109 protein-coding genes, 1 tRNA gene, 4 pseudogenes and 1 riboswitch (1 of these 115 only partly in view) are annotated in these 110839 nt (G+C 72.1%); of the genes and pseudogenes, 59 read left to right on the top strand and 55 right to left on the bottom strand.

Annotation, left to right across the window (positions count from 1 at the left end; translation table 11 throughout):
* The 6 genes and pseudogenes from ACIBF8_RS13570 to ACIBF8_RS13545 all read right to left on the bottom strand — a co-directional run.
* Positions 1-273, bottom strand: a pseudogene (locus tag ACIBF8_RS13570) (alpha/beta hydrolase); its annotated part reaches 294 nt to the left of the window's first position; the annotation flags it as partial.
* A 68-nt stretch (positions 274-341) separates the two neighbouring features.
* Entirely contained in the window at positions 342-962 is a 621-nt protein-coding gene (locus tag ACIBF8_RS13565; protein WP_396783009.1) for a dihydrofolate reductase family protein, read from the bottom strand.
* Between the two features lie 37 nt (positions 963-999).
* On the bottom strand, positions 1000-1584 hold the full coding sequence (locus ACIBF8_RS13560; RefSeq protein ID WP_396783008.1) for a hypothetical protein: 585 nt from the start codon (positions 1582-1584) through the stop codon (positions 1000-1002).
* A 90-nt stretch (positions 1585-1674) separates the two neighbouring features.
* Positions 1675-2646 carry a GlxA family transcriptional regulator gene (locus tag ACIBF8_RS13555; RefSeq protein ID WP_396783007.1) on the bottom strand — a complete coding sequence of 324 codons (972 nt, stop codon included), beginning with the start codon at positions 2644-2646 and terminating at the stop codon, positions 1675-1677.
* Between the two features lie 71 nt (positions 2647-2717).
* Positions 2718-3905 carry an NAD(P)/FAD-dependent oxidoreductase gene (locus tag ACIBF8_RS13550; RefSeq protein WP_396783005.1) on the bottom strand — a complete coding sequence of 396 codons (1188 nt, stop codon included), beginning with the start codon at positions 3903-3905 and terminating at the stop codon, positions 2718-2720.
* Between the two features lie 82 nt (positions 3906-3987).
* A complete protein-coding gene (locus ACIBF8_RS13545) occupies positions 3988-4932 on the bottom strand; it encodes an RNA polymerase sigma-70 factor (protein ID WP_396783004.1) in 945 nt (314 codons plus the stop codon).
* 129 nt (positions 4933-5061) lie between these two features.
* Here ACIBF8_RS13545 and ACIBF8_RS13540 point away from each other — a divergent pair, with 129 nt between their 5' ends.
* Positions 5062-6219 carry an epoxide hydrolase family protein gene (locus ACIBF8_RS13540; protein ID WP_396783002.1) on the top strand — a complete coding sequence of 386 codons (1158 nt, stop codon included), beginning with the start codon at positions 5062-5064 and terminating at the stop codon, positions 6217-6219.
* Between the two features lie 71 nt (positions 6220-6290).
* Here the strand turns inward: ACIBF8_RS13540 and ACIBF8_RS13535 are convergent, their stop codons facing one another.
* The 3 genes from ACIBF8_RS13535 to ACIBF8_RS13525 form a co-directional block, all read right to left on the bottom strand.
* Positions 6291-7490 (bottom strand): MFS transporter, encoded by a 1200-nt coding sequence (locus tag ACIBF8_RS13535; RefSeq protein ID WP_396783000.1) that lies wholly within the window; start codon positions 7488-7490, stop codon positions 6291-6293.
* Positions 7491-7565: 75 nt separating this feature from the next.
* Positions 7566-8045, bottom strand: coding sequence for a hypothetical protein (locus ACIBF8_RS13530; RefSeq protein ID WP_396782998.1), 480 nt, complete (start codon positions 8043-8045; stop codon positions 7566-7568).
* Between the two features lie 10 nt (positions 8046-8055).
* Positions 8056-8508 carry a GNAT family N-acetyltransferase gene (locus tag ACIBF8_RS13525; RefSeq protein ID WP_396782996.1) on the bottom strand — a complete coding sequence of 151 codons (453 nt, stop codon included), beginning with the start codon at positions 8506-8508 and terminating at the stop codon, positions 8056-8058.
* Positions 8509-8651: 143 nt separating this feature from the next.
* On the opposite strand from ACIBF8_RS13525, the gene ACIBF8_RS13520 reads away from it, so the two are divergent.
* From ACIBF8_RS13520 to ACIBF8_RS13495, 6 genes are all read left to right on the top strand, one after another.
* Positions 8652-9671 carry an aldo/keto reductase gene (locus tag ACIBF8_RS13520; protein ID WP_396782994.1) on the top strand — a complete coding sequence of 340 codons (1020 nt, stop codon included), beginning with the start codon at positions 8652-8654 and terminating at the stop codon, positions 9669-9671.
* A gap of 48 nt (positions 9672-9719) precedes the next feature.
* Positions 9720-9965 carry a hypothetical protein gene (locus ACIBF8_RS13515; RefSeq protein ID WP_396782993.1) on the top strand — a complete coding sequence of 82 codons (246 nt, stop codon included), beginning with the start codon at positions 9720-9722 and terminating at the stop codon, positions 9963-9965.
* Positions 9962-10138, top strand: a complete 177-nt coding sequence (locus tag ACIBF8_RS13510; protein ID WP_396782991.1) for a Uma2 family endonuclease — start codon at positions 9962-9964, stop codon at positions 10136-10138. The genes ACIBF8_RS13515 and ACIBF8_RS13510 overlap by 4 nt, the downstream gene beginning before the upstream one ends.
* A 476-nt stretch (positions 10139-10614) precedes the next feature.
* The gene (locus ACIBF8_RS13505) at positions 10615-10884 is read left to right on the top strand and encodes a hypothetical protein (RefSeq protein ID WP_396783129.1); all 270 of its coding nucleotides are present in this window, start codon (positions 10615-10617) and stop codon (positions 10882-10884) included.
* Positions 10884-11921, top strand: a complete 1038-nt coding sequence (locus ACIBF8_RS13500) for a hypothetical protein (RefSeq protein ID WP_396782989.1) — start codon at positions 10884-10886, stop codon at positions 11919-11921. The genes ACIBF8_RS13505 and ACIBF8_RS13500 overlap by 1 nt, the downstream gene beginning before the upstream one ends.
* A 67-nt stretch (positions 11922-11988) precedes the next feature.
* The gene (locus ACIBF8_RS13495; protein WP_396782988.1) at positions 11989-12918 is read left to right on the top strand and encodes an LLM class F420-dependent oxidoreductase; all 930 of its coding nucleotides are present in this window, start codon (positions 11989-11991) and stop codon (positions 12916-12918) included.
* A gap of 20 nt (positions 12919-12938) precedes the next feature.
* On the opposite strand, the gene ACIBF8_RS13490 is transcribed toward ACIBF8_RS13495, so the two are convergent.
* Positions 12939-13361, bottom strand: a complete 423-nt coding sequence (locus tag ACIBF8_RS13490; protein WP_396782986.1) for a hypothetical protein — start codon at positions 13359-13361, stop codon at positions 12939-12941.
* A gap of 20 nt (positions 13362-13381) precedes the next feature.
* On the opposite strand from ACIBF8_RS13490, the gene ACIBF8_RS13485 reads away from it, so the two are divergent.
* Positions 13382-14233 (top strand): hypothetical protein, encoded by an 852-nt coding sequence (locus tag ACIBF8_RS13485; RefSeq protein ID WP_396782985.1) that lies wholly within the window; start codon positions 13382-13384, stop codon positions 14231-14233.
* The gene (locus tag ACIBF8_RS13480; protein WP_396782983.1) at positions 14230-15501 is read left to right on the top strand and encodes an FAD-binding protein; all 1272 of its coding nucleotides are present in this window, start codon (positions 14230-14232) and stop codon (positions 15499-15501) included. The genes ACIBF8_RS13485 and ACIBF8_RS13480 overlap by 4 nt, the downstream gene beginning before the upstream one ends.
* 72 nt (positions 15502-15573) lie before the next feature.
* Here the strand turns inward: ACIBF8_RS13480 and ACIBF8_RS13475 are convergent, their stop codons facing one another.
* Together ACIBF8_RS13475 and ACIBF8_RS13470 are read right to left on the bottom strand one after the other, a co-directional pair.
* Entirely contained in the window at positions 15574-16713 is a 1140-nt protein-coding gene (locus ACIBF8_RS13475) for a site-2 protease family protein (protein ID WP_396782982.1), read from the bottom strand.
* 168 nt (positions 16714-16881) lie between these two features.
* The gene (locus ACIBF8_RS13470) at positions 16882-17736 is read right to left on the bottom strand and encodes an alpha/beta hydrolase (protein ID WP_396782981.1); all 855 of its coding nucleotides are present in this window, start codon (positions 17734-17736) and stop codon (positions 16882-16884) included.
* Positions 17737-17877: 141 nt separating this feature from the next.
* On the opposite strand from ACIBF8_RS13470, the gene ACIBF8_RS13465 reads away from it, so the two are divergent.
* Genes ACIBF8_RS13465 through ACIBF8_RS13450 form a run of 4 tightly spaced genes read left to right on the top strand, consistent with a single transcriptional unit; the run spans position 17878 to position 21365 of the window.
* Positions 17878-18777 carry an ABC transporter ATP-binding protein gene (locus tag ACIBF8_RS13465; protein ID WP_396782980.1) on the top strand — a complete coding sequence of 300 codons (900 nt, stop codon included), beginning with the start codon at positions 17878-17880 and terminating at the stop codon, positions 18775-18777.
* Position 18778: 1 nt separating this feature from the next.
* A complete protein-coding gene (locus ACIBF8_RS13460) occupies positions 18779-19579 on the top strand; it encodes an ABC transporter permease (RefSeq protein WP_396782979.1) in 801 nt (266 codons plus the stop codon).
* 26 nt (positions 19580-19605) lie between these two features.
* Entirely contained in the window at positions 19606-20736 is a 1131-nt protein-coding gene (locus ACIBF8_RS13455) for a sensor histidine kinase (RefSeq protein WP_396782977.1), read from the top strand.
* On the top strand, positions 20733-21365 hold the full coding sequence (locus ACIBF8_RS13450; protein ID WP_396782976.1) for a response regulator: 633 nt from the start codon (positions 20733-20735) through the stop codon (positions 21363-21365). Before ACIBF8_RS13455 ends, ACIBF8_RS13450 begins: the two co-directional genes overlap by 4 nt.
* Positions 21366-21381: 16 nt before the next feature.
* Here ACIBF8_RS13450 and ACIBF8_RS13445 read toward each other — a convergent pair whose 3' ends face one another.
* Both ACIBF8_RS13445 and ACIBF8_RS13440 read right to left on the bottom strand, forming a co-directional pair.
* On the bottom strand, positions 21382-22293 hold the full coding sequence (locus ACIBF8_RS13445) for a L,D-transpeptidase (RefSeq protein ID WP_396782974.1): 912 nt from the start codon (positions 22291-22293) through the stop codon (positions 21382-21384).
* 75 nt (positions 22294-22368) lie between these two features.
* Positions 22369-23814, bottom strand: coding sequence for an alpha-amylase family glycosyl hydrolase (locus tag ACIBF8_RS13440; RefSeq protein WP_396782973.1), 1446 nt, complete (start codon positions 23812-23814; stop codon positions 22369-22371).
* Positions 23815-24091: 277 nt separating this feature from the next.
* On the opposite strand from ACIBF8_RS13440, the gene ACIBF8_RS13435 reads away from it, so the two are divergent.
* The 4 genes from ACIBF8_RS13435 to ACIBF8_RS13420 are packed head-to-tail and all read left to right on the top strand — an operon-like array spanning position 24092 to position 28852.
* Entirely contained in the window at positions 24092-25741 is a 1650-nt protein-coding gene (locus ACIBF8_RS13435; protein WP_396782972.1) for a hypothetical protein, read from the top strand.
* Positions 25741-27204: an NADH-ubiquinone oxidoreductase-F iron-sulfur binding region domain-containing protein gene (locus ACIBF8_RS13430; RefSeq protein ID WP_396782971.1), complete on the top strand. Its 1464-nt coding sequence runs from the start codon at positions 25741-25743 to the stop codon at positions 27202-27204. Before ACIBF8_RS13435 ends, ACIBF8_RS13430 begins: the two co-directional genes overlap by 1 nt.
* A 32-nt stretch (positions 27205-27236) precedes the next feature.
* A complete protein-coding gene (locus tag ACIBF8_RS13425; protein WP_396782969.1) occupies positions 27237-27854 on the top strand; it encodes a TlpA family protein disulfide reductase in 618 nt (205 codons plus the stop codon).
* On the top strand, positions 27851-28852 hold the full coding sequence (locus ACIBF8_RS13420; RefSeq protein ID WP_396782967.1) for a cytochrome c biogenesis CcdA family protein: 1002 nt from the start codon (positions 27851-27853) through the stop codon (positions 28850-28852). Before ACIBF8_RS13425 ends, ACIBF8_RS13420 begins: the two co-directional genes overlap by 4 nt.
* Here the strand turns inward: ACIBF8_RS13420 and serS are convergent.
* From serS to ACIBF8_RS13395, 5 genes are all read right to left on the bottom strand, one after another.
* Entirely contained in the window at positions 28838-30121 is a 1284-nt protein-coding gene (serS, locus tag ACIBF8_RS13415; protein ID WP_396782965.1) for a serine--tRNA ligase, read from the bottom strand. The genes ACIBF8_RS13420 and serS overlap by 15 nt on opposite strands.
* 96 nt (positions 30122-30217) lie before the next feature.
* Complete coding sequence (locus ACIBF8_RS13410) at positions 30218-31282, bottom strand: MerR family transcriptional regulator (RefSeq protein ID WP_396783127.1); 1065 nt, start codon at positions 31280-31282, stop codon at positions 30218-30220.
* Between the two features lie 43 nt (positions 31283-31325).
* On the bottom strand, positions 31326-32507 hold the full coding sequence (locus ACIBF8_RS13405) for a saccharopine dehydrogenase family protein (protein WP_396782963.1): 1182 nt from the start codon (positions 32505-32507) through the stop codon (positions 31326-31328).
* Between the two features lie 50 nt (positions 32508-32557).
* Positions 32558-33706, bottom strand: a complete 1149-nt coding sequence (locus ACIBF8_RS13400) for an alcohol dehydrogenase catalytic domain-containing protein (protein ID WP_396782962.1) — start codon at positions 33704-33706, stop codon at positions 32558-32560.
* Positions 33703-34170 (bottom strand): hypothetical protein, encoded by a 468-nt coding sequence (locus ACIBF8_RS13395; protein ID WP_396782961.1) that lies wholly within the window; start codon positions 34168-34170, stop codon positions 33703-33705. The genes ACIBF8_RS13400 and ACIBF8_RS13395 overlap by 4 nt, the downstream gene beginning before the upstream one ends.
* 76 nt (positions 34171-34246) lie before the next feature.
* On the opposite strand from ACIBF8_RS13395, the gene ACIBF8_RS13390 reads away from it, so the two are divergent.
* The gene (locus tag ACIBF8_RS13390) at positions 34247-37159 is read left to right on the top strand and encodes a LuxR C-terminal-related transcriptional regulator (RefSeq protein ID WP_396783125.1); all 2913 of its coding nucleotides are present in this window, start codon (positions 34247-34249) and stop codon (positions 37157-37159) included.
* A gap of 6 nt (positions 37160-37165) precedes the next feature.
* Here the strand turns inward: ACIBF8_RS13390 and ACIBF8_RS13385 are convergent, their stop codons facing one another.
* The 5 genes from ACIBF8_RS13385 to ACIBF8_RS13365 all read right to left on the bottom strand — a co-directional run bounded on the left by ACIBF8_RS13385 (position 37166) and on the right by ACIBF8_RS13365 (position 40642).
* Positions 37166-37714, bottom strand: a complete 549-nt coding sequence (locus ACIBF8_RS13385) for a DsbA family protein (RefSeq protein WP_396782959.1) — start codon at positions 37712-37714, stop codon at positions 37166-37168.
* Entirely contained in the window at positions 37711-38208 is a 498-nt protein-coding gene (locus ACIBF8_RS13380; protein WP_396782957.1) for a redoxin domain-containing protein, read from the bottom strand. Before ACIBF8_RS13380 ends, ACIBF8_RS13385 begins: the two co-directional genes overlap by 4 nt.
* A gap of 97 nt (positions 38209-38305) precedes the next feature.
* The gene (locus ACIBF8_RS13375) at positions 38306-38992 is read right to left on the bottom strand and encodes a BON domain-containing protein (protein WP_396782956.1); all 687 of its coding nucleotides are present in this window, start codon (positions 38990-38992) and stop codon (positions 38306-38308) included.
* 942 nt (positions 38993-39934) lie between these two features.
* Entirely contained in the window at positions 39935-40333 is a 399-nt protein-coding gene (locus ACIBF8_RS13370) for a hypothetical protein (protein ID WP_396782955.1), read from the bottom strand.
* A 168-nt stretch (positions 40334-40501) separates the two neighbouring features.
* Positions 40502-40642 carry a hypothetical protein gene (locus ACIBF8_RS13365; RefSeq protein WP_238670080.1) on the bottom strand — a complete coding sequence of 47 codons (141 nt, stop codon included), beginning with the start codon at positions 40640-40642 and terminating at the stop codon, positions 40502-40504.
* 386 nt (positions 40643-41028) lie between these two features.
* On the opposite strand from ACIBF8_RS13365, the gene ACIBF8_RS13360 reads away from it, so the two are divergent.
* On the top strand, positions 41029-41391 hold the full coding sequence (locus ACIBF8_RS13360; RefSeq protein WP_030330302.1) for an STAS domain-containing protein: 363 nt from the start codon (positions 41029-41031) through the stop codon (positions 41389-41391).
* Positions 41392-41408: 17 nt separating this feature from the next.
* Here ACIBF8_RS13360 and surE read toward each other — a convergent pair whose 3' ends face one another.
* Both surE and ACIBF8_RS13350 read right to left on the bottom strand, forming a co-directional pair.
* Positions 41409-42236, bottom strand: coding sequence for a 5'/3'-nucleotidase SurE (surE, locus tag ACIBF8_RS13355; protein WP_396782953.1), 828 nt, complete (start codon positions 42234-42236; stop codon positions 41409-41411).
* The gene (locus tag ACIBF8_RS13350) at positions 42233-43210 is read right to left on the bottom strand and encodes a PfkB family carbohydrate kinase (protein ID WP_396782952.1); all 978 of its coding nucleotides are present in this window, start codon (positions 43208-43210) and stop codon (positions 42233-42235) included. Before ACIBF8_RS13350 ends, surE begins: the two co-directional genes overlap by 4 nt.
* A gap of 190 nt (positions 43211-43400) precedes the next feature.
* Here ACIBF8_RS13350 and ACIBF8_RS13345 point away from each other — a divergent pair, with 190 nt between their 5' ends.
* Positions 43401-43862, top strand: coding sequence for an SRPBCC family protein (locus ACIBF8_RS13345; protein WP_396782950.1), 462 nt, complete (start codon positions 43401-43403; stop codon positions 43860-43862).
* Positions 43863-44039: 177 nt separating this feature from the next.
* Here the strand turns inward: ACIBF8_RS13345 and ACIBF8_RS13340 are convergent, their stop codons facing one another.
* From ACIBF8_RS13340 to ACIBF8_RS13320, 5 genes are all read right to left on the bottom strand, one after another.
* Positions 44040-44555: a hypothetical protein gene (locus ACIBF8_RS13340; protein WP_396782948.1), complete on the bottom strand. Its 516-nt coding sequence runs from the start codon at positions 44553-44555 to the stop codon at positions 44040-44042.
* A 161-nt stretch (positions 44556-44716) separates the two neighbouring features.
* Positions 44717-45781 (bottom strand): coiled-coil domain-containing protein, encoded by a 1065-nt coding sequence (locus ACIBF8_RS13335; RefSeq protein ID WP_396782946.1) that lies wholly within the window; start codon positions 45779-45781, stop codon positions 44717-44719.
* Between the two features lie 5 nt (positions 45782-45786).
* Positions 45787-45918: riboswitch (cyclic di-AMP (ydaO/yuaA leader) on the bottom strand.
* Between the two features lie 133 nt (positions 45919-46051).
* The gene (locus ACIBF8_RS13330; RefSeq protein ID WP_396782945.1) at positions 46052-46969 is read right to left on the bottom strand and encodes a cation diffusion facilitator family transporter; all 918 of its coding nucleotides are present in this window, start codon (positions 46967-46969) and stop codon (positions 46052-46054) included.
* 106 nt (positions 46970-47075) lie between these two features.
* Positions 47076-49193, bottom strand: coding sequence for a HelD family protein (locus ACIBF8_RS13325; protein WP_396782943.1), 2118 nt, complete (start codon positions 49191-49193; stop codon positions 47076-47078).
* Positions 49194-49301: 108 nt separating this feature from the next.
* Positions 49302-50279 carry an alpha/beta fold hydrolase gene (locus tag ACIBF8_RS13320; RefSeq protein ID WP_396783123.1) on the bottom strand — a complete coding sequence of 326 codons (978 nt, stop codon included), beginning with the start codon at positions 50277-50279 and terminating at the stop codon, positions 49302-49304.
* 169 nt (positions 50280-50448) lie between these two features.
* Here ACIBF8_RS13320 and ACIBF8_RS13315 point away from each other — a divergent pair, with 169 nt between their 5' ends.
* The gene (locus tag ACIBF8_RS13315) at positions 50449-51075 is read left to right on the top strand and encodes a carbonic anhydrase (protein WP_396782942.1); all 627 of its coding nucleotides are present in this window, start codon (positions 50449-50451) and stop codon (positions 51073-51075) included.
* Between the two features lie 76 nt (positions 51076-51151).
* Here the strand turns inward: ACIBF8_RS13315 and ACIBF8_RS13310 are convergent, their stop codons facing one another.
* Complete coding sequence (locus tag ACIBF8_RS13310) at positions 51152-51481, bottom strand: hypothetical protein (RefSeq protein WP_088988216.1); 330 nt, start codon at positions 51479-51481, stop codon at positions 51152-51154.
* Between the two features lie 308 nt (positions 51482-51789).
* Between ACIBF8_RS13310 and ACIBF8_RS13305 the strand changes: the two genes are divergently transcribed.
* The 3 genes from ACIBF8_RS13305 (at position 51790) to ACIBF8_RS13295 (ending at position 54603) form a co-directional block, all read left to right on the top strand.
* Positions 51790-52281, top strand: coding sequence for a DUF3145 domain-containing protein (locus tag ACIBF8_RS13305; RefSeq protein WP_091409261.1), 492 nt, complete (start codon positions 51790-51792; stop codon positions 52279-52281).
* A 93-nt stretch (positions 52282-52374) separates the two neighbouring features.
* A complete protein-coding gene (locus ACIBF8_RS13300) occupies positions 52375-54108 on the top strand; it encodes a glycoside hydrolase family 3 protein (protein ID WP_396783121.1) in 1734 nt (577 codons plus the stop codon).
* 276 nt (positions 54109-54384) lie between these two features.
* On the top strand, positions 54385-54603 hold the full coding sequence (locus ACIBF8_RS13295) for a hypothetical protein (protein WP_396782940.1): 219 nt from the start codon (positions 54385-54387) through the stop codon (positions 54601-54603).
* Positions 54604-54683: 80 nt separating this feature from the next.
* On the opposite strand, the gene fabF is transcribed toward ACIBF8_RS13295, so the two are convergent.
* The 7 genes from fabF to ACIBF8_RS13260 all read right to left on the bottom strand — a co-directional run bounded on the left by fabF (position 54684) and on the right by ACIBF8_RS13260 (position 61406).
* Positions 54684-55910 carry a beta-ketoacyl-ACP synthase II gene (gene fabF, locus ACIBF8_RS13290; RefSeq protein WP_396782938.1) on the bottom strand — a complete coding sequence of 409 codons (1227 nt, stop codon included), beginning with the start codon at positions 55908-55910 and terminating at the stop codon, positions 54684-54686.
* Positions 55911-55912: 2 nt separating this feature from the next.
* Positions 55913-56152 (bottom strand): acyl carrier protein, encoded by a 240-nt coding sequence (locus tag ACIBF8_RS13285; protein WP_030330276.1) that lies wholly within the window; start codon positions 56150-56152, stop codon positions 55913-55915.
* 85 nt (positions 56153-56237) lie between these two features.
* Positions 56238-57182 (bottom strand): beta-ketoacyl-ACP synthase III, encoded by a 945-nt coding sequence (locus ACIBF8_RS13280; RefSeq protein WP_396782936.1) that lies wholly within the window; start codon positions 57180-57182, stop codon positions 56238-56240.
* Positions 57179-58105, bottom strand: a complete 927-nt coding sequence (locus tag ACIBF8_RS13275) for an ACP S-malonyltransferase (RefSeq protein ID WP_396782935.1) — start codon at positions 58103-58105, stop codon at positions 57179-57181. The genes ACIBF8_RS13280 and ACIBF8_RS13275 overlap by 4 nt, the downstream gene beginning before the upstream one ends.
* A gap of 78 nt (positions 58106-58183) precedes the next feature.
* A complete protein-coding gene (locus ACIBF8_RS13270) occupies positions 58184-59527 on the bottom strand; it encodes a PucR family transcriptional regulator (RefSeq protein WP_396782933.1) in 1344 nt (447 codons plus the stop codon).
* A complete protein-coding gene (locus ACIBF8_RS13265) occupies positions 59524-60225 on the bottom strand; it encodes a response regulator (RefSeq protein WP_396782931.1) in 702 nt (233 codons plus the stop codon). Before ACIBF8_RS13265 ends, ACIBF8_RS13270 begins: the two co-directional genes overlap by 4 nt.
* On the bottom strand, positions 60222-61406 hold the full coding sequence (locus ACIBF8_RS13260) for a sensor histidine kinase (RefSeq protein WP_396782929.1): 1185 nt from the start codon (positions 61404-61406) through the stop codon (positions 60222-60224). The genes ACIBF8_RS13265 and ACIBF8_RS13260 overlap by 4 nt, the downstream gene beginning before the upstream one ends.
* 301 nt (positions 61407-61707) lie before the next feature.
* Between ACIBF8_RS13260 and ACIBF8_RS13255 the strand changes: the two genes are divergently transcribed.
* Complete coding sequence (locus tag ACIBF8_RS13255; RefSeq protein ID WP_396782927.1) at positions 61708-62040, top strand: hypothetical protein; 333 nt, start codon at positions 61708-61710, stop codon at positions 62038-62040.
* A gap of 155 nt (positions 62041-62195) precedes the next feature.
* On the opposite strand, the gene ACIBF8_RS13250 is transcribed toward ACIBF8_RS13255, so the two are convergent.
* On the bottom strand, positions 62196-62846 hold the full coding sequence (locus ACIBF8_RS13250; RefSeq protein ID WP_396782925.1) for a hypothetical protein: 651 nt from the start codon (positions 62844-62846) through the stop codon (positions 62196-62198).
* 252 nt (positions 62847-63098) lie between these two features.
* On the opposite strand from ACIBF8_RS13250, the gene ACIBF8_RS13245 reads away from it, so the two are divergent.
* Entirely contained in the window at positions 63099-63692 is a 594-nt protein-coding gene (locus ACIBF8_RS13245; protein WP_396782923.1) for a copper resistance protein CopC, read from the top strand.
* A gap of 135 nt (positions 63693-63827) precedes the next feature.
* On the opposite strand, the gene gltX is transcribed toward ACIBF8_RS13245, so the two are convergent.
* The 3 genes from gltX to ACIBF8_RS13230 are packed head-to-tail and all read right to left on the bottom strand — an operon-like array spanning position 63828 to position 67911.
* The gene (gene gltX, locus ACIBF8_RS13240; RefSeq protein WP_396782921.1) at positions 63828-65237 is read right to left on the bottom strand and encodes a glutamate--tRNA ligase; all 1410 of its coding nucleotides are present in this window, start codon (positions 65235-65237) and stop codon (positions 63828-63830) included.
* 50 nt (positions 65238-65287) lie between these two features.
* Positions 65288-66565: an MFS transporter gene (locus tag ACIBF8_RS13235; RefSeq protein WP_396782919.1), complete on the bottom strand. Its 1278-nt coding sequence runs from the start codon at positions 66563-66565 to the stop codon at positions 65288-65290.
* Positions 66562-67911 carry a GH1 family beta-glucosidase gene (locus ACIBF8_RS13230; RefSeq protein WP_396782917.1) on the bottom strand — a complete coding sequence of 450 codons (1350 nt, stop codon included), beginning with the start codon at positions 67909-67911 and terminating at the stop codon, positions 66562-66564. The genes ACIBF8_RS13235 and ACIBF8_RS13230 overlap by 4 nt, the downstream gene beginning before the upstream one ends.
* Before the next feature lie 188 nt (positions 67912-68099).
* On the opposite strand from ACIBF8_RS13230, the gene ACIBF8_RS13225 reads away from it, so the two are divergent.
* On the top strand, positions 68100-68546 hold the full coding sequence (locus ACIBF8_RS13225) for an SRPBCC family protein (RefSeq protein WP_396782915.1): 447 nt from the start codon (positions 68100-68102) through the stop codon (positions 68544-68546).
* 133 nt (positions 68547-68679) lie between these two features.
* Here the strand turns inward: ACIBF8_RS13225 and aceE are convergent, their stop codons facing one another.
* The gene (gene aceE, locus ACIBF8_RS13220; protein WP_396782913.1) at positions 68680-71418 is read right to left on the bottom strand and encodes a pyruvate dehydrogenase (acetyl-transferring), homodimeric type; all 2739 of its coding nucleotides are present in this window, start codon (positions 71416-71418) and stop codon (positions 68680-68682) included.
* 178 nt (positions 71419-71596) lie between these two features.
* Between aceE and ACIBF8_RS13215 the strand changes: the two genes are divergently transcribed.
* Together ACIBF8_RS13215 and ACIBF8_RS13210 are read left to right on the top strand one after the other, a co-directional pair.
* Positions 71597-71878, top strand: coding sequence for a hypothetical protein (locus ACIBF8_RS13215; RefSeq protein WP_396782912.1), 282 nt, complete (start codon positions 71597-71599; stop codon positions 71876-71878).
* Positions 71879-71905: 27 nt separating this feature from the next.
* Positions 71906-72310: a YjbQ family protein gene (locus ACIBF8_RS13210; RefSeq protein ID WP_396782911.1), complete on the top strand. Its 405-nt coding sequence runs from the start codon at positions 71906-71908 to the stop codon at positions 72308-72310.
* A gap of 108 nt (positions 72311-72418) precedes the next feature.
* Here the strand turns inward: ACIBF8_RS13210 and ACIBF8_RS13205 are convergent, their stop codons facing one another.
* Complete coding sequence (locus ACIBF8_RS13205; protein WP_396782910.1) at positions 72419-74065, bottom strand: alkaline phosphatase D family protein; 1647 nt, start codon at positions 74063-74065, stop codon at positions 72419-72421.
* Between the two features lie 272 nt (positions 74066-74337).
* Between ACIBF8_RS13205 and ACIBF8_RS13200 the strand changes: the two genes are divergently transcribed.
* The 5 genes from ACIBF8_RS13200 to ACIBF8_RS13180 all read left to right on the top strand — a co-directional run bounded on the left by ACIBF8_RS13200 (position 74338) and on the right by ACIBF8_RS13180 (position 78532).
* Entirely contained in the window at positions 74338-74742 is a 405-nt protein-coding gene (locus ACIBF8_RS13200) for a MarR family winged helix-turn-helix transcriptional regulator (protein ID WP_396783119.1), read from the top strand.
* Positions 74743-74793: 51 nt separating this feature from the next.
* Positions 74794-77280 carry a thiamine pyrophosphate-dependent enzyme gene (locus ACIBF8_RS13195; RefSeq protein ID WP_396782909.1) on the top strand — a complete coding sequence of 829 codons (2487 nt, stop codon included), beginning with the start codon at positions 74794-74796 and terminating at the stop codon, positions 77278-77280.
* Positions 77281-77392: 112 nt separating this feature from the next.
* Positions 77393-77830, top strand: a complete 438-nt coding sequence (locus ACIBF8_RS13190) for a DUF3052 domain-containing protein (protein WP_030330240.1) — start codon at positions 77393-77395, stop codon at positions 77828-77830.
* 88 nt (positions 77831-77918) lie between these two features.
* A complete protein-coding gene (locus tag ACIBF8_RS13185; RefSeq protein ID WP_396782908.1) occupies positions 77919-78383 on the top strand; it encodes a peroxiredoxin in 465 nt (154 codons plus the stop codon).
* A 77-nt stretch (positions 78384-78460) separates the two neighbouring features.
* Positions 78461-78532 (top strand) — tRNA-Val (locus ACIBF8_RS13180).
* A gap of 65 nt (positions 78533-78597) precedes the next feature.
* On the opposite strand, the pseudogene ACIBF8_RS13175 reads toward ACIBF8_RS13180, so the two are convergent.
* The 4 genes and pseudogenes from ACIBF8_RS13175 to ACIBF8_RS13160 form a co-directional block, all read right to left on the bottom strand.
* Positions 78598-79188, bottom strand: a pseudogene (locus ACIBF8_RS13175) (site-specific integrase); the annotation flags it as partial.
* 156 nt (positions 79189-79344) lie between these two features.
* Positions 79345-79722, bottom strand: a complete 378-nt coding sequence (locus ACIBF8_RS13170) for a hypothetical protein (protein ID WP_396782907.1) — start codon at positions 79720-79722, stop codon at positions 79345-79347.
* 101 nt (positions 79723-79823) lie between these two features.
* Positions 79824-80291: a hypothetical protein gene (locus ACIBF8_RS13165; protein ID WP_396783140.1), complete on the bottom strand. Its 468-nt coding sequence runs from the start codon at positions 80289-80291 to the stop codon at positions 79824-79826.
* Positions 80186-80956, bottom strand: a complete 771-nt coding sequence (locus ACIBF8_RS13160) for a transposase (RefSeq protein ID WP_396783117.1) — start codon at positions 80954-80956, stop codon at positions 80186-80188. The genes ACIBF8_RS13165 and ACIBF8_RS13160 overlap by 106 nt, the downstream gene beginning before the upstream one ends.
* Before the next feature lie 38 nt (positions 80957-80994).
* On the opposite strand from ACIBF8_RS13160, the gene ACIBF8_RS13155 reads away from it, so the two are divergent.
* Positions 80995-81333, top strand: a complete 339-nt coding sequence (locus ACIBF8_RS13155; protein ID WP_396782905.1) for a hypothetical protein — start codon at positions 80995-80997, stop codon at positions 81331-81333.
* A gap of 118 nt (positions 81334-81451) precedes the next feature.
* Here ACIBF8_RS13155 and ACIBF8_RS13150 read toward each other — a convergent pair whose 3' ends face one another.
* Positions 81452-81679: a hypothetical protein gene (locus ACIBF8_RS13150; protein ID WP_396782904.1), complete on the bottom strand. Its 228-nt coding sequence runs from the start codon at positions 81677-81679 to the stop codon at positions 81452-81454.
* 93 nt (positions 81680-81772) lie between these two features.
* Here ACIBF8_RS13150 and ACIBF8_RS13145 point away from each other — a divergent pair, with 93 nt between their 5' ends.
* Positions 81773-82255: a hypothetical protein gene (locus ACIBF8_RS13145; RefSeq protein ID WP_396782903.1), complete on the top strand. Its 483-nt coding sequence runs from the start codon at positions 81773-81775 to the stop codon at positions 82253-82255.
* Positions 82256-82972: 717 nt separating this feature from the next.
* Here ACIBF8_RS13145 and ACIBF8_RS13140 read toward each other — a convergent pair.
* Positions 82973-83863: a DUF1963 domain-containing protein gene (locus ACIBF8_RS13140; protein ID WP_396782902.1), complete on the bottom strand. Its 891-nt coding sequence runs from the start codon at positions 83861-83863 to the stop codon at positions 82973-82975.
* Between the two features lie 300 nt (positions 83864-84163).
* Between ACIBF8_RS13140 and ACIBF8_RS13135 the strand changes: the two genes are divergently transcribed.
* From ACIBF8_RS13135 to ACIBF8_RS13105, 7 genes are all read left to right on the top strand, one after another.
* Positions 84164-84727: a dihydrofolate reductase family protein gene (locus ACIBF8_RS13135; RefSeq protein WP_396782901.1), complete on the top strand. Its 564-nt coding sequence runs from the start codon at positions 84164-84166 to the stop codon at positions 84725-84727.
* 146 nt (positions 84728-84873) lie between these two features.
* Positions 84874-85563 (top strand): hypothetical protein, encoded by a 690-nt coding sequence (locus ACIBF8_RS13130; protein ID WP_396782900.1) that lies wholly within the window; start codon positions 84874-84876, stop codon positions 85561-85563.
* On the top strand, positions 85560-85784 hold the full coding sequence (locus ACIBF8_RS13125) for a heavy-metal-associated domain-containing protein (RefSeq protein ID WP_396782899.1): 225 nt from the start codon (positions 85560-85562) through the stop codon (positions 85782-85784). Before ACIBF8_RS13130 ends, ACIBF8_RS13125 begins: the two co-directional genes overlap by 4 nt.
* Before the next feature lie 134 nt (positions 85785-85918).
* On the top strand, positions 85919-86464 hold the full coding sequence (locus ACIBF8_RS13120; RefSeq protein WP_396782898.1) for a hypothetical protein: 546 nt from the start codon (positions 85919-85921) through the stop codon (positions 86462-86464).
* A gap of 404 nt (positions 86465-86868) precedes the next feature.
* The gene (locus tag ACIBF8_RS13115; protein WP_396782897.1) at positions 86869-87498 is read left to right on the top strand and encodes an HAD-IA family hydrolase; all 630 of its coding nucleotides are present in this window, start codon (positions 86869-86871) and stop codon (positions 87496-87498) included.
* A 146-nt stretch (positions 87499-87644) separates the two neighbouring features.
* On the top strand, positions 87645-88103 hold the full coding sequence (locus ACIBF8_RS13110) for a GNAT family N-acetyltransferase (RefSeq protein WP_396782895.1): 459 nt from the start codon (positions 87645-87647) through the stop codon (positions 88101-88103).
* A gap of 115 nt (positions 88104-88218) precedes the next feature.
* A complete protein-coding gene (locus ACIBF8_RS13105; protein ID WP_196925240.1) occupies positions 88219-89361 on the top strand; it encodes a polysaccharide pyruvyl transferase family protein in 1143 nt (380 codons plus the stop codon).
* A gap of 11 nt (positions 89362-89372) precedes the next feature.
* Here ACIBF8_RS13105 and ACIBF8_RS13100 read toward each other — a convergent pair whose 3' ends face one another.
* Positions 89373-89579 (bottom strand): hypothetical protein, encoded by a 207-nt coding sequence (locus tag ACIBF8_RS13100; protein WP_030488784.1) that lies wholly within the window; start codon positions 89577-89579, stop codon positions 89373-89375.
* An 82-nt stretch (positions 89580-89661) separates the two neighbouring features.
* Between ACIBF8_RS13100 and ACIBF8_RS13095 the strand changes: the two genes are divergently transcribed.
* Entirely contained in the window at positions 89662-90180 is a 519-nt protein-coding gene (locus ACIBF8_RS13095; protein ID WP_396782894.1) for a DinB family protein, read from the top strand.
* Positions 90181-90219: 39 nt separating this feature from the next.
* Here ACIBF8_RS13095 and ACIBF8_RS13090 read toward each other — a convergent pair whose 3' ends face one another.
* Entirely contained in the window at positions 90220-91092 is an 873-nt protein-coding gene (locus tag ACIBF8_RS13090; RefSeq protein ID WP_396782893.1) for a carbohydrate kinase family protein, read from the bottom strand.
* Between the two features lie 186 nt (positions 91093-91278).
* Between ACIBF8_RS13090 and ACIBF8_RS13085 the strand changes: the two are divergent.
* The 3 genes and pseudogenes from ACIBF8_RS13085 to ACIBF8_RS13075 form a co-directional block, all read left to right on the top strand.
* Positions 91279-92445, top strand: a pseudogene (locus tag ACIBF8_RS13085) (ATP-dependent helicase); the annotation flags it as partial.
* A 114-nt stretch (positions 92446-92559) separates the two neighbouring features.
* Positions 92560-94731, top strand: a pseudogene (locus ACIBF8_RS13080) (DEAD/DEAH box helicase); the annotation flags it as partial.
* The gene (locus ACIBF8_RS13075) at positions 94728-95651 is read left to right on the top strand and encodes an SWIM zinc finger family protein (RefSeq protein ID WP_396782891.1); all 924 of its coding nucleotides are present in this window, start codon (positions 94728-94730) and stop codon (positions 95649-95651) included. The pseudogene ACIBF8_RS13080 and the gene ACIBF8_RS13075, both read left to right, overlap by 4 nt.
* 40 nt (positions 95652-95691) lie before the next feature.
* On the opposite strand, the gene ACIBF8_RS13070 is transcribed toward ACIBF8_RS13075, so the two are convergent.
* Positions 95692-95949, bottom strand: coding sequence for a DUF3040 domain-containing protein (locus tag ACIBF8_RS13070; RefSeq protein WP_030330224.1), 258 nt, complete (start codon positions 95947-95949; stop codon positions 95692-95694).
* A 432-nt stretch (positions 95950-96381) separates the two neighbouring features.
* Here ACIBF8_RS13070 and ACIBF8_RS13065 point away from each other — a divergent pair, with 432 nt between their 5' ends.
* From ACIBF8_RS13065 to ACIBF8_RS13045, 5 genes are read left to right on the top strand one after another with little or no spacing between them, the layout of a single operon-like run.
* Positions 96382-98460, top strand: coding sequence for a DUF1800 domain-containing protein (locus tag ACIBF8_RS13065; RefSeq protein WP_396782890.1), 2079 nt, complete (start codon positions 96382-96384; stop codon positions 98458-98460).
* An 8-nt stretch (positions 98461-98468) separates the two neighbouring features.
* A complete protein-coding gene (locus ACIBF8_RS13060; protein WP_396782889.1) occupies positions 98469-99851 on the top strand; it encodes a DUF1501 domain-containing protein in 1383 nt (460 codons plus the stop codon).
* Positions 99848-101266 carry a ferric reductase-like transmembrane domain-containing protein gene (locus ACIBF8_RS13055; RefSeq protein WP_396782888.1) on the top strand — a complete coding sequence of 473 codons (1419 nt, stop codon included), beginning with the start codon at positions 99848-99850 and terminating at the stop codon, positions 101264-101266. The genes ACIBF8_RS13060 and ACIBF8_RS13055 overlap by 4 nt, the downstream gene beginning before the upstream one ends.
* A 13-nt stretch (positions 101267-101279) precedes the next feature.
* Positions 101280-101864, top strand: coding sequence for an FMN-binding protein (locus ACIBF8_RS13050; protein WP_396782886.1), 585 nt, complete (start codon positions 101280-101282; stop codon positions 101862-101864).
* A 49-nt stretch (positions 101865-101913) separates the two neighbouring features.
* Positions 101914-102636, top strand: a complete 723-nt coding sequence (locus tag ACIBF8_RS13045) for an FAD:protein FMN transferase (protein ID WP_396783116.1) — start codon at positions 101914-101916, stop codon at positions 102634-102636.
* 513 nt (positions 102637-103149) lie between these two features.
* On the opposite strand, the gene ACIBF8_RS13040 is transcribed toward ACIBF8_RS13045, so the two are convergent.
* The gene (locus ACIBF8_RS13040; protein WP_030488793.1) at positions 103150-103821 is read right to left on the bottom strand and encodes a bifunctional DNA primase/polymerase; all 672 of its coding nucleotides are present in this window, start codon (positions 103819-103821) and stop codon (positions 103150-103152) included.
* Positions 103822-104069: 248 nt separating this feature from the next.
* Between ACIBF8_RS13040 and ACIBF8_RS13035 the strand changes: the two genes are divergently transcribed.
* The 7 genes from ACIBF8_RS13035 (at position 104070) to mctP (ending at position 110778) form a co-directional block, all read left to right on the top strand.
* A complete protein-coding gene (locus tag ACIBF8_RS13035) occupies positions 104070-105299 on the top strand; it encodes a helix-turn-helix domain-containing protein (protein ID WP_396782885.1) in 1230 nt (409 codons plus the stop codon).
* Positions 105300-105315: 16 nt separating this feature from the next.
* The gene (locus tag ACIBF8_RS13030; RefSeq protein ID WP_396782884.1) at positions 105316-105888 is read left to right on the top strand and encodes a flavoprotein; all 573 of its coding nucleotides are present in this window, start codon (positions 105316-105318) and stop codon (positions 105886-105888) included.
* A 117-nt stretch (positions 105889-106005) separates the two neighbouring features.
* Positions 106006-106842, top strand: coding sequence for a Nif3-like dinuclear metal center hexameric protein (locus tag ACIBF8_RS13025; RefSeq protein ID WP_396783114.1), 837 nt, complete (start codon positions 106006-106008; stop codon positions 106840-106842).
* Positions 106832-107569 (top strand): zinc ribbon domain-containing protein, encoded by a 738-nt coding sequence (locus ACIBF8_RS13020; RefSeq protein ID WP_396782883.1) that lies wholly within the window; start codon positions 106832-106834, stop codon positions 107567-107569. Before ACIBF8_RS13025 ends, ACIBF8_RS13020 begins: the two co-directional genes overlap by 11 nt.
* A gap of 3 nt (positions 107570-107572) precedes the next feature.
* Positions 107573-108733: a bifunctional RNase H/acid phosphatase gene (locus ACIBF8_RS13015; RefSeq protein WP_396782881.1), complete on the top strand. Its 1161-nt coding sequence runs from the start codon at positions 107573-107575 to the stop codon at positions 108731-108733.
* A gap of 153 nt (positions 108734-108886) precedes the next feature.
* Positions 108887-109129 carry a DUF3311 domain-containing protein gene (locus ACIBF8_RS13010; protein ID WP_396782880.1) on the top strand — a complete coding sequence of 81 codons (243 nt, stop codon included), beginning with the start codon at positions 108887-108889 and terminating at the stop codon, positions 109127-109129.
* Positions 109129-110778 (top strand): monocarboxylate uptake permease MctP, encoded by a 1650-nt coding sequence (gene mctP, locus ACIBF8_RS13005; RefSeq protein WP_396782879.1) that lies wholly within the window; start codon positions 109129-109131, stop codon positions 110776-110778. Before ACIBF8_RS13010 ends, mctP begins: the two co-directional genes overlap by 1 nt.
* The last annotated feature ends 61 nt before the right edge of the window (positions 110779-110839 follow it).

The raw sequence follows: 110839 nt of genomic DNA, 5'->3' as shown, positions 1-110839 counted from the left end.
CACTGGCGCGATGTGACCCTTGCCCTTCAGATCCGCCCGCTCGTGTACCTCCCACCACGGCGGAGCAACGCCACCGGCGGTGGAGAAGACCGAATCGCCGACGTCCGGCAGGAAAGCAGCGAGATAAACGATCCGGCGTACGTTGTCCGCGGCAGCGAGCGCCTCGGTGACCGGGGAACCGCCGTAGGAGTGGGCGACGACCACGACCGGGCCGTCGATGGCGGCGACGGCGGCCTTGACCACGGCCGCTCGCGGTGCCCAGCGGGGTGGAGCTGATCCGCAACCGCTTGTGAGCGGGAGTGATGCGCACGGTCAGGCCGTGCGCGCTGTAAGGCCCCGGTTCAGGGCAGCACGCGATAGGTCACGTGTAGGACCGCACTCGCCGCACGCGACGCCACCTGTTCGAGTTTCAGGGGCGGGACGCCGTCGAACAGCCGCACGCCGGTGCCGAGGGTGAACGGCACGATGTGCAGCCGCAACTCGTCGACCAGGCCGGCGGCGAGGTACTGGTTGATGGTGGTGGCGCCGCCGTGGATCGAGATGTCGCCGTCGCCGGCCGCCGCGCGCGCCTCGGCGAGTGCCGCCTCGATCCCGTCGGTGACGAAGTGGAACGTGGTGTCACCCTCCATCGGCTGCGGTTCGCGGGCGTGATGGGTGAGCACGAAGACCGGCACGTGGAACGGTGGATTGTCACCCCACCAGCCGTTCCACTGCCGATCCCAGGGGCCACGCACGGGGCCGAACATGTTGCGCCCCATGATGACCGCCGAGGCGGCGTTGATCTGGTCGACCTCGGCCTGGTTCTCCTCCGCGTGGTCGAACATCCAAGCATGGAGCCCGCGGCCCCAGCCGTCACCGCCGTCGTCGCCGAACGGGCGGTCCTCGGTCTGGTTGAGCCCGGACGAGTATCCGTCGGCGGAGATCGTCTGGTTGGCGATCACCTTGCCGCTTTGTGTGGTCACTGCGCACTCTCCATTGGCGTTTGTGCGTGCGAGACGATCAGCCTACGGCCGCGATGATCAGGGCGATTCCGACACCGACATCGACAACCGCGCAGAACTGCGCCCACGAGCGACTCACCACCAGGTTGACCAGATAGTGGTAGGCGTCCCAGAGGCCGTGTGCCAGGAAGCCGACACCGGCCACGGCGGTGGCCACCTGCGGTTGCGTCACTGCGGTCAGCAGAGTGATCGCGCCGAAGCCCACCATGCCGGCGGTCTGCACCGAGAACGTCCGGGTGGGGATGAACCGACGTCGCGCCACCGCCCACACCCAGAGGGGCACCAGCAGCAGCGTCATCCCGACGGCCGGGTCGATCGGCAGCGACAGCAGTCGTGCGAGCAGGTGCAGGCCGGTCACCACGGCGCTCAGGACGGCGAACGCCAACCACGCGGTCCACGGCCGACCGAGGGCGTACGCGATGAGGTAGATCCCCGCCATGGTGGCCACCGCCGGCCCGAACAACTCCGCCCGCTCGTGCACCAGGGCGATCACGGTGACCGCGCCCGCAACGACGAGGAGCGCCACCGCGACGGGCCAACGGTCGACCAGTCGCGGCCGGCGTGCTAACGACTGCTCAGTCATGGTCACGATGCTGCCGGCGACGCCGCGCTCGGCGTCGTTTCCGGATCGAACGTGTCCGAATCACTGGGACGTGGGGCCGAAGCCGTGGCATCAAGCGGCCGGCACCGCAGCCTGCACCGCCCGATAGCGGGAGGGCGGCACCCCGTACCGGTCGACGAACGCCTGCCGCAGCGACTCGGGGGAGCCGAACCCACACCGTCGTGCCACGGCCCGCAGCGGCAGGCCGGTCGAGGCCAACAGGTGCGCGGCCGCCTCGGTCCGCACCCGTCGGACGTAGCGCCCCGGCGTCTGCCCGAGATGCTCGACGAACAGTCGGGACAGGTGGCGCTCGCTGACCCCGGTGAGCCGGGCCAACGCCGCCGTGCTCAGGTCGCCGGCGAGGTGGCTCACGATGTGGTCGCTGATCCCGCGGACCAGGACGTCGTCGGTGGCTCGGCGGGTCAGGAACATGCTCATCTGGGCCTGCCCGCCGGGCCGTTGCAGGTACGCCACCGTGCCCATCGCCACGCCCCGGGCCAGCGCGGCCCCGTGATCCTCCTCGATGAAGGCGAGAGTCAGGTCCAGGGCGCTCGTCACCCCACCCGAGGTCGCGACGTTGCCGTCCCGGACGTAGATCGGTTCGGCGTCGACCCGCACGTCGGGAAACCGCTCGGCCAGCCGGTCGGCGTACATCCAGTGCGTGGTGGCCCGCCGGCCGTTGAGCAGGCCCGCCTCGGCCAGCACCGTCGACCCGGTGCAGACCGATGCGACCCGTTCCGCCAGCGCGGCCAGCCGCCGGACGTGACCGACGAGGTGCGGGCTCGCCGCCGCCCGCTCATGGCCCTGGCCACCGCTCACCAGCAACGTGTGCACCGGCCCGGTGACCCGCTCCAGGCCCGCCTCGGCCGCCAGTCGCAACCCGGAGTCGCAGCGGATCTCCCGCTGACCGGGGGTGGCCAGGACGATCCGGTACGGCGGCGCGGCGCCGATCCGGTTGGCGATGTCGAGACTGGACGTAACGCAGGCGATGTCGAGCAGTTCCGCCCCGTCGTACCCCACGACGAGGAACACCCGTTCGTGCATGGCGACAGCGTAGCTACCCCTGGGGGGTATTGGTAGCGCCGACAGCCCGGGCGCTGTACCGCAGCCACCTGTCAAGAGGTAGCGGTGTGGATCTCCGATCGGGTCGGGACGATGCGGTGGCGGCGTACCGGGTACAGGATCGGATGCCCGATGCTCCACGCCGCGCCCGCGCAGACGAACTCCTTGTAGCGGGCCGCCAGCTTCCCCTTGAGCAGGGCCGGCTTGGCCCGGTCGTCGGCGGTCACGTACTGGATGATGCCGTCGCGACGGCCGAGGCTGATGCACTGGTTGAAGTAGCGCAGCGGAGCCTTGGGGAACTTCGTCCGACCGGTCAGGCGCGCGGCGATGGTGTCGGCGGCCTGCCAGGCCATCGGGATGCCCGAGGCGCAGGACATCCGCAGTGGCTTGCCGCCCGGGCCCTCGGCGATCGCGGCGTCGCCCACCGCGTACACCTCGGGGTGTGAGACCGACCGCATGGTGGCGTCGACGATGATCTGCCCGGTGTCCGCGACGGCCAGGGTCGTGGCGGCGGCGATGGGATGGACGGCGAACCCGGTCGTCCACACGGTCACCTGGGCGGGGATCTCCCGACCGTCGCGGGTGACCGCACGTGCCGCCTCGACCCGGGCGATGTCGGTGTGCTCGTGGACGGTGATGCCCAGCCGGTCGCAGACGCCGCGCAGGTGTCGCTGCGCCTTGTCGTTGAGCCAGTCGCCGAGACCGTCGCGGGCGGCGAGGGCGACGTCGAGATCCGGCCGGGCCTCGGCGATCTCGGTGACCGCCTCGAGGCCGGTGAGGCCCCCGCCGACGACGAGCACGGTCCCACCGGGCGCGAGGTGGGCGAGGCGGTCGCGCAACCGCAGCGTCGACGGCCTTCCGGCGATGTCGTACGCGTGCTCGGCGACCCCGGGGACGCCGTGGTCGGCGGCAGTGCTGCCGAGGGCGTAGACGAGCGTGTCGTACGCGATCTCGTCGGTGCCGTGGTCGTCGGCGAGCGCGACCATCCTGCCGTCGGCGTCGACGGCGGTGACCCGCGCCAGCCGCACCGTGACGCCGGTGCCCGCGTAGATGTCGGTGAGCGAACGGCGCTGAAGATCGTGCCCGATGGCGAGTTGGTGCATGCGAACCCGCTCGACGAAGGTGGCGTCGGCGTTGACGACGGTGATCTCGGCGTCGTCGCGGTGCAGCCGCTTGGCGAGGCGCCCGGCGGCGGTGGCGCCGGCGTAGCCGGCGCCGAGGACGACGATGCGGTGCTTCATGGTGGCACTCCTGTCTCGGTGGCGGTCGCTTCCTGAACCGGACAGCGACGCGATTCCTGACAGGAGGCGGCTATGAGCTGGGTCACCAGATGTGCAGGGCGGGTTCCTCGTGCTCGGAGGCGGACCACTGCCGGGTGGCGCGGACGAGCTTGTCCGGGTTGACCTGGTTGTGGATGGCCGCGACACCGTCGGGCGTCACCTCCACGGATATGACGCCGATGACCCGCTCGTCGATCACGACCAGCACCGCCGGAGCGCCGTTGACGGTGGCGATGTGCAGGGCGGGGCTGCCACCGACCAGGTCCCGCTTGACGTCGGCGGGCTTGAACAGGCCACGCAGGAACTTCGCCACCGCCAGTGCGCCGACGATCGGTGTGGTCCGGGCCGGAATCTTTCCGCCGCCGTCGGCGGTGCTCGTCGCGTCGTCGGTCAACAGCTCGACCAGCCGGTGGATCTCGCCGTTGTTGGCCGCCGTGAGGAACTCCGCGACGATCTTCCGCGCGGTCGTCTGGTCCACCGCCGTGCGGGCCCGCTCGGCGGTGACGTGCTGCTTGGCACGCCGGTAGGTCTGCTGGCAGTTCGACTCGGAGATGCCGAGGATTTCAGCGATCTCACCGTGCGAGTAGCCGAACGCCTCCCGCAGCACGTACACCGCGCGTTCGTTGGGCGACAGCCGTTCCAGCAGGGTGAGCACCGCCACGGAGACGGATTCGCGCTGTTCGGCGGTGTCGAGCGGGCCGAGCATCCGGTCGCCGGCGAGGACCGGTTCGGGCAGCCACGTGCCCACGTACGTCTCCCGTCGGGCCCGCGCCGAGGTCAACTGGTTGAGGCACACGTTGGTGAGCACCTTCGTCAGCCACGCCTCGGGCGTCTCGACGTGCTCCCGGTCGGCTGCCTGCCAGCGGAGGAAGGTGTCCTGGACGGCGTCCTCGGCGTCGCTGGCGGAGCCGAGCAGGCGATAGGCGATCGCCTCCAGGCGCGCCCTGGAGTGCTCGAACAGCGCGACGTCGTCCGGACTGAGCGGCATGACTCGATAGTCAACCACGCGCGCGACCGCGCCGACCTGTCGACGGTGTGCCCGGCGCCCTCGTCCATGGAAGACTTCCGGTGTCGCCGCCAGCACCCCTGGGCTGGCCTCGGACAGCTGAGGACCCGCATGCCCGTCGACGTCGAGCCCTACCGGGTGCACGTGCCGGAATCCGAGCTGGCAGAGCTGCGTGCCCGGCTGGCACGTACGCGGTGGCCCGAGGCGGCGACCGCGCCCGGCTGGGCGCACGGCATACCCCTGCACGAGGTGCAGAGCCTGTGCGGGTACTGGGCCGAGGAGTACGACTGGCGAGCCGCCGAGGCGCGGCTCAACGCGGTCCCGCAGTATCTCGTCGACGTGCACGGACTGAAGATTCATCTGCTGCACGCCCGGTCGCCGCACCCGGACGCGATGCCACTGGTGCTCACCCACGGCTGGCCCGGCTCGGTGTTGGAACTGGTCGACCTGATCACGCCACTGACCGACCCGGTGAGCTGTGGCGGCACCGCCGAGGACGCCTTCGACGTGGTGATCCCGTCGCTCCCCGGGTACGGCTTCAGCGCCAAACCCGACCACCCGGGATGGGGCATCGAACGGACAGCCGCCGCCTGGGCGGAGATCATGGCGGCGCTCGGCTACACCCGGTACGGAGCCGCCGGCAGTGACTGGGGCACCAGCGTCTCCAGCCTCCTCGGGGCACTGGACGGCGAGCACGTGGCCGGCGTTCACCTCGTACCGCCGCTTGCCGGCCCGGACCCGGCCGCCACCGACGAGCTCACCGATTCCGAACGCCAAGCGCTGGCCGACCTGCGTCAACGCGGCACATCCAGCTCGGCGTACTCGGAGGCCCACCGCACCGCGCCGCAGACCGTCGGGTACGCCCTGCTGGATTCCCCGGCCGGCCTGTGCGCCTGGATGGGCGAGAAGTTGCTCAGCTGGACCGACCCCGCCGGCCCGTCCGGCGGACTCACCCGAGACCAGATCCTCGACCAGGTCACGCTCTACTGGCTGACCGGGACCGCGGCGTCGTCAGCACGCCTGTACGCGGAGAGCATCGACCGGGTGTCCGGGTCGATCAGCGGTGCAGACGCCGATCAGGTCCGCGTACCCGTCGGTGCCTCGATCTTTCCCGCCGAGCTGCCCCGGCCGTCCCGGCGCTGGGTGACCCGCCGCTACCCGGACCTTCGGTACTGGAAGGAGCACGACCGGGGTGGGCATTTCCCCGCGCTCGAGGTGCCGGAGCTGCTGATCGCCGACCTGCGCGCCTTCTTCCGGCTGCTGCGTTAACCGCGCGACGGCAGCGCCACCCGGCATGCGACTGATTCTCGTGCACACCGGGATCGGGTGGGTCGCCCCGGTCACCGCGTCGCGGGATCGTGTCGGGCCCTCCGGCGGGCGGCGCACAACGTGGACGGACGAAAGGAGCTGGCGACCACCACGGCCGTCAGGCAGATCACGACGGCGGCGATGAGCGGTGGGCGGGCGCCGAGGTGGACGGCCGCGGAGCCGAGGGGGATCGCCACGACGAGCGGTCCGAACATGGCGGTGTTGGCCGTCGCGGAGACCCGTCCCAGCAGCGCCGACGGCGTGTGGGTCTGCACGGCGGTCACCGCCGCGACGAGGGTCCAGGGCAGGCCGACGCCGGCGATCACCGCCCCGATGACCGTGGCCGGCCACCAGGGCAGGCAACGCGCCAGGCATCCGATCGCGAACAGCGCCGTCCCGGCGACACCGACGGTGCCGGCACCTCGGCTCGCGATGAGTCGGCCGACGATGAGGCCACCGAGAATGGAGCCGGCGCCCTGCGCGCTGCCCAGCACGCCCAGGAACGTCGTCGGCAGGCGCAGTACGGTGACGACGACCGCGTAGATCGCCGCCGTCGTGAAGCCGGACATGGCGATCGACACGGCGGCGAGCACGACCGGCAGACCGGTCCCTCGGTGTCCGAACAGGATGATCAACCCGGTCCGCGGGCCGTCGCCGCGCTCGGTGCTCTGCGCGGAGGGCGTCCGGTTCAGGCGGAGCGCCGCGTACAGGGTGGCGACCAGGATCGGCATGGTCGCGCTGAGGACGGCGACCGCGTGACCGCCGCGCCACGCGTAGAGGCCGGCCCCGGCCAGGGGAGCGACGAGCTTCATGCCCTCCTGTGCGCTGGAGCGCCACCCGTTGACGTCGCCGAGTTCGGCCGGCGCCAGCGCGGACGGCAGCAGCGCCGTCTCGCCCGCGTCGATCAGCACGTAGCTGACGCCGTAGACACCCGAGACGGCGAAGATGAGCCAGGTCTGCCCCGGCCCCCGCACCGCGAGGAGGGCCAGCAGGGCGGCGGCCAGCATGAGGCTGACGGCGATGACCAGAGGCCGCCGCGGCGCCCGGTCGAGCAGACCGCCCAGCCACGGGCCGGCGAGCACCGGGGCGTACACGCAGAGCCCGGCGAGAGCGGCGAGGCTGGTGGAGCCGGTGAGGTCGAGGATCCAGATGCCGGCGACCAGGGACATGGCGCTGCTGCCGAAGCCGGACAGCAGGGAGATCGCCACGAACAGGCCCGCGTTGCGACACATGAGCACTCCGAATTGAGTCGAGGTGACTCACATCCTCAATCTTGAGTTCAGCCGGAGCAATGCTGCTGGGCCTTGTCAACGTGTCGTTGACAGGGTGGCGGCGATCGTTGTCGCGGCGGTCCGAGCGGGTGCGGGCAGCCGCTCGTCCGCTTCGGCGAGGTCCGCAGCGAGGTGCAGGGCCAAGGCGTAGAGCGCGCCCGGAGCGGCATCCAGGGCGGCGTCCACCGTGCTCCGCACGAGTGCCGCCCGACGGAACCGGCCGTCCCACCGCTGATCGGCCCCGATCCACCGGCCCAGGTCGGCCACCGCCGTCCGCAGCGCGGCGATCTGCGGGGGCAACCGAAGGTCGAGCTGCTGCCGCCGCGACCACCGCGCCGCCACCAGCCGCTGTCGACGCTGCTCGGCAGCCTGCCGGCTGCCGAGACCGAGGGCCGTCGCGATCTGCGCCCAGGTCGCGCCGTCATGCCGCGCCCGGTCGATGATCTCCAGCTCCTGCTCGTCCAGGCGGGCGCGGGCGGCGCGGACATCCGCCAACCGGGCCAGCTCCGACGTCACCGTGTCAACATTACATTGACACCGTCCTGGGTGCGCGGACCAGGAACACGTCCACCGGGTCCTCGGTCTCCAGCGTGAAACCGTGCCGCTCGTACAACCGCCGGGCCGGGCTGCCCTGCAACACGTTCAGCCGGACCAGCGTGCCGTCGCGGTCGCACCGCTCCAGCAGTCCGCGCAACACGGCCGTGCCGATGCCACTGCCCTGCAGGTGCGGGGCCAGGTAGAAGTGCTCCAGCCAATGGGCGTCCGCGCCGGGCCGCAGCGCCACGCAGCCGGCGAACGCGCCGTCCACCTCGACAATCCAGGTGTACGCCGGCGCGAAACCGTCCCGCAGGCGCTGCCGCACCCGCTGTGCGTCGTACCGCCCGAGCCGCTCCAGATCGGCCCGCAGCACCATTGCCCGCAACTCGACCACCGCCTCGACGTCCGCCATCGACGCCGGCCGCAACTCCCAGTCCGCCATGATCGCCAAGCTATCGCGGTCCAGCGGTTCGACTTGGCAAACGGAACGCAGTTCCGTATTGTTCTTAGCGGAACATGGTTCCATTTGCTCGGAGCGCCAGAGTCGATGGGCCAGCCACATCACCCTTCCGTGGAGGAACAGTCATGCAGTACCGCACCCTGGGGCGCACCGGCGTCCAGGTCAGCACCCTCGTGCTCGGCGCGATGAACTTCGGCAAACTGGGGCACACCACCCAGGACGAGGCGACGGCGATCGTCGACGCCGCGCTGGAAGCCGGAATCAACCTCATCGACACCGCCGACATGTACAGCCAGGGCGAGTCGGAGCAGTTGGTCGGCAAGGCCATCGCCGGCCGCCGCGACGACATCGTGCTGGCCACCAAGGCCGGCATGCCGATGGGCGACGAGCGCAATCAGCGGGGCAGCTCGCGCCGCTGGCTGGTCACCGAGTTGGACAACAGCCTGCGCCGCCTCGGCGTCGACCACGTCGACCTCTACCAGATCCACCGGTGGGACCCCACCACCAGCGACGAGGAGACCCTGTCGGCGCTGACCGACCTGCAACGGGCGGGAAAGATCCGCTACTTCGGCTCCTCGACCTTCCCCGCGTACCGCCTGGTGCAGGCCGAGTGGGCCGCGCGGGAGCACCACCTGAGCCGTTACGTCACGGAGCAGCCCAGCTACTCGATCCTGCAACGAGGGATCGAGGCCCACGTCCTGCCCGTGACCGAGCAGTACGGGCTCGGCGTGCTCGCGTGGAGCCCGCTCGCGTCGGGCTGGCTGTCCGGCGCGATCCGGGCCGGCCGGGAGATCACCACCAGCCGTTCGGCGCTACTGCCGGCCCGCTTCGACCTCAGCATCCCGGCCAACCAGGCCCGGCTCGCCGCCGTCGAGCAGTTGGCCACCGTCGCCGACGAGGCGGGGCTCACCCTGATCCAGTTGGCACTCGGGTTCGTCACCGCGCACCCGGCCGTGACCAGCGCGATCATCGGCCCCCGCACCATGGATCACCTGCGCGCCCAGCTTGCCGCCGCGGACACCGTGCTCTCCGCCGACGTGCTCGACGCGATCGACGCGATCGTCGCACCGGGCGTTGACCTTGCCGCGCACGAGAAGTTCGACACCCCGCCCGCCCTCCTCGACCCGGCGCGGCGGCGTCGCTGACCCTCCGGGTGCGGTGGTTCGCACCGTTGGTTACCTAGGATGAGGCTCATGAGCGCTGAGGCTGTTGGCATGCACATGCCCGCCGTCGTGACGCTCGACGACGTGGCGGCGATGAACGCTGCCGATCCGAACGGTCACCGCTACGAGACCAGCCCCGAGCGGGTCCTGTCGGTCATGCCGCCGCCCGATTCGGACCATGCCATGATCGCCAGTCGCCTCTTCGCCTGGTTGATCATGGCCGGCTGGCCGGCTGAGCAGGTGCTTCAGGCCGCCGGCGTGCGATGGACTCGGTGACCAAGGTCCGCGAGTACGCGTCGGCGGGGATCCCGCAGTACTGGGTGGTCGATCGGGACGGCGCGCAGACCGTCACCCTGCACCGGCTCAATGGGGACGGCGTCTACGAGGCGCGGGCCCGGATGCCGCTGGCCTGGCTGCTCCAGACCGTCCCCGCCGACCATCTCGACTGAACGCCAGCACCAGAGGATCGGTCCTGCCCGAGTAGCCGTCGCACCGACCCTCGCCGGGCCTTGTCGCAAACCGGACAAGACGGTAAAGCCCCTGGTAGAGCACCCTTGGGGCAGGTGGAGGTAGACGGGTGGCGGGCCACATCCCGATCCTCCGGCCCGGCGGGGACAACATCGTCCCCACCGGTGCCGCCCTCGCCCAGCCCGGCCTCGAAGCCGTGGCGGTCACGGCACAGCTGCCGTGCCGATCGCGGGTAGGACAGGCCGTGGCTGCCATCGACACCCCTGCGGGCGCCCGCAGCGGTGCCTCCGCCCACCGGGACAAGGACGTCAGCACCGTCGGCGGTCAGGCGACGCCGCCCACCGGCCGTGCCATCCGTCCCCGTGCCCCGCCGGCCTTTCGCACTGTGGACCCCGCCGGGTCCGGCGTCGCTCGACCGCACGCCGCGCCCTGGCGACCGAGCCAGAAAGGGCCCGACATGGCCGCTCCCACCGCGACCGCAGCCTTGAACGCATCCGTCTTCGTGCCGGGTGACCAGATGCTGCTGACCGTCACCTACTCAGACGCCGACACCAAACCGCTGACCGTCACCATCGTGGTCACCGACGCGCAGGGCAACAGCAGCGCACCGGTGAAGGTCACGGCGGTCATCGACCCGCTCACCGTGACCGTCACCGACAACTCCGGGCGTACCTGGACCCGGGTCTCCGACAACGGCTCCGTGGCCGTGTATCGGTCGGTGGCGTGATGCCCCGGGTCACCGTCCAGGTCCGCGACGCCGCCGGCAACACCGTGACGGCCGCCGCCGACTACAGCCTGGCGCAACCCGTGCTCGGCGGCTACTACCTGGCCGGCGGCGCCGATCCGACCGCCGACATGGCCGGCGGCAACTTCCGGTCGCTCACCCAGTACCGCAGCCTCGCCGACGGCTACATCTTTCCCGGCTACAACCGGCCCTGGCTGATCAACCTGGGCAAGGCCGGGGTGCAGATGAACATGGTGCTGGAGCTGAAGCACTACGGCGCGCCGACCTATGGAACGCAGAGCTTCGCGGTGGACGGCACCAGCTACACCGTGCCGGCACCGACGATGACCATCCAGCAGCGCCCCGGCACCACCTGGCCGAGGGCGTACGGGTACGGCCAAGTGATCAAGGGGCAGTGCGACGGGTTGCTGGCCCGCGCGCTGTCGCAGTACCGGACGCTCGGCTTCGGGGTGAACATCCAGCTCGCCTCGGAGCTGGACACCGATCACGAGTTCGGCACCACCGAGGACGGCAAGGCGTACGACTGGGCCGAGTCGGACGCTCGGGCCGTGCAGGCGGTCAACTACATCCTCACCTGGTTCAAGGCCCGCACGCTGCCGGCCGGGACCACCTTCTCGGTGGGGCTGGGCGGCTTCGACCGGGCCTGCTACCAGCGCACCCACCCGGAGTCGCTGATGTCCCGCCTCGACTACCTCCAGTGGAACGCGTACGCCACCAACGCCAGCCACACCGCGCTGGCCCGGTTCCGGCGCACCAAGGACTGGGCGGTGGCGGATCTCGGACCGGTGGCCCTGTCCCGACCCGTGATCATCGCCGAGTGGGGGGCCAGGTCGGCCGAGATCCCGGACCAGGCGGGCTGGATCGCCACCGTACCGGCGGCGATCGCCCAGCTCAACGCCGAGCGTGGGCCACGAATCGTGCGCACCAACTACTTCAACTCCGGCTGGGGCACCCTGACGCCGAAGGCGGCCGGGTTGGCCGCGCTCCGCGAGGCGTACGCCAAGCGGCCGTACGTCTGAGCTGGCGCTGGCGGGCCCGGTCGGCATACCGCCGACCGGGCCGACCGGGGAACCCTATGCTCGGATCATGGAACTGCGGATCTTCACCGAACCTCAGCAGGGCGCCACCTACGATCAGTTGCTCGCCGTCGCCCGCTGCGCCGAGGACGCCGGCTACGGGGCGTTCTTCCGGTCCGACCACTACCTGATGATGGGTGACGTGACCGGCGACCCCGGCCCCACCGACGCGTGGACCACGCTCGCCGGCCTGGCCCGGGACACCAGCCGCATCCGGCTCGGCACGTTGATGACCGCCGCCACCTTCCGGCTGCCCGGCCCGCTGGCGATCACCGTGGCGCAGGTCGACCAGATGAGCGGTGGCCGGGTCGAGCTGGGCATCGGCACCGGCTGGTACGCCGAGGAGCACAGCGCGTACGGCATCCCGTTCCCGCCGCTGGCCGAGCGGTTCGACCGGCTGGAGGAGCAGCTCGCCGTCATCACCGGGCTCTGGTCCACGCCTGTCGGGGAACGGTTCGACCACGAAGGTCGGTACTACCCGATCAGCGACTCACCCGCCCTGCCCAAGCCGGTGCAGCAGCCGCGCCCACCGATCCTGCTCGGCGGGACGGGCCCGAAGCGCACCCCCCGGCTGGCCGCCCGCTACGCCGACGAGTTCAACCTGCCGTTCGCCTCCGTGCCGGACACGGCGGCGCAGTTCGACCGGGTCCGCGCGGCCTGCGTCGAGATCGGCCGGGACCCGGCCGAGATGGTCTGGTCCAACGCCCTGGTGCTCTGCTGCGGGCGCGACGACGCCGAGGTGGCCCGCCGGGCGGCCGCCATCGGCCGTGAACCGGACGAGCTGCGGGCCAACGGCCTGGCCGGGACGCCCGGCGAGGTGCTGGACACCATCGGCCGATACGCGGACATCGGCAGCCAGCGGCTCTACCTGCAGGTGCTGGACCTCAGCGACCTGGAGCACCTGGAGCTGGTCGCCAGCGAGGTGATGGCGAAGCTCTGAGTCGACCGGGCCGTCACCGGTCAGGCGCGGTGCGCGCCCGTCCCGACCGCACCCGGGTCGCCCAGCACGGTGTCCAACCGCCCGTCGCGGTCACTGTCCACATAGGTGATGTCCGGAATGCCGTCGCCGTCCACGTCGATCTGGACGACATCGGCGACACCGTCACCGTCGAGGTCGGTAACCACCTCCACCGACCCGTCCAGGTGCCGGGTCACGATCGACCGTGCACCGGGGGCGCGGGGCGGCGGCCCGGGCGCCGGCACCGGCGTCGGGGCGGGCGCCGGCGCCGGGGTGGGTCGAGGACCAGGTGTGGGCGACGGGTGGCTCGGCAACCCGCCGGTCGGCGGTGCACTGGCCTGCTCGACCCCGGTGCCGGTCGGGTCCAGTTCCTCCTCGGAGGGGAAGACGTCGCCGCGTGGGGCCGGATCACGGTAGCTGCTCATGAGCGTAGGGTTCCCCGACGATGACGAGAACAACCGTGCCCGATCGACCGGTGTCCTCGGTGCCCGGTTTCGCGGAAGATGCGGGGACCAACGCCACGGTCATGAACGGGGGTCCGAGCGTGGAATTGCGCCGGAGTCGGGGCGCCCGGGTGCTCGCCCTGGTCTGCGTACTCGGTGGAGTGCTCTTGCTGGTCTACCCCAGCGACGGCGCCCTGCTACGGACGATCATCGCGGTGGGGGCGATCGCGCTCGGCGCGGTGGCGCTGGTCAGCGCGATGCGTCCGTTCCGATTCGGGATCCACTCGGCGGGGCTCAGCATCCGGCGGCCCGGCCTGCGCCGGGACATCCGGTGGGCCGAGGTCGGCGCGCTGGTCCTCGACGAGCCGCCCCGCCGCGACGGCCACCCGGAACCGCCGCGGCTGCTGTTGGTTCCCGCGCCGGGTGTGACGATTGAGTCGGCCACCGCCCGCCATCCGCTCGACGGCCGACCCGCCGTCGAATTGCTCGTCCTCGACCAGGTCCGCGAGCAGCCCGAGCAGGTGTCCGCCGCGCTCACCCGCTGTGCCGGAGACCGTTTCGTCGACCTGCTCGCGCTGCGTCGCGCCGCCTTCGACGCCCCGGATCTCCCGGTCGGCCTGCGTGGTTACCAGATGGACCGGGTCGACCGGTTGATCCGACGCGGCCAGGACGCCCTGCTGTCCGGGGACGCGCCGACCCGGCAGGCGGCCCGGGGGGAGATCGAACGCGCCACCGCGGCCGGTCTGCCGATCGCCCAGCGTGGCTACCACACGCTCCAGGCGGATACGGTTCTGGACGCCCTCGTCGCCGCCTTGGCCGACCACCAGACCACCGATCGGGAGACCGCCACATGACCGCGCAGGGACCGCAGGCCGCGTCGATGACCGACGTTCCGCGCCGCAACTGGGCCGGCAACGTGCGGTACGCCGCGAAGGCGTTCCACCGGCCCAGCTCCGTCGGCGAACTGTGCCGTCTCGTCGCCGGCAGCAGCCGGATCCGGGCGGTGGGCAGCGGGCACTCCTTCAACCGTTTCGGCGACACCGACGGTGACCTGGTCAGCCTCTCCGGGCTGCCCCCGGTCGTCGAGGTGGACCACGAGCGGGGGCAGGTCACCGTGAGCGGCGCGCTGCGCTACGGCGACGTCGCCCGACAGCTACACACCCAGGGGTACGCGCTGGCCAACCTCGCCTCGCTGCCACACATCTCGGTGGCCGGCGCGGTGGCCACCGCCACCCACGGCTCCGGCCAGACCCACGGCAACCTGGCCAGCGCGGTCGCCGGCCTGGAGCTGGTCACCGCCGACGGTGAGCTGCTCCGGGTCGACCGCGACGCGGACACGTTCGCCGGCATGGTGGTCGGGCTCGGCGCGCTCGGCCTGGTCACCCGCGTCACCCTGGACGTCGTACCGACCTTCGCGCTGCGCCAGTACGTACGCCTCGACCTCGACCGGGCAGCGCTGGACGAGGCGCTCGGTTCGGCGTACAGCGTGAGTGTGTTCACCGACTTCCGGTCGCCCCGGCTACGCGAGGTGTGGCGCAAACAGCTGGCGGATCAGCCGCCGCCTCCGGCGGACTGGCTCGGCACCACCGCCGCCGACCAGCCCCGGCACCCGGTGCTCGGGATGCCGGCGGAGAACTGCACCCCGCAGCTCGGTGAGTCGGGCCCGTGGCACGAGCGGCTACCGCACTTCAAGCTCGGATTCACCCCGAGCAGCGGTGACGAGTTGCAGTCCGAGTACCACGTCGCGCGGACGTCGGCGGCCGACGCGCTCGCCGCGCTGGACGACGTGGCGGACCTGATCGCCCCGGTGCTGCTGGTGTCCGAGCTGCGTACCGTGGCGGCGGACGAGCTGTGGCTCAGCCCGAACTACCGGCGGGACAGCTTCGTGCTGCACTTCACCTGGATCGACGACAGCGCGGCGGTGCTGCCGGTGGTGGCCGCCGTGGAGGAGCGGCTGGCGCCCTTCGCGCCCCGCCCGCACTGGGGCAAGGTCTTCGTCACCGACCCGGCCGAGCTGTCCACCCGCTACCCGCGCTACGCCGACTTCGCCGCCCTGCTGACCGACCTGGACCCAAAGGGCAAATTCCGCACCGAGGCCCTGAACCACTACTTCCCCCGCTGAGGCCCGGTGACGCCCGGTTGATCATGAAGTTATTGCCATTCTGCCCGGCGTGTCGGGGCAGTAACTTCATGATCAACGGGATGGGGTGGGGGTGCGCAGGGTGCTGCGCTGGACCGCGCGGCTGATGTCGCTGGGGGAGACGATGCCGGTCAGGCGACCGTCTTCCGTCACCACCAGGGCGCGGCCGTCGGCGCACTCGGTGAGCCGGGGGAGCAGATCGTTGAGCTGTTCACCGGGCTGGGCCAGGACCAGTTGGTCGGCGCGGCAGGCCACCTCGGCCAGCGTGGTCGACGCCCGCCGCTCGGCTGGCACGCCCCGCACCCGGTCGACGGTGACCAGGCCGGTCGGCCGGCCATCCTCGGTCAGCGGCAGCGCCGAATGCCGGTACGCGAACAGGTAGTGGTCCACGAAGTCCGCGACCGTCATCTCCGCCGAGGCGGTCTGCGGCTGCGGGGTCATCACGTCGCCCACCCGGATCCCGCGCAGCGCGGTGCCGGTGCGGGCCTGCCGCTCCTCCATCCCGGCCGCGCCGATCAGGAACCAGCCGATCAGGGCCAGCCACAGCCCACCGAAACCGACACCGGACAGGAACTGCCACAGCCCCAGGCCGATCAGCAGCACACCCAGCACCCAGCCGGCCCGGGCGGCGACCACGACCGCCCGGGTCCGGTCACCGGTGGCCTTCCAGACTGCGGCGCGCAGCAACCGGCCACCGTCCAGCGGCGCGGCCGGCAACACGTTGAAGACGGCCAGCAGCACGTTGATCCCGGCCAGCCAGGCCATCGCACCGAGGAGGAGCCCACCCTGCCCGGCCAGCGCGAGCAGCGCCGCGATGGCACCGAAGAACGCCCCGATCAGCAGACTGACCAGCGGGCCGACGCCCGCGATGCGCAACTCCGCGCCCGGGTCACGCGGCTCGCCCCGCAGCTCGGCCACGCCGCCGAACAGCCACAGCGTGATGCCGTCCACGGTCAGCCCGTTGCGTTTGGCCACCACCGCGTGCGACACCTCGTGGGCGAGCAGGCCGACAAAGAAGACCACCGCGGCGGCCAGCCCGGCGATCGCGTACGCCACGGGTGAGCGGTCGGGATACGAGCGGGGGAACTGGTTGGCGGCCAACCCCCACGCGATCAACGCGAAGATGACCAGCACGCTCCAGTTGACGCCTACTGGCACCCCCGCGACCCGGCCAAGCCGGAAACTGGCCCTCATCCCACCGTGATACCCCGGCCGGTCCTCGACATGCCGGCTAGTCAGGCGCAACCGTTGGTCAGCAAGCGTGGGCTCTAGCGATCATGTGATGAAAAATAGGTCAGGAACGTCTCTGGCAGCTATTTCTCATCACATGATCATGGCGGCCGGGACAGGGGCCGGACGGTTCTAGCGGCGGGGGGTTTCGCTGGCGATGGTCGCCTCCCGGGGCAGGGCCGCCGCGCGCAGCGCCCAGTCCAGCGCGTAGTCGGCGATCTTCTCCCAGCCGTCCTGCCCGACGGTGAAGTGCGATCGGCCCGGGAACTGCTCGTACGCGGTGAGGGCGCGGGACTTCTGGTAGAGCCCGGCGTTGGCGCGGACCACCGACGCCGGCACCACGTGGTCCACCTCGCCGGCCATCAGCAGCAGCGGCGCGCGGTCGTCGCGCCCGACGTCGACCCGGGCCGGGGAGCGCGGGTCGAGGTTGGCGAACGCTCCCTCGAAGAACACCCGGCCGGCGCCGGGGACGGCGTAGCGCTGCCAGGCCCGGTCGGAGTCCTCGCGGCTCATCGTGTTGCCGAAGGTGTAGGCGAAGTCGTCCGGGGTGAACGGGACGGCCTTGTTCCGGTTGGCGGGGCTGCGCAGGATCGGGAAGCCGGAGCGCAGCTGACTCAGCGGCACCTTGAGCACGCCCTTCACCGCCGCGGGGTGCACCGCCACCGCTGCCGCGCCGAGACCCCGGTCGACGAGGACCTGGGTGAACAGGCCGCCGAACGAGTGCCCCATGATGATCGGCGGGCGGGGCAGCGCTCGGATGATCCGGTCATAGTGCGCCACGATCGTGGCCATGCTCTGCTCGGCGATCGGGCTGGGATCGTCGCGCAACTGCTCCACGGACCGGTCCATGCCGGGCCAGGCGGGGGCGATGACGCGCATACCGCGCGCCGTGAACCGCTCGGCCCACCCTTCCCAGCTGCGCGGCGTCATCCAGAGTCCGTGGATCAGGACGACCGTGTCCACCTGACCCTGCGGCGTGGCACCCATCGCGTCCTCCCGGTGTCGCGGCATCCGGCCCGGCGGTTACCCGCTGTGCCCGTCCGGAATCCAACCCCCTGACAAATGTCACGGTCCGGAGGTGACGACCGCTCCGGGCATCGGGGTACGCGTCGCCCGAGCATTGTCGACATGACCAGTACGCGATCGGCTGTCGAGCTGGACGGCCTCACCAAGAGCTTCGGCGCGGTCACCGCGGTCGACGGGTTGAGCCTGCGGGTGCAGCCCGGCGAGGTGGTGGCGTTCCTCGGCCCGAACGGCGCGGGCAAGACCACCACCATCGACATGCTGCTCGGGCTGGCCCGCCCGGATGCGGGCACCGTGCGCGTCCTCGGCGGCACCCCGGACGACGCGGTGGCCCGGGGTCGGGTAGCCGCCGTCCTCCAGACCGGCGGGCTGCTCAAGGACCTCACCGTGGGCGAGACGGTACGGATGACTGCCCACTTCTACCGGCACACCCGCCCGGCGGCGGAGGTGCTGGAGCGGGCCGGCATCGCCGACATCGCCGACCGGGTCGTCGGGCGCTGCTCGGGCGGTCAGCAGCAGCGGCTGCGTTTCGCGCTGGCCCTGCTGCCCGACCCGGACCTGATGGTGCTCGACGAGCCGACCACCGGCATGGACGTCGAGGGTCGGCGGGACTTCTGGCAGGCCCTCCGTCGCGACGCCCGGGGCGGCCGGACCGTCATCTTCGCCACCCACTACCTGGACGAGGCGGACGCGTACGCCGATCGGATCGTGCTGGTCCGGCAGGGACGCGTCGTCGCCGACGGCACCACCGCGGAGATCAAGAACCTGGCCGCCGGTCGGACGGTGCGGGCCACCCTGCCCGGCGCCGACCAGGCCGCGCTGGCCGCGCTACCCGGCGTGGACGCCGTGGAGGTACGCGGAGACAGCGTGCTGGTGCGGACCGGCGACTCGGACGCCATCGCCCGGCATCTGCTGACCCGGACCGCCGCCCGGGACGTCGAGATCACCTCCAAAAACCTCGAGGACGCCTTCCTCGCCCTGACCGTCGCGCAGACCGGAGCCTGAGATGACCACCTCCACCCCCACCCGCGCCGCTGTCCCGGAGCCGGACCGTCGGCTACCCGCCCTGGGCGGGTTCTCCCCGAGCGTCCTGCGCATCGAGCTGCGCCGGGTGCTGCGAAACCGCCGCACGCTCGCCTTCACGCTGATCATGCCGGGTGTCTTCTTCCTCATCTTCGGTCTGCCGCAGGGTGGGCAGAGCCTGGACAACGGCCGACCGGTGACCGCGTACGTCATGATCAGCCTTGCCGTGTACGCGGCCATGGTGGCCACCACCAGCGCGGGTGGCGCGGTCGCCACCGAGCGCGCGTTGGGCTGGAGCCGCCAGCTGCGGCTCACCCCGCTGCGCCCGGCCGCGTACGTGGCCACCAAGCTGGTCACCGCGATGACCCTCGGACTGCTCGCGGTCGTCGTCGAGTTCCTGGTGGGCGCCGCGGCCGGCGTCCGGATCCCGGCGTACGTCTGGCTGCTGTCCGGACTGGCCGCCTGGATCGGTTCGCTGGTCTTCGCGGCGTTCGGTCTCTTCATCGGCTACCTGCTGCCGGCCGAGAACGTCATGCAGTTCATCGGCCCGATCCTGGCCGTGCTGGCCATGTTCGGCGGATTGTTCGTCCCGGTCGAGGTGCTGCCGGAGGTCCTGCAACAGGTCGCGAAGTTCACCCCCGTGTACGGCATGGGTGTGCTGGCCCGCGCCCCACTGACCGGAGAGGGGGTGAGCCTGGCGGCGGTGGCCAACCTTGTCGGCTGGGGGCTGGTCTTCGGCGTCGGCGCGGCCCGGCTGTTCCGCCGGGACACCGCGCGGGTCTGACCGCCCGGGCCGTTAGCGTGGATCCGATGGACCTCTCGACCGGGCAGCCCTGGCCGGTGAGCCGCCACTGGCGGTTCACCGGCTGGCTGCTGGCCGCGGTCTGGCTGTTCTTCCTCAACGTGCCGCTCGCCACCGCGCTGCACCAGCCGGAGCCGTGGCGGCGGATCCTCGGTGTGCTGGCCCTGGTCGTCTTCGGCGTCGGTTACGTGCTGCTGTTCCAGTGGGCCCGCAAGCTGCGCCAGTCGCTGCTGCCGATCCCGACCGGCCGGGCACGGGCCGGGCTGGCGCTGTTGCTCGCGGTGGGGCTGGCCAGCATCCCGGGCACCGGTGGGGATTGGCTGGCCATCCTGGTCTACGTGGCCGCGGCGGCGGTGTTCCTGCTGCCGCGGTGGGAGGCGTTGGTAACCGTGCTGCTCTGCGCGGCGACCCCCGTGTTGGCGTCCTCGCTGGTGCCGGGGTGGGAGGCGGAGAAGGGCATCGTCTTCGCGGTGCTGCTCGCCTCGTTCGCCATGTTCGGGTTCTCCCAGTTGGCCCAGCGCAACAGCGAACTCCGGGCCGCCCAGCAGGAGATCGGTCGGCTCGCGGTCGCCGAGGAGCGGTCCCGCGCCGCCCGCGACCTGCACGACATCCTCGGGCACTCGCTGACCGTGGTGGCGATCAAGGCCGAGTTGGCCGGGCGACTGATCGAGGTCGACCGGGAGCGGGCGGCCGTCGAGATCGCCGAGGTGGAGGCGCTGGCCCGGGCCGCGTTGGCCGACGTGCGACAGACGGTCGGGGCGTACCGCGAGGTCAGCCTCGCCGCGGAGCTGGCCGGCGCCCGCTCCGCGCTGGCCGCGGCGGGCATCGCGGCGGATCTGCCGGCCGAGGTGCCGGACCTGCCGGAGGAGTGGGACCGGTTGTTCGGGTGGGCGGTACGGGAGGGGGTGACCAACGTGGTCCGGCACAGCGGGGCGCGGTGCTGCGTGATCCGGGTGCACCCGGATCGGGTCGAGATCAGTGACGACGGTCGTGGCCCGTCCATTCCCGACGCGAACGGGCACGGGCTGGTCGGCCTGCGGGAGCGGGCGCAGCGGCTGGACGCGGTGGTGACCGTTGGTGGTCGGCCGGAGGGCGGTGGCTTTCTGCTGCGGGTGCACGCGCCGGGGCAGGCCCGGTGAGCGGCGGGCCCGTGCCGATCCGGCTGCTGCTCGCCGACGACCAGGCCCTGGTCCGGGGTGCGCTGGCCGCCCTGCTCTCGCTGGAGGAGGACCTGTCCGTGGTCGCCGAGGTCGGCCGGGGCGACGAGGTGGTGCCCGAGGCCCTTCGACACACGCCCGACGTCGCCCTGCTGGACGTGGAGATGCCCGGCCTGGACGGGATCGCCGCGACCGCCGCGTTGCGGGCCGCGCTGCCGACCTGCCGGGTGCTGGTGGTGACCACCTTCGGCCGACCCGGCTACCTGCGCCGGGCGATGGAGGCCGGGGCGAGCGGTTTCGTGGTCAAGGACACCCCGGCCCGGCAACTCGCCGACGCGGTCCGCCGGGTGCACGCCGGCCTGCGGGTCGTCGATCCGACGCTGGCCGCGGAGACGCTGGCTGCCGGGGTCAGCCCGCTGACCGAGCGGGAGACCGAGGTGCTGCGGACCGCGCGGGGCGGTGGCACCGTCGCCGACCTGGCCCGGGCGCTGCACCTGTCCGAGGGGACGGTACGCAACCACCTGTCGGCGGCGATCGGCAAGACCGGTGCGCGCAACCGCGCCGATGCGATCCGGGTTGCCGAGCAGAACGGCTGGCTGCTCGGCGAGTGACCGGGAGCGCCGGCGCTCAGGCGGTCGGCGGCGGGGCGGCCAGTTGGTCGACCACGACCACGCTGCTGCCGGGACGGACCTCGGCGAGCAGTTCCCGCTGACCGCTGCGGGTCAGCCGGATACAGCCGTTGGTGGTGTTTTCGCCCAGTTCGTCGTCGTTGTACCAGGTGTGCACCCCGATGTGCGCGCCGCGCAGCCCGGACGGCACCGACTCCGGGTCGTCCGGCACCGAACCGAGGGCGTAGATGTCCACCCCGCCGTAGACCTCCTCCGGCGGTGGGGTGCGGCCCAGGATGAAGGTCCGCCCGAGGGGGGTCTCCTGCCCCGACTGGCCGAGGCTGACCTCCCAGGAGCGCACCGCCTTTCCGGCCCGGTACCAGGTGAGCCGGTGCACCTTGCGTTCCACCACGATCTGGTCGCGCAGCGGCACCGTCTCGAACCCGCCGGGAGGCAGCCAGGCGAGCCGTCGGTTGGCCGAGGGCAGCAGGACGGCGATCCAGCCGGCACGCCGCTGGGCGATCGGCATGGTCAGCTCGACACCGCGGATCGTCGGTTCGAGGAAGGCGCGCGGACGGCCGCCGGGCGCGTCGTACGCGGCGATTCGCCTGGTCGGGTGTGCACCGTCGGTCAGCGGCGTGACGTCCATGGTGGCCGGATCGGCGGGGAACCCTCCGGGTGCGGGGTCGTAGTCGACCACCGGCAGCCCGTCCGGGGCGGGCGCGGCCGGAGGGATCGACTCCTCCGGGCTCTGCTCCACACTGCTCGGAGTCGGGTCGGCCACCACCACGTTGCGGTCGTCGGGGGCCGTCGAGCTGGGGGTGAGGGCCTGGCCGACCAGCAGCGCGGTCACCAGCAGCACGGGTACGCCGACGGCGGCGGCCACCCAGAGGCCGCGACGACGGTACGGAGTCTTTCGGTCAAACGGCACGAAACCACTCTATGGTGGCGAACGCTTCGGGGCCCCCGGTTCGGCGAGACCCGCCGTCCGGAGGCCCTGGTCGAATCAGATTCGCGCGCCGATGTGGATGGCCACGGCGTCGTGCGCCGGCACGTTGGCCGCGAACCAGCCGTTTCCGTCCACCGTGATCACCGGTCCGCTGCACGTGCCGCCCGCGTACGTGCCGTGGATGACGTCGCAGTATCGACCGGCGGGCAGCCCGGTGTAGTAGGAGCGGCCGTTCACCGCGGAATCCTCGTCGTTGACGGTGATGAAGCCCTTGCCGCTGCGGCTGAACGCGATGTGGTTGTTGCCGTTGTCGTACCAGTTGGCCACGCCGGCGCCCTCGGTGGCGTTGCGGAAGCCGACCATGTTGGCGATCACCGGCCAGCGGTGCTCGCACTCCCAGCCCGAGTAGCAGGTGGTGTTGAGCGTCTTGTTGGCGCCGTCGGACGGTGGGCCGGCATCCCGGTTGCTGAAGGTGTAGCTGGACATGACGGTCGGCGAGCCGTACGGCCAGGCCAGCATGAAGGCGTTGGCCAGCGCGTAGATGCCCCGGTCCCGGTAGGTGAGCACGCCGCCGGAGTCGCGCTGGGTGTCGTGGTTGTCGACGAACACCGAGGCCGGGCCGGTGGGCAGGTGCCCCCAGCCCTCGCCGAAGTTGCGCAGGTACGCCAACCGCTCGGACCGGAACACCCGGGCCAGGTCCTTGCCGTAGCGGAACTCGTGCACGTCGCCGTTGCCGGTGTACTCGGTCGGCTGGACCGGTTCGCCGGCACCGTAGATGACCTCCTGCACCACGTACGCGGAGCGGGACAGTTTGCTTTTGATCGCGGCGATGTCGGCGGCCGGCATGTGCTTGCTGGCGTCCATCCGGAAGCCGTCGACGCCGAGCGAGAGCAGGTCGTTGAGGTACGCGGCGATCTTCGTGCGGACGTAGTCCGACTCGGTCTTCAGGTCAGAGAGGTTGACCAGCTCGCAGTTCTGCACCTCGTACCGGTCGTTGTAGTTGGCGATGTCGTCGCCGCCGTTGCGTCCGCAGTGGTGGAAGTCCTGGGTCTGGTAGATGCCCGGGTAGTCGTAGTGCGAGTAGGACGAGCCGGCCCAGCCGGTGCCGCCGTTGTCCTGACCGGACATGTGGTTGATCACCGCGTCGACGATCACCTTGACCCCGGCGGTGTGACAGGTGTTCACCATCGACTGGAACTGGGCCCGGGTGCCCTTGCGGGACTCGATCCGATAGCTGACCGGCTGGTACGCCAGCCACCACTGGTTGCCTCGCACGTGCTCCTGCGGGGGCGAGACCTGGACGTAGCCGTAACCCTTCGGGCCGAGGGTGCTCTGGCACTCACTGGCCACCGAGGGCCAGTTCCACTCGAAGAGTTGGACGATGACCTTCTTGCCGCCGGCCGGGGCGGCGCCGGCCGGGGTGGCCGGCACGGTGGCGGGGGCGAGCAGGCTGGCGACCAGGCCGAGGGCGAGGATCGCCGAGCCGCGTCGGCGTCGGTGCATGGGGACTCCTGACGGGAGCGGGGGTGACGGTGGTGGTGCGGTGGGGGAGCGCACGGGTTGTCCATATCTTGCAACCCGGGCTGAAATTTTCTGAAATGTTACAAGCGTGTTGCAGCGACTGTCAATGTATGGACATTCGTCACTGTCCGGACCGGTGTGGGAGGGGTTACAACGCACGCTCGTGCTCCTCGGTTCGATTTCGGCCCAGAAAATTCCGGCGGCGGGTGATCCGCGCGCCCTGCCGGTCCGTACTGGATGGGGGAGCAGGGGTCGGCCGGTGGTACGCCGCCGCGAGACGATCGAGGAGCAGATGGCCCGGGCACAGCAGGACAAGAAGGCGGCGACCGTCCGGACCAGCGCCAGCAGTCGGGGGGTGCGCACCCGGTCGCGGTCGGCGACCGCCCTGCTGATCGCGTCGGTGCTCGCCGCGCTCTGGGCGGCGATCATGCTGACCGGCGCCGGTCAGACGGCGTACGCGTACGGCTTCTTCTTCACCGAGTTCTTCGCCGGGGTGGTCTCCCTGGTGGCGTTGAGCCTCACCGTGATGCTCGGCCTGCTCGCCACCGACCGGCTGGTGCTGCGCATCTCGCACCGGGTGCTGATGCAGTCGGCGCACCGGGCCACCGGCGTGCTGGGCGTGGCCGGGCTCGGCTTCCACGTCCTCACCAAGATCGCGACCGGGCGGGCGGCGGCGACCGACGCGGTGGTGCCGTTCGTCGGCGGCCGGGGCCTCTACGTCGGGCTCGGCACGGTGGCCGCGTTGCTGATGGTCAGCGTGATCTGGACCGGCATCATCCGGGCCCGGTTCGCCGGCGTCGGTCCGAAGTGGCTGTGGCGCACGCTGCACTCCACCGCGTACCTGGCCTGGCCGTTCGCCGTGCTGCACGGCCTCAACGCCGGCCGGGCCGCGGCGCCCTGGGTGGTGTTCAGCTACCTCGGCTGCATCCTGGTGGTGGTGCTGGCCCTGCTGGTCCGGTTCTCGGTCACCATCGGCCGGCGCAGCCGCGAACAGCACCAGGCCGCGGTGCGCAACGCGGTGATGGCTGCCCGGGCCGACGAGGCGAAGACCGCCAGATCGCTGCTGGCCGGGTTGGGTCGGCGCAGCAAGGCCGCCGACAAGCGTCCCGCCTGGGCGGAGACCACCACCGCCACCTGGGCCGCGCCGGCCGCACGGCGGGACCCCGAACGGTTCACCGTCCCGGTGGTGCCCGAGCCCGGCTCCCTCGTCGACCCGACCCGGCCGAGCCGGCGTCGGCGGGAGGATGAGCCGGCGGCCCGCCGCGACACCGAGCGCTCCTCGCGCAGCCGACGGGCGGAAGAGCCCACGACCAGCCGGTCGGCCCGCCGCAGCCTGGACGAGACCGACACCCGTCGCCGCGACGAGGAGGAGTTGGAGCCGGTGACCCGGCGGCGCGGCTCCCGCACCCGGGACGAGGCCGTTCCGACCGGACGGCGACGCGCCGAAGAGCCGGCCGCCGAGCGGTCCCGTCGCCGGTCCCGCAGCGAGGACGACGGCAGCCGCTACTCGGTGCCCCCGCAGCCGACCCTCGACGAGCCCGAGGAGCCCTGGGACAGCCCGCGCCGGTGGCAGGCCGACGAGCCGATCTCCGCCGGCCCGATCTCGGCCGGCCCGATCTCCAGCAGCCCGATCTCCAGCAGCCCGATCTCGTCGGCGCCGCGCAGCGGCAGCGGCCGGCACAGCGCCGAGGACGACCTGCCCGAGGAGCCGGACTACTGGCGCCCGCCGGCCCGGTACGTCCCGGACGAGGTGCCGCCGCCCGTCGACGACACCCCGACCCTGGTCGACCTGGCATCCCGGCGCGCGCGACGGGCCGCCGGCGAGGGCCGGTCCGCCAAGCGCCGCAAGGCCAGCGCGGACGCCGTGGACGGGGCGTACTGGGCAGGGCTGCGGGGTGAGGCGAAGTGATGCGCACCGCCGTGCCACCGGTCGCCTGCGTGGGCGAGCCCCGGCTCACCGCCGGCTTCGCCGAGTACGGCCGGCTCGACCTGCTCGCACACGAGGAGGTGCACGGACCGATCGGCCCGATGGAGCCGGCGCAGTTGCTCCGCCTCGCCGAGGGCATGCAGCTCAAGGGCAAGGGCGGGGCGGGCTTCCCGTTCGCCCGAAAACTGCGCGCGGTGCTGGAGTCCTGCGAGCGGCAGGACCTCGCCGCCGTGGTGGTGGTCAACGCCACCGAGGGGGAGCCGGCCAGTTGGAAGGACAAGGTGCTGCTGACCCGCGCCCCGCACCTGATCCTCGACGGCGCGGCGCTGGCCGCGTACGCGCTGGACGCCGACGAGATCGTGATCGGTGTGGCGGACGACGGGGTCGGCCGGGACTCGCTGATGGAGGCGCTCGAGGAGCGCCGGATGCCGGTGCAGACGACCATCGTCACCGTGCCGCACCGATTCATCTCCGGTGAGGGTGGCGCACTGGTCAACGGGATCAACGGCCTGCCGCACATCCCACCGGGTACCAAGAAGCGCTCCAGCGACTCCGGGGTCAGCGGCCTGCCCACCCTACTGTCCAACGCCGAGACGTACGCCCAGCTCGCCGTCGGCGCGCGACTCGGCCCGTACGAGTACGCGGCGCTCGGCACCGACGACGAGCCGGGCACCGTGCTGCTCACCGTGACCGGCGCGGCGGGCCGGCCAGCCGTGGTGGAGTGCACCGCCGGCATGCCGCTGCGCGACGTCCTCGACCTGTGCGAGGTCCCGGACGTCCAGGGCATCCTGATGGGTGGCTACCACGGCAAGTGGATCACCCCGGAGGCCGCGGAGAAGGCCGAGGTGTCCCGCAAGGGCCTGGCCGCGGTGGGCGGCACCCTCGGCGCGGGCATCATCGTCCCGATCGGTGTCGACACCTGCCCGCTCGGTGAGGCCGCGCAGGTGGTGCGCTACCTGGCCGGTGAGTCCGCCGGCCAGTGCGGACCGTGCAAGATGGGCCTGCCGGACCTGGCCCGCGCGGTGGACCTCGCGGTCGCGGGCAGCCAACCGGCGGACGTGGTGCGCGCCGCCGCCGGCGAGGTGAAGGGCCGGGGGGCGTGCAGCCACCCCGACGGCACCGCCCGATTCGCGCTCTCCGCGATCGAGGTCTTCGCCGACGACCTGCGGCTGCACAGCACCGGCGACGGTTGCGGCCGACGGGTCAAGGGTGTGATGGGGCTGCCCGGGGCACCCGATGCGAACCCGCAGAAGCTCACCCTGGACTGGTCGCGCTGCGACGGGCACGGCCTGTGCGCGCACGTCGTACCGGACTTCATCCGGCTCGACGCGAACGGATATCCCGCCTTCCCGGCCACCCCCGTGCCGACTTGGCTGCGGGAGGGCGCGCTGAAGGCGGTCAAGGTGTGCCCGGAGCTGGCTCTCCGACTCGCCAAGGCCGAATAAGGGTCCCTTCCGGACCAGAAACGGAGAAGCGGATGCGGATCGGCATGGCGTGGACAGGGGCCCGGCAGCTGCGCCGCGCCGCCACCGCCGGGGCGCTCGTCGTGGTCCTGTTGGGCGCTGCCGCCTGTACCGGCACCGCGCCGGGTGGGCCTGCCGCCGCCGGATCGGCCCCGGCCTCGACCGGCGCCGCGCCCGCGCCGACCGACCCGGCGACCGGCGCCCCGCCCGCCGCCCCGGCGCAGGTCCCGGACGTGCTGCGCTTCACCGGGACGACCCTCGGCGGGGCCCCGTTCGACGCGGCGCAGCTCGCCGGCAAACCGGTGGTGCTGTGGTTCTGGGCGCCGTGGTGCGCCACCTGCGCCAGTCAGGCGTGGACGGTGGCCGAGGTCGCGCCCCGATACCGGGACACCGTGCCGATCGTCGGCGTCGCCGGGCTGGGCGAGCGGAAGGCCATGAAGGAGTTCGTCACCGAGTTCGACCTCGGCGACACGCCGCAGATCGAAGACAGCAAGGGCGCGCTCTGGAAGCGGTTCAAGGTGACCGAGCAGAGCATTTTCGTGATCATCGACCGGAACGGCACGGTCGTCCACCAGGGCTTCCTGGACGGTGAGGCGCTCACCGCCCGGGTCGCCGCACTGGCCGGGGCGTGACCGCCGCACTGCTGCTCGCGCTGACCGCCGGCATGCTCGGCGCGGTCAACCCGTGCGGCTTCGCGTTGCTGCCCGCGTACCTCTCGCTGTTGGTCGCCGGAGGGTCGGACACCCGCGGTGCGGTCGGCCGCGCGCTCACCGCGGCGGCCGGGCTGACCCTGGGGTACGTGCTGGTGTTCGGCGCGTTCGGCCTGGCGCTCGCGCCGCTGGCCGGCTGGCTGCGACCCCGCCTGCCGTGGCTGACCGTGGTGCTCGGCGTGCTGCTGGTGGTGGCCGGCTGCTGGCTGGCCGCCGGCCGCCGGCTGCCCGCTCCCGGCTGGTCCGCCCGGGCGCCCCGGCTGACCCGGTCCTGGCCGTCGATGGCGCTGTTCGGCGCGACGTACGCGCTGGCGTCGCTGGGCTGCGCCATCGCACCGTTCCTGGCCATCGTGGTGACCAGCCTCCAGGCCGGCTCGACCGGCCAGGGGTTGGCGCTGTTCGGCGCGTACGCCCTCGGGATGGGTCTGGTGGTCGCGGTCGCCGCGCTCGGCGTGGCGCTGCTGCGCGACGGGCTGGTGGCCCGGCTGCGCGTCGCGGGCGCGCTGGTGCCCCGCCTCAGTGGCCTGGTGCTGCTGCTCGCCGGGGGTTACGTCGCCTGGTACGGCTGGTACGAGCTACGGCTCGCCGCCGGCCGCCGCGACGCCCTCGGAGACCCGGTCATCCGAGCGGCGTCCCAGCTGCAACACACCCTGGCCAACGCCCTCGACTCCATCGGCCCGGCCCTGCTCCTGGCCGCGTTAGCGGCCCTGCTCCTGCTGGCAGCCCTAACCCGCCCCAGCCCTCACCCCCGCGATCTTGCACTTCCTGTCGCGACAAAAGCCGCAGAGCGCTGCAATTCAACGACAGAAACTGCAAGATCGGCGGGGAGTGCGGGGGCGGGGAGTGCGGGGGCGGGGAGTGCGGGGGCGGGGAGTGCGAGGGAGGGCGGGGACGGGGAGGGCGGGTCAGCGGGGGGTTAGGCGGTCGGTGCCTAGGCGGTCTTGGAGGACCTTGGGGATCAGGACGCTGCCGTCGGCCTGCTGGTACTGCTCCAGGATGGCCGGGAAGAGTCGGCTGGTGGCCAGCGCCGACCCGTTGAGGGTGTGCACGAAGCGGGTCTGCTTGCCGCCCGGCTCGCGGTAGCGGATGGCCGCCCGGCGGGCCTGGTAGTCGCCGGCCCAGGAGACCGACGACACCTCCTTGTACTTGCCGGTGCTCGGCATCCACACCTCGATGTCGAGGGTCTTCTTCATCGAGGCGCTGGCGTCACCGGCCGAGAGCAGGGTGCGCTGGTAGTGCAGGCCCAGCCCCTCAACCAGGCTCTCGGCGTGGGCGAGCATCTCCTCCAGTGCCGCGTCGGCCTGCTCCGGCAGGGTGAACTGGAAAATCTCCACCTTGTTGAACTGGTGCCCCCGCACCGTGCCGCGCTCGTCCGAGTGCGAGCCGGCCGACTCCCGCCGGTAGCACGGGGTGTACGCGAACGCCTTCAGCGGCAGCTTCGGGGTCTCCAGGATCTCGTCCTGGTACGCACCGAGGATCGCCGTCTCCGACGTGGGCAGCAGGAACTGCCCGCGCGGGGCGGAGTCCCTGTCCAGGTGGTAGACGTCGTCGTAGAACTTGGGGAACTGACCGGCGGCGAAGCCGGCCGAGTCCAGCAGCAGGTGCGGCGGGAGCAGGAACTCGTAGCCGGCCTTGATGTGCTGGTCGACGAAGTAGTTGAGCAGTGCCCACTCCAGCCGGGCGCCGATCCCGGTGTAGATCCAGAAACCGGACCCGCCGAGCTTGACCCCACGCTCGTAGTCGACCAGGCCCAGCGCGCGGCTCAGCTCCACGTGGTCGCGGACCTTCTCGATCGCCGGCGGCTCGCCGAAGGTCTTCACCACCCGGTTGGCTTCCTTGCCGCCGGCCACGACGTCGTCGCTGGGCAGGTTGGGCAGCTCACTCATCGCGTCGCGCAGCCGTGCCTGCACCCCGTCCAGCTGGGACTCCAGCTCGGCGAGCTGCTTACGCTCGGCCTCCGGCGCGACGGCCTGCGGCTCCTCGCCGGCGCGCTTCGCCTGCGCGTACGCCCGGGCCTCGGCCTTGCGGCGCTGCCGCTCGGCGTCGATCTCCGTGATCAGGGCGCGGCGTTCCTGGTCGAGCCGCTGGATCTCGTCCAGGGCTCGGGTGACCTCGGCGGGATCCAGACGCTTCGCCAGCGCGGCCGCCACCGCCTCGCGATCCTTCCGGATCAACTCCATGTCGAGCATGCTGCTCCGTACGCCTCCGTCCGGGGTCACAGGTGGACCACCAGATGCTACCGTCGCGGGCTTTTCCTCCCGGGACGGGGAGTGCTGGCCGCCGGCTCAGAGCCGGATCGGCATGAGCACCGAGTAGGTGTCCGCGTCGTCCGGTCGGCGTACGGCCAGCGGGGCGATCGGCCCGTCCAGCTCCAGCACCAGCTGCGGCGCGCCGGCCGCGTTCAGCGCGTCCAGCAGGTAGCCACCGTCCACCCCCACCCGCAGCGCGTCGGTGCCCAGGTCGGCGGCCGGGAGCAGCCGCAGCCCGCCCTGGTCGTCGACGCCGAGCACGGTGACCTCCCGGGTCGTGCCGTCGTGGTCGCAGGCGACCGTGGGGGCCGCCGGGTCGGCCAGCGCGGCGCGCAGCGTGGCCACGTCCACCGGGATCCGCCGCGCGGTCGGCCGCTCCCCGACGGACTTGCGCAGCAGCCGGTGGTAGTCCGGGAAGTCGTACGGCAGGGCGGTGCCGGTCACCGTGCGCTCGGCCACCCGCACCCGCAGGTCCGCGCCGACCACCGTCAGCCGCACCGGCCAGGTGTCGGCGGTGTCGAGCAGCGGTCGGAGTTGATCGACGAGGGCCACCGGCACGAACACCCGCACCGGCGATCCGTCGACGTCGGCGCCGGCCCGGGCCAACGCGAGCCGGTAGCGGTCGGTGGCGACGAGCCGGACGCCGTCCGGCTCCACGTCGAACAGCACCCCGGCGAGCATCGGCAGCTGCGGGTCGACGCCGACGGCGAAACGCACCGCGTCGAGCGCGGCGGCCAGGGCAGCGGGGGAGACCAGCAGCGTGGTGGCGGTCGGCGGGGCCGGGTCCACCAGGGCGCGGAGCCGGGCGACCTCGCGGCGGGCGTCGCTGAGCCCGTCGGCGAGCCGGCGCAGGTGCGCGTCGAGCAGCTGGTGCACGGCGGCCGGCTCGGCGCGTACCGCGGCGGCGATCTCCGGCACCGGCATGCCGATCCGGCGCAGCCCGGCCACCAACCGGGCCGGCGCGATCTGCTCCTCGGTGTACCAGCGGTAGCCGGTCTGCGGGTCGACCAGGGTCGGCTCCAGCACCCCCGCCGAGTCGTAGAAGCGCAGGGCGCTGACGGTCAGGCCGCTGGCCCGGGCCAACTCGCCGATGCTGTGCAGGTCGCTCACGCTGGGCATCCTGCCCCCTCGACCCGGTCGAGGGTCAAGCCGAGCGTTCCAGCACCCGGAAGGTGAGCCCGGCCCGGACGAGCCGGTCGAGCAGCGCGTCACCCATGGCGGCGACCGGGGTGAGCTGGCCGGAGGTCGGTGGCAGCTCGTCGAGTGCCAGGCACAGCGCCGACTCGGCGAGCATCTTCGCCGTCTCGTCGTAGCCGGGGTCGCCGCCCGCGACCTCGGTGACCACCCGTTGCCCGCCGCCCGTGCCGACGAACCGGACCCGGAACCAGGACGACGCCCGCTGCTGCGCGGTGGGCCCCTGCCCGGACGCGAGCCGGCCGAGCAGCCAGCGCCGGCTGGGCGGCAGCTTCACCAGCCCGATCAGCGCGCCGAGCCCGGCCGCGCCGGCCAGCACGGTGGGCAGCCGCTTCACCGCGGCGAAGTGCCGGTAGCGGAAGTCCGGACCGTACTCGGGGCGGGCCGCCGCCGAGCGGCGGACCACCTGCGGGTCGATGGTCGGCAGCGGCACGGTCCAGATGCCCAGTTCCGCCGAGCGGGCCAGCCGGCCGGGCACCGCCCGGACCCGACGGTCGGTGGGGCGCGGCTCGACCGCCCGCCGGTCCCGGGCGGCCTTGCTGGCCTGCCCGGTACGGGAGAACGCGGTGAGCGCGGAGTGGTAGGTGCCGGCGGAGAACCGACCGCCGGCGCGTACGTAGCCGTCCACGGTGACCGGCACATCGGCGGGCAGTTGCTTGACGGTGAACCAGGCGCCCAGATCGGGTGGGACGGAGTCGAACCCGCAGGCGTGCACCAACCGCGCGCCGGTGCGGGTCGCCTCGGCGTGGTGGCGCACGTACATGAGGTCGACGAACTCCGGCTCCCCGGTGATGTCCAGGTAGTCGGTGCCGGCCCGCGCGCAGGCCGCGACCAGCGGCTCACCGTGATGGATGTACGGGCCGACGGTGCTGGCCACCACCCGGGCGCTGTCCGCGACCGCGCGCAGCGAGTCGGCGTCGGTCACGTCGGCGGTGAGCAGCGGCAGGTCGGCCAGCCCGGGGGCGATCGCGGCGAGTCGGTCCCGTACGGCGGCGAGGCGCTGCGGGTTGCGCCCGGCGAGCGCCCAACGCAGCCCGGCCGGCGCGTGTCGGGCCAGGTACTCGGCGGTCAGGCCGCCGGTGAACCCGGTCGCTCCGAACAGCACCACGTCGTACGTCCGCTCCCCGGTCATCCCCAGAGTCTGCCATTCGTGGTCACCGATAAGCCCTCACGAGTCGGAGGTCACGGCGTGAAGACGGCCCGAACGCAGCCGTCGGCCCGGTCCCGGAAGATCGCGTACCCCTCGGGGCCCTGCGCCAACGGCAGGCGGTGGGTGGCCAGGTGCTCGGTCCGCAGCTCGTCGCGGGCCATCCGGTCCAGCAGCATCGGCACGTCCCGCAGATCCGGTCGACGGGCGCCACGCAGCGTGAGCCGCCGCTCGGTCAGCGCGCCCAACGGGAACGCGTCGACGAACCCCTGCGTCCCGCCGAGCACCACCACCACGCCGCTCTTGCGACACGCGTGCACGGCCTCCCGCAACGCGTCCGGTCGGTCGGCCTGCTGGCCACCGAACCGGTCCACGATCGACCGGGCCGGCGGCGGGCCGACCGCCACCACGCACACGTCCGGCCCGCGCCCACCGCTGCGGTCGCGCAGCTCCGCCGCGACGTCGGTACGGCGGTAATCCAACGACTCGGCGCCAACGTGCCGCTCGGCCATCCGCAACCGCTCCTCGTGCCGGTCCACGACCAGCACCCGGGCGGCACCACGCAGTACCGCAGCCCGCGCGGTCAACTGGCCCACCGCTCCGGCGCCCCAGATCGCCACCACGTCACCCGGGCGCACCGCACCCAACTCGGCGGCCAACCAGCCGGTCGGCGCGGCGTCCGCGGCGAACACCGCCCGGTCGTCGTCGACCGCGTCCGGCACTCCGAACGCGCCCACGTCGGCGTACGGCACCCGCACGTACTCGGCGTGGCCACCGGCGAAGCCGCCCGCCGCCCGGGGCCGGCCGAAGCAGCCGCCGTCCGAGCCGGCCCAGTCGGGGTCGGCGCTGGCCGGGTCGGCATGGGCGTTGTCGCAGCAGGAGTGCAGGCCCTGGCGGCAGTACCAGCAGCCACCGCACGCGACGCTCGCGCCGACGACCACCCGGTCGCCGGCGCGGTGGCGGCGGACCCCGGGACCGACCTCGACCACCTCGCCCAGGAACTCCGCGCCGAGCACGTCGCCGGCGCGCAGCAGCGGGTGCCGGCCGGCCAGCAACGGCAGGTCACCGCCGCAGGTGACGCTGCGCCGGACCCGGACGATGACGTCACGCTCGTTGCGCAGCTCCGGGTCGGGCACCTCACGTACCGCCAACTCGCCGGCGGCCACCCAGCACAACGCCCTCACCCGTGGACCTCGGGACGATCCAGCGCCGAGCGGTCCGCGCGGAGCACCTCACCGGCCTCCACCCGCTGCTTGACCTGGCGCAGCGTCCGGCGGACCAGGAGGCCCGGGTCGTCGCCGACCAGGTGCGCGGCCAGACCGGTGGGCGGGGTGACGCCGACCAGCGGCCGGGCGGCCAGCTCGGTGCCCCGGTCGCCGGGCGCCGGGCGCACCCGCACCTCGACCGCGCCGTCCAGCCGGCGCAGCGGCTCGGGCCAGCGGCCGTCGGGAAGCACCTGCTCCGGAGGCCGGTCGACGGTCACCACCTCCCACCGGGCCGGCGCGGCGGGGTCGGCGTCCGCGCCCCGCCGGCCGCGCGCGGCGGCATCGCCCGGCCAACCCAGCCACCGGGGTACGCGCAGCAACCGCGCCGCTCCGGTCAGCGCCGTGCCGCCGAGGGCGGGTCCCGCCCGCGCCAGCCGTCCCATCGGTACCACCCGTCCTCCCGGTTCACGTCCCCCGATCGTCGGTCGCGTCCGGGTGAAGCCCGCTCGCCCGGAAGGGGTGAACCGGCCCGCGCGGGGTAACCGCTCGCCGACCGGGGGCGGAACGTGCGGTGGGGGGTGGGGCTGGGTGCCGGAACAGAATCGCGTACGGGTCGAACCGGCGCCGGGACCACCGCTGTTGGCGTCCCGACTGACCCCGGCCGTGCCGCCGGAGCCGGTGGTGGCCCGGCCCCGCCTGCTGCGCCGGCTGGACGAGGGCAGTGCCGGGCCGGTCACCCTGGTCGCCGCGCCCGCCGGCTGGGGCAAGACCACCCTGCTCGCCTCCTGGGTGCGGCTGGGTGGCGCACCGCCCGAGGCCGAGCCGGGCACGATCGTGCCGGACTCCGGCGACCTGTCCGTTCCATCCGCTGCTGGCCCGGTCTCGGCCTGGATGTCGGTGGAGGCCGGTGACGACGGCGACCGGCTCTGGGCGTACCTCGCGGCGGCGTTGCGGTCGGCGACCGGCTCGGCGGCGGACGGCCCGGTGCCGGACCGGCCGCCGCGCCCCGATCAGCTGGAGGCGCTGGCCGCCACGCTGGCCGCCGCGGACCAGCCGGTGCTGCTGATCCTGGACGACCTGCACCGGGTCGCCGACCCGGCGGCGCTGACCGGTCTGGAGTTCCTGCTGCGGCACGCCGGGCAACGGCTCCGCCTGGTGATCGGCGCGCGGGCCGGGTTGCACCTGCCACTGCACCGGCTCCGCCTCGCCGGCGAGCTGACCGAGATCGGGCCGGACGAGTTGGCGTTCACCGACGACGAGGTGGCGGACCTGCTCACCGCGCACGGCGCCGCGCTGCCGGCGACCGCCGTGCACCGGCTGCGCGAGCGCTCCGGCGGCTGGCCGGCCGCGCTGCGCATCGCGGCCCTGGCGGTACGCGGACAGCCCGACCCGGAGCGCTGGGTGGCGCAGTTCGGGGGCGATCAACCGGAGATCGCCGGCTACCTGCACGAGGAGGTGCTCTCGACGCTCGACCCGGCCCAGCAGGACCTGCTGCGCCGTACCGCCGTCGTCGACAGCGTGTGCGCCGACCTGGCCGAGGCGCTGACCGGCCGCGCCGACGCCGGTCAGGCGCTGGCCGACCTGGCCGGAACCGGTGGTCTGCTGCACCGGGAGGACACGCGGCCGCCCTGGTACCGGTGCGAATCGCTGCTCGCCGACCTGCTCCGCGCCGACCTGGCCCGGTTGCCCGCCGACGACCTGCGCGGCCTGCATGTCCGGGCCGCGCAGTGGTACGCGGGCGCCGGTCGGCCCGCCGACGCCCTGCGGCACGCCCTGGCCGCCGGCCGCTGGGACCTGGCCGGTGACCTGTTCGTCGCGCACTGGCCGGAGCTGACCCGCTACGACCGGGACTCGGTGCCCGCCCCGGCACCCGCGCCGCCGCCAGCGGAGGTGATCCGCGCCGACCCGGAGGTGGCGTTGGCCTGCGCCGCCGAGCGCGCGTACCTCGGTGATCTGCCGGCGGCCACCGGTCACCTGCGGGCCGCCGCCGAGCACGCCGCGGGCCTGCCGGTGCCGCGCCGGGACCGGTTCCTGCGGCTGGTCACCGCGCTGGAGTTGACCGTGGCCCGGCTCGCCGACGACCGCGCGGAGGCCCGGGCCGCCGCCGCGCGACTGCTGCGGACCCGTCCGTCGGGGGCCACGCCGACCCGGGTCCCGACCGGGGCGACCAGTTCCGCGCCGACGGCGGCTGGCGGTGGTGCGGCCGACGACCTGGACCTGCGGGCGTTCACGGGCACCGCTCTGGGGCTGGTCGAGTTGGCCGACGGCGCACTGCCCACCGCCCGGTTCGTCCGGGCCCGGGCGGCGGCTCGGGAGGCCGGACGACCGCGTACCGAGTTGGTCGGCGCCAGCCGAGCGGCGCTACTGCTCGCCGTGCGCGGTGAGCTACGAGCGGCCGAGCAGGCGGCCCGCGACGCGCTCGGCATGCCACCCTGTCGGGGCTGGTCGTGTCGACTCGACTGCGGCTACGCGTACCTGGCTCTCGCCGTGGTGGCGCTGCAGCGTGACCAGGCCGAGGAGGCCGCCGCGAACCTCGCCCTGGCCCTCCCGGCGTTCGACGTCGCCGGCGGTTGGGTCGGCGACGCGGCGGCGAGCGACGACGGGCTGGCCGCCGCCGGCGAACCGGTGGCGGTGGCGGTGGCCGCGCTGTGCCGAGCCCAGCTGCACCGCGACTCCGGCGACCCGGCCGCCGGGCAACGGCTGCTCGTCCGGGCCCGGGAGGCGCTGGCCGACCGGCCGTCCACAGCCGAGTTGACCGGCCTGCTGCGGGCCGCCGAAGCCGAACTGCGTGCCGAGCGGGGCGACCTGGACGCAGCCCGCGATCTGCTGACCGACGCCGCCGACGGGGACACCGACCCGGTGCTCGCGGTGACGCTGGCGAAGGTGCAGCTGCGGGCCGGCGACGCTGCCGCCGCCGGGCGCACCCTGCCGGACTGGCAGGCGCCCGCGGCCACGGCCTGGCCGCTACCGGTACGCCTGAACGCGGGCCTGCTGGACGCGGTGCTGGCCGAGCGCGCCGGAGACGGGCGTCGGGCCGGCCGGATCCTGGAGCAGACGTTGGACCTGGCCGGCCCGCAGGGCTGCCGGCGGGTCTTCACTCGTGCCGAACCGCCCGTGCGCGACCTGCTGGCCGCCCACCTGGACGCCGGCACCGCGCACTTCGCGCTGGTCAGTGACCTGGTGCGGGGCGCGGGGGAGAGCAGCGCCGGGCCGGCCGCCGGGCCGACGGGCACGCTCAACGAACCGCTCACCGAGCGGGAGTTGACCATCCTGCGCTACCTGCAGAGCATCCTGTCCAACGTGGAGATCGCCAGCGAGCTGTCCCTCTCGGTCAACACGGTGAAGACCCACGTCCGCAACATCTACCGCAAGCTCGACGCGACCCGCCGGCGCGAGGCAGTCCGGCGGGCGCGCGAGTTGCGGCTGATCTGAACGTGGTCAGGCGTTGGCGGCGGCGTCCGCGGCCGCCAACAGATCGGGCAGGTCGTACCCGCCCTCGTGCCGGACACCGTTGACGAACAGGGTGGGGGTGCCGTTCACCCCGCTGCGGATGCCGCCCACGAAGTCCCGCCGCACCCGATCCGCGTGCGCACGACTCTCCACCTCGGCGTTCAACTCGTCCGGCGGCAAACCGACCTGCTCGACACCGAGCGAGAGGTGCACCGGGTCGAGCTGGTCCTGATGCTCGTAGAGCCAGTCGTGCATCTCCCAGAACCGGCCCCGAACACCGGCGGCCTCAGCCGTCTCGGCGGCCCGCTCGGCGTACGGGTGCACGTTGGCGATCGGGAAGTAGCGGTAGACCAGCCGTACGATGTCGGCCCGCTGCCGCAGCAACTCGTGCAGGTTCGGGTACGCGGCACCGCAGAACTGGCACTGGAAGTCGCCGTACTCGACGATGGTCACCGCCGCGTCGGCCGGCCCCCGGATGTGGTCCTCGGTGGTCACCGGGTCCCGGAGTCGGGCGGTGACCTGCAGTGGCGTACTCATCCGGCCATCACCTTCCGATCGGCGGCGAGTTGGTCGAGCGCGTCGAAGATGCCGTCGGCACCGGGGTTGACGTCGGGCGGCGACAGATAGCTCCAGGTCACCGTTCCTGCCGGGTCTAGCACCACCAGCGCGCGGGCCGCCTCACCCTGGGGCAGGTACGCGCCGTAGCGGCGTGCCACCTCGCCCTTGGGCTCGAAGTCGGCCAGCAGGGGGAACTCGATGCCCCGCCTCTCGGCGAACGCCCGGTGTGACCAGATGCTGTCCACCGAGATGCCGAGCACCACCGCCTGGTACTGGGCGAAGACGGGTGCCGCGGACTGGTAGAGCGACATCTGGTCACCGCAGACCGGGCTCCAGTCGGCGGGGTAGAAGGCGAGCACGACCGGCCGGCCACGGAACTGCTCAGGCCCAACCGACGCCCCGTCCGGGGTGGCCGGCAGGGTGAAACCGGGCGCTGTGCGCCCTGGTGGGATCAGCCCGTTCGGATCACTCATGCCACCAGCCTGTTCCCGGGGTGGGTGAGGCGACCTCACCCACCCCGGGTGGTTCCGCGCTCGTTCACCCCCCGGCTCAGCGCAGCGCAGCGCTCCGTCAGCGCAGCACCGGGGCGACCGCGATGTGGTTCTGCACCTCCCGGATGCCCGGCGCGGACCAGGCCACCTGCTCCACCTCGGCCCGCTCGGGCATCGAGTGCACCAACCCGGCGAGTATCGCGGTGTCACCGTGCACCCGGACGCTGACCCGTTCGGCCTCGGTCGCTCCGGCCCGGGCGAGGGCGTCGACGATCCGATCGGCCAGGTTGCGACCGTCCGGCGCGGAGGCCGGCCGGACGGTGATGCCGTTGCTCACCCCGCGTACGCCGGTCAGCCGGGCGACCGCGCGCTCGGCGGCTCGGCGCTGGTACTCCCACTCGACATCGCCGTGCAGGGTCACCCAGCCGGCCGAGACGGTGACCTCAAGTTTCTCGATGGGCACGAACGCGTCCCACTCCAACCCGTGGCTGGCCGCCGCGGCCAGGTCGGTGTCGGCGCGCTCGGTGCCGCTGGTGAGCTGGACGGCCACGTCGTTGGCGACCGCCCGGACCGAGGCGACCCGATGGGTGGCCCGTTCGGCGGCCCACTTCTTGGCGTAACTGTCCACGCGGCCGGTCAGGGTGACGACGCCCTCGGCGACGGTCACGCCGATCTCGTGCGGCTGCACCCGCGGTTCCCAGGTCAGCTCGTCGAGGACGGCGGACTGGATGTCCTGGTCGGTGCGATTGATCTCCGCGATGGCCATCTGTCCCTCCTCCGCTGTTCCGATGGCGGACCGAGTGGCGGCTGCGGCCGGAGGTCCGCCGTGCTGCGATCCTGCCGCCGCACAGGGTGAGCCGTCCTCGCCCGGACCGGGTGACGCCGTGGCCGGAGCTGGGCGGCTCCGGGGAGGACCGCCAACCGATATCAATGATGGGAGCGCTTCCAAAGCGAGCGGGTTTCGGTTACGGTAATCGCGTTCCTCGATTGCGGGAGCCGTCGCGTCGGGTGGTGGGAGCCAGGGCAGCTCCGCGCGTTCCCGTCGTCGTGCTCGTCCCCCGGGCCACGGCGGCACCAGGCGATCGACCTCGTCCCCCGGGGCTCCATCCCGAGAGGAACCGCAGACGCGGATACTCAGCCCGGCGTCCTCCACCGGCGTCGACGTCCACTTCGGCCTGGCGATCGACCGACAACTTCCGAGCACCGCGCTGGCGGCCCCTCCGGCCTGGCCGCCATCACCTGCGTGCGCTGCAAAGCCGGTGATCCGGGCGGGACCCCGGATCACCACCGAAACACCGGTCCGCCGGGCGGCCTGAGGGGTCCGGCACCCGGCGGACCGGCCCACCCACCGTCCCAACCCCCACCCCACCCACCCGTCCCAACCCCACCCCACCCACCCCACCCCGCCCCCGCCTACCCCCACGCCCCGCCCACCCCACGCCACGCCCCACCCACCAACCCCCACGTCGATCATGGAGTTGTGGTGGGAGAAATGCTCTTTCCTGCCACATTCGTCCACCACCACAACTGCATGATCGGCGGGGGCGGGCGGGCGGGCGGGCGGGCGTGGGCGGGCCGGCGGGGCGGGCTGGCGGGGGTGGGTTGGCGGGGCGGGCTGGCGGGGGTGGGTTGGCTTGGGTGGGACTGGTGGGTGTGCATGGTTAGGCCCCGCTCGACTGGGTCGAGCGGGGCCTGTGGTGCTGTCGGTTTAGACGGCGGGGGAGCTGGGGCGGTCGACGTCGACGAACTCCACGTCGTCGACGGCGCGGTCGTCCCGGCTGCCGGCGGCCCGCGCGGCGGAACCGACGGCCCAGCCGACCGCCGCGCCGACGAGCGCGGCGCCGATCAGGAGCGTCCAGGGCAAAGCCGGCTGGCGGCCGGCGAGCGCGTCGAAGGCCAGCGAGGCGCGACGTCGCGCCTCCTCGGCGGCGGATCCCACCAGGTCACCCGCCTCGTCGGCGAGGTCGCTGCTGTTGCGACGGGCCGAGCGGGCAGTGTCCCGCACACTGTCTCCGGCGTAGCTGACCGCCGAGAGCAGGTGTTCCCAGGCCTGGTCCGCGATCCGCTCCGGCTTGCTGCGGCGGTCCAGCAGGTTGGTTCCGAACATCGTGGTTACCTCCTCAGGTGCCGAAGCCGCCGGCCACTTCGGACTTCGGCGTCTTTCCAGCGCGTCACGGTTTCGCCTATCCCGCAGTGCCCCGCGTCGGCCGGGCGCAAACCCGACCGACGCGGAGCACCGACGCGTCAGAGCCCCATGACTCAGCGCGCCACCGACTCAGCGCACCGCCGACACGGCGACGCCTCGGGCGAAGTCGTCGTCATCGTCGTCATCGTCGTCTCCGCCACCGAAACCGCAGGCCAGGACGAGGGCGAGCAGAACGCCGACGCCGGCCAGCCCGGCAAGTCGCTTGATCATCGAAGATCCTCTCCGTCGCGGTAGGTGTCCCGGCCGATGCTAGGGCGCGTCGGCAACCGTTGGCGCGGATCGGGTCGTACGGCTGCGGGCGACACGCCGGTGGCACGCGGGGCGGGCGTACCTCATGGCCGGTTGTCGGGTGTGCCGGGTTCGGACCGCTACCCTGGTTCGGCGGCGCGTCGGTGACGACCGATCGCCGATGGTCAAATAACAAAAAGTCTTGAGTAATCAGATACTGAAAAGTACGGATATGGGCGGCTTTGTGGGGCGGGATCCGCGAATTGCTCATCCCGAGGGGTGGCGACCGAGGCCGTCGGAGGAATACTCTCGGTCGCGGCCCGCGTACTGATGAGGCGCCCGGGGGACGGGCGGGTGGAGGTGCTCGCGTGAGCCTGTCGATCGTGAAGTCGGTTCTGTCCGGTGGTGTCGTGGAGATCGCCCCACGGGGCGAGATCGACGTCGACACAGCGTACGAGGTGCGCGAAGCGATCGCGGAGGTGCTGGCCAAGGGCCGCCCCCTGCGCATCGAACTCAACATGAGGCTGGTCACCTTCATCGACTCGGTCGGCATCAGCGCCATGGTTGCCGGCTTCCAGACGGCCGAGGTCAGCGACGTCAAGCTGGTGGTCACCGAGCCGAGCCGGTTCGTGCACCGGCAGCTCTGGGTGACCGGCCTGCTCGGCCTGTTCGGTGCCCCGGAGCCCTACTTCGCCGGCGCCGCCACCCCCGAGGTGCTGCCCGGCGCCTGAGCGTCGGGCATCCCCGGTCAGGGCTGTTCGTCCAGGCCGGTCAGGTCGACGTCGGTCGCCTCGGTGACCGCTCGGATGGCCGTCACCGACGCGTACCCGGCGGCGAGCAACGCCACGTCCGTGCCGGGCTGCGCGGCCTGCCCCGGCTCCTCCAGAGACGTGCGGACGAAGCCGTGGCCGGATTCGGCCACCGTCATCTGCACCTGACCGAAGCTGGCCAGGGTGCCCCGACGCACCCCGCGCAGTTGCCCCTGTGGCAGGTCCGGGGCGTTCACGTTGAGCACGCTCTCCATCGGGGCGGAGGTCAACCGGGGGAGCAGGTCCAGGGCGACCCGCGCGGCGGTGCCCCAGTGCCGTTCGGCGTCGCGTACCCGGACGGAGGCGTCCACCGCGGCGCCACCGCTCGCGGCCGTCGCCTCGCCGGCCGAGAGCACGTCGAGGGAGACCGCCATCGCCCGGCAGCCGTTCGTGGCGGCGGTGAACGCGGCGCCCACCGTCCCGGAGTGCAGCACCGCCCGGCCGGCGTTGGCGCCCCGGTTGACACCGGAGAGCACCACCGACGGCGGTGGGCCGAACGCCCCGTGCAGGGCGATCAGGGTGATGAAGCCGGGGGAACCGGCGACCCCGTACGCCGGCACGCCCGCCAGGTCCGGTAGCGGATGGTCGTTCACGACGACCCGCCCGTCGCGTTCCATGGCGCTCATCGCGGCGCTGGTGCCGCTGGCCTCCTCCATCGGCGCGGCGACCACCACGTCCAGGCCGCGCTGCGCGGCCGCCCAGGCCAGTGCCTGGATGCCCGGCGCGGCGATCCCGTCGTCGTTGGTGATCAGCACCCGCAGGGTCATCGTTCGACCACCCGGTCGGCCAACTCGTCCGGGGTGGTGCGCTCCTGTTGTCGGCTGTCCGCCGGCACCAGCCGGACCCGGTCCACCAGGCCGGTGATCGAGTCCAGCCGCCCGGTGCCGAGGCCGTGCCGGGTCACGTTCAGCGCGCCAGCGGCGGCGCCGGTTCGGATGGCGGTTCGGATGTCCCCGCCCCTGGCCACGACGGCGGCCACCCCGGCGGTCATCGAGTCGCCCGCGCCGCGCGGGTCGGCAGCCTCCAGCCGAGGCATCTCGACCTCGAACAACTCGCCGTCGATGAGCGCCAGCGCCGGCTGGTCGGCGCGGCTCACCACCACCGTCTCGGCGCCGCCGTCGTGCAGCTCGTACATGGCCCGGGTCAGCTCCAGGCTGTCGTCGCTGCGGGCGCGGCCGTCGCGGATCAACTCCTCGTGGCTCACCTTGAGGAAGAACACCCCGCTCTCCAGCACCGAACCGAGATGGTCGCCGGAGAGGTCGACCACCACCCGGCCGCCGTTGGCGCCGAGGTCGGCGGCGAAGCGCCGGTAGAGGTCGGCCGGGACGAGCCACGGTTCGTTCGGCCCACTGAGGATGCTCACCGAGGCCCGCAGGCCCTCGCCGAGGGCCAGGTTGTACAGCTCGTCGATCTCGTGCCGGCTCAGCGGCTGCCCAGGAACGTCGACGATCTCCTGCCGGGAGCCCTCCCGGCGATCGTGCACGTACCCGCCGCTGCCCGAATCGCGGACCACCACCTTGAGGTCCACCCCCTCGCCGACCAGCAGTGGCTCCAACACCTGGCCGATCTCACCACCGAGGGCGGCGCAGAGCACCACGTCGACACCCAGGGACAGCACCATCCGGGCCTGCCAGACGCCCTGCCCGCCAGGGTGCAGGTGCAGCTCGGGGTGGTCGTTCGGCTGGTCGACGGTCACTGTCAGCTGTGGAGTGGGCGCGAAAACCATCACGTGCCCACTCATCGGTCGTCGCCGTTCATGCGGTCCACCCCTCCGGCACCGTCGGGTGAATCGGTGCTAATCGATTCTAATCGGATGGGAGGCGGCAGGGCGTCTCATCGGCCCGGTCCGTCGCGATGCTGAGGGCCGTCGGGCGTTGCCAGCCAGACATCGGTACGGGACGATCGTGCGACCAACGACGGCGGGAGACGGTGTGCTCAGCAGCGATACCTTCAGCTACACCGTCCAGGCCCGGTGCGCACCGGCCACGGCGGCAGCGCTGCTCAGCGACCTGACCCGGCAGGGCGAGCTGCATCCGCTGATCGTCCGGGTTCGTCGGGTGCCGCCCCGGCCCGGCGCGCGGGCCAGCTACACGATCAACGATCGGCTGGCCGCCGGCCCGCTGCGCTTCCGGACCACGTACCACGCGGACGTGCTGATCAGCGAGGCCGACGAGATCGTCATGGTGGCTCGCCAGTGGCCAGCCACCACGGTGCGCAACCACACCCGACTGCGCGCCGATCCGGACGGCCTGGTTCGCGTCGACGTCGAGATCACCCTGACCGCGCCGACCCCGCTGTTCCGGTACGCGTTCCGCCAGGCCCAGGCCGCCCACCTCGCGTTGGCAACCCGGCTGGGCGCGGCCCTCGACCGAGCCGGCAACCCCCCACCCTGACCCACCCCACCCCCACCCCCACCCCCGCGCCCCCGCGCCCCCGCGCCCACCGCGCCGATCTTGCGGTTTCGGTTGCCTATATCAGTGGGATGCCCCTTTTTGTCGGGACAGTAAGTGCAAGATCGCGGAGCAGTGGGGGGCGGGGCGGGGCGGGGCGGGGCAAGATCGCGGGGTGGGTTAGGCAACTGTCGCGGAGTTCGCGCCGCTGCGGCTTGGGCGGGTGGGTTGGGCAGCGCGCCGTCGGCCCCACGGCTTGTACGTGGACAGCACCGTCGCGATGATCATCAGGCTGGTCGACACGGCCGGCGCGATCACCAGGTCGGCGCGGTCCCGAGTGGGCAGGGCGGCACCCATCGCCGCGGCGTGGCGCAGGTTCGGGGCGAGCAGGAACAGCACCAGCCCGACCATCACCGTGGTGAGCACGAGCTTGACCAGCACCCAGCGGTGGCGCAGCAGGCCCCACGGGGTGAGCAGCGAACTGGCCACACCGATCAGCCAGACCAGGACGCTCAGCGGCGCGAACAGCACCGTACCGACCAGCGCCGTGACCGGATAGACCGTTGCCGGGTCGGCCCCGCGCTGCACGGCGATGCCGAGGGTGAGCAGCACCAGGTCGGTGCCGAGCCAGCCCAGCGAGGTGACCAGGTGCAGGGTGAGCAGCGCTTTGCGGGCGGTGGGTCGGATCCGAGGCATACCGCGATGCTGCCCGGCGACCTCGGCCGGGTCGTCCGACGGCCGACGACATCCGGGGTACGCCCGGCGACGTAGCCGGGTCGCGCGTTCATGATCGAGACGACGTCACTGCTGTCGGGGTATCCCGTCGCGCGGATACCCCGACACCAGTGCTGGTGGCTCTAGTAGACCGACAGGTGCACGTGGTTCGTGTGGTCGGTGGACGGGGTGCCGTTGGCCCCGCTGTACGACTTCCAGCCACTGCTGGGCAGCCAGATCTGTTTGAACCAGATCACGTAGAGCACGGCGAGCCGGTCCGCGTTGCGGATGAAGTACGCCGCCAGGTTGTTGCCGTAGGTCTTGTCGCCGCCGGTGGCGACCCCGCCGAAGCCGTTCTTCTGCGCCGCGAAGTCGCAGGCCCGGCCCTTCGGGTGTTCACCGGAGCCGCCGGGGCGGTGGCAGGAGACGTACCGGGTGAAGCCGGCGACCTTGGCCTGGTTGAGCGCGTGCAGGGTACGCGGGGTGATGCAGCCGTTGGCCGGCGTGGGGTCGTTGACGCTGCACGACTCGGACGGCCAGGAGCCGTCGGAGTTGCGCGGCGCGGCCGTCGCGTTGGCGGCGGAGGTGCCCCGGTTGGAGCCGCTGTCGGTGGTGGTCTGCGGCTTGGGTGCGGTGGCCACGGTCAGGGCCCGTTCGGCCTGCTCCTTGCGCTTGGCCATCACCGCGACCTGCTTGCGCTGTTCGTTGATCTCGCCGTCCAGGGCGGCCCGGGTGCGGTTGGCCTGGTCCTTGCTGCTCAACAGGTCGCGCAGCACCCGGTCCTCGTTGGCGGCGACCGCGTCCAGCGCGGCTGCCCGGTCCATGAAGCCTTCCGGAGTGTTGCTGTTGAGCAGCGCCGACATCGTGCCGAGTCGACCGGTGCGGTACGCCACTTCGGCGATCTCGCCGACCTTGCCGTTGCGCTGATCGAGCTCGACCTCGATGGCCTTGAGCCGGGTGGTGAGCTGCTGCTGCCGTTGCACGGAGGTATCCAGGGCGCGCTTCGCGTCCAGGTAGCCCTTGCTGGCCGCCTCGAGTTGGGCGCGCAACGCCGGGGTGCCGCCCTCTTCGTCGGAGTCGGGTGCGGCGGCCCGCAGGCCGGTCGGGGGAGCGGCCGAGGCGGTGCCGGCCGGGAGCGCGACGCTGAGGGTGAACATCGCGACGATCAGGGCCGCCAGTCTGGCGGCGGGGGGTCGTGCTGGTGCCACTGCGCATGTCCTTCCGTCAGCCGCCGACCGGGTTAGCTGACGGGTTCGGGACGGAAGATCCCTACCGCTGACGCGGATGCACCCCAGGAACGTGGTTCCCCGGTTCGCCCAATCGAGCGATTAGGCGGCGACCGCCACCGGCGCCGGGAGGGCGCCGCCTGGTGGTGGCCGGGACCGAGCTTACCGGTGCCACTGGGGCGGCTGCAGCGAATGTGACGGACGGTGCGTGCGTCATCACCGAAAATGGCGATGGGAGCTGAGGAAGTTCCGTCACCACTCGATAGAGCCGCATGCCCCGGTGCCGGCGCCGGGCTCGATCTGCAACGTCGCGTGCTCGATGCGGAAGTCGTCGTGTAGAGCCGTACGCGCCGCGGTGAGCACCGCGCCGACCTCCGCGCCGGGTGCCATGGTCAGGTGGGCGGAGGCCACCTCCATGCCTGAGGTGAGCGTCCAGACGTGCAGGTCGTGCACCTCGACGACACCGGGAACCGCAGCCAGGCGGTCGTGTACGGCGGTCACCTGGAGGTGCTCCGGGGCGGCCTGCACCAGGATGCGGATGGCGGCGCGGGCCAGCCGCCAGGTGCGCGGCAGGATGAACACGCCGATGGCGACCGCGACCAGAGGATCGGCCCACCACCAGTCGGTGACGGCGATGAGCAGCGCCGCGCCGATGACGCCGAGCGAGCCGAGCAGGTCGCCGAGCACCTCCAGGTAGGCGCCCTGGAGGTTGATGCTCTCCCGGGCCCCGGCGCGCAGCAGGGCGAAGGCGGCGATGTTCGCGAGCAGGCCGAGGACGGCCACCACGAGCATCGGGCCGGCGATGACCTGGTGCGGGTCGCCGAAACGGCGGATCGCCTCGATCACCACGTAGATCGCGACGCCGGAGAGCAGGACGGCGTTGGCCAGCGCGGCGAGCACCTCGAGCCGGTAGAGCCCGAAGGTGCGCTGCGGGTCGCCGCTGGCCCGCCGGGTCGCCGTGATCGCGGCGAGCGCCATCCCGATGCCGAGCACGTCGGTGAACATGTGCCCGGCGTCGGAGAGCAGGGCGAGCGAGCCGGTGTGCAGGGCGACCACCGCCTCGACCACCATGAGGGTGGCGAGCAATCCGAACGCCGCCCAGAGTCGACCCCGGTGTTGCTGTGCGGCATTGGCGACGGACCCATGGTGGTGGTCATGACCTGCGCCCACGTGAATCACCTTCCGCCGCCGGTCGGGACCCGATCAAATGTATGCTCACATCGCTATGTGTGCAAGTGTACGGGCTGCGCCTCCCGACGGCGGCGGCCCGCACGCATCAGCCGGTCGGGTCGATCGTGGTGAGGCGCTGGGTGGCCCGGGAGAGCGCCACGTACAGGGTGCGTACCCCGGCGCCCGGATCCGCCCGGATCTCGCTCGGGGCGACCAGCACCACCCCGTCGTACTCCATGCCCTTGGCCTCCAGGCTGGTCACCACCTGCAACCTCGGCGCGCCGAGCGCGCCGAGCCAACCGGCGACCTCGTCGCGGCGCGGAACCGGCGTGATCACCCCGACCGTGCCCTCCACCTCGGCCAGCAGGCCGGCGGCCGCCTCCACGGTCGCGGTCTCCAACCCCGTCGCGGGCACCACCAGCTCGACCGGCTCGACCCCGGTGGAACGGACCGCGGTCGGCAGCGGCAGGTCAGGGTAGAGCCGGCGGATCTCCGCCGCGGCCACCGCGAAGATCTCCGCCGAGTTGCGGTAGTTGGTGGTGAGCGTGAAATCGTGTCGCTTGCGCCGGCCCAGCGCATGGTCGCGGGCTCGGGTCAGCTCCTCCGGATCCCCGGTCCACGCGGTCTGTGCGGGATCGCCGACCACGGTCCAGGAGGCCAGCCGACCGCGCCGACCGATCATCCGCCACTGCATGGGCGAAACGTCCTGCGCCTCGTCCACCACCACGTGCGCGTACTCCCGGTAGTCCTCCGGGCGTTCCCGGGCCGCCGCGCGGGCCGCCCGCTGGCGGTCGCCGAGGGTGCTCAGCTCGCGGACGCCGCCCGCGAGCTGGAACGGGTCGCGCCGCGCGCGGGCCGGCTGCACGGGCTTACCCAGCAGCGCGTCCAGCTCGTCCAGCAGGGCCACGTCGGCGATGGTCAGCCCGGCCGAGTCCAGGTTCCGGTACGCGGCGTTGAGCAGCCGGATCTCCGCCGAGGAGAGGATTCCCCCGGCGTAGCGGCGCAGCCGGTCCGGCTGGGCCAGCCAGCCGAGCACGTGCCGGGGATGCAGCCGGGGCCACCACGCCTTGAGAAACTCCCGAAACTCCGACCGCTCGGCGATCTCCGCCTCGAAGGCCGGTTGCTCCGGCAGTCGACCGATGCCCACCTCACGGGCCTGCGCCCAGAGCGCGGCGAACACCCCGTCGAAACCGGCCCGGCGGACCTCGTTGCGCCGCGCGCCCCGTTGCAGCGCTCGGTCGCGGATCCGGTCCAACGCGGCCCGGTCCAGCCGCAGCAGCGTGCCCCGGTAGAGCAGCCGCAGCTCACCCGGGCCACCCGGCACCGCGTCGCGGGCCGCCCGCTCCAGCACCCGGCGCATCCGCAGCGAGCCCTTCACCGCCGCCACCTCGGGCGGGTCGGTGCGGGTGGCGGTCATCCCCGGGAAGAGCGTGCCCAGCGAATGCAGGGTCGCGGTGTCCTCGCCGAGCGACGGCAGCACGGAGCCGATGTACTCGACGAATACCGCTGACGGGCCGACCACCAGGATGCCGCCGCCGGCGTAGCGGCTGCGGTCGGAGTAGAGCAGGAACGCGGCCCGGTGCAGGGCGACCGCGGTCTTGCCGGTGCCGGGGCCGCCCGCGACGATCGTCACCCCGGAGCCGGGCGAGCGGATCGCCTCGTCCTGCTCCCGCTGGATGGTCGCCACGATGTCCCGCATGCCCCGGCCGGTGGCCTTGGACAGGGTGGCCAGCAACGCGCCGTCGCCGACGACCGTCATCCCCTCCGGGGCGGCGGTCGGGTCCAGCAGGTCGTCCTCGATCCGGGTGACCCGCTCGGCGCGGGACTGGATCGTGCGGCGCCGCACCACGTCCAGCGGCTGCGCCGGGGTGGCCTGGTAGAAGGCGGCGGCGGCCGGCGCGCGCCAGTCGACGACCAGCGTGCTGGCGTCCTCGTCGCGGATCCCGAGTCGTCCGACGTGCAGCACCTGACGGTCGCGCAGATCCAGCCGGCCGAAGACCAGCCCCTCATGCTCGGCGTCCAGCGTGTGCCGTCGTTGCGCCGCGTGGAAGACCATCGCGTCGCGCTCGACCAGCGCACCGAACGTACCCACCCGGGCCATCCGGTAGCCGTCGCGCTCGGCGCGGACGGCCGACCGCCGCAGTTCGGCCAGTCGGGCGTACACCCGGTCGAGGTGTCGTTGCTCGACGGCGATCTCCTGCTCCAGGCCGGTCTGGTCGGTCAACGCACGCTCCTTCAAGGGTCGCCGGCAGGCGGCGGGAACCGCGCGGGCCAACCGCAGAAGGGTACGGCCCCGGGTCCGACCCGCCGCGCCCGAGGTGCGGGAACGTGCTCAGACACTCGTCGCGGCGGCGGCGGCGGCGGTGGCGGTGGTGGCGGCGGCGGTGGCGGGCGGGTGGGCCGGCGGTGATTCGGCGAGCACCCGTCGCACCACGCCGGTGAGCGCGGCGTTGACCTCGTCCGGGCGCTCCATCATCAGCATGTGTCCGGCACCTGGGCAGACGGTCAGCTCGGTGGCCGGCAGCACCGCCGCGATCGACTCGGCGCACGGTGGCGGAGTCAGCCGGTCCCGGTCGCCGACCAGGGCGGCGGCCGGCAGGTGGGCCAACGCGGCCAGGGTGTCCAGTCGGTGCTGGGTGCCGATGGAGGCGCGGAACCCGCCGATCGAGCGCAACGAGGCACGAGCCACCGCAGACGTCACCAATCGGATGTCGGCCGGCTCGCAACGGTCACCGAAGAGCATCCACCGGATGCTGGGTCGCAGCGCGGTCAGCAGTGCGCGGGGAGCCCGCCACGAGCCGCACCGGGCCAGCACGCCCGCCCCGGTCGTCTCCGCCAGCCGGATCAACCGGGCGATCCGCGGCGAGAGCCCGTAGACGGTGTGCGTGTGCCCCTCGGCGGTGGTCGACACGAAGACCAGTCCGGCGGTACGGGCGGCGAAATGCGTGGGGTGGCGGTGGGCGTACTCCATGATCGTCATGCCGCCCATCGAGTGCCCGACCAGCACCACCGGCCCGGTCGGCGCGACGGCGTCGAGCACCGCCGCCAGATCGTCGCCCAGCTGGGCCAGGGTGGCCGTGGGCAGCGCCATGCAGCTGGACCGGCCGTGCCCACGCGCGTCGTAGGCGACGACCCGCACCGACCCGCCGAACGGCGCCGCGGTGAGCGCGTCGACCTGCCGGTGCCAGGCGCGCCGATCCAGCGTCCAGCCGTGTAGCAGGATGGCGGTGACCTGGGCGTCCGTCGGACCCGTCGCCTCGACGTTGAGCCGTACGCCGTCCGGCATACCGACCTCGAACCGCTCCGGCATCGCCACCTCCCCAGGGTCGTCCCGCACCACCAGCACCTCCGATACCCGGCGGTAACACCGGCTACCCGCCATGACACCACGCCAATCGCGCCGTGCGAACATTCCCGACCTCGCCCGTGCGCACCGTCGGCGGGCCAAGCTGAACGACATGGGGTCGTCGGGAGCGCCCATGGACGCGACGTCGGGGCAGGAACGCCAGGCGGGCGGTACGCCCCGGGCCGCGCTGGCCGATCTGCTCGCCGGCAATCGGCGGTTCGTCAGCGGCCAGCCGATACACGGGCACGACGTCACGGCCGCCGCGGCCGCGGCCTCCGGCGACCAGCAGCCGTACGCCGTGGTGCTCGGCTGCATCGACTCCCGGGTGCCGCTGGAGGCGATCTTCGACCAGACCTTCGGCGCGATCTGCGTGATCCGTACCGGCGGGCATGTGCTGGATCGCGCGGTGTGCGGCTCGATCGAGTACGTGGTCAGCCAGCTCGGCGTACCGCTGGTGATGGTCCTCGGCCACGAGCGGTGCGGTGCGGTGGGTGCCACGGTGGACGCGCTGCGCGCCGGGGAGCGCCCCGGCGGGTCGCTGGCGCACCTGGTGGACGAGATCGCCCCGTCGGTGATCGAGGCGGGGATCGACGATCCGGCGGTGCAACCGCTGGCGATCCGCCGGCACGTCCGGCGTACGGTGCGCATCCTGCGCGAGGACGATCTGCTGGTCGGGCCGGTGGCCGCCGGTCGGGTGGCCGTGGTCGGCGGCCTCTACGACCTGGCCACCGGCGAGGTCGCCCTGCTCGATCCGGGCTGAACCGGCCCTGGAACGCGCGAAACCGCCCGCCGGGAATCCCCGACGGGCGGTTTCAGATGATGCGGTGGGGGAGAGCTCAGCCCTCGAAAACGCCGGCCGCGACCAGGCGCTTCTCGGTGGCCTCCCAGCCGTCGCCCGGGTGGGCGGCAGCCAGGTTGTTGATCTCCGCCCGGATCTTGGCGGCGTGGCCGGCGGCGGCCAGAACGCGGATCTCCTCGACGAAGGCGTCGGAGTCCGTGCGCAGGTGCGCGGTCTTGCCGTTGGTCAGGTTCCGCACGTAGGCGTGCTTGCCGCCGTTGAGCGGGATGAGGTACTTGAACTCGCCCAGCACGCTGAGGGCGCCACCCTGGCCAGCCTGGCCGGCCCGGACGGACGCGCGCGCGGTCTTAGAGGTGTTGCTCGCCACGGAGGTACTCCTTGCAAGACGTACGGGAGGACTGGACGTCCGGGGGCTGTGTGCGGGTCGTACGTGACTCGGCCCGCGTAGGTGTAACGCGGCATAAGCCGCCGGTGGAACTGTACAGGACCACGACATCATGCTGGTCGTCGCGGTGTCCTGAGAGGCAACGGGGACCACCCGTCCGGCTATTCCGCCCGGCGTTTTTTCCGATTCCCTGGCGCACCACGCGCCACAGGAGTCATCATGTGTTGCAGAAACCACCTGGGTGGACGAGGTCGTAGGGGAAGACGCACCTCGCTCTCCGGGAGGTCACCGTGCCAACGCGTGGCGTCGTATACGTCCACTCGACCCCGCTCGCCGTGTGCTCGCACGTCGAGTGGGCGATCGCGCGCGTCCTAGCCGCGCCGGTCAACCTGCAGTGGACGGCTCAGCCCGTCGACCCCGGCGCACGCCGGGCCGAGTGCGGGTGGACCGGTCGTCCGGGGACGGGCGCCGAGCTGGCTGCTGCCCTACGGCAGTGGCCCATGATCCGTTTCGAGGTCACCGAGGAGCCGAGTCCCGGTGCCGACGGTGAGCGCTTCATGTACGTGCCGGCCCGTGGCCTGTTCCGGGCCACCGTCGGCGTGGCCGGCGACATCCAGCTCGGCGAGGACCGGCTGCGGGCGCTGATGGCGGCCTCGCGGGCCCCGGAGGCGCTGGCGCATGCCCTGGACAAGGCGCTCGGCACGGCATGGGACGCTGACCTGGAGCCGTACCGGTACGCCGGTGACGGTGCCCCGGTGACCTTGCTCACCCGGGTCGGCTGACCCGACCGTCCGCGACTCCGACGTGCAGCGGCGCCGCCACTGGAGTGTGCGGGCGGTAAGGTCAAGTTGCCCCGATAAGGGGGAACTGGTGGGATAGGCGGCGTGTCGAATCGCCCGTGGCGCGCCCGCGTCGCTGTCGCCGCCCTGACCGCCCTGCTCGTCTCCGGCTGCTCGGGCGGCTCGCCCCGTCCCGCCCCGACGCCCAGCCCGGCCGCCACCTCCGACCCGAGCGTTCCCGCCGCGCCGCCGGCCGGCGATCCCGCCGGCCGGGCCGCCGCGCTGGTGGCGACGCTGTCCGACGAAGACCTGGTTGGCCAGGTGCTGATGCCGTACGCCTACGGCGACTCGGCGACGAAGGTCTCCGCCGGCTCGGCGGCCGGCAACCAGGCCCTCGCCGGGGTCGACACCCCGGCCGACATGATCGCCAAGTATCGGCTGGGTGGCCTGATCCTGGTCGGCTTCAGCGCCGACGACCCGACCAAGGGCAACCAGGAGACCACGAACGTCGACAACCCCAAACAGGTGCACGAGCTCACCACCGGGCTGCGTACCGCCGCCGGTCGGCTCGCCGCCGGTCCCGCGCCGCTGCTGATCGGCACCGACCAGGAGTACGGCGTCGTCACCCGCGTGACCGACGGGGTCACCGTGCTGCCCAGCGCCCTCGCGGCGGGCGCGGCCGGTGACCCGAAGCTCACCGAGGCTGCCTGGCGGGCCGCCGGCACCGAGTTGGCCGCGATGGGAATCAACGTCGACTTCGCCCCGGTGGCCGACGTGCTGGCCACCCGCAGCACCGTGATCGGCTCCCGGTCGTACGGGGCCGACCCGAAGCAGGCCGCCGCGCAGGTGGGCGGCGCCGTCCGTGGCCTTCAGTCGGTCGGGGTCGCGGCCACCCTGAAGCACTTCCCCGGCCACGGTCACAGCGCCGACGACTCGCACCAGGATCTCCCGGTGCTCACCCAGTCCGCCGCGGCGTTGCAGAGCGGAGCCTGGCCGCCGTTCACCGCCGGGATGGAGGCCGGCGCGATGGCGGTGATGTCCGGTCACCTGGACGCGCGCGAGATCGACCCGGGAACCCCGGCGACGTTCTCGCACAAGCTGCTCACCGACGTGCTGCGCGGCCAACTCGGCTTCAAGGGCGTGGTGATCACCGACGGGATGAACATGCCGCCCGCGAAGCGCTGGGCACCCGGCGAGGCGGCCGTCCGGGCGCTCAACGCCGGTAACGACCTCATCCTGATGACCCCGAACGTGGGTCAGGCGTACGACGGGCTGCTCGCCGCGCTGCGCGGCGGGTCGCTGCCCCGGACCCGGCTGGTCGAGGCGGTCACCCGGGTGCTGACCATGAAGTTCCAGCTCGCCCAGCTGCCGGCGGCGCAGATGTCCACGCTCAACACCCCGGAGCACCGGGCGGCGGCCGACGCGCTGGCCGCCGCCGCCGTCACCGTGCTGCGGGGCCCCTGCGGTACGGCGGTACGCGGGCCGGTCACCGTCACCTCGTCCGGCGGTCGGGATGGCACCCGGGCCACGCTCACCGCCGCGCTGACCGCCGCCGGGGTGCCGGTCAAGCCCAGCGGCGGCACGATAGTGCACCTGGTGGGCTACGGCGACGGCGCCAGCGACCTGCGCCCTGACGCCGCGGTCACGGTCGCCATGGACACCCCGTACGTGCTGGCCGACGCCAAGTCACCGACGCTGCTGGCCACCTACTCGTCCAGCCGGGCGTCGATGACCGCGCTGGCGGCCGTGCTCGCCGGCAAGGCCCGGCCGGGCGGCCGATCCCCGGTGGCCGTACCGGGCCTGCCCGCCACGACCTGCCCCAGCAGCTGACCACGACCCCACCGCGACTCACCTCACCCGGCGGTCGCGAGCCCGCGTACCGTGAGCCGGTACGCGGGCAGCACGTCGGTCCGTTCGACGATCAGGCCCTCGTTGACCGCGAAGACCAGCGCAGCGCGGGTACGAGTGTCCATGGTGGTGATCCCCGTTAGTCGATCTTCAGTCGGCCCATCAAAACGGTACGGCGACGTCACGTCAGTCGGCTTCGGGTGCCCGCGCGACGGATATCGGCTCGCCCCACCCCGGCCGGTCTGCCAACCTCGACGGATGGGAGTGGCAGCGGGATTCCGGTACGTCGAGCGTGCCGACGGCACGGTGGTGATCACGCATCACGGACGGGTGGCCGGCACGCTGCGCGGCGCCCGGGCGGCGCAGTTCCTCGCCGAGGTCGACGACGACCCGCAGTTGGTGATGGCCCGCTGGACCGGCAACTACCGGCACGGCAACGAACGCACGGCGAAACAACACCCCCGCAACCGGGCCTGAAACGAGCAAGGGGCCCTCCTCGACGAGGAGGGCCCCTTGCTGACGTCTCAAGCGGGGTCGTGCGAGTCTCCGCCGGCCCGCTACGGCCGGGCGAAGACCAGAGCCACGTTGTGGCCGCCGAAGCCGAACGCGTTGTTCAACGCGGCCGGAATCTCCAGGTGGCGGGCCTTGTGCGCGGCCACGTCCAGGGTGAGGCCGGGCTCCGGGTCGTCCAGGTTGATCGTCGGCGGGACGACGCTGTCGCGGATCGCCAGGATGGTGGCGATCGACTCCAACGCGCCGGCCGCACCGAGCAGGTGACCGGTCATCGACTTCGTCGCGGACAGCACCGGGTGGTCACCGAGCGCCTTGTGCAACCCGCCGATCTCCAGCATGTCCCCGACCGGGGTCGAGGTGGCGTGCGCGTTGACGTGCACGATGTCCCGCTTGGCGATGTCCGCGTCAGCGATCGCCTTGGCGATGGCCCGGATCGCGCCCTCGCCCTCGGCGTGCGGCTGCACGATGTCGTACGCGTCGGAGGTGATGCCGGCGCCGGCGAGGCGTGCGTACACCCGGGCGCCCCGGGCCGCGGCGTGCTCCGCCCGCTCCAGCACCAGGATGCCGGCGCCCTCGCCGAGGACGAAGCCGTCCCGGCCCCGGTCCCACGGGCGGGAGGCCCGCTCCGGGTCATCGTTGCGGGTCGACATGGCCCGCATCGAGCTGAAACCGGCGATCGGCAGCGCGTGGATGACCGCCTCGGTGCCGCCGGCCACCACCACGTCGGCCCGGCCGGAGCGGATGATGTCCAGACCGAGGGCGATCGCCTCGGCGCCGGTGGCGCAGGCACTGGCCACCGAGTGCACGCCGGCCTTGGCGCCCAGCTCCAGCCCGACCCAGGCGGCCGGACCGTTCGGCATCAGCATCGGGATGGTGTGCGGGGAGACCCGCCGTGGCCCGGACGCCTCCAGGATGTCGTCCTGGGCGAGCAGGGTGGTGGCACCGCCGATGCCGGAGCCGACGCTGACGGCCAACCGCTCCCCGTCGAGGTCGGAGCCGGCGAGGCCGGCGTCCGCCCAGGCCTGCTGCGCCGCGATGATCGCGATCGCCTCGGAACGGTCCAGGCGACGCAGGCGGACCCGGTCCAGTACCTCGGACGGCTCCACGGCCAGCTGGGCGGCGATCCGCACCGGCAGTTGCTCGGCCCACTCCTGGGTGAGGGCACTCACCCCGGAGCGGCCGGCGAGCATGGCGTCCCAGGTCGACGCGACGTCCCCGCCAAGCGGGGTCGTCGCGCCGAGCCCGGTGACGACGACGTCAGGACGACTCATGATCAGGACTGCGCCGCGATGTAGCTGACAGCGTCACCGACGGTCTTGAGGTTCTGCACCTCGTTGTCCGGGATCTTGACGCCGAACTTCTCCTCGGCGGCCACCACGACCTCGACCATGGAGAGCGAGTCGACGTCGAGGTCGTCGGTGAAGGACTTCCCCTCGGCAACGTCGTCCGGGTTCACTCCGGCAACCTCTTCGAGGATCTCGGCGAGGCCGGTGGTGATCTCGTCACGGGTCATTGCGGTTGGTTCCTTTCATCGGGGTTCTCCGGCGGACGGCGTCGCCGACCGCCACTCCTCGACGCGTACGCGCCCGAGGGGGTCATCAGGGGCAGCGGACGACCTGGCCGGCGTAGGTCAGGCCGCCGCCGAAGCCGAACAGCAGCACCGGTGCGCCCGAGGGCACCTCCCGGCGCTCGACCAGCTTGGACAGGGCCAGCGGCACGCTCGCCGCGGAGGTGTTGCCGGACTCGACGATGTCCTTCGCGATGATCGCGTTGGGAATGTTGAGCCGCTTGGCGATGCCGTCGATGATCCGGGCGTTGGCCTGGTGCGGCACGAACGCGGCCAGCTCCGACGGGTCGACCCCGGCCCGCTCGCAGGCCTGCAGCGCGAGCGGCGCCAGCGCGGTGGTGGCCCAGCGGAACACCGCCTGCCCCTCCTGCTGGATGTACGGGCGCCAGCCCTCGATACGGACCGCGTCGCTCTTGTCCGGCACCGAGCCCCAGACCACCGGGCCGATCCCGGCCGGCTCGTCGTCGGCGGCGGCGGAGACCACCGCGGCACCGGCCCCGTCGGCGAAGATGATGCAGGTCGAGCGGTCGGTCCAGTCGGTGAAGTCGGACAGCTTCTCCGCGCCGATGACGATCGCGTTGCGCGACGCCCCGGCCCGGATGGCGTGGTCGACGGTGCCCAGCGCGTACGCGAAGCCCGAGCAGGCGGTGTTGAGGTCGTACGCGCCCGGCGCGGTGATGCCGAGCTTGGCGGCGACCCGGCAGGCCACGTTGGGGCTGCGGTCGATGGAGGAGCAGGTGGCGACCACGACCAGGTCGATGTCGGCGGCGGTCAGGCCCGAGTTGGCCAGTGCCTTGCCGGCGGCGGCGGCGGCCATGTCGGCCACCGTCTCACTGTCGGCGATCCGCCGGCTGACGATCCCGACCCGGTCGCGGATCCACTCGTCGTTGGTGTCGACGAGCTGGGCGATGTCGTCGTTGGTCACCACCCGGGAGGGCTGGTAGTGCCCCATCGAGACGATGCGACTGCCAGTCATGAACGACCTCCGATGCGGGCGATCAGGTCCCGTGCGGCCGGCAGGTCGTCCGGGGTGTTGAGGGTGACGATCTCCGGGGCGCCGTCGCCCTTGAGCTCCCGCTTGACCAGGCCGGCGAGGGTGCCGGCCGGGGGCAGCTCGATCACGCCGGTGACCCCGAGGTCGGCCAGCGTGCGCATGCACAGGTCCCAGCGCACCGGGGCGGTGACCTGACGGACGAGGCGCTGCACCATGGCCGGGCCGTTGGCGACGGCGGTGCCGTCGAGGTTCGACAGCAGCGTCCGGGCCGGGTCGGCGGGGGTGATCTGAGCGGCCGCCGTGGCGAGCGCGGTCTCGGCCGGAGCCATGTACGGGGTGTGGAACGCGCCGGCCACCTGGAGTCGGATGACCCGGGTCCGGGCGGGCGGCGCGGCGGCGAGCTTGTCGAGCCCGTCCAGGGCGCCGGCGGCGACGATCTGCCCGGCGCCGTTGCGGTTGGCCGGGTACAGGCCGTTCGCCTCGATCGCGGCGATCACCTCGTCGGGGTCACCGCCGAGCACGGCGGCCATTCCGGTCGGCTCCAACGCGCACGCCGCGGCCATCTCCCGGCCGCGTACGCCGGCCAGGGTGATCGCGGCGTCGGCCGACAGCACGCCGGCCACGGCGGCGGCACCCAACTCGCCGACGCTGTGGCCGGCGGCGAGCGCGACGTCGTCCAGCGGCAGGTGCTCGGCCGCGAGCAACGCCGCCGCGACCAGCAACGGCTGGGTGCGCGCGGTGTCCTTGATCTCGTCGGCGTCGGCGTCGGTGCCCAGGTGCAGCAGGTCGACCCCGGCCAACGCGGACCACTCGCGCAGTCGCGCCTCAGTGCCGGTCAGGTCGAGCCAGGGGGTCAGGAAGCCGGGTTTCTGAGAACCCTGGCCGGGACTAAGTACGGCGAGCACGCCTATGACTCTCCCGGATAAAGGCGGGTAACGCTGTGCCGCCTTCGACCAAACCGCACTAGGGCCTTTGGAGGTTTCCTACAAAGATCGGCGGGGATCATCCTCTGTTTGGGGGGATTTCCGGCTGGGCGGGGTCATTGTCTGAGTCGGGACCTGCGAGGTGAGCGGGACAACCGGGTCCAACCGACCCACGGTCAGCGCGACCTGAAGGGCGAACGCGTCGCGCGGTGACAGCGGCGAGAACCCGGTCACCTCGGCGATCCGGCGCAACCGGTAACGCACCGTGTTCGGGTGTACGAACAGCGCCCGAGCCGCGCTCTCCAGCGTGCCACCGGCGGCCAGGAAGGCGTCCAGGGTCGCCAGCAGTTCGCCGCCCGCGCGCACCAGCGTCGCGTACACATCGTGGCGCAGCCGCCGACGGGCCTCCGCGTCGCCGGCGAGGGCCCGCTCCGGCAGCAGGTCCGCGGCCGGCACCGGCCGAGGCGCGCTGGGCCAGGCCGGCGCGGCTCGAAAGCCGGACAGCGCCGCCCGCGCCGACTCGGTGGCCTCGTCCAGGCTCGGTACGGCCGGACCGACCACCACCGGGCCGTCCCCGAACGCGCCCAGCAGCTTCGCGGTGGCGGTCAGCGGGTCCGGTGCGCCGCCCAGCACGATCACCAGCCGGTCGCCGTGGACGCCGCCGATCACCTCCACGCCGATCCGGCGGGCCTGTCGGTAGACCACGTGCAGCACCGCGGAGACCTCCCCGCCGGGCGATCGACCGACCGCCACCGCGACCGGCGGCGCGTCCGCCCAGCCGAGCGCGGCGGCCCGACTGGCCAGGACGTCCGGCGAGTCACCGCGCAGCAGCGCGTCGACGAGCAGCGCCTGCAACCGGGCATCCCAGGCGCCGCGCGACTCGGCGGCCCGCGCGTACACCCGGGCGGCGGAGAACGCGATCTCCCGGGAGAAGCGCAGCACCGCCTCGCGCAGCTGCTGCTCCTCGCCCTCGGCGGCCAGGTGCGACACCTGCTCCTCGACCACGTCGATCGTCACCTTGATCAACGCCACGGTCTGCTGAAGGGTGATCGACCGGGCCAGCGCCTGCGGGGCGGCGGCGAAGACCTCGTCGGAGACCTCCTGGGTGCTGTCCGCCGTGCCGCCGCCGTCGCGCAGCCACTGCACCAGCGACCGGGCGCCCGCCTGAGCGACCAGCATCACCCAGGAACGCTGGTCGGCCGGCAGTGCCCGGAACCACGGCAGCGTCTCGTCCATCCGGGCCACGCTGGAGGTGGCCAACGCCCCCGCCGATCGTTCGATCCGGCGCAGCGTGGCCGACAGCTCCCCACCGCCCGGCGTGCTCACCGCCCTAGCCTGACACGTCGTGAGCAGGCCATCCACGTCGGCACCGGTCAGCACGGCGAGCCCAGCGGGCCCGCTCACGGTGGTGGGGGAGTGGGCAGGCCCAACTCCTGGGCCAGGATCGCCGCCTGCACCCGGCTGCGCAGGCCCAGCTTCGCGAGGATCCGGCTCACGTGGGTCTTGGTGGTGCTCTCCGCCAGCACCAGCCGATCCGCGATCTGCTGGTTGGACAGGCCCAGCCCGAGACAGGCCAGCACGTCACGCTCGCGCGGGGTGAGGGTGCCCAGCGCGGCCCGGGTGTCCGCCGAGGCGCCCGGCGCGGTGGCCGCGAACGCGGTGATCAGCCGTCGGGTCACCGCGGGGGCGATGAACCCGTCGCCCCGCGCCACCGTCCGCACCGCGTTCACCAGACCGTCGGCGTCGGTGTCCTTGAGCAGGAACCCGGCCGCCCCGGCCCGCAGCGCCCCGAAAACGTACTCGTCGAGGCCGAAGGTGGTGAGCACGAGTACGTCGGCGAGTCCGTCGGTGACGATCGCCCGGGTCGCGGAGATCCCGTCCCGGCGGGGCATTCGCACGTCCAGCACCGCCACGTCCGGGCGTACCTCCCGACACAGGCGCACCGCCTCGTCGCCGTCGGCCGCCTCGCCGACCACCTCGACGTCCGGCGCGCCGTTGAGGATCAGGGCCAGTCCGGCGCGGACCGCCGGTTGGTCGTCGGCGAGCACCACCCGTACCGTCGCCGCCCTCGCGCCGTCCGGTGGCCGCGCCGGCCCGGTCACCCGCTCTCCCCGGTGGGGAGGGCGGCCCGCACCTGCCAGCGGCCGTCGCGCGGGCCGGCGGTGAACCGGCCGGCCAGCAGGGTGGCCCGCTCCCGCATCCCGATCAGCCCGGCCCCGGCGCCCGGCACCCCGGCCTCGCCCCGGCGCACCGGATTCTCCACCGTCAGCACCACCTCGGCCGGCCGGTACGCGATCGTCAGCTCCGCCTCACCCGTGCCGTGCTTGAGCGCGTTGGTCAGCGACTCCTGCACGATCCGGTAGGCGGCGAGGTCCACCCCCACCGGCAGTGTTCCCGGCGTGCCATCGGTCCGGATCCGCACCGCCAGGCCGGCCGCCCGGATCCGCTCGATCAGCCCGTCCGTCTCGGCGAGGCGCGCGGTGACCACGTCCGCCGTGACCGGCCCGCCGCCCGGTCCGGGCTCGCGCAGCACCTCGATCATCTGACGCATCTCCGCCAGGCCCTGCACGCTGCTCTCCCGGATCACCCGCAACGCCGACTCCACCTGGCCGCGATCCAGCCCCGGTACGGAGAGCACGGCGGTGGCGTGGATGGCCACCGCGCTGAGGTGGTTCGCCACCACGTCGTGCAGTTCCCGGGCCATCCGGGCCCGTTCCGCGCTGACCGCCTGCCGGCGGTCCAACTCGACCAGACGGGCGGTCTGCTCGGCCCGCGCCCGCTCGGCGGCGGCCTGGTCGCGGTACTGCCGGACGCTGATGCCGGTCAAAACCGGTAACACCCCGGCGAGCACCACCAGCACCCCGAGCGCCGCCCCACGCCACTGGCCGTAGCCGAGCACGCCGACGACCACCCCGATCAGGCTCAGCGCGATCGTGATCCGCAGCAACCACCGCCACAGCCGGGGTGGGCCGTACACACAGGCGTCGTAGAGCACCTGCGTGTAGACCAGGACCGTGCCCAACGAACTGCCCAGCGCCGTGTCGACCACCAGCGCGCCGGTGCCCACGGCCAGGCTGGTGCGCGGTGCGACCCGCCGTAGGCCGACCGCGACGCACACCGCCACCAGCGGCGGCAGGAACAACGCCGACGGCACCTCCGCGTTCGAACGGACCTGTGGTTGCCAGCCCAGGGCGTACAGCACCAGACCACCGGCCAGCGACGCACCGGCGAGCACGAGGTCACGGCCGAGGGTGCCGGAGTCGAGCCACGGTGGCGGACGCATGCCCCGATCCCACCACAGCCGTCGCCCGCCGAACTCCGACCGGGGAAGGACCTCTGCGGTAGCACCATGCGCCGAAAGGGGTACGCCACGCGTCTCCCACCGCCGGCGCGCCGCAGCGGATGAACGGTGCGGAAAGAAGCTGTGAACTGCGCAACCGGGTCCCGCGCTCAGCGGCGTCTGGGGGGCCGGGCCGGCCCAGCCCCCCGGGTACGCGCCGCGCGGCCCGTCGGTCCCGGCCAGTACGGTGACAGGGGCACGTCGGGGGACACCCGGGGGTGAGGCGAGCGTGAGGAGACCGGGGATGGCGCACGGGGAGGCCGAGCACGGCTGCGCCCAGGGTGAGCCCTGTCGGCCGGGGCACCAAGACCCGCAGCCGGCTACCGGCAAGCACCGCCGGTCGGTCGGCGGCGCACCAGCGCACCCGATGGAGCCGCTCGCCGGGCGGGTCGACGACGAGCCCGTCCTGCCGCGGCAACGCTCCGCCGAGCCCGCCGGCCTCGCCGAGCCCGACTCCGACGTTCCGGGTGGTTGCCTCAGCGAACTTCCCGGCTGGGCCGGGGCGCATCGGCACGGTCCGGTCCGGCCGCGTCCGCGGGCCACCCGCCGAGAGCGCCCACCGCGCCGCTGGTGCTGACCACCGCCGAAGCGGCGCAGCTCAGCGGGTGCGAGGGCTCAGCGGGTGCGGCCCGGCTCAGCGCGTGCGGCCCGGCTCAGCGCGTGCGGCGTTCCACGCGCGTGGTAGCTCAGCGCGTGCGGCGTTCCACGCGTGTGGTAGCTCAGCGCGCGGGCTCAGCGCGTGCGGCGGCGGACCAGCAGGGCGATCCCCGCGAGGCCGACCGTGATGGTCACCATCACGCCGACGTTGAGCAGCAGCAGGCGTTGCAGGTCGCCGAGCGCCTCGTCGAGGTCCTTCGCCGGGTCGAGCGTGTCTTCGGGGAGCACCCGCTCGCCGCCGCCGACGCCGCCGCTGACGGTGTCGAGCTGCCGCTCCAGCGGCACACCGGCGGTGCGCAGGGTCTCGGACATGCTGAGCCGACCGAGGAACCACCCGGCGCTGGTCTTGCGGCCGTCCGGCTGCTTCGCCGGCCGGTAGACACGGGGGCCACCGACCGCCCTGGGGTAGAGGTCGTACGTCTGCTTCGGCGTGTCGCCGGCGAGCACCACGACCGTGTACTTCGGACCGAGGTCGGCCGCCTTCGGGCCGGCGGGCATGCCGGTGCGGGCGAGGAAGTTGACCTGGTCGATGACCGCCCCCACGAGGGCAGGCTCCGTGTCCGCGTGCAGCCGTAGCGGCGCGGACAGCCCCACGCCGGTGATCTCCACTCCGGCCGGTGCCGGCTTCGGCGCCGCCGAGGCCGAGCCGGCGGTGCCGAGCGACAGCAGCGCCGCCGCCAGGGTGCCCGCCAACACGGCGGCGAACCGCCTCATGTGTCGGACCATCCCGCCTCCTCGCCCCGTTCGATGGATGGCTTCGTCGTGACGTCTGTACCGGGCTGCCGGTGTGGCATCGACCAGATGGTCGCACCCACTCCTACAGACTCCGCAGAACATCGATGAGTTGCAGCTTTCGGAACAGTAATTGGAACTATCTGCGATCTCTGCTCGACTAATGAGGAGCCGTTTGATCAGCGGGCGGATCGTACCCTTACGGAGGGGTTCATGGGGGGCAGGGTTACACGTACGTTGCGGGTCGTGCCAGTGGTACTCGGCGTGGCGTTCGGTGTGTCGTTTTTGGTGCCGGCGACACCGGCCGCCGCTCACAACGAGCTGACCGGGAGCAACCCGCGCGACGGCGCCCGCGTGGCGACGGCACCAGCCCGGATCGAGCTGCGGTTCCTCGCCAAGCCGTCGCCGACTACGACGAAGATCACAATAACCGGACCGGACAATGTGGTCGCTGGCGGCCCACCGGTTTTCGACGGCAGCCGCGTGCGGGTGCCGTTCAAGCCGGCCGCGGCGGGTCTCTACATCGTCGGCTACCAGCTCACGTCCTCCGACGGGCACCCGGTGAAGGGCGAGGTGCGGTTCACCCTGACCACCGGCACCGCCGCCGACCCTTCCGCCTCGCCGTCGGCCGTTGCCCCGTCGGCTGGGTCGCCTTCGGCTGTCGCACCCTCTGTCGGGCCTGCCTCGGCCAACCCCGGCAGCTCGACGGCGTCCACTGTGCCGGCGGCGTCGGAGCAGTCCGACCCCGGCGGTCGCTGGTGGCTCTGGGCGCTCGGCGGCCTGCTGCTGCTAGCCGCCCTCGCCGCAGGCCTCCTGTTCCGCCGCCGCCGCGCCAGCTGATCGCCGGGGTGCCGGGCCGTCTCTCCGCGCCGATCTTGCACTTTCTGTCCCGACATAAGGGGTATTCAACTCATGTCGACAACCGAAACTGCAAGATCGGCGCGGGGTGGGGGGTGGGGTGGGGAGGGCGGGCCGTCAGACCAGGCGCAGGCGGGCGGCGCGGATCCGGGTCAGGGTGCGCTCGCGGCCGAGCACCTCCAGCGACTCGAACAGCGGCAGGCCCACGGTGCGGCCGGTGACCGCGACGCGTACCGGCGCCTGCGTCTTGCCGAGCTTGAGGCCCCGCTCGGCACCGACCGCCTCCAGCGTCGACTTCAGCGACTCGGCATCCCAGGACTCCAGCGCCTCGAACGCCGCGACGGCGTCGTCCAACAGCTCGGCGGAGCCGTCCTTCATCGTCTTGGTCCAGGCCGCCTCGTCGATCAGCGGCGAGGCCAGGAAGAGGAAGTCGACGTTCGGCACGATCTCGCTGAGCAACGCGATCCGCGTCTGGGCCAGCGGCGCCACGGCGGCGAACGCCTCCGCGTCGAACTCCTCCGGCTGCCACGGTGGCGGCGCGATGGTCTCGGTGCCGGTCAGCCACGGCTGGCAGGCGTCGATGAACTCGGCCACCGGCAGCGCGCGAATGTACTCGCCGTTGAAGGCGCGCAGCTTCTTCTCGTCGAAGAACGCCGGGGAGGGGTTGACCTCCTCCAGCCGGAACTCGTCCTCGATCACCGACCAGGGAACGATCTCCCGGTCGCCGGAGGGCGCCCAGCCGAGCAGCATGAGGTAGTTGCGCATCGCCCCGGCGAGGTAGCCCTCCTCGCGGTACGCCTCCAGGGCGACCTTGTCCCGGCGCTTGGAGAGCTTCTGCCGCTTCTCGTTGACCACCACCGGCACGTGCGCCCAGACCGGCGGTTTGACCCCGAGGGCGTCCCACAGCAGCTGCTGCTTGGGGGTGTTGGGCAGGTGCTCCTCGGCCCGGATCACGTGGGTGATCCCCATGGTCATGTCGTCGACGACGTTGGCCAGCAGGAAGACCGGCGAACCGTCGCCCCGGGCGATGACGAAGTCCTCGATGAGCTTGTTCTCGAAGGTGGGCTCGCCACGGATCAGGTCGACCACCACGGTCGTGCCCTCGTCCGGCGTACGGAAGCGCAGCGCGTGCCCCGGGCCCGGGCCGAGGCCACGGTCGCGGTGGTAGCCGTCGTAGCCCTGGTACTGCGAGCCGGTGCGGGCCTGCACGTCCTCGCGGGTGCAGTCGCAGTAGTAGGCGCGGCCGGACTCGTACAGGCGGGCGGCGGCGGCCCGGTGCTCGCCGGCGTTCTCCGACTGGAAGTACGGGCCCTCGTAGCTGCCCCGGGAGATGCCGATCCAGTCCAGCGCGGAGAGGATCCCCTCGGTCCATTCGGGCTTGTTACGCGCCGCGTCGGTGTCCTCGATGCGCAGCACGAACACACCGCCCTGCTGCTTGGCGTAGATCCAGTTTTGCAGCGCCGAGCGGGCGCCGCCGACGTGGAACATACCGGTCGGGGAGGGGGCGAAGCGCACACGTACTGTCACGTCCCCCAGCCTACGGCGACGGTCGACCGGATTAGGCCACGGGCCCCTGGTCACGGAACTGAGCGAATCTTGACGACCAGTGCGCTGCCGACCAGGGTGACCACGGCGGTGACCGCGTAGAGCGTGGGATAGCCGCCCAGGTACACCACGAGCGGGGCGGAGAGCGCGGGGCCGAGCACCTGCGGCGCCGAGTTGGCGATGTTGATGATGCCCAGGTCCTTGGCCCGGTCGGTGGCCCGGGGCAGCACCTGCGTGATCAAGGCGGCGTCCACCGAGAGGTAGACGCCGTAGCCGGCGCCGAGCAGCAACGCCGCGACGATGGCCATCGGCCAGACCGGCGCGACGGCGAGCAGCAGCGCCGCCACCGCCATGATCAACCCAGCGGCGATCACGTAGATCTTGCGGCGGCCGGAGCGGTCGGACATGCGGCCGGCGACCACCGCGGTCAACATCATCCCGAGCGTGTAGAGCAGGATCAGCACCAGCAGGCCGCCCTCGGGGTCGGGGTGGCGCACCCCGTCGCTGAGGAAGTACAGCAGGTAGAGGGTGCCCAGCGCGTTGCCGAGCTGGACCAGGAACCGGGTGATCCAGGCCCAGGCGAAATCCGGGTGTCGGCGGGGGTTGATCCACATCGAGGCCAGCAGCGCCCGCGTCCGGAGCGCCGGCCGATGCGTACGCGGCAGCGGTTCGTCGGGCGTGAGCAGGGCGAACGGCAGCGACAGCAGCAGGATGGCCACGGCGATGGCCAGGTAGCCCGCGGCGTTGCCGGTGACCACGGCGGTGACCAGCACCGCGCCGAGCACCAGCCCGAGCGCCTGCGGGATGCCCACCCAACCCGAGACCCCGCCGCGCTGCCGCACCGGGACCCGGTCCGGGATGGCGGCGGTGAGGCTGGCCAGCATCGCGTTGAAGCAGACCTGCGCGGCGACCCAGCCGAGCGCGACCCCGAGGATGGTCCGTTGCTGGGCCAGCAGCACCAGGGCCGCCGCGCCGAGCAGGGCCCCACCGGCGGTCCAGACGTGCCGTCGACCGAACTCCCGGCCGGCCACCCGCAGGCAGGTCCGGTCGGAGAGCGCGCCCGCGAGGGGGTTGGCCAGCACCGCCGCCAGCGCACCGAGGCCGGTCACCACGGCCAGCATGTTCTCCTTGTCGCCGGGCGCGATCTGCTCGATCTGCTGCGGCAGCAGCACCTGGATGGGCGTGAAGAACGCCATCCAGACGCCGAGGTTGGCGGCGAAGATCAGACCGATCCAGCCGCGCCGCACCGGCACCGTCGGCTCGGCGAGCGCCGCCGGCAGCGACGCCGGCGTCGGGTCGAGGGTGGTCACCGCCCCGACCCCGGCCGGCTGGCCGCGATCACGTCTCGCAACCAGGTGTACGACGATTTCGGGGTACGGGCCTGGGTGGCGTAGTCGACGTGCACCAGACCGAAACGCTTGGTGAACCCCTCGGCCCACTCCCAGTTGTCGAGCAGCGACCAGACGAAGTATCCGCGGACGTCCACGCCGTCGTCGATGGCGGCCCGGACCGCTCGCAGGTGCCCGTCGAGGTACGCGATCCGCTCCGGGTCGACCACCTGCCCGTCCGCTCCCGGCTCGTCGTCGTACGCGCAGCCGCTCTCGGTGATCTCGATGGGCGGAAGCGCGTCGCCGTACGTGTCGCGCAGCCAGCCGAGCAGTTCGCGCAGCCCGTCGGGGGCCACCGGCCAGTCGAAGGCGGTTCGCGGGTAGCCGTCCAGCGCAACCAGGTCGAACGGCAACGGCGAGTCCTGCTCGCCGGCCCGTACCCCGGTGGGGTTGTAGTAGTTGACCCCGAGCACGTCGATCGGCGCGGCGATCGTGTCGAGGTCGCCGGGGTGGATGACGCTCGGGTCGAGGCCGGGCAGCTCCGGGTAGCCGCGGCCGAGCAGCGGGTCGGTGAAGAGCCGGTTGTGCAGCGCCTCGTAGGCCGCCCCGGCGGCCCGGTCGGCGTCGCGGTCGCCGAGCACCCGCACGGGCGAGTAGTTGTTGGCGATGGCCACCGGGCTGGCGGTGCGGGCCCGCAGCGCGCTGACCGCGAGCCCGTGTCCGAGCAGCTGGTGGTGGGCCACCGGAAAGGCGTCGAACAACAGCGTCCGGCCGGGGGCGTGCACGCCCATCCCGTAGCCGAGGCTCATGTGGATGAACGGCTCGTTGAGGGTGATCCAGAGCCGGACCCGGTCGCCGAGCCGGGCGGCGGTCAGGTCGGCGTACTCGGCGAACCGGGCGGCGGTGTCGCGGTGCAGCCAACCGCCGGCGTCTTCCAGGGGTTGCGGCAGGTCCCAGTGGTAGAGAGTGGCCACCGGGTCGACTCCGGCGGCCAACAACTCGTCCACCAGGCGGTCGTAGAGGTCCAGGCCGGCCGCGTTGGCCGGGCCGGCGCCGGTGGGCTGGATCCGGGGCCAGGCGATGGAGAACCGGTAGTCGGAGACGCCGAGCCCGGCCAGCAGCGCGACGTCCTCGGTGTGCCGGTGGTAGTGGTCGCAGGCCACCGCGGCGGTGCTGCCGTCGCTGATCCGCCCGGGGGAGTGCGCGAAGGTGTCCCAGATGGACGGACCGCGCCCGTCGGCGGCGGTGGCGCCCTCGATCTGGTGCGCCGAGGTGGAGACGCCCCAGTGGAAGCCGGTGGGGAACTGGGGCATCGGTGCGGTCGACATGCGCCCTCCCGATCAACGTGAAACGTGTTCGGGACTTTAGGGCGCTCTCGATGAATGCGCCATAGGCCGCGCTGGCGCAATCCGCAATGGTTGATCGGCGTGTCTTTTTCCGAACCCGTCCAGGTAAGTCCGATTTAGCGCATAGAGTGCCGATATCGTGGGATGTCCTCACCGGAGGAAAGACGGAAATGATCCTCGTGGAACGCAGTGCGCACGTGGCGGCGCCAATTGAAGTGGTCTGGGATGTCGTGCAGCGGGCCGAGCAGTTGCCGGCCTGGCTGGCCGGGGTCCGCGCGGCCGAAGTGCTCTCGGGAGAGGGCTTCGGGCGGCGACAGTTGGTCCAGGCGGGGCGCGGCTCGGCGCATGAGGCCGAGGTGATCGCCTACCAGGAGCCGACGCTGATCGGCTGGCGGGAACGGGCCAGGGGCGCCGGTGCTCGTGCGGAGGCGCGCACCGAGATCTACGTCCAACTCACCGGAGACGAGGACGAGGGCGGGACCATCGTGCGGCTCATCGTGGTCCGCTGGCCGGCCGGTCCGGTCAAGGCCGCCCTGCTGCGCCTCGGATTGCGTCGGGTTGGCGCCGACCTGGAGGACTCGCTGGCCCGGCTCACCGACCTGGCCGCCGTCGGCTGACGAGCGCCCATCCTCCCGGCGTCACCCGCGACGGCGGTGGTCCTGGTCCCAGCCAGGGCCCCGGGACCACCGCCGCTCCGTACACCGAAAGGGCCCGGCGCGGATGCGCCGGGCCCTCCTCAGTGGTGCGAAATCAGCTGTCGCCGCCGGTCTCACCGACCGGGGCGGCGTTGACGTCGTCGATCGCGTACTTCTTGGCGGCCTCGGCCGGCACGGTGGCCGCGACCGCGCCGCTGCGGGCGAGCTGCCGCAGCGTGGCGACCACGATCGACTCGGCGTCGACGTGGAAGTGCCGCCGCAGCGCGTGCCGGGTGTCCGACATGCCGAAGCCGTCGGTGCCGAGCGACGTGTAGTCGCCGGGCACCCAGCGGGCGATCAGATCCGGCACCGCGCGCATCCAGTCGCTGACCGCGACCTTCGGCCCGTCCGCGTCGGCCAACTTCTGCTGGATGTACGGAACCTTCGCCTCGGCGCCCGGGTTGAGCAGGTTGTACTCCTCGGTCTCCACCGCGTCGCGGCGCAGCTCGGTCCACGAGGTCACCGACCAGACGTCGGCGGCCACCCCCCAGTCCTGGGCGAGCAGCTGCTGGGCCTTGAGCGCCCACTGCATGCCGGTGCCGGAGGCCAGCACGTTGGCCTTCGGGCCGTCGACCTGCGGTGCCGGCGAGTAGCGGTAGATGCCCTTGAGCAGGCCCTCCACGTCCACCCCGGCCGGCTCGGCCGGCTGGAGGATCGGCTCGTTGTAGACCGTCAGGTAGTAGAAGACGTTCTCCTGCGCGTCTCCGTACATCCGGTGCAGGCCGTGCTCCATGATGTGCGCGATCTCGAACGAGAACGCCGGGTCGTACGCGACAACGGCCGGGTTGGTGGCGGCGAGCAGCAGCGAGTGCCCGTCCTCGTGCTGGAGGCCCTCACCGTTGAGCGTGGTCCGCCCCGCGGTCGCGCCCAGCAGGAAGCCCCGCGCCATCTGGTCGGCCGCGGCCCACAACCCGTCGGCGGTCCGCTGGAACCCGAACATCGAGTAGAAGATGTACATCGGGATCATCGGCTCGTCGTGGGTGGCGTACGCCGAGCCGGCAGCGGTGAACGAGGCCACCGAACCGGCCTCGTTGATCCCCTCGTGCAGGATCTGCCCGGTGGTCGACTCCTTGTACGACAGGAACAGCTCCCGGTCGACCGAGGTGTAGCGCTGCCCGTGCGGCGAGTAGATCTTCGCGGTCGGGAAGATCGAGTCGAGGCCGAAGGTGCGGGCCTCGTCCGGGATGATCGGCACCCAGCGCTTGCCGAACTCCTTGTCCTTCATGATGTCCTTGAGCAGGCGGACGAAGGCCATGGTGGTGGCCACCTTCTGCTTGCCCGAGCCGCGCTTGACGTCGGCGAACCGCTCCGGGCCGGGGATGGTCAGCCGCTTGGTGCTGGTCCGCCGGGACGGCAGGTAGCCGCCGAGCTGCTCACGCCGCTCCTTGAGGTACGCCAGCTCCTCGGACTTCTCGCCCGGGTGGTAGTACGGCGGCAGGTAGGGGTTGTCCTCCAGCGCCTTGTCCGGGATGTCCAGGTAGAGCCGGTCGCGGAAGGTCTTCAGATCCTCCAGCGTCAGCTTCTTCATCTGGTGGGTCGCGTTGCGGCCCTCGAAGTGCGAGCCGAGGGTCCAGCCCTTGATCGTCTTCGCCAGGATGACGGTGGGCTGACCGGTGTGCTCGGTGGCCGCCTTGTAAGCCGCGTAGAGCTTGCGGTAGTCGTGCCCACCCCGCTTGAGGTTCCAGATCTCGTCGTCGCTGAGCGGCTCGACCATCTTGCGGGTCCGGGCGTCCCGGCCGAAGAAGTGCTCGCGCACGTACGCGCCCGACTCGGCCTTGTAGGTCTGGTAGTCGCCGTCGGTCGTGGTGTTCATGAGGTTGACCAGCGCGCCGTCGGTGTCCGCGGCGAGCAGCGGGTCCCACTCGCGGCCCCAGACGACCTTGATCACGTTCCAGCCGGCACCCCGGAAGAACGCCTCCAACTCCTGCATGACCTTGCCGTTGCCCCGGACCGGGCCGTCCAGCCGCTGCAGGTTGCAGTTGATCACGAAGGTGAGGTTGTCCAGCTCCTCGCGGGCGGCCACACCGATGGCGCCGAGCGTCTCCGGCTCGTCCATCTCGCCGTCGCCGAGGAACGCCCAGACGTGCTGCTGCGAGGTGTCCTTGATGCCGCGGTGCTGCAGGTACCGGTTGAACCGGGCCTGGTAGATCGCGTTCAGCCCGCCGAGGCCCATCGAGACGGTGGGGAACTCCCAGAAGTCCGGCATCAGCCGAGGGTGCGGGTACGAGGGCAGCCCACCGCCGGGGTGAGACAGCTCCTGGCGGAAGCCGTCGAGCTGGTGCTCGCTGAGTCGCCCCTCCAGGAACGCCCGCGCGTACATGCCGGGGGAGGCATGGCCCTGGTAGAAGATATGGTCGCCGCCGCCCGGGTGGTTCTTGCCCCGGAAGAAGTGGTTGAAGCCCACCTCGTAGAGCGACGCCGAGCTGGCGAAGGTGGAGATGTGCCCGCCGACACCGATCTCCGGGCGCTGCGCCCGGTGCACCAGCATGGCGGCGTTCCACCGGACGTACGCCCGGATCCGCCGCTCGACGTGCTCGTCACCTGGGAACCAGGGCTCGCGCTCGGACGGGATGGTGTTGATGTAATCGGTGGTGGTCAGGGGCGGAACCCCGACCTGGCGCTCACGGGCCCGCTCCAGCAGGCGCAGCATGACGTAGCGGGCGCGCTTGGCACCGCGCTCGTCGATGACACCGTCAAGCGACTCGACCCATTCGCTGGTCTCTTCAGGGTCGATGTCCGGAAGCTGGCTCGGTAGGCCGTCGCTGATCACCGGGCGCTTGCGTTCCGTAGCCACAGGCGTTCCCTCGGTTGTGTGTGGGATAGGTCTCTAGCGCCATCCTGCCCCCTGGTGGCACCCCTCGTCACGTCTAGGTCCCCCCGACGCGATGCTGAACACAGGTACTCGCCGGTAACTTAGCGCGACGGCCGCGGGAATCCTGAGCGGTTTGCCCGCGACTTCTACCGTCACAACCATGAACAGGGGCCATGTCGCGGTCGCCGCGAGCATGCTCGTCCTGGGAACGGCGGTGCTCGTGACCGGGGTGATCGCGGCCGCCGCCGGCGACCTGGCGATGGTCGGACTGGTGGCCTTCGGGTTCCTGCTCGCGGTGCTCGGCGCGGCCCTGCTGCGGGACGCGGCCCGCGCGGCCGGTCAGCGACATCGGCCGGAGCGGGACGCGGCGGGCGGGTACCACCCGACGGCGCCGGCCGGCGAGCACGACGGCGGCGGCGACTTCGGCGGCGACCTCTCCTGAGCCGCGGGCTGCGGCAGAATGCGACGTATGCGCAGCGATGTGATCACCGTCCAGACCGGGTCGAGGCCGACCGTCCGGGACATCACCGCGGAGGCCCAGGCGTTCGTCGCCAGCGAGGGCGACGGCCTACTGCACGTCTTCGTGCCGCACGCGACCGCTGGCCTGGCGATCATCGAGACCGGCTCCGGCTCCGACGACGACCTGCTCACCGCCATCGACGCGCTGCTGCCCACCGACGACCGCTGGCGGCACCGGCACGGCTCGCGCGGGCACGGCCGCGACCACGTGCTGCCGGCGTTCATCCCGCCGTACGCCACGCTCCCGGTGCTCGGCGGCCGGCTGGCGCTCGGCACCTGGCAGTCGATCTGCCTCGTCGACACCAACGGCGACAACCCGACCCGCCAGGTGCGGTTCTCCTTCCTCCCCGGCTGACGGCCCGCCCCGGCGCCGTCCCGCGTCACGATCCACGCGGCGTCCCCAAACTGCCGCCTCGGCGGGAGTGCTGGTGGCGCCGGCGCGGATCGTGACGCGTCGGGCGGGTTACGGGCGGACGGTCTCCTGGTCGACGGTCTGCTGACCGGGGTCGGCGGACGGTGCGGCGCTGCGGACCGCTGACGGGATCGGGTTGTCCGCCGTCTGGTGCAGGCCGGGCACCCGGTCCTCGATCACGAACGAGGCCCGGGTGTACGCGGGCGCGCCCGGCCGGCTGACGTACGGCAGCACGTCGAAATCGGCGGTGAGCTGCCCCGGGGTGATCGTGGTGCGCACGTACCCCCGCAGGTTGTTCTGGAAGCGCAGGTGCGGGTTGAACGCGAACCACGGATGCGAGCCGGACGCCGAGTCCGCGCCGTCACCGGTCGAGGTGATCGAGGAGCAGACCAGTTCGGTGCCGACGGTGCGCGAGGTCGGGTCGGCGTAGTCCAGCTTGAGATCGCTGGCCCAGTGCGCGTGCACGTCGCCGGTCAGCACCACCGGGTTGCGTACCCCGGCGGCCAGCCAACCCCGGGTGATGCGGTCCCGAGAGGCGACGTAGCCGTCCCAGGCGTCCATGCTGGTGACGGTGAGCGGGCCGGAGTTGTTGTCCCGTTGCGCGAAGAAGACCTGCTGGCCCAGGATGTCCCACTGGGCGTCCGAGCGGCGGAAGCCGTCCAGCAGCCACGCCTCCTGCTCGGCCCCGGTGATCGACCGGGCCGGGTCGGATGCCGCCGCGCAGTCCCGGTAGCCGTCGCCGCAGGCCTGGTCGTCGCGGTACTGCCGGGTGTCGAGCAGGTGGAACGTGGCCAGCCGCCCCCAACGCACCCGCCGGTAGAGCTGCATGTCGATGCCGCGGGGGATCGAGGTGCGCCGCAGCGGCATGTTCTCGTAGTACGCCTGGAACGCCGCCGCCCGCCGCGCGGGGAACTCCGGGTCCGGCGCCTCGGGCACCTCGTCGGCCCAGTTGTTCTCCACCTCGTGGTCGTCGAACACCACCGCCCACGGCGCCACCGCGTGTGCGGCCTGCAGGTCGGGGTCGGTCTTGTACTGGGCGTGCCGCTGCCGGTAGTTGGCCAGTGTCCGGGTCTCCGGTCCCTCGTGGTCACGCGGGTTGCCACCGGGGACGTTGTACGTGTCCGGGGCGTACTCGTACTGGTAGTCGCCCAGGTGCAGGATCAGCTCCGGCTCGGTCTCGGCCAGCCGCCGGTAGGCGGTGAAGTAGCCGTGCTCGTACTGGGAGCAGGAGGCGAAGCCCATCGCCAGGGCCGCTGGCATGGTCCACGGTGCCGGGGCGGTGCGGGTGCGCCCGGTCGACGAGACGTGGCGCTCGGCCCGGAACCGGTAGAAGTACTCGCGCCCGGGCAGTAGGCCGGTCAACTCCACGTGCACGCTGTGCGCCGAACGGGTGCGGGCGACCGCGACCCCGCGGCGCACCACATGCCGGAACCGCTCGTCGGCGGCCAACTCCCAGTGCACCGGCACGTCGCGGTCCGGCATGCCGCCGAGGCCGTCCTCGGCCAGTGGCTGCGGGGCGAGGCGGGTCCACAACACGAACCCGTCGTGGTCGGGGTCACCGGAGGCCACACCGAGGGTGAACGGGTAGGCCAGCGGCCGGCCCGCCGCCGCGCCGGCCGCCGCCGGCAACCCGGTGACCGCGCCCGCGGCGCCGATCGCGGCGCCGGACAGCAGGATGGTACGTCGGGACAGTGACACGAATCCTCCCCAGAGTCCGATCTTCGTGACTCCGGGAGCCTCGCGAGCCCCGATGGCCGCCAGGTGTCAGTGAGTGGCCCTGCTCGTCGCCGGCAGTCGAACACCGATGACCGCTGTCGATCCGTGCGGGCCGCCGTCCGGCGGGTGACCCGGCCGGGCCGGACCCGACGAGGCCCGTCAATGCGTACGATGTGGCCGTGACGCAGGAGGCGGGTCCCGCGGCGGGTGAACGGGTGGATCGCGCCGGTCTCGCCGTCGAGGTGGTGCGCCGCATGGCCCACGTCGCCGACGCTCTGCGACATCGGCAGGGCTCCGCGTTCGCCGAGTTGGGGCTCACCCCGGCGGCGGCCCGAGCGCTGCACGAGTTGGACCCGGACCACCCGCTGCCGGCCCGCGACCTCGCCGGCCAGCTGGGTTGTGACCGGTCGAACGTGACAGTGCTGGTCGACAAGCTGGAGCAGGCCGGGCTGGTCGAGCGCCGCACCGACCCCACGGACCGCCGACAGAAGACGTTGCTGGTGACCGAGGAGGGCCGCGCCGTACGGGCCCGGGTGATCGAGGTGATGTCCGACTCCCGACTGCTGTCCGGCCTGACGGACGAGGAGCTGCGCACCCTTCGTGACCTGGTCTGGAAGGTGTCCGACGGCGGCTGCCCGGAGTCCTTCGGACCGCGGTGAGCCCACCGCCGCCGGCCGTGTCCCACTGGGCGAGCAGGGCTTCCGTCGGTAATGCTGTCCGACGTGACCACCCCGCAAGATCTCGACGACCGGTTCCGGGAGACGCTGGCGGCGCTGCCCGCCGCCGAGCGGCGGCGTGACCCCGCCGACCCGGTCACCGCCGACGCCCCACTGACCGGTGCGCAGGTGCTGGACCTGTTCGACGCGCAGGTGACCAGCCGGCAGCTCGACCTGGCCGGCCGCTGGTTGCGCAGCTTCGGGGAGGGTTTCTACACCATCGGCTCGGCCGGGCACGAGGGCAACGCGGCGGTCGCCGCCGCGCTGCGCCCCACCGACCCGGCGTTGCTGCACTACCGCTCCGGCGCCTTCTACTGCCTCCGCGCCGCCCAGGCCGCCGCCGACCCAGCGCCGACCACCGCCCCCGAGTCGACGTCGACCCCCCAGACCGAGCCGACCCCGGAAACCGAGCCGACCGCCGGCCGGTCGCCCGCCGCCGACACGGAGGTGTCCGGATCGGAGCCGTCCGGGTCCGAGCAGGTCACGGAAGCCGCCGACGGCTTCGCGGCGTACGCGGACGCGGCCCGGGACGTGCTGCGCGGGATGGTCGCGTCCAGCCTCGAGCCGATCGCCGGGGGCCGGCACAAGGTGTTCGGCCGAGCCGACCTGGCCATCGTGCCGACCACCTCCACCATCGCCTCGCACCTGCCCCGCGCGGTCGGGATGGGACTGGCCGTGGAGCGGCTGCGCCGGCTGGACACCGCCGGACGGCGTACCGGGGCCGGGGCGCGGGTCGGCAGTGGCGCGGGCGCGACACACGCCCCCTGGCCACCGGACGCGATCGTCGTCTGCTCCTTCGGTGACGCCTCGGTCAACCACGCCAGCGCCACCGCCGCCTTCAACACCGCCGGCTGGTACGACCACGCCGGGCTGCGGATCCCGGTGCTCTTCGTCTGCGAGGACAACGGGCTGGGCATCAGCGTCCGCTCCCCGGAGGGCTGGGTCGAGGCGACCCTGCGGGCCAAGCCGGGCATCCGCTACTTCAGCGCGGACGGGGCCGACCCGGTGCAGACGTACGCGGCGGCGGCGGAGGCCGCGGCCTGGGTGCGCCGCACCCGGCGGCCGGCCGTACTGCACCTGCGCACCGTCCGGCTGATGGGGCACGCCGGGGCGGACGCGGAGTCGGCGTACCGGAGCCCGGCCGAGCTGGCCGAGGACCTGGCGCGCGACCCGGTGGCCGCCACCGCGCGGCTGCTGGCCGACGCTGGGGTGGCGACCGGCGAGGAGTTGCTGGCCCGGTACGACGAGACCGGTTGGCAGGTACGCCGGCTGGCCGAGGAGGTCCTGGGCGAGCCGAAGCTGGCCTCCGCGGCCGACGTGGTGTCGGCGCTGGCGCCCCGCCGTCCGGTGCGGGTGGCGCGGGCGGTGGCCGACGCCGCGGCGCGGGCCAGCGGGCCGGGCGCCGCTGCCCGGGCGGAGGCGTTCGGCGGCAAACCGCCGGAGCTGGCCGGGCCGATGACCCTGGCGCAGAGCATCAACGCCGCGCTCGCCGACGGGATGCTCGACCACCCGCAGATGGCGATCTTCGGGGAGGACGTGGCCGCCAAGGGCGGCGTGTACGGGGTGACGAAGGGGCTGCGCGACCGGTTCGGGGCGGCCCGGGTCTTCGACACCCTGCTCGACGAGACGTCGGTGCTCGGGCTGGGCCTCGGTGCGGGGTTGGCCGGGATGCTGCCGGTGCCGGAGATCCAGTACCTCGCGTACCTGCACAACGCCGAGGACCAACTGCGCGGTGAGGCGGCCACCATGCGCTTCTTCTCGCAGGGGGCGTTCCGCAACCCGATGGTGGTGCGGGTGGCGGGGCTGGCGTACCAGGAGGGGTTCGGCGGGCACTTCCACAACGACAACTCGGTGGCCGTACTCCGGGATGTGCCTGGTCTGGTGATCGCGGTGCCGGCGCGGCCAGACGACGCCGCGCCCATGCTGCGGACCTGCCTGGCGAGCGCGGCGGTGGACGGCAGCGTCTGCGTGTTCCTGGAGCCGATCGCGCTCTACCACACTCGCGATCTGTACGCGGAGGGTGACGGGGAGTGGCTGGCCGGCTACCCGGAGCCGGGCGACTGGGTGGCCGGGCACGTGCCGATCGGGCGGGCCCGGGTCTACCGGGTCGGCTCGGCGGACGACCTCACCATCATCACCTTCGGTAACGGGGTGCGGATGTCGCTGCGGGCCGCGGCCGTCCTCGCCGAGGAGGGGGTGGGCACCCGGGTCGTGGACCTGCGCTGGCTGGCCCCACTGCCGGTGGCCGACATCATCCGGGAGTCCTCGGCGACCGGCCGCGTGCTGGTCGTGGACGAGACGCGCCGCTCCGGCGGGGTCGGCGAGGGCGTGATCGCCGCGCTGGTCGACGCCGGATATGTCGGTGCCGCGCGACGAGTGGCGGGAGTTGACTCGTTTGTACCATTAGGTCCGGCAGCACGCCAGGTTCTGGTCTCCACGGAAGCCATTACCGACGGTGCCCGTACGCTGCTGGCACGGTAAATTCCGTTCCACCCGGTGCGCCACTTGCGCGCGGACCCACAACTGTGTGGACTTTGCCTGACGGCGTCGCACCGACGCCGCGAGCAGGGACGAGATGAGGAGGCACGCGACAGTGAGCGCGACCGCTGGTCAGGCCGCCGACGGGGTACGCAGCCTGGCGGACCGGTTCGGAATCGAACCGGGGATGGTCGTCATGGAGATGGGGTACGACGACGACGTCGACCAGGATCTCCGAGACGCCCTGACCGACCGCTGTGGAGATCTGGTCGACGAGGACACCGATGAGGTGGTCGACGCGGTGCTGGTCTGGTACCGCGACGGCGACGGTGACCTCTTCGAGCTGCTCGTCGACGCCCTCGGCCCGCTGGCCGACAACGGGGTCGTGTGGTTGCTCACCCCGAAGGCGGGGCGTGAGGGGCACGTCGAGCCGAGCGAGGTCGCGGAGTCCGCGCCCACCGCCGGCCTTCAGCAGACCTCGACCGTCAACGCCGGCCGGGACTGGAGCGGCGCACGCCTGGTGCTGCGCCGAGGGGCCAAGGCCAAGAAGTAGCCAGCGCCGCTTCGCTCGCCCGGCGGTCCGCCCCCGCCGGGTGGCAGGTCGGTGCCGTCACCCCCGACTCGACCCGAGGAGAGTTCGCATGCCCATCGAGGTTGGTGCCGAGGCTCCGGACTTCGTGCTGAAGGATCAGAACAACCAGGAGGTCCGACTCTCGGACTTCCGGGGCAGGCGGACCGTGCTGCTGGTCTTCTACCCGCTCGCCTTCACCGGCACCTGCCAGGGCGAGCTGAGCGAGGTGCGAGACAACCTCGACGAGTACGTGAACGACGACGTCCAGGTGCTGACCGTCAGCGTCGACTCGGCCTACAGCCACAAGGTCTGGGCCGACCGCGAGGGCTACCAGTTCCCCATGCTGGCTGACTTCTGGCCGCACGGCGCCGTCGCCCAGGCGTACGGGGTCTTCAACGACGTGGCTGGCTTCGCCAACCGGGGCACCTTCGTCATCGACAAGACCGGTGTGGTGCGCTTCGCCGAGATGAACGGCCCGGGCGAGGCCCGCGACCAGCAGGGCTGGCGCAAGGCCATCGCCGAAGCGACCGTCTGACCGGGGTACGCCGTGCGCCCGGGCCGGCGGCGAGCAAGGTAAGCTTGCCAGCCTCCGGCCCGCCGCACGGGCGATCCGGGCGCGTAGCTCAGTGGGAGAGCACTCGCCTTACAAGCGAGGGGTCGCAGGTTCGAAACCTGCCGCGCCCACCCTTCACCATCTGCCGAACCCGCCCCGAGAAGATCACTCCCCGGGGCGGTGACAGCACCGGCGTCTACGAGAGCCGTCCGTCGAGCTTGCCGAGCGCCTGACGCATCGCGTCGAGGTTGGCATGCGAGTAGACCTTGAGAGTGAGCTTCACGTCGGCGTGCCGGGCGATGGCCTGGACCACGTGCGGCGGGACGCCCAGCTCCAACAGCAGCGAGACGACGGTATGCCGCAGATCGTGCAGCCGTACGTCAGGACAACCGGCTTTAACCCGCAGCGCCGCGAAGTGGCGATTGAGGTTGCGTGGCTCGATCGGGGTACCAACCTCGGAGGGGAAGACCAAGCCCTGATCCTGCCAGACCTCGGCCAGCCGCTCCCGTTCCCGCTGCTGGTGCTCTTGGTGGTCGAGCAGAGCCAGTCAGGTTCATTCTGGCAGCGGAAGAACGCTGTCAGAGTCCTCGGTCTTGGTGTCCTGTAGGCGCAGCTTTCCGCCGGCCCGCTGGACTGTCTGCCCGATGGTGGCCGTCCCGTTGTCCAGGTCAAGATCCGACCAGCGGAGCCCGAGCAGTTCGCCACGCCGGAGCCCGAGGGTCGCCGCCACGACGTAGAGCGCATGCAGGCGGTGTCCCTCCGTAGCCGCGATGAGCTTGCGCACCTGGTCGACCGAGAGGCCCTTACCGACCTTGTAGCGCGGCCGGCCGAGCTGCTGGCGATGTCGGGCTCCAGTTGATGCGTGACGGAATCGTGCCGGATGATTCGTTACATGATCGGCTAGGGCTGACCTACCTGCCGGCCTGTCACCGCCGCACCGAGGTCAGATGTCGAGAAGAGTCTCGTCGTACCAGACGTCCTCGTAGCCGGGTGCGAGTACCACGCCCCAACCTGGTGGGAGTGCGAGGTACGGCCCAAGCTCTGGGGCGTGCTCGTCGAGGTGCTCAACATGCAAGGGTGCGAAGAAGTTGTCGTCTTCCTGGGGGATCGCGGGGCCGCGCCACACGAACCACCCGTTGCTGTTGGCTGCGATCGGGTGCCGCAGGGCGTTAAGCGGTTCCAGGTGGCGTGGGCGCGACAGTGCGAGGCCGACCATCGTTTGCTGTTCCGGCGGCGCTGGCTCGACCGCGAAGCGTCGACACATGTCGCGTTGCACGGCCGAGACACTGGGGTTCGGCAGGCGACGACGCCAACTGATCATGTCACCCATCATGTGGAGTCGAACTGTCATGGGTCAACCGGAGTACGACACCGAGCACCGAGCTGCCGGCGATGTCGGCGAAGTGGACGCTCCTATTTCCGTCAAGCGGTTGGGGTGAAGCGATCCTCCGTGGGTGAGTAGATGAGTAGGGGATGCTCCGGACCGTTCTCCGGCGTCAGGCGCACCGGCTTCCCGAGCTGGTGTCCAAGGCTGCGCATGAAGCGGCAGAGGACATCCAGCTGGTGCTGGCCCTGTAGCTCCGTGCGGTCGAAGTCGAACTCGACCTCGTCATCACTGAAGAAGTGCGTGTTGACCAGCATGTTGGACCCTGGCCAGATGTGCATGGTGACAGTCGCCTCGGAGCGGCGGAGAGCGAAAATGTCGGCGGCCTGCTGCGGTAGTGGCCGGGACTGCCCTTCAACCGTGTAGTCGAACCGCCATCCCTGGGATCGCACGAGGTCGATCACCTGCTGCCAGTCGGTCTCATTGGCGTCGAGGACGTAGGCGTCCAGCAACGAGCCGTCGGGCTCGAACCAATCTGCGACATCATCCCAGGCCACATCGTGCACCTGGACATGATGGCCCTTGCTGGGGCTTCAGGCACTCTCAATCTGGGGGAGCAGGTGCGAGCAGCCGGTAGGCGTCTCGGGCGATGTAACGCTTCAGGCAGCGCATGATCTCGGTCTTGGTCTTGCCCTCTGGTGCGGCGGGTGACGTAGTCCTTGGTGGGTTGGTGGCAGCGCATGCGGACGAGGGTGATGCGCCAGAGGGCGCGGTTGGCGTCGCGGTCGCCGCCGCGGTGTAGGCGGTGGCGGTCGGTGCGTCCGGAGCTGGCCGGAATGGGGGCAACGCCGCAGAGCCGGGCGAAAGCCCCTTCGGAGTGCAGGCGGTGAGGGTTGTCGCCGGCGGTGACGAGGAGTTGGCCAGCGGTGTCGACTCCGACGCCAGGCAGCGCGATCAGATCCGGGGCGGCGGCGGTGACGAGGGCGGCCAGGTGGCTGTCGAGGTCGTCGATCTCGGCTGGGGTTCCGTGCGCGCGTTGCGGTCCGTGGGTGGTTGCGCAAGGCCATCCCGCCGGCCGACGACCTGGGCGAGCCGAGCAGACCACCGCCCGGCCCGCCAGCGTCCGAACGTGCGTCAAGGCCGTCTTGACGTGGCGGACCGGGCAGCGGCCCGCTCCCCGGAGGGCGGGTCGGCGGCAGACAGTGAGGATGGTGGGGTGGGTCGCATCCATCACGCTCGGATGTTGCGAGCGTCACGGATGATCGACAGGTGATTGACAAGGAGTTCAGCACGCGCGGGGGCGTCGCCTACGTCGACTCTGAGGTGCGGTCGTGGGGACTGGGTTACAGAAGCAACAAGTACGCCACGTGGCCGTTCGCTCGGCTCCGCGTGGGAACGAGCTACCTCATAGTCTCGTCCCTGTTCGGAGAGTTCCGTATCACCCGCGCAAACCTGGTATCGACCTCCCGATTCGGTCGTGTCCCCGTGCTGGCCGACGGCGTCAGGCTGGTGCGAAAGGGCCACAACGGGGCGGTCATCTTCTGGGCGCTTCGTGCTGGCAAAGTGGTTGACGAGCTGCAACGCCGAGGCTGGCCAGTGGCGGACTAACGTGAGTCAGAGACACGGTGCTGGGTGACCAATTGGGTGACGACGGAGGTGACCACGACCGGACGCCCACGGACGCTGGTGGATCCTTGCCGCAGCTCGCCCGGCCTGCTTGCACAGCTCAACGACGGCCGATCATTCCTTCACACCGAAGTACGCTGGCCGCACCTCGCTCATATCCATACTCGTCCACGTCCACGTCCACGTCCACGTCCACGTCCACGTCCACGTCCACGTCCAGCTCGGCTCCGGTGTGGTGAAGGAACTTCAGGACCCGACGATCGAGGTGCCAGCCGAGAAGCTGATGCTCCTCACCCCGAACACCCCGTGCTCCTCTACTAGCAGGCATGGCTACTCAGGGTGTGAATCAACGTGATTCCCAAGCTGACAGTGCTCGACCGTCCCCGCCAGGGCAATGTTCCGACGGGTGGTAGAACGGGGCATGGAGATCGCGCAGCTCAGCCAGGCGTTGGATGACATCTTTGACGGCGCGATCGTGCATCACGGGTACACCGACTACATCCGCGATTACGAAGTCATCGTCTACGTCACCGCAGACCCGCGTACCGGCATCCCACCCGTCCACCTCCGCTACCTCTTCAAGTACTGCGTCGTAGCCGAGGTGCAAACGGCGGTGAGTCCCGAGACCTGGCGTTGCTCGCTCGACGAGCGACTGACCGACCGGGAGATCGGTCCGGACCTGGACGGCTTTGTGTGGGCGGTGCGCTGGCAGCCGCTCTACCCAGGTGCGGAGGTGGTGGCAGACTCCGAGCGTGCCCGGTCGTGGGCTGACAAGATCGGCATTCCCTTTCATGAGGTCCGCTTCAAGATGAACGCTCACGCCATCACTCTCATCTTCAGCGACCTTGACGTGACGGAGGTGAAGGAGGGCTACGCACCCTTCACAGTCACCGAGGACGACTGATGCAAGGACCCTGCAACTCGCCCGGGGGTGACTAACTGAGTAACGACCGGGACGGACGCCAGCGGACGGACAGGGATGCTGATGGACGGTTCCAGCAGTTCAACGCCCGTGAAACGGCAGGCCAAAGCCCCGTGTTGGTTGCCTGGGGGTCAAGGAGTCTGCGGGGGCACACGGGGAAGGGCGCCGGGTCCGGTGGCGTCTACTCAGGGCACCGGTCGCGTGCCACGCTGCGGTCTCCCCACGCCGCCTCTTACTCCCACCGGTTCGGCTCACGCCTCGGGTGCCCCGGTCGCACCTGTTGAAGGGAGCACCCAACTCTACCGACGCCCGCTGCACGCGAGCCAGAGGATCGAAGGCGTGCCTGATCCGTGCCCGATGCAGCGGTCAACATCGGTCCGAGGAGGTGCACCGAAGGGGCCGCCCACCGACGCTCCGTGGCGGCGGTCCTGGTCATTCAGCCACTCACGGTGCAGATCAAGACGATTCCCAAGCTGACAGTCGTTCCCGCGCTGAGCCGCCCTGTGCTGTCGACAGCAACGGTGACAGCAACCAGCCGGGACGAGGACAGTCACCGGCAGGCGAGCGTGAACTCTCGCCCGAGGCCGCGTACGTGGGAGACGTCGCCGGACAGAGCGCCCAGAACTTACAAGCGAGGGGTCGCAGGTTCGAAACCTGCCGCGCCCACCCTTCACCATCTGCCGAAACCGCCCCGGTGTTCTATGGGGTCAACTCAGCTACGGAAAGTGCCTCGTCCAGCCGACCAGCGGCCAGGTCGTCGTGACGGATCACGAAACTCCCGGCACTCCGGTAATAGAGCTCGTTGTCTACGGGAAAGCGGGCGAGCGACACCCAGTCACTCCTCAGCCGGTGCGTCTCCTTCTCCACATGGGAATACCACTTCGCGACCGGGATGACGATCTCGCCGATCTTCTCGCGCCACGCGAGGGTCTGCTCCGCAAGACTCCCGATCACCTCCTCGTCGGCATAGCCGCCGATATAAGCGCTGACGTACCCGTCGTGCGGCGGCCACAGATCGTTGGCCAGGGCGCGGAGTTCGTCCAGGTGCGGCAGGTCACGCTCGAGGTCACGGGCCAACTGCTGCTGGAAGGGCGACAGGTCGTCCTCGTCCTCGTCCTCCTCGTCCTCGTCGTCCGCCCCGAACCAATCGGGGAACTCCGCGCGCAGCGTGGCGCCGACGTCGTACTGCTCGCCGACGAGCGCGTCGTCGGTGGATCCCTTCGCCACCTCGGTATCGGTACCGGCCGGCACATACACGACTCGCCCGTACCTCCGCTCCCCGGTGGCAGCGGCCTGCTCGTGGTTCAGGAAGAACAGCAGCGAGCCGTCTGCCGGCAGGCCGAAGCCGTCGACTCTTGGCAGCGCCGCACAGTCGACCGAAAAGATGAACGGCAACGGACCGGCCCCGTCGGACGGCCAGTCCATGCCCACCGGCAGCCGGGGCAACCCACCGAACTGCCCGACCGGAACACCGCCGGATCCCCCGCTCAACCGGATCGACAAACGCAGGTGCTGGATGAACCGGCCGACCTCGTCGTCCGGGATGCCCAACGCGAGCGCTGCACGACGGAACTGCCCCTGATGATCCATAGCGCAACATGGTGCCACGACGACACGACCAGAGGGCAAGATCGTAAGGGACTGCCGAGGGCGCGGACGAGGACGCACTCTGCCGGTCAGCCGCAGAAGCGGACGCTGCTGGCGTGCGCCGAGCAGCCGACGATCCCGTGGAACTTTCTCTCCGGCCGGTGTCGGATCTGGGCCGAGTCGTTCGTAGAACGGGCGGGAGGCGGAGACGCCTGCCCGATCCGAAACCGGCGGGATACTCAACCGGCTGGCCGGCGAGGGTGGCATCCCCATCAGGTCCTACGTGCACCGGAAGGTAGAGGCATGGCAAAGCTGATCTACGTGACCAATGTGTCGCTCGACGGCTATATCGAGGACGAAAGCGGCGTCTTCGCCTGGTTCCCGCGCGACGACGAGGTATTCACGTTCACCACCAACCTCCTGCGGTCGGTGGGTACCTTCCTGTACGGGCGGCGCCTGTACGAAATGATGGCTGTCTGGGAAACCGACGCTGCCCTGGCCGCGCAGTCCGACCTCACGGCTGACTTCGCGAGTGCCTGGCAGGCGGCGACCAAGGTTGTCTACTCCACCACTCTCACCGCGGTGTCAACGGCCGCCACCAGCTTGGAGCGCCGTTTCGACCCCGCCGCCGTACGCCAGCTGAAGGCCACCGCCGGCAGTGATATCACCATTGGAGGCGCCAACCTGGCGGCGCAGGCCATGCGGGCTGGGTTGGTCGACGAGTGCCAGTTGTTCGTCTGGCCGACGGCCGTCGGGGGCGGCAAGCCGGGGCTGCCTACTGGGATGCGGACCGACTTCGCGCTCCTCGGCGAGCGCCGATTCCACAACGGCGTCGTTCACCTCCGTTACCGCCCGCTCGGTCACTGACCAGGGTTACCACCCCGATCTGAGCTGCGGTGGCGTGGCGTGATTGGGGTGGGTCGCCGGACGCGCAGCCCTTCTCACCGGAGTGCATGTCGCTGCTTGAGTTGGCCCGGTTGCTCGCCGGTCGGGGTACAGCGAGAGAGTCGCCAGTGCGTACGTCGATGCACTGGGCGGCTGCCGATCTTGACGCCTTCGGCCCCGACTGGGATGCCATCACCGGGGACTTCAGCGTCGAGCCGACCGATTGGACGCCGCGCAGGACGAGGTTCCTTCCTGACCTGGTGCTTGCACAAGATCATGCTCCGGGGCGGAGCATCCTGATCAGGACGGTACGCAGCGCTTCGGCGGCCTCGGCCGGTGACATCCGGCCGGCGTCGACCTACGAAGATCCGGCAGTGGTCGTCGACCGGTACCACACGCCCGACATTGTGCAGTTCGCCGATGGCAACCTGATGGACCGCACCAAGCTCATCGCGCACTCCCGCCCAGCGCGGAAGCACCAAACCGGCGCCCGGTGGGAGGTGTATGGGGCGATAGCGGACGGGGACCGAATCGCCGCCCGCTACACACTGCACTTCCAGACCCACAAGCGGGAGGGCAGTGTGGACGTCCACTTCTTCGGCCAGTTCGCCGACGACGGGCGGATGCGCCGGGCGGACATGCTCACCCGGTCCGTCCCCGCCAAGGCCGGCGGTGCCGCCCTGGCCGGCGGTGCCGCCCTGGCCGGCGGTGCCGCCCTGGCCGGCGGTGCCGCCCTGGCCGGCGGTGCTGCCCTGGCCGACCTCGGCCCGCAGCCCTCGCCACCAGAGGCGCCCGACAAGCGGCAGCTCCCGACATGACCGTCAGCAGCTATCGCGTGGTCGGTATGGCCTGCGGGCGCTGTGCGGGCTTCGTCACCAAGGAGGTCGAACGGATTCCCGGTGTCTCCGCCGTCGCAGTGGACCTCGAACGCGACACCGTCACGGTGACCAGCGATCGACCCCTCGACATCGCCGAGGTGCGCGCCGCGATCGAGGAAGCCGGCTACGAGCTGCGGGATGGACCGGCCCCGGTCGGCTAACCGCCCTGGGAAAGGCCCGGAGTGATCAAGTGATGAGAAGTAGGCGAGGAACGCTCCTGGCGCCTATTTCTCATCACTCGATCATGCCGGCCGGGTGCGTCGGTGCGCCGGACCGTTACCGCCATGATGGGTGGGTGCAGGACACCGTCGCCGTCGCGTTGATCACCTCACTGTCCACGTTGGCCGCCGCCACTCTCACCGGGCTGGTCGGTGCGCTCAGCACCCGTCGGCAACTGGCCCACCAGCTCACCGTCGCTCGGCAGGAGAGTCGCGAGCGGCGGGCGACGCGTCGCGACGAGCTGCGGCGGGACGCGTACGTCGGGTTCCTGAGCGCCTGCGACCAGGCGTATCGGCAGTTGGACCGGCGGTGGCTGGACGCCGGCGGGGGCGACCCGGTGCCCGGCTACGACGAGGCGTACGCGGCGATGCGCGCCGTCGACGAGGCGTACAACCTGGTGTTGCTGGAGGGCCCGGCGGAGGTCGCGGCGGTCGGCCGGGCCGTGTTGACCAGCCTCACCGCGGAGCACGCCGACCAGCGCCGGCTCGGCGACGAGCAGGGCGACAGGAGCGCGCCGTTGCGCGACCGGCACCGGGAGCGCTGGCTCGCGGCGATCGAGGTCCGGACGAATCGCCGTATCGCGTTCGTCGACGCGGTACGTCCCGTGTTGAACGACGCCTGACGAGCCGGCATTCCTCACCCGTGGCGGGCGGCCCGGTCTGCTCCTGCGGCGGGCGGCCGGACGCGTTACGACTGTCATCCGGGCCTCGGCCGCCGGTCAGGAGATGGTTGAGGCCGGGCGGCGCCGGGTGGCGCGGCGACGCCGCCCGGCTCTTGCTCATCGCGTAGAGCGTCAGCCCGGGGAAGACCGCCCGTTCACCGACGTTGCTGCCGATGCTGATGATCCGTCCGCCGTCGCCCAGGTGCCGCAGCGCCGCCCGCGCGGGCTCGTGGGCACCCAGCATCTGCGCAACGTCCCGGACCCTGCTGCCTCACCACGTGACGAGCCAGCAGGATCACCGAAGTTGCGCGGATCATGACGGGTGGGGGAGGGTGTCCGCCCTGATCTGCGAGGGGAGTGTGGTTGTGGAACTGGCAGGTATTGGCGCGGTGCTGTTCGACATGGATGGCACCCTGGTCGACTCCGACGCGGCCGTCGAGCGGGCCTGGGAGCGGTGGGCCGCCGAGTACGCCGTCGACCCGGCGGCGGCGCTGGCGATCGCGCACGGCAGTCCGGCCGACCGGACCATTCGGCGCCTGCTGCCCGCGCTCGACGACAGCGCGGTCGCCGTCGCCGCGAGCCACCAGCTCGAATTGCAGTACGACGACTTGTCCGACGTGACGGCCACCCCGGGGGCGCACGAGCTCCTGGGCACGCTGGCCCGGCTGGGGCTGCCCTGGGCGGTGGTGACCAGCGCCGACGCGCGGCTCGCCGAGGCCCGGCTCGGTGCCGCCGGTATCAAGCCGCCGGTGCTCGTCACGGTCGAGGACGTCAGCGTCGGCAAGCCGGACCCGGAGGGCTACCTGCGGGCGGCCACGCTGCTCGGCGTACCCGTGGCACGGTGCCTGGTCGTCGAGGACGCCGAGGTCGGGTTGCGGGCCGGGCGGGCGGCCGGGGCGATGACCGCCGCGCTGAAGGGTCTCGACGGTGACCTGCCTCTGCACGACCTGGCACAGCTGGCGCGCCAGCTGGAGTCGACGCCGACCGCACCGTGACCCGCCCGCACGGCCGGACGTCCTGCCCGCCGGAGGCGGACGCGGCCCGGCCCGGGGAATCGGGTGGCGTGGCCGGGGACCGTTCTGCTGCACTACCCGCTGGCGACGACGAAGGGGAAGCCACGGTGGAGTTGACGCTGACGCCGATGACGGCACAGGAGCTGACCCGCTTGCAGGGGCCGCTGGAGCAGGGTTACGCCGAGGACCTGGTGGCCCACCGGGGGATGACCCCGGAGGCGGCCCTCGAGCGGTCGGTCAACCAGATCCGGGAGGTGCTGCCGGCTGGCGTGGCCACCGAGGGCGTGCTGCTGCGGGTGGCCCGCGTCGGTGCTACCGAGGTCGGCTGGATCTGGGTGACCCTGCCGGCCGCGGCCGCCCCGGATCAGGCGTGGATCCACAACATCGAGGTGCATCCGGCGCACCGGGGACGCGGGTACGGGCGGCGGATGATTCAGCTCATCGAAGCCGAACTCGCCCACCTCGGGGTGCCCGCGCTGGGTCTGAACGTCTTCGGTACGAACGCCGTGGCGATCGGCCTCTACCGGAGTCTGGGCTTCGAGGTCACCTCGCAGCAGATGGTGAAGAAGATCGACCCGGCGAGCTGAGCCGGCGACGCGGGCGAGTTGGCCGCGCCGACGACCCAGGGACGGTCCCCTGGGCAGGACTGTTCACCTGCCCAGCGGGAAACCGGCGCGGACCGCACCTGGGGAGGAGCGACGGATGACGCACGGCGCCGGACTGACCATCGGTGTGCTGGGCTCGTACGGTGGGCGAAACCTCGGTGACGAGGCGATCCTCACCGGCCTGCTCACCGATCTGCGTACGCAGGAACCGAACGCCCGGATCATCGTCTTCTCCCGGAACCCGGAGCACACCCGGGCCGCCCACCCGGACGTCGAAGCGGTGCCCTGGGAGGGTGTCAGCCGTACCGACTCCGCCCTGGTCCTGGCCCAGCTCGACCTGCTCATCCTCGGCGGCGGTGGCATCCTCTACGACCGGGAGGCCCGCCGTTACCTGCGGGTGGTCCGGGTCGCCCAGGAGCGGGGCCTGCCCCTGATCACGTACGCGGTGGGGGTCGGGCCACTCAGCGACGGGGTGGACACTGGCATGGTCCGGGAAACGCTCTCCAGCGCGACCCAGGTGACCGTCCGGGACCAGGAGTCCCGGATGGTGCTGGAGGAGGCCGGCCTGCTCAACCCGATCACGGTCACCGCCGACCCGGCGTTCCTCCTGCAACCGGAGGAGTTTCCGGCTCACCTGCTGGCCGAGGAGGGTGTGCCGGTCGGCAAGCGGTTGGTCGGGATAAGCGTGCGCGAGCCGGGGCGGGCCGCCGAACGCCTCGACGTGGACGGCTACCACCGGCTGCTGGCCCAGATCGGCGACTTCCTGGTGCACCGGATCGACGCGTACGTGCTGTTCGTGCCGATGGAGCGCGACGACATCCGGCACGCCCACGGGGTGCTGTCCCACATGGTCGCCGCCGAGCGGGGCCGGATCCTGCACGGCACCTACTCGCCGCAGCAGGTACTGGGGCTGATGCGCCACTTCGACCTGGCCGTGGGCATGCGCCTGCACTTCCTGATCTTCGCGGCGATGGTCGGTACGCCGTTCCTGCCCCTGCCGTACGCCGGCAAGGTCTTCGACCTGGCCCAACGGCTCGGCGTGCCGGCGCTACGTGGCGTGGAGCGGGAGGTCGAGGGGCCGCTGCTGGCCGAGGTCGACCGACTCTGGGACGAACGGGAGCAACGCGCCGAGGCCACCGCACGACGGGTGGCGGAGGTGTGTGACCAGGCGCGGGGCACCTCGGAGGTCACCCGCGGCGTGCTGGAGAGCCTGCGCAGCCAGACCCTCACCCGGGTCTGAGCGGTGCGGGGTCACACCGCGGGACCGGTCCACCGGTAGCGCCACTCGCGGGCCTCCTCGCGGGCGGTCTCCAACTCGTAGATCTGCGCATCGGCCAGCCCACCGGAGCCGAGATGATGGTGGGTCAGCGGCGGGCGGCCGTTGCTGTCCAGCTCGACGGTGATGGTCTGCCCGTCCGCCGTGCCGCCGACGAGAAGGATCTGCACGGATGAAGCCATGCGCCCATCCTGCCCGTCGTACCGCCGGCCCGCAGCGGATAGCGGGGCAGCGGGCAACCCGACCCGTGACTAGGGTCGGCGAATGGAGCAGACGATCGATCCGACGCTCGGTCCGGTGCTCGCCCGCACCGGCGACGAGCGCGCCGTCCTGACCTCGTTCCTCGACTTTCACCGTGGCGTGCTGCTGCGCAAGCTGCGCGGTCTCTCCGACGCCGACGCACGCCGCCGGCTGGTGCCCTCGGCCACCACGCTGGCCGGGCTGGTGAAGCACCTGACCCTGGTCGAACGAAACTGGTTCCCGACCCTGCTGGCCCCCGAGCCCGGCGACGTCTACCTCACCTCCGAGGAGGACGCGCTGGCCAGCTTCACCCTCGACGACGAGGAGACCATCGCGGGGCTGGTCGAGGCGTACGAGCGGGCCTGCGCCCGCTCCCGGGCGGTCGCCGCGAGCTTCGACCTCGACCACGTGGTGCCGCACCCGCAGCTCGGCGAGGTGTCGCTGCGCTGGATTCTGGTGCACCTGATCGAGGAGACGGCCCGGCACGCGGGCCACGCCGACATCCTGCGCGAGCTGACCGACGGCGAGTGCGGCGCGATCTGAGCGCTGGTCGCCACACGCCGTCGGCTGGGCGATGTGCCGTCAACCGGTGGGCAGCAGGCCCGGCGGGTACTCCATCCCGTCGTGCGTGCAGGCCGCAGCCGCAACCCGCGCCGCGTACCGGGCCGCCTGCGCCAGCGGCTCGCCACGCAGCCGGCCGGCGATCAACCCGGCCGCGAAGGCGTCGCCCGCTCCGTTGCTGTCGACCACCGGCCCTGGTGGGGTGGCGGGTGGCACCGGCACCACCGTGCCGTCGCCCGGGAACAGCTCGGCGCCGTCCGCGCCCCGCGTCACCAGCACCGTTCGGGGGCCCAGCGTGCCGGCGAGCGATCCGGCCCGGTCGCCCAGCCGCACCCCGCTCACCAGAACCAGGTCGGCGACCTCGGCGAACGGCCGATGGTAGGTGTTCTCGCCGTCCCAGTCGTGCAGGTCGGTGGAGAGCGCCACACCCGCCGGAACGGCAGCCCGCACGGCGGGCAGCAGCGGCACCGCCCAATCCATGATCGAGAGGTGTACGTGCCGCGCGTCGCGAACCAGCGCGGCCAACTCCGGGGCGGGAAACGGTGGAGCGCCCCGCCACGGGCGCGGGTCGTACAGCGACGTGCGTCGCCCGGCCGGGTCGACCAGGTTCACCGACCGACGGGTGCCGCCCTGGTCCTCGGCCAGCACCGCGGGAACCCCGGCCCGGGTCAGCGCCGCCCGGACCAGCTCGCCGGCCGGGTCCGCGCCGAGGGTGTCGACCACCTGCACCCGCAGGCCGAGCGCCCGGGCTGCCAGCGCCACCCCGGCACCGGTGTTGCCGATCCGCAACTCGATCGGCTCGACGGTGTGGGAGTCGGCGGCCGGCAGCGGCAGTGCGGGCACCCGAACCCGCACATCCACCCCGAGCCCCCCGAGCACCAGCAGATCAACCACGACGACGACGCTAGCCTGATGCCGCGCAAGTCTCCAGACTCCCGCGATCTTGCACATTCTGTGGCGACATAAGGGGCACTCTTCGCAGAACGGCGTCACAAACTGCAAGATCGCGTAGGTGGGGGGCTTCGGTTCGGGCAGGGTGGGGCGCTTATTCTGGGCCGGGGCGGCGACTAGGGGGAGCAGGTGCTGGTCATCCACGGGCTGTGGTTGCCTGGCGACGGCTCGATTGGCGGTGGCTCGATCGGTGGTGGCCTCGCCGTCTGGGCCGAGGACAGCGCCGCACCGATTCCCGCTGCGCGCTCGGGCCGGCCGGCCCGGGACCGTCCGCACCCCTTCGCCGCCGGGCACGCCGACCTGGCCGCCGTCCTCGCCGATGCCGCCGAGCCGACCCGGCTGGACACCGCGCTGCTCACCCTGCCCACCCGGGCGGGCGCGCCCACCGACTCACCCGAGCTGATCCGGACCACCGTCGCACCCGCGGCCCGCGGCCGGCTCACCCTGGCCGGGTGGCGGGTCCCCGTCCTGGTGTACGCCCCGGACGACGCGCTCTCGCTGCTCCGCGCCCTGGACGACGTTCCGGCGGTGCCCGGAGCCACCCTGCGGCACTTCGCCGAGTTGGCCGACTTCGCCGCCGACCTGGTGACCCGTGGCCGCGTCCTTCCCGGCGTCCGCACCACGACGGGCGACCAGACGCCGGTCGGCGTTGGCGTGGCGGCACCGTCCGGCCCGGGCGTGACGACGCCGGTCGGCGCTGGGGCGCAGGTGCCCGCGCAGGCCATCTGGCGTCCGCTGCTGACCGGCACGGACGCTGCCTGGGCGCGGTCGCTGGCGCTGGCCCTGCCACCCGCCGCCCGAGCCGCCGTCGTGCTGTCACCATCCACCGCCGCTGCGCCGTGGCCCACCGGGAGCGCCGGCGTTGTGCTGCCCACCGGGAGCGCCGGCGCCGTGCCCACCGGGACTGCCGGTGCCGTGCCGCCTACCGGGAGCGCCGGCGCAGCGGCGACCGTCGGTTCGGGTGGGCGTGAGCTGACCACCGCCGAGCTGGTCGCGGATGCGCTCGACGCCTTGACCGACGCCGCCGCGCGGGCTGCGCTGGCGACCACCACGCTGGCCCGGGGGCTGCGCCCGGGTGGGCCGGCACCGGCCTGGTTGGCCGCGCTCGCCGGCCCTCAGCGGGACTTCACCCTCGACCCGGCCGGATTGGCCACCCTGCACGCCGAGCTGGACGCCTGGCAGCGCGACGCCGCCGGTGGTCCGGTGCGGGCCAGTTTCCGCTTGGTGGAGCCGGCCCCCGATGAGGTCACCGAACCGATCCTGGCCACCCGGGCGCAGCCCGCCACCGCGCCGTCGCCCGCCGAGAGGATGTCGGGGCCTGCCGACAGCGTGCCGGTGCCCGTTGAGAGCATGCCGGTGCCTGCCGACAGCGTGCCGGTGCCCGCTGAGAGCGTGCCGGTGCCGGTCGAGCCGGCCGGTGCCCGGCGCTGGCGGCTGGAGTTCGGGTTGCAGGCCGCGGACGAGCCCGGCCTGCACGTCGACGCCGGGGAGGTCTGGCGGGCACCGCACGCACTCGGTGGCCTGGCTGGCCGGACGACCAGCCCGCAGGAGACGCTGCTCGCCGAGCTGGGCCGGGCCAGCCGACTCTGGCCGGACCTGGACGCCGCGTTGCGTACCGCCGCGCCGGAGGCGATGGAACTTGACGTCGACGGTGCCCACCGGTTCCTCAGCGCGGGTGCCCCGGTGCTGCACGCCGCCGGTTTCGGGGTGCTGCTGCCGTCCTGGTGGCAGCGTCCGTCGGCGCGACTGGGCGCCCGGTTGCGGGCCCGCAGCCGCACCGCACCGGGCACGGTGGGTGGTGCCGACGCCGGCGTCGGTCTGGACGCCCTGGTCGACTACCGCTGGGAGATCGCGCTCGGTGATCAGCCGCTGTCCGCCGAGGAGTTGGCGGCGCTGGCCGAGATGAAGACTCCGCTGGTGCGGCTGCGCGGCCGGTGGGTGGAGCTGGACCCGGGGCGGCTCGCCGCCGGCCTGCGCCTGCTCCGCTCCGCCGGTGAGCTGACCGTCGCGGACCTGCTCCGACTGGGGCTGGCCGACGGCGAGGCCACCGGGGCGTTGCCGGTGCTGGAGGTGACCGCCGACGGCGCGCTGGGTGACCTGCTCGCCGGCGCGGTCGAGCGACGGCTCACCCCGCTGGATCCGCCACCGAGCTTCCAGGGGACGCTGCGGCCGTACCAGCGGCGGGGGCTGGCCTGGCTGGCGTTCCTGCGCTCACTCGGCCTGGGCGGTGTCCTCGCCGACGACATGGGGCTGGGTAAGACGGTCCAGCTGCTCGCGCTGCTCGCCGGGGACCCGCCGGAGGCTGGCCCGACCCTGCTGGTCTGTCCGATGTCGCTGGTCGGCAACTGGCAGCGGGAGGCGGCACGGTTCACCCCGGAGCTGCGGGTGCACGTACACCATGGTGCCGAGCGGGCGCGGGGGGCGGAGTTCACCGCGGCCGCGCACGGCGCGGACCTGGTTCTCACCACCTACTCGGTGGCCGCCCGCGACGCCGCCGACCTGGCCGGCATCGACTGGCACCGGGTGGTGGTGGACGAGGCACAGGCGATCAAGAACGCGTCGACCCGGCAGGCCGAGGCGGTTCGCGCGCTGCCCGCCCGGCAACGGGTGGCGGTGACCGGTACGCCGGTGGAGAATCGCCTCGCGGACCTCTGGTCGATCATGCAGTTCGCCAACCCGGGCCTGCTCGGGCCGGCCGCGACGTTCCGCAAGCGGTTCGCCGAGCCGATCGAGCGGCACGGTGACGCGGAGGCCGCCGAGCGGCTCCGCCGGATCACCGGCCCGTTCGTGTTGCGCCGGCTCAAGACCGACTCGTCGATCATCTCGGACCTGCCGGAGAAGCTCGAGATGGAGGTGCTCTGCAACCTCACCGCCGAGCAGGCCGCGCTGTACCGGGTGGTGGTCGACGACATGCTCGCCCGGATCGAGACCAGCGACGGCATCGAGCGACGCGGCCTGGTGCTGGCCACCATGACGCGACTCAAGCAGGTCTGCAACCACCCCGCCCAGCTGCTGCGCGACGGCTCACCGTTGGAGGGCCGCTCCGGCAAGCTGGCCCGGCTCACCGAGATCCTGGAGGAGGTGTTGGCGGCGGGGGAGCGGGCGCTGCTGTTCACCCAGTACGCCGAGTTCGGTGCGATGTTGCGCGGTCACCTGTCGGCGCGGTTCGGCCGGGAGGTGCTGTTCCTGCACGGTGGCCTCGGCAAGGCCGAGCGGGACGCCCTGGTGCAGCGCTTCCAGTCGGCGCAGGGTCCGCCGCTGTTCGTGCTCTCCCTCAAGGCCGGTGGCACCGGGCTGACGCTGACCGCCGCCAACCACGTGGTGCATGTGGACCGGTGGTGGAACCCGGCGGTCGAGGACCAGGCCACCGACCGGGCGTTCCGGATCGGGCAGCGTCGGCGGGTACAGGTCCGCAAGTTCGTCTGCGCCGGCACTGTCGAGGAGAAAGTGGCCGCGCTGATCGCCGACAAGCGCAGCCTCGCCGAGCGGGTGGTCGGGACCGGCGAGCAGTGGATCACCGAGTTGTCCACCGGCCAGTTGCGGGACCTGTTCGCGCTGGAGGCCGGGGCGGTGGTGGAGTGAGCGAGCAAGACGGTGGCGTGAGCACCAACCGGTTCGCCGACTACGGGCGCCCCCGCCGGGTCGACGGGGGTCTGCGGGCGCGTAGCGCCCGGGGCGCGATCGGCCGGTCCTGGTGGTCGCGGCGTTTCCTGGAGGTGCTGGAGTCGTTCGCGCTCGGCACCCGGTTGACCCGGGGCCGGTCGTACGCACGGGCCGGTCAGGTGCTCACGCTCGACATCACACCCGGACGGGTCAGCGCGGTGGTGCAGGGCTCCCGGCCGCAGCCGTACCAGGTGTCGATCGCGCTGGAGCCGTTCCCGGCCGCGCTCTGGACCCGGATCGAGAACGAGCTGGCCGGGCAGGCGTTCTTCAGCGCCCGCCTGCTCGCCGGGGACCTCCCCGACGAGTTGGAGGAGCTGTTCGCCGCCGCCGGCGCGCCGCTCTTCCCGAGTGGCATCGACGAGCTGACCCAGCGCTGCAACTGCCCCGACTTCGCGGTGCCCTGCAAACACCTCGCGGCGACGTTCTATCTGCTGGCCGAGGCGTTCGACGCCGACCCGTTCGAGCTGCTGCACTGGCGCGGTCGGTCCCGCGCGGAGTTGCTCGACGAACTCCGCGCACGGCGGGTCGCGGCCACCGGTGCCACCCCGCCCCCGGTCGACGCGCCGTCCGAACCAGACGGTGCACTCCCGACGGTGGAGGTCGCGGCGCCGGTCGGCGCCGCACGGGCGCTGGCCGGACTGTCGGCGACCCCGCTGGCGGAGACGGCGGACCGGTTCTGGTCCCCGCCGGTGCCGCTGCCGGATCGTCCGCCCCGACTGGTGACCGGCACCGATCTGCTGCTGCGCCAGCTCGGAGCGCCGGCCCCGGCCATCGGTGGGCCAGGGCTGCTCGAACGGTTGCGCCGCGCGTACCGGGCTTTCGGCCCGGCCGACCGGTGAGTCGTCAGATCGAGCGGTCGAGCGGTCAGCGGTTGGGCCGTCACGTCCAGCGGCGGCGGAACCGCCACATGATGGCGGCGTTGGCCACCAGCACCACCGCGCAGATCGCACCGGTCAGTCGACCGGCGAACACGGCGATCGCCGGTAGCGACGCCCACAGCACGATGGTCAACAACATCAGGTAGCGGCCCCTGCGGGCCCGAACCCGGTGGTCCAGCTTCTTGAAGAAGGCCGGGTCACTTTCCCGGAGCTGACGGGTGATCTGGTCGAATCTGCGCTGATCCTCTTTGCTGAGCATGGCGCTGCCTTCCCCTCACGCGTTCAGCGGTTCGGCGGCATACCCGCTGCGGTGGCGGCTCACGCTCGCCCGTGGCTGCTACTTTTCCTCCACGTGAGGTCGCCTCATGTCCGGCTTACCCGAACCTTAAGTTTGCCTTTGGTGGTGAACGACGCCGAAAGTGTCGGGTACGCCGGTGTGGTCCGATCCGTGCTCGGCTGGCGCGCGTAACGCCCTGCTGGGAGGGTCTGCGGCGACGGCCGCCCCACCGCCCGCCGCCGCTGTCGCGCTGAGGGCTGTCTTAAGTGCCCTCAGGAGTGGGTTCCGGCCACCTTGAAGGGCCCTGGGGCCTTGGTTACTTTGCCGTAGCAACCCCCTCAGGCAACAGTCGCCGCACCTGCCGCACCTGCCCGGTAGCAGCTTTCGGCGCTCTTCAGAAATCGGGATTGGTACATGGCCGACCAGAATGTGCCACCACGTCGACCGCGGGACGACCGCGGTTGGGACGGACACCAGCACCACAGCGCTGACGGCTACGGCGACCCCAACACGCCCGCGCCCCACGGCTACGACTCGCACCACCCCTACCAGGGCGGCTACGCCGCGCAGGACGACCCGCGTGAGCAGTACGCCGGGCAGCCCGCCCCCGCCCCGCGCGGTCCCCAGTGGGTCGGCCCGGAGGGCCTGGGCCGCCCAGCCCTGGCGCGCCCGGCCGGCACCGGACTGCCCACTCTCGACGATGACGACGAGTCGGGTCGCAAGGTCGGCCGACGCAAGGCGATGGTGGCCCTCGGCGGTACCGCCGCTGTCGTCGCTGGTGGCGCGGCGCTCGCCATGACCCCGCAGTTCCGTGGCCTCTTCGGCGACGAGGCGGCGGCTGGCGACGCGACCGGCAGCACCGTGACCGATGGCACCGCGGCGCGGCCCAGTGGCCAGCAGCCCAGCACGGTGCGCACCTACACCGAGCAGAACGAGAGCTACATGGGCTCCCGGGCCGGTGAGGCGCTGAAGAAGAACGCGCCGAGCGGCGGACGGACCTTCTCCGGCCCGGCCGCGGCCGCGGCGGCGACCCAGGTGACCGTGAAGACGGTGCTGGCCAAGGACCCGATCCTGCACCTGGCCCGGCGCGCCACCTTCGGGGTGACCCCCGCGGTGGTCGCCGACATCAAGCGCGAGGGCATCGACGCCTGGATCCGCGCCCAGCTGGACCCGGACAAGCTGGAGCCGAGCAAGGCCGAGCTGAAGCTCGCCGAGCTGCCCACCCAGAAGCTCTCCGTGCAGCAGCTGCGCGACCAGCGGGACAAGCTCAACGAGCAGGACGCCCACCCGGAGCGGGAGATGGTCGACGCCACCATCGCCCGGCAGATCTGGTCCAAGCGCCAACTGTTCGAGGTGATGGTCGACTTCTGGAACGACTTCCTGCACGTCGCGGCGGACTTCGACGGCGGTGAGGTGTACCGCAACTCGTTCGACCAGGACGTCGTGCGCAAGCACGCGTTGGGCAGCTACCCGGAGATGCTGGTCGCCGCGAACAGGCACCCCGCGCTGCTGATCTATCTGAACCAGAAGGACTCCCGCAAGGACGCCATCAACGAGAACCTCGCCCGGGAGAACCTCGAGCTCTACTCGGTCGGTGTCGACGGCGGCTACAAGGAGCCGGACGTCCGGCAGGCCGCCATGCTGCAGACCGGCCGTGGGGTCCAGGACGGCAAGTACGTCTTCCGCCCCGAGCAGCACTACGTCGGCAAGGTGAAGATCCTCGGCTTCACCCACGCGAACAACTCGGCCGACCCGAAGAAGGCCGAAGCGGCGATCGACGCGTACATCACCTACATCGCGACGCACCCGTCGACCGCGAAGTACGTGGCGCAGAGCCTGGCGACCCGGTTCGTTTCGGACACCCCGCCGAAGTCCCTGGTGGACCGGCTGGCGAAGACGTACACCACCAACAAGGGCATGATCAAGCCGGTCCTGATGACGCTGTTCTGCTCGTCGGAGTTCTGGGCCGCCGTGGGCCAGAAGGTGCGTCGGCCGATGGAGTACCTGGCCGCCACGTACCGCACCCTGGGCGTCTCGCCGGAGGCGTCGCCGAAGCACAACAACGGCGACAGCAAGCGCACCCCGTACGCCCGGGGCCTGCGCCAGATCCAGGACAAGCTGCGTGAGCTGGGCCAGTCCCCGATGGGTCACCCGACCCCGGACGGCTACCCGGACGTCTACGTCGCCTGGACCTCGGCCGGCACCATGGTCAACGGCTGGAACGAGGCGGGGGAGATCCTCGCCGGCTACCGCACCACCTTCACGTACACGGCGCCGGAGAAGCTGGTCGCCAAGGCACCGGCGACCGCCGGGGCGTACGTGGACGCCCTCTCCCTGCGGTTGGTGGGCCAGAAGTTGACCACGCGGGAGAAGAACCTCATCCTCGGCGTGGCCGGTGTGCCGGCGACCGCCAAGGTCGACGCCACGTTCAACGGGGCCATCACCGCCGTCGCGCGGGCGATCCTCGCTTCCCCCCAGCACCACCTCCGGTGAGGCACCCGATGGAGAAGACTGTGTACAACTCTTTCCCCCTGCACCCCGAATGCCCCGACGTGCGCCGGCTGGCCGACAACCCGGCCGAGGCGTTGCTGCGCGCCGAGGCGGACATCGTCGCCGCCGAGAACGCCGTCGAGTTCGACCGGTACCGCACGCTGGAGAACCTGGAGGAGGCCCAGCAGGATGGTCGGGGCGTCACCCGGCGGACCTTCGTCGCCGGTGCCGCGGCCACCGCCACCGCGCTGGCCACCGCCCAGTTCGTCACCACGTCGGCGTCGTTCGCGGCGACCAAGACCGGCACCCTGATCCACGTCTTCCTCTACGGTGGGCTGGACGGTCTGAGCCTGATCGCGCCGGACAACGACGCGGTGCTCAACAAGGCCCGCCCCGACCTGCTGCTCGGCAACGACTCGCTGTCGCTGGGCCGCGGCTTCAAGCTGACCAGCGCGTTCAAGCCGTTGGAGAAGTGGCTCACGGCCGGTCAGCTGGGCTTCATCCCGGCGGTCTCCGACGAGCGCCTGTCCCGCAGCCACTTCCAGGCCGCGGACGCCTGCAACCTGGGCGGGCTGCCGAACGAGACCGGCGGCCGGGGCTGGCTGGACGGCCTGGTCGACAGCCTGGGCAAGGGCACCGCCTTCCGCAGTGTCGGCATCGGCAGCACGCTGCCGCGCTCGCTGGTCGGCAACAACGGCGCGCTGTCGCTGAACAACGTCGGGTCGCTGCGGCTCAACGGTGACGAGCGGTTCCGCGCCGCCACCGAGAAGGCCATCAAGGGGCTCTTCACCGGGATCAACCACCCGGTCGAGGAGGCCGTGCAGGAGGGCATGGGCGCGCTGGCCACCGCCCAGAAGCTCGCCGCCAAGCCGTACCAACCCGCCGAGGGCGTCAAGTACGAGGGTGTCGGCAACGCGTTCCAGCAACTCGCCCAGCTGATCAAGGGCGGTGCCAACGTCCGGGTCGCCACCGTCGGCATGGGGGGCTACGACACCCACGAGAACCAGGGCACCCGCGAGGGTGGCCAGCTGTACCGCCGGTTGAACGAGCTGGCCAGCGCGATGGCCGCCTTCTTCACCGACCTCGGCCCGCAGGCCGCCGACGTGACGATCATGGTGTCCAGCGAGTTCGGCCGTCGGGTCGGCTCCAACAGCGGCGGCACCGACCACGGGCACGGTGGGGTGGTCACCCTGCTCTCCGGCAAGAAGCTGGCCGGTTCGCTGCTCGGCACCTGGAACGGTCTGGACAAGCTGGATTCCGGCGACGTGCCGGAGTACAACAACATGTTCAACGTCTACGGCGCGGTGGCGCAGGGCCGGTTCGGGCTCACCAACGCGGAGGTCGACAAGGTCTTCCCCCGCCAGAAGTACGCCCCGATGAAGCTGTACGCGTGACGTATTCGCACACCCACGCCTCCGGCCGTCGTACCGGGACCCCGTCCCGGCACGGCGGCCGGTCGGCGGTACCCGTACCCCCGCAGCTGCCAGCCCGGCGCGGACCCGGCGGCCGACGGCTGCTGGGCGTGCTGCTCCTGGTCGGCCTGCTCGCCAGCGTGCTGCCGTGGTGGTTGGGCACCCCCGCCGGTTCGCTGCGCAGCACCGCGACCACCGTCACCGCGGCCGGCCGGATCACCGGCCTGGTCGCCGGCTACCTGCTGCTGGTGCAGGTGCTGATGATGAGCCGACTGTCGGTGCTGGAACGGTGGATCGGCGGCGAGCACATGGCCCGCTGGCACCGCGACATCGGTGCCACCCTGCTGGTCACCGTGCTGGCGCACATGTCGCTGATCCTGGTCGGCTACGCCGACCTGCGTAACCAGTCGATCCTCGCCGAGGTCGGCACGCTGCTCGGCGACTACGAGGACATGGTCTCGGCGTTCGTCGCCACCGGCATCATGATGCTCGTCGGGTTCAGCAGCATCCGGGCCATCCGGCGGGCGCTGCCCTACGAGCTGTGGCACCTGCTGCACCTGTCCAGTTACCTGATCCTGCTGCTCGGCTTCGGCCACCAGTTCGCCCACGGCGCGCAGCTGTACCGGCCCGGTCCGGTGCGCACCGGCTGGATCGCGCTCTACCTGCTGGTGGTCGCCGCCCTGCTCTGGGGCCGGGTGATCGCGCCACTGGCGTTCAACCTGCGCTACCGGCTGCGGGTCGCCGACGTGGTGGCCGAGAGCACCGACACGATCTCCATCTACCTCACCGGCGAGCGACTCGGCCGGCTGGCGATGCTCGGTGGCCAACACTTCCGCTGGCGGTTCCTCACCCGAGGCTGCTGGTGGCAGTCGCACCCGTTCTCCGTCTCCGCCGCCGCCAACGGCCGCTGGCTGCGGATCACCGTCAAGGTGGTCGGCACGCACACCGCCGACCTGCGCGACCTGGACCCGGGCACCCGGGTCTGGGCCGAAGGCCCGTCCGGCACCTTCACCGCGGCGCACCGACTTCGCGAGCGGGCGCTACTGATCGCCGGTGGCAGCGGCATCACGCCGATCCGGGCGATGCTGGAGGAGTTGCCGCCGGGTGCCGCGCTGATCTACCGGGCCCGCACACCGGCCGACGTGCTGCTCAGCCGCGAGTTGGACTGGCTGGCCCAGGAGCGCGACACCTCCGTCTGGTACGTCATCGGCTCCCGGAACGACCCCGGCCCCCGGCAGCTGATGAGCCCGGACGGGTTGCGTCAACTGGTGCCCGACGTGGCCCGGCGCGACGTCTACCTGTGCGGGCCGCCCGGGTTGGTGGAACAGTCGGTGCGTGCGCTGCGCCGGGCCGGTGTGCCCCGACGGCAGATCCACCTGGCCACGTTCGAGCTGTAGGAAGGGCATTCCCATGCGTCGCGCGTTCCTCGCGATCACCGGCCTGGCCGCCAGCACCACCGCGCTGGTGGTGCTCAAGGGCTCGCCGGGCGCCACCCAGGTCGCCCAGAACCTGCCGACCGCCCAGCCGGTCAACCCCACCCCGCAGGGCGTCGACCCCAACGCCGACCCGGCGAACGACGCGCCGACGCCGTCGGTCGCGCCCAGCGCGCCGACGTCGGCCAAACCCAGCAAGACCACCGCCCGGCCGTCCGGCACCCGCACCACCACGAAAGCGCCGTCCGCACCCCGGACCACCACCAAGGCGGCGCAGCCGACCAACCGCCGGGTCACCGGCAACGGCTTCGAGAACGAGTACGGGTACGTGCAGGTGCAGATCGTCGTCTCGGGTAACCGGATCGTCGAGGCCGTCGCGCTGTCGCTGCCCAGCGGGGGTGAATCGGACATCCACAGCGGCGACGTCCGCAACCGCTACGACGGCAGCGGCGGTGAGGTGGTGCAGAAGCAGAACGCGAACCTCAACACCGTCTCCGGGGCCACCGAGACCAGCAACTCCTACAAGCAGTCGCTGCGGTCCGCCATCGAGCAGGCGTTCTGACGTGCGGGCCACGCTGACCCGACCGGGGCTGTGCCGGGTCGAACAGATCATGGGTACGGCGATCACCCTGGACCTCGCCGACGACCTGCCGCCGGCGACCCTGCGCGACCTGGCGGATGAGGTCTTCGCCTGGATGCACGAGGTGGACGCCCGGTTCAGCACGTACAAGCCGGACAGCGAGGTGCGCCGCTTCGACCGGGGAGAGGTGCTGCTCTCCGAGGCGTCCGCGGACCTGCGGTACGTGCTGGAGACCTGCGCCGACCTGTGGGGCCTCACCGACGGGTTCTTCGACGCGTACGCCACCGGTCGGCTCGACCCGTCCGCCTTCGTGAAGGGCTGGGCGGCCCAGGTCGCCTCGGACCGGCTGCTCGCCGCCGGTGCCGTCAACCACTGCGTGAACGCCGGCGGTGACGTACGGGTGCGGGGGCTGTCGCCGTCCGGGGAGCCGTGGCGCATCGGCATCCGGCACCCGTGGGACGCGATGGCGACCTGCCTGGTGCTCACCGGGACCGACCTGGCCGTGGCCACGTCCGGCGTCTACGAGCGGGGCCGGCACGTGCTGGACCCCCGCCGGGGCGCACCGGCCAGCGGGCTACGCTCCGTCACCGTGGTCGGCACCGACCTCGGGGTGGCCGATGCGTACGCCACCGCCGCCCTGGCCATGGGCACCCCCGGCCTAGGCTGGCTGGCCCGCCTGGACGACCACACCCACGCGGCGATAACCGACCACGCCCGCCAGTACCAGTCCGTCGACCTCCCCCTGACCGACTAACCCCGCCCCCGCGCCCCGACACCCCCGCACCCCCGCCCGCCCGCGCCCTCGCCCCCGCCCCCGCCCCGCGATCTTGCAGTTTGTGTTGCTCTTTTGTCCGCTGATGCGGAGATTGCCGCGACAGAAAGTGCAAGATCGCGGAGGGTCGGGCGGGAGGGTCGGGGCGGGAAGGGCCGCGCGGGGAGGGTCGGGCGGGGAGGGTCGGGCGGGGAGGGCCGGGCGGGGCGGGAAGGGCTGCGGCGGGGCTAGCGGAGGGGGCGGTGGGTGCCAGCTGGGCGGGAGCCGGTGGGGCGGGGGCGACCGGGGCGGGAGCCGGACGGTCGGGTGCCGGCCCAGCGGTGCCGTGGGTGGCTGCGCCGGGGCGGCTCGGTGCCGCCGGGATGCGACGCTCTGTCGTTGGTGGACATCGTTCCCCCGTTCGTGGCGCGCGTTCGCGCTGTCTCCCTGTCAACGAGGACCGGCGCCCCGGCGACGCTGTCGGGCACCGGGTGGAATCGTCGACGGGACTTTGTCTCACATGCCTCGTCGAGGCAGCGGCAGGTGACCGGGGAGCAGGTCGGGGGCGAGGGTCACCCCGGTGGCCCGCAGCGCCCCGATCAACGTGTTCTGTACGAGGTACGAATCCGGAAGTTGCCAGCGGGCCTGCTCCGGGGCGACCGCCCAGCGGACCGTGCCCTCCGGCAGCCGGGTGGGCGGCGCGGGGATCCACGAGCCCGGCCCGTGTCGGACCACGTGGAAGCAGTGCTCCAACTCCGGCCGGAGCGGATCGCCGGGGCGGACCAGGAACATCCACCGCCCGGTGGGGGTGACCAGCACCGGCCCACGTACGCCGGTGCCGGCCGGGTGGATCTGGACCGCGTCGAGCACGTGCCGGCCGAGGTGGGCGGGCACCTCCAGCACGTCGAAGGCCCGGCCGGTGGGCAGCAGCACCCCGTGTGGTCGGCTTCGCCACCAGGTGGCCACCCGGGCCGGGTCGGCGCTGGCGGCCAGTTCCCAGTTCTCCAGGGCGGGGTGGCAGCCCACGGTGGGACAGCCGGCCCGGCCGCAGACGAAGCGGCTGCGGGCGAGGCAAGCGCCCGGGGTGACCTCCCAGCCGTGTGCGGCGTACCGGATGGCGACCCGGCGCAGCCGGACTCGTTCCAGCGGCGACAGTTCGGCAACGCGCGGTCCCACGTTCCCCCACATGTGTGCCAGCTCCTCCCGTCGGGCCCGGCGTTCGCCAGGTCGCATGTCGAGCACCGTCACTGCCGTAACCCACGATCGTTGAGGTTGACGAACGGCTCGTGCAACTTGCACGAAAAGTACGAGGACTAGCTGTACGGCTGACGTACATCCTGTGCGACCAGCGAAAATCTGAAAGCGAACGGCAGCCGCCGCACCCGCGGACATCGCCCCGACTCGATTGGTTGTCGGTGGCAGGGGAGGATGGGGAGATGGACGAGCTACCCATAGGGCGGCGAGTGGCCTATTGGCGGGGGCGACGCAAGATGTCGCAGCAGGTCTTCGCGGACCGGCTGGGCAAGTCCAAGAGCTGGGTGGACAAGGTCGAACGCGGCGTCCGTCGGTTGGACAAGTTCTCCGTCCTCTACGAGATCGCCGACATCCTGCAGGTGGATGTGCAACTTCTCCTGGGCAAGGACCCGGAGCGCCGTACCGACGCGCTGAACTGCATCGACCAGGTCGAAGTGCAGGAGATCCGGGCGGCGCTGGAACGCTACGACTCGATGAGCGCGTACTTCGACGCGGCGCCGTATCCGCCGCCGCTGGACGACATGCGCAAGGCGGTCAACCACGCCTGGCTCACCTACCAGTACGGCCGCTACGGGATGCTCACCCGGGCGCTGCCCAAGCTCCTGCGCGACGCCCAGGCGGCCGACGCCGCCTATGGCGGGGAGCAGGCCGCCGAGGCGGCTCACCTGCTCGGGCAGGTCTACCAGATCGCCTCCTCCGTGCTGCGCAAGCTCGGCGAGTGCGAGTTGGCCTGGTTGGCCGCCGACCGGTCGATGGCGGTGGCTCAGCGGGCCGACGACCCGCTGCTGGCCGGGATCGCCACCACCCGGGTGTGCAACGCCCTGGTCGCGATGGGTCGGGCCCGGCCCGCGCTGGAGCTGAACGTCCAGATCGCCAACCGGCTGGCGCCCGGTGGGAGCAACGAGGTCTCTCCGGCCCGGCTCTCCGTCTACGGGATGCTGCTGCTCCAGGGTGCGATGGCCGCGTCCCGCATCGGTGACTCGGCCAGCGTCGACGACCTGATCAGCTGCGCGCAGGAGGCCGCCGACCTGCTCGGGGGCGACCACAACCACTACTGGACGTCGTTCGGCCCGACCAATGTCGAGCTGCACCGGGCCGCCGCCGCGGTGGAGCTCGGCGATGGGGGCCGGGCCGTGGAGGTGCACCAGCTGCGCATCGCGGAGCCCTCCTTCAACGCGCTGCTGCCCGAACGTCGCGCCCACCACCTGCTCGACATCGCCCGCGGGTACGCCCAGATGGGCGACGTGGCCAACGCCGGCGAGATGCTGCTGCTCGGTGATCGACTCGCCCCGTCGGAGATCCGCTGCCGACCGATCGCGCACGAGGTGATGTCCGACATCCTCCGTCGCACACGTGGTGCGCCGCCTTCTCCGGTAGCGGAGTTGGCTGAGCACATGGGAGTAGGGGTATGAGCGCGGAGCCGGTGTGATGGCCGGTGCAACGCGCAGCAGTGGGCACCGCGAGGTGCTCTACGTCATCGCCTGCGGTTCGCCGCTGGCACGGCACGTCGGTCGTCTGGTCGACCTCGCCCAACAGGATGGTTGGGACGTCTGCGTGGTCACCACGCCGGACGGCGCGAAGTTCGTCGACCAGTCGGCCCTGATTCGACAGACCGGCCACCCGGTGCGGACGCACTACAAGAATCCCGGTGACCCGGACGTGTTGCCGCCCGCCGACGCCATGATCGTCTGCCCGGCCACCGTCAACACGGTCAACAAGTGGGCCGCCGGGATCACCGACACCCTGGCACTCGGGCTGCTGGTCGAGGCCCAGGGCAAGGGCGTCCCCATCGTGGCGGTGCCGTACACCAATGTGGCGATGGCCTGCCACCCGGCTTTTCGGGCCGGGGTGGCGCGGTTGGCCGAGTGGGGCGTCACGGTGCTCTTCGGTGACGACGTGATCGCCCTGCACCCGCCCGGAACGGGGGAACAGCACCTACACGCCTTCCCCTGGGCGATGCCGCTGGCGGCGCTGCGCCCGGTCTCCTGGAGCGCCGCCTAGCGCGTACGGCAGACCTTCCGCCCACCCGGCCGGGCCGGGTGTCACCGTCCGGCGGCCTCCACGCCGGTAAGCTGGCCCGCCGTGAGCACAAGCGGATCCGCCCCGACCGTGGCCGACGTGGTGGCCGAGCTGGAACGGCGTTTTCCGCCGGTCTGGGCGGAGGAGTGGGACCGGGTGGGCCTGGTGCTGGGCGAGCTGGCCACCCCGGTCCGCCGGGTGCTCTGCGTGGTCGACGTGGTGCCCGAGACGGTCGCCGAAGCGCTGGCCGCCGACGCGGACATGATCGTCTCGCATCACCCGTTGCTGCTGCGCGGGGTGTCGTCGGTCGCGGCGACGACCTTCAAGGGGCGGATCATCCACCAGCTGATCCGGGCCGGGGTGGCGCTCTACGCGGCGCACACCAACGCCGACGTCGCCTCCCCGGGCGTCTCCGACGCCCTCGCCGCCCGTTTCGGGCTCACCGGGCTGCGCCCACTCCAGCGGCCCGCGCCCGGCTCGCCCGCCCACGGCGACGACCGCGGTTTCGGCCGGATCGGTGAGTTGCCCGAGCCGATGGCCCTCGCCGAGTTGGCCCGGCACGCCGCCGCCGTGCTCCCCGTCACGTCCTGGGGAGTTCGCGCGGCGGGGGATCCCGGGCGTATGGTTCGTACCCTCGCCGTCAGCGGCGGGTCGGGGGACAGCTTCCTCGGCGCCGCGACCGCCGCCGGGGTGGACGCGTTCCTCACCGCCGACCTGCGGCACCACCCGGCCGGCGAGCACCTCGCCGCCGATGGTCCCGCCCTGATCGACGTCGCCCACTGGGCGACCGAACGACCGTGGCTGGACGACCTGGCCGCCTTCCTCCGGGAGGCGCTGGGCGTCGAGACGCTGGTGTCCGACCTGGACACCGACCCGTGGACCGTGCACGCCGCCGCACCCGTTGTGGACGACAAGGAGCCCGACCGTGAAGGCTGACCCTCAGGTGCAGCGCCGCCTGCTCGACCTCCAGGCGATCGACACCAACCTCGCCCAGCTCGCCCACCGTCGGCGGTCGCTGCCCGAGCGGGCCGAGCTGGAGTCGCTGGCCCGGGAGTTGTCGTCGATGGAGGACGAGCGGGTACGCGCCCAGGTGGCGGTCGACGACCTGGACCGGGACATCGCCCGGTTGGAGAAGGACGTCGAGCAGGTCCGGGCCCGCAAGGAGAAGGACGAGAACCGGCTGGCCGCCGGCACCGGTCCCGCCCGCGAGCTGGAGGCGCTCCAGCACGAGCTGGTCTCGCTGAAGCGCCGCCAGGGCGACCTGGAGGACGCCGAGCTGGAGCTGATGGAGCAGCGGGAGACCGCGCAGGGCGTCCTGGACGGCGTGGAGCAGCGGCTGGCCGAGACCCGCGACAAGCGGGCCGCGACCGAGCAGCGCCGCGACGAGGCGCTGGCCGAGATCGCCAAGGAGGAGGAGTTCAAGCGGGGCGCCCGGCAGCCGCTCGCCGCCGACCTCCCGAGCGACCTGGTCAACCTCTACGACAAGATCCGCGAGGACACCGGGCTGGGTGCCGCGCTGCTCACCGCGGGCCGGTGCGGCGGGTGCCGCCTGGAGCTCTCCGGTGCCGACCTGGCCCGGATCCGCAAGGCCGCCCCCGACGACGTGGTCCGCTGCGAGGACTGCCGACGGATCATGGTCCGCACCAACGAGTCGGGTCTGTAGGTCGTGGCGCCGCGCGTGGTCTCCGTCGAGGCCGACGGTGGGTCCCGGGGCAATCCCGGCCCCGCCGGCTACGGCGCGGTGGTGCGCGACCCGGAGACCGGCGAGGTGCTCGCCGAACGCTCCGAGTCGCTCGGCACGGCCACCAACAACGTCGCCGAGTACCAGGGTTTGATCGCCGGGCTGACCGCCGCCGCCGAACTGGGCGCCGCCGAGGTGGACGTCCGGATGGACTCCAAGCTGGTCGTCGAGCAGATGTGCGGCCGATGGCAGATCAAGCACCCCGGTCTGCGCCCCCTCGCCGCCCAGGCCGCCGCGCTGGTGGGCCGGTTCGCTGCGGTCCGGTTCAGCTGGATCCCGCGCGAGCAGAACCGGCACGCCGACGCGCTCGCCAACGCCGCCATGGACGCCGCCACCGGCCGCCCTACGACACCTGCGGCCACCGGCCGCCCCGCGACGGCTGTGGCCACCGGCGAACCGACGGCGACCGGCAGCGACCCGGCTACCGCGCCGGCCTCCTGGGAGCCGCGGCCGAGCTTCACCGCCACCCGGCTGATCCTGGTCCGGCACGGCGAGACCGCGTACACCGAGCAGCGGCGCTACTCCGGGCGCGGCGACGTGCCGCTCTCCGAGCGCGGCCGGGCCCAGGCCCGCGCCACCGCCGCCCGGGTGGCCGAGCTGGCCCCGTCCGTCGCGGCCGTGCTCAGCTCACCGCTCTCCCGGTGTACGGCCACCGCGGCGTCGATCGCCGGGGCGCTTGGCGACGTGCCGGTCCGCACCGAGGATGACCTGATCGAGTGCGACTTCGGCCAGTGGGAGGGGCGTACCTTCGCCGAGGTGCGCGAGCAGTGGCCGGGGCAGATGGACGCCTGGCTCGCCTCACCCCGGATCGCGCCGCCGGGCGGGGAGTCGTTCACCCACGTCGCCGAACGCGCGCACCGGGTCATCGCCGGGCTGCTCACCGCGTACCCCGGTGAGACCGTGGTGGTCGTCTCGCACGTCTCGCCGATCAAGCTGGTGCTGCGCGACGCCCTCGCGGCCGGCGACGGCTTCCTGCACCGGCTCTTCCTGGACGCGGCCGGCATCTCGGTGCTCGACATGTGGCCCGACGGCGGGGTGGCCGTGCGGACGGTCAACGACACCGCGCACCTCTCCACGATCGACTGAGCCGGCCACCTTTCGGCTGGTGGACCGCGCCGTTCGGCGCAGCCGGCCAGCCGTTCGGCGCAGCACCCTCCGAACGGGTCGCGTGACGGCCATCACAGAGTCGTAGCCTCCGGCCGTTACAGCGAATGCCTCGACTCCCCGGAGGTGTGTCAGATGGCTGCACCCGAACCGGAGGCGCCCAGCACGGCGCCGGCCAGGGCGAAGGACCACAGCCCCTGGAACTGGTTGCTCTTCATCCCCATCGTGGTGCCGCTGATCCCGGCCTTCTTCAATGGCGACTCGCCCCGGGTCTTCGGCTTCCCGCGTTTCTACTGGCTGCAGCTGGCCTTCATCCTGCTCGGCGTCGGCACCACCACGCTGGTGTACCAGATGACGAAGAAGCGGGGAGGCCGCTGATGTGGCGTGACCATCTCACCGAGATCATCGTCTTCACGTTCCTCTTCCTGCTGGTGAGCGTGATGGGCTTCGTGGCCGCCCGGTGGCGGGCACCGAAGGACATGGCGCACCTGGACGAGTGGGGGTTGGGTGGGCGCAGCTTCGGCGGCTGGATCACCTGGTTCCTGGTCGGCGGTGACCTCTACACCGCGTACACCTTCGTGGCGGTGCCGGCGCTGATGTTCGGTGCCGGTGCGGCCGGGTTCTTCGCCGTGCCGTACACCATCGTCATCTACCCGCTGGTCTTCCTGGTGCTGGTGCGGCTCTGGTCGGTGTCGCACCGGCACGGGTTCGTCACGCCGGCCGACTTCGTCCGCAACCGGTTCGACTCGCCGGTGCTGGCGCTGCTGATCGCGATCACCGGCATCGTCGCCACCATGCCGTACATCGCGTTGCAGTTGGTCGGCATCGAGGCGGTGCTCAAGACGATGGGCGTCACCGGCGACAACGCGCTGGCCCGGCACCTGCCGATCATCATCGCGTTCGCCATCCTGGCCGCCTACACGTACCAGTCGGGGCTGCGCGCGCCCGCGCTGATCGCGTTCGTCAAGGACAGCCTGATCTACATCGTCATCCTGGTGGCGATCGTCTACCTGCCGTACAAGCTGGGCGGTTGGGGTGACATCTTCGCCGCCGCGGACGCGAAGTTCGACGCCTCACCCAACCCGAACGACGGCATCCTGCTCAACGGCAACAACCAGCTTCAGTACGTGACGTTGGCGTTCGGCTCGGCGTTGGCGCTCTTCCTCTACCCGCACAGCATCACCGGTGTGCTGGCCAGCAAGAACCGCGACGTAATCAAGCGGAACATGTCGGCGCTGCCCGCGTACAGCCTGCTGCTCGGGTTGATCGCGCTGCTCGGTTACATGGCCATCGCGGCCGGGGTGAAGCCGCTGCCCGGGGCGTCAGCCGGCAGTGTGGACAACAACACCGTCGTGCCGCTGCTGTTCGACCAGCAGTTCCCGGACTGGTTCGCCGGTGTCGCGTACGCGGCGATCGGCATCGGCGCGCTGGTGCCCGCTGCGATCATGTCGATCGCGGCGGCGAACCTGTTCACCCGCAACATCTACAAGGAGTACCTGAAGCGGGACGCCTCCCCGGCCCAGGAGGCGAACGTCTCGAAGATCACCTCGCTGGTGGTGAAGGTCGGCGCGGTGGCCTGCATCGTGTTCCTCGATCCGCAGTTCTCCATCGACCTCCAGCTGATCGGCGGCGTGATCATCCTCCAGACGCTGCCGGCGGTGGCGCTGGGCCTCTACACCCGCTGGTTCCACCGCACCGGCCTGATCGTCGGCTGGGCGGTCGGCATGGGCCTGGGCATGTGGATGCTCTACCAGGTCGCCAGCCCGACCCGGAAGCACTTCGGTGGCTCGGCGTTCCCGCTGTCGGAGTTCGGGTTCGACACCACTCGGACGATCTACGTCGGCATCGTGGCGGTGGTGGTCAACCTCGCCGTGGCGGCGCTGGTGACACTGGCGCTGCGGGCCGCAAAGGTCGACGAGGGGGTCGACGGCACCGAGCCGGACGACTACTTCGCCGACGAGGGCGACCCCCGGGTCACCCCGGGCGCCGAGCGCGACGCCGACTCGGCCCGCGAACCAGTCGCCTGACCTCGGGTACGCGCCCGGGCACCGACGTGAGTCGGCGCCCGGGCGCACTCGCCATCTCCCG

This window comes from Micromonospora sp. NPDC050276, assembly GCF_044459545.1.
Classification (GTDB): Bacteria; Actinomycetota; Actinomycetes; order Mycobacteriales; family Micromonosporaceae; genus Micromonospora.
This window is presented reverse-complemented; position numbering and strand designations above follow the sequence as displayed.

What these genes read in the sequence shown, in the direction of transcription:
- ACIBF8_RS13560 (WP_396783008.1), bottom strand. Translation starts at nt 1,584, where the DNA reads ATGACTGAGCAGTCGTTAGCACGCCGGCCGCGACTGGTCGACCGTTGG.
- ACIBF8_RS13555 (WP_396783007.1), bottom strand. Translation starts at nt 2,646, where the DNA reads ATGCACGAACGGGTGTTCCTCGTCGTGGGGTACGACGGGGCGGAACTG.
- ACIBF8_RS13550 (WP_396783005.1), bottom strand. Translation starts at nt 3,905, where the DNA reads ATGAAGCACCGCATCGTCGTCCTCGGCGCCGGCTACGCCGGCGCCACC.
- ACIBF8_RS13545 (WP_396783004.1), bottom strand. Translation starts at nt 4,932, where the DNA reads ATGCCGCTCAGTCCGGACGACGTCGCGCTGTTCGAGCACTCCAGGGCG.
- ACIBF8_RS13540 (WP_396783002.1), top strand. Translation starts at nt 5,062, where the DNA reads ATGCCCGTCGACGTCGAGCCCTACCGGGTGCACGTGCCGGAATCCGAG.
- ACIBF8_RS13535 (WP_396783000.1), bottom strand. Translation starts at nt 7,490, where the DNA reads ATGTGTCGCAACGCGGGCCTGTTCGTGGCGATCTCCCTGCTGTCCGGC.
- ACIBF8_RS13525 (WP_396782996.1), bottom strand. Translation starts at nt 8,508, where the DNA reads ATGGCGGACTGGGAGTTGCGGCCGGCGTCGATGGCGGACGTCGAGGCG.
- ACIBF8_RS13520 (WP_396782994.1), top strand. Translation starts at nt 8,652, where the DNA reads ATGCAGTACCGCACCCTGGGGCGCACCGGCGTCCAGGTCAGCACCCTC.
- ACIBF8_RS13515 (WP_396782993.1), top strand. Translation starts at nt 9,720, where the DNA reads ATGAGCGCTGAGGCTGTTGGCATGCACATGCCCGCCGTCGTGACGCTC.
- ACIBF8_RS13505 (WP_396783129.1), top strand. Translation starts at nt 10,615, where the DNA reads ATGGCCGCTCCCACCGCGACCGCAGCCTTGAACGCATCCGTCTTCGTG.
- ACIBF8_RS13500 (WP_396782989.1), top strand. Translation starts at nt 10,884, where the DNA reads ATGCCCCGGGTCACCGTCCAGGTCCGCGACGCCGCCGGCAACACCGTG.
- ACIBF8_RS13495 (WP_396782988.1), top strand. Translation starts at nt 11,989, where the DNA reads ATGGAACTGCGGATCTTCACCGAACCTCAGCAGGGCGCCACCTACGAT.
- ACIBF8_RS13490 (WP_396782986.1), bottom strand. Translation starts at nt 13,361, where the DNA reads ATGAGCAGCTACCGTGATCCGGCCCCACGCGGCGACGTCTTCCCCTCC.
- ACIBF8_RS13485 (WP_396782985.1), top strand. Translation starts at nt 13,382, where the DNA reads ATGACGAGAACAACCGTGCCCGATCGACCGGTGTCCTCGGTGCCCGGT.
- ACIBF8_RS13480 (WP_396782983.1), top strand. Translation starts at nt 14,230, where the DNA reads ATGACCGCGCAGGGACCGCAGGCCGCGTCGATGACCGACGTTCCGCGC.
- ACIBF8_RS13475 (WP_396782982.1), bottom strand. Translation starts at nt 16,713, where the DNA reads ATGAGGGCCAGTTTCCGGCTTGGCCGGGTCGCGGGGGTGCCAGTAGGC.
- ACIBF8_RS13470 (WP_396782981.1), bottom strand. Translation starts at nt 17,736, where the DNA reads ATGGGTGCCACGCCGCAGGGTCAGGTGGACACGGTCGTCCTGATCCAC.
- ACIBF8_RS13465 (WP_396782980.1), top strand. Translation starts at nt 17,878, where the DNA reads ATGACCAGTACGCGATCGGCTGTCGAGCTGGACGGCCTCACCAAGAGC.
- ACIBF8_RS13460 (WP_396782979.1), top strand. Translation starts at nt 18,779, where the DNA reads ATGACCACCTCCACCCCCACCCGCGCCGCTGTCCCGGAGCCGGACCGT.
- ACIBF8_RS13455 (WP_396782977.1), top strand. Translation starts at nt 19,606, where the DNA reads ATGGACCTCTCGACCGGGCAGCCCTGGCCGGTGAGCCGCCACTGGCGG.
- ACIBF8_RS13440 (WP_396782973.1), bottom strand. Translation starts at nt 23,814, where the DNA reads ATGCACCGACGCCGACGCGGCTCGGCGATCCTCGCCCTCGGCCTGGTC.
- ACIBF8_RS13430 (WP_396782971.1), top strand. Translation starts at nt 25,741, where the DNA reads ATGCGCACCGCCGTGCCACCGGTCGCCTGCGTGGGCGAGCCCCGGCTC.
- ACIBF8_RS13425 (WP_396782969.1), top strand. Translation starts at nt 27,237, where the DNA reads ATGCGGATCGGCATGGCGTGGACAGGGGCCCGGCAGCTGCGCCGCGCC.
- serS (WP_396782965.1), bottom strand. Translation starts at nt 30,121, where the DNA reads ATGCTCGACATGGAGTTGATCCGGAAGGATCGCGAGGCGGTGGCGGCC.
- ACIBF8_RS13405 (WP_396782963.1), bottom strand. Translation starts at nt 32,507, where the DNA reads ATGACCGGGGAGCGGACGTACGACGTGGTGCTGTTCGGAGCGACCGGG.
- ACIBF8_RS13395 (WP_396782961.1), bottom strand. Translation starts at nt 34,170, where the DNA reads ATGGGACGGCTGGCGCGGGCGGGACCCGCCCTCGGCGGCACGGCGCTG.
- ACIBF8_RS13385 (WP_396782959.1), bottom strand. Translation starts at nt 37,714, where the DNA reads ATGAGTACGCCACTGCAGGTCACCGCCCGACTCCGGGACCCGGTGACC.
- ACIBF8_RS13380 (WP_396782957.1), bottom strand. Translation starts at nt 38,208, where the DNA reads ATGAGTGATCCGAACGGGCTGATCCCACCAGGGCGCACAGCGCCCGGT.
- ACIBF8_RS13375 (WP_396782956.1), bottom strand. Translation starts at nt 38,992, where the DNA reads ATGGCCATCGCGGAGATCAATCGCACCGACCAGGACATCCAGTCCGCC.
- ACIBF8_RS13370 (WP_396782955.1), bottom strand. Translation starts at nt 40,333, where the DNA reads ATGTTCGGAACCAACCTGCTGGACCGCCGCAGCAAGCCGGAGCGGATC.
- ACIBF8_RS13365 (WP_238670080.1), bottom strand. Translation starts at nt 40,642, where the DNA reads ATGATCAAGCGACTTGCCGGGCTGGCCGGCGTCGGCGTTCTGCTCGCC.
- surE (WP_396782953.1), bottom strand. Translation starts at nt 42,236, where the DNA reads ATGACCCTGCGGGTGCTGATCACCAACGACGACGGGATCGCCGCGCCG.
- ACIBF8_RS13350 (WP_396782952.1), bottom strand. Translation starts at nt 43,210, where the DNA reads ATGAGTGGGCACGTGATGGTTTTCGCGCCCACTCCACAGCTGACAGTG.
- ACIBF8_RS13340 (WP_396782948.1), bottom strand. Translation starts at nt 44,555, where the DNA reads ATGCCTCGGATCCGACCCACCGCCCGCAAAGCGCTGCTCACCCTGCAC.
- ACIBF8_RS13320 (WP_396783123.1), bottom strand. Translation starts at nt 50,279, where the DNA reads ATGCCGGAGCGGTTCGAGGTCGGTATGCCGGACGGCGTACGGCTCAAC.
- ACIBF8_RS13315 (WP_396782942.1), top strand. Translation starts at nt 50,449, where the DNA reads ATGGACGCGACGTCGGGGCAGGAACGCCAGGCGGGCGGTACGCCCCGG.
- ACIBF8_RS13295 (WP_396782940.1), top strand. Translation starts at nt 54,385, where the DNA reads ATGGGAGTGGCAGCGGGATTCCGGTACGTCGAGCGTGCCGACGGCACG.
- fabF (WP_396782938.1), bottom strand. Translation starts at nt 55,910, where the DNA reads ATGAGTCGTCCTGACGTCGTCGTCACCGGGCTCGGCGCGACGACCCCG.
- ACIBF8_RS13285 (WP_030330276.1), bottom strand. Translation starts at nt 56,152, where the DNA reads ATGACCCGTGACGAGATCACCACCGGCCTCGCCGAGATCCTCGAAGAG.
- ACIBF8_RS13280 (WP_396782936.1), bottom strand. Translation starts at nt 57,182, where the DNA reads ATGACTGGCAGTCGCATCGTCTCGATGGGGCACTACCAGCCCTCCCGG.
- ACIBF8_RS13260 (WP_396782929.1), bottom strand. Translation starts at nt 61,406, where the DNA reads ATGCGTCCGCCACCGTGGCTCGACTCCGGCACCCTCGGCCGTGACCTC.
- ACIBF8_RS13255 (WP_396782927.1), top strand. Translation starts at nt 61,708, where the DNA reads ATGGCGCACGGGGAGGCCGAGCACGGCTGCGCCCAGGGTGAGCCCTGT.
- ACIBF8_RS13250 (WP_396782925.1), bottom strand. Translation starts at nt 62,846, where the DNA reads ATGGTCCGACACATGAGGCGGTTCGCCGCCGTGTTGGCGGGCACCCTG.
- ACIBF8_RS13230 (WP_396782917.1), bottom strand. Translation starts at nt 67,911, where the DNA reads ATGTCGACCGCACCGATGCCCCAGTTCCCCACCGGCTTCCACTGGGGC.
- ACIBF8_RS13225 (WP_396782915.1), top strand. Translation starts at nt 68,100, where the DNA reads ATGATCCTCGTGGAACGCAGTGCGCACGTGGCGGCGCCAATTGAAGTG.
- ACIBF8_RS13215 (WP_396782912.1), top strand. Translation starts at nt 71,597, where the DNA reads ATGAACAGGGGCCATGTCGCGGTCGCCGCGAGCATGCTCGTCCTGGGA.
- ACIBF8_RS13210 (WP_396782911.1), top strand. Translation starts at nt 71,906, where the DNA reads ATGCGCAGCGATGTGATCACCGTCCAGACCGGGTCGAGGCCGACCGTC.
- ACIBF8_RS13200 (WP_396783119.1), top strand. Translation starts at nt 74,338, where the DNA reads ATGGCCCACGTCGCCGACGCTCTGCGACATCGGCAGGGCTCCGCGTTC.
- ACIBF8_RS13195 (WP_396782909.1), top strand. Translation starts at nt 74,794, where the DNA reads ATGCTGTCCGACGTGACCACCCCGCAAGATCTCGACGACCGGTTCCGG.
- ACIBF8_RS13185 (WP_396782908.1), top strand. Translation starts at nt 77,919, where the DNA reads ATGCCCATCGAGGTTGGTGCCGAGGCTCCGGACTTCGTGCTGAAGGAT.
- ACIBF8_RS13170 (WP_396782907.1), bottom strand. Translation starts at nt 79,722, where the DNA reads ATGATCAGTTGGCGTCGTCGCCTGCCGAACCCCAGTGTCTCGGCCGTG.
- ACIBF8_RS13160 (WP_396783117.1), bottom strand. Translation starts at nt 80,956, where the DNA reads ATGGATGCGACCCACCCCACCATCCTCACTGTCTGCCGCCGACCCGCC.
- ACIBF8_RS13150 (WP_396782904.1), bottom strand. Translation starts at nt 81,679, where the DNA reads ATGCCTGCTAGTAGAGGAGCACGGGGTGTTCGGGGTGAGGAGCATCAG.
- ACIBF8_RS13145 (WP_396782903.1), top strand. Translation starts at nt 81,773, where the DNA reads ATGGAGATCGCGCAGCTCAGCCAGGCGTTGGATGACATCTTTGACGGC.
- ACIBF8_RS13140 (WP_396782902.1), bottom strand. Translation starts at nt 83,863, where the DNA reads ATGGATCATCAGGGGCAGTTCCGTCGTGCAGCGCTCGCGTTGGGCATC.
- ACIBF8_RS13135 (WP_396782901.1), top strand. Translation starts at nt 84,164, where the DNA reads ATGGCAAAGCTGATCTACGTGACCAATGTGTCGCTCGACGGCTATATC.
- ACIBF8_RS13125 (WP_396782899.1), top strand. Translation starts at nt 85,560, where the DNA reads ATGACCGTCAGCAGCTATCGCGTGGTCGGTATGGCCTGCGGGCGCTGT.
- ACIBF8_RS13110 (WP_396782895.1), top strand. Translation starts at nt 87,645, where the DNA reads ATGACGGCACAGGAGCTGACCCGCTTGCAGGGGCCGCTGGAGCAGGGT.
- ACIBF8_RS13105 (WP_196925240.1), top strand. Translation starts at nt 88,219, where the DNA reads ATGACGCACGGCGCCGGACTGACCATCGGTGTGCTGGGCTCGTACGGT.
- ACIBF8_RS13100 (WP_030488784.1), bottom strand. Translation starts at nt 89,579, where the DNA reads ATGGCTTCATCCGTGCAGATCCTTCTCGTCGGCGGCACGGCGGACGGG.
- ACIBF8_RS13095 (WP_396782894.1), top strand. Translation starts at nt 89,662, where the DNA reads ATGGAGCAGACGATCGATCCGACGCTCGGTCCGGTGCTCGCCCGCACC.
- ACIBF8_RS13070 (WP_030330224.1), bottom strand. Translation starts at nt 95,949, where the DNA reads ATGCTCAGCAAAGAGGATCAGCGCAGATTCGACCAGATCACCCGTCAG.
- ACIBF8_RS13065 (WP_396782890.1), top strand. Translation starts at nt 96,382, where the DNA reads ATGGCCGACCAGAATGTGCCACCACGTCGACCGCGGGACGACCGCGGT.
- ACIBF8_RS13060 (WP_396782889.1), top strand. Translation starts at nt 98,469, where the DNA reads ATGGAGAAGACTGTGTACAACTCTTTCCCCCTGCACCCCGAATGCCCC.
- ACIBF8_RS13050 (WP_396782886.1), top strand. Translation starts at nt 101,280, where the DNA reads ATGCGTCGCGCGTTCCTCGCGATCACCGGCCTGGCCGCCAGCACCACC.
- ACIBF8_RS13045 (WP_396783116.1), top strand. Translation starts at nt 101,914, where the DNA reads ATGGGTACGGCGATCACCCTGGACCTCGCCGACGACCTGCCGCCGGCG.
- ACIBF8_RS13040 (WP_030488793.1), bottom strand. Translation starts at nt 103,821, where the DNA reads ATGTGGGGGAACGTGGGACCGCGCGTTGCCGAACTGTCGCCGCTGGAA.
- ACIBF8_RS13035 (WP_396782885.1), top strand. Translation starts at nt 104,070, where the DNA reads ATGGACGAGCTACCCATAGGGCGGCGAGTGGCCTATTGGCGGGGGCGA.
- ACIBF8_RS13030 (WP_396782884.1), top strand. Translation starts at nt 105,316, where the DNA reads ATGGCCGGTGCAACGCGCAGCAGTGGGCACCGCGAGGTGCTCTACGTC.
- ACIBF8_RS13010 (WP_396782880.1), top strand. Translation starts at nt 108,887, where the DNA reads ATGGCTGCACCCGAACCGGAGGCGCCCAGCACGGCGCCGGCCAGGGCG.
- mctP (WP_396782879.1), top strand. Translation starts at nt 109,129, where the DNA reads ATGTGGCGTGACCATCTCACCGAGATCATCGTCTTCACGTTCCTCTTC.